This is a genomic window from Streptomyces sp. NPDC006552 (assembly GCF_040611655.1).
Lineage (GTDB): Bacteria > Actinomycetota > Actinomycetes > Streptomycetales > Streptomycetaceae > Streptomyces.
This window is the reverse complement of the sequence record NZ_JBEXOS010000032.1, coordinates 1-86249: the sequence shown is the minus strand read 5'-3', so window position 1 is coordinate 86249 and position 86249 is coordinate 1. Positions and strand designations below refer to the sequence as shown.

Below are 86249 nucleotides of genomic sequence, written 5' to 3'. Positions count from 1 at the left end.
AGCCGCCTCGGCGGTGACGGCCCGCCTCGCCCTCACCCTCGCCTCCCGCACCGGCTTTTCCCGTGCCCGGGTCAGCCGCCGACGTACCAGCTGAATCCGCCATTGGCCGCGACGATCATCATCACGATGAAGAGGACCACGTCGATGATGCCCAGAATGAGGCCGGCCTTGGCCATTCCGCCGCCGCTCGCGGCCTTCTGGCGCAGCGCCAGCGCGCCGAAGATGATCGCGAGCGGGCCCAGGACGAAGCTGAGGAAGAACAGCCCGACGATGCCGCAGACAAGTCCGGCTATTGCGAGGCCATTGGTCCGGGAACCGGAGGAAGCAGCAGGACGACTACCGTAAGCCGACATGGTCCACATCCCTTGCAGGTCGCTTTACAGGACTTCGTTACGCACCTCCGGGTGCCCCGGAATTCGGCGCGCAGTCAGCCGACTATGCGGAAAATAAGCGGACTTGGAGATTCACCTGCCGCGCCGGAGGCTCCGCCCCGCCTCGATCGCCTCGCGGTCGCCCGGTGGTTGGATCGGCCCAGCCGCTGAACCCATACGATCTCGACCACCGGACCCATACGATCAGGAGCCTTCCCGTGACCCGACTCCTCCCGGCCCTCGTCGACACCCCGGACCGGCCGGCGCTGCGGTTCGGCGACCGCGCCCTGACCTACGGCGAACTGGCCGCGGCCGCCGCGCCGTTGGCGGACCGGCTCCGAGGCTCGGCCCGGGTCGCCGTCTGGGCGACACCGACCCTGGAGACCGCGGTCGGCGTGGTCGCCGCGCTGCTGGCCGGGGTCGCCGCCGTGCCGGTCAACCCGAAGTCGGGCGCGAGCGAGCTGGGCCACATCGTGGCGGACAGCGCGCCCGACGCGGTCCTTGCGGCGCCGGGCACCGAACTGCCGCCCGCGCTGGCTGCGTTGGACCGTATCGACGTGACCGTACCGACCCGGCCGGGGCCGCCCGCCGCCCTTCCCGAGGAGCCCGCGGACCCCGCCACCCCGGCCTTCGTCGTCTACACCTCCGGCACCACCGGCCCGCCCAAGGGCGCCGTGCTGCCGCGCCGCGCCGTCTCCGCCACGCTCGACGCGCTCGGCGACGCCTGGGGCTGGACGGACCAGGACACCCTGGTGCACGGGCTGCCGCTGTTCCACGTGCACGGCCTGATCCTGGGGATCATCGGCCCGCTGCGCCAGGGCGGCGCGGTGCGGCACCTGGGGCGGTTCGACACGGACGGCGTGACGCGCGAGCTGGCGTCCGGCGCCACGATGCTCTTCGGCGTCCCCACGATGTACCACCGCCTCGCCGAGGCGCTGCCCGGCGACCCGGCACTCGCCGAGGCGCTGGCCAGCGCCCGGCTGCTGGTCTCCGGCTCGGCGGCGCTCCCGGTCCACGACCACGAGCGGATCACCGCGGCGACCGGGCAGCGCGTCGTCGAGCGGTACGGCATGACCGAGACCCTGATGAACACCAGCGTGCGCGCGGACGGCGAGCCGCGTCCCGGCACGGTGGGCGTGCCGCTGCCCGGCGTGGAGCTGCGCCTGACGGAGGAGGACGGCACGAGCGAGGTCCCCGCCGGCGACCCCGAGGCGGTCGGCGAGATCCAGGTCCGGGGCCCGAACCTGTTCCTGGAGTACCTGAACCGGCCCGACGCCACGGCGGCCGCGTTCGCGCCGGGCGGCTGGTTCCGCACCGGCGACATGGCCGTGCGCGACCGGGACGGCTATGTCCGCATCATCGGCCGCAAGGCCACCGACCTCATCAAGAGCGGCGGCTACAAGATCGGCGCGGGCGAGATCGAGAACGCGCTCCTGGAACATCCCGGCGTCAAGGAGGCCGCCGTCACCGGCGCCCCCGACCCCGACCTCGGGGAGCGGGTGGTGGCCTGGATCGTGCCGGCCGACCCGGCGGACCCGCCGCGGGCCGGGGCCCTCGCCGACCACGTCGCCGCCCGGCTCGCCCCGCACAAGCGGCCCCGCACGGTCCGCTACCTCGACATGCTGCCCCGCAACGACATGGGCAAGATCCTGAAGCGGGCCCTCCCGGATGGCTGACTCCGCGGGCGCCCGCGGGGTCCTGGCCGCCCTGTGCGACCCCGGCACCTTCCGCGCGCTGCCGCTCCCGCCGCCGCCGGACCGTCCCGACCCGCTCGGCTGGCCGGAGTACGCGGACGCGCGGGCGCGGGCGGCGGCCAGGACCGGCGAGTCGGAGTCCGTCGTCACCGGCACCGCCGCGGTCGAGGGCACCACCGCCGTCGTCCTCGCCTTCGAGTTCGGCTACCTGGGCGGCTCCCTCGGCCAGGAGACGGGCGACCGCATCGAGGCCGCCCATGGGTACGCCCGCGCCCACCGCCTGCCGGTGGTCCCGGTCGTCGCCACCGGTGGCAGCCGCATGCAGGAGGGCATGATCGCGCTGACCCAGCTCCAGCGGGTGGCCCGGCAGTCGGCGCTGACCCGCGCCGCGGGCCTGCCCCAGATCGCCGTGGTGCGCGACCCCACGACCGGCGGCGGCTGGGCCACCCTGGGCGCGGGCGCCGACCTGACGCTCGCCGTGCCGGGGGCGCAGATCGGCTTCGCGGGCTCGCGCGTGCGCCCGCCGGACGCGGACCCGGCGGCGTACACCGCACAGGCGCAGTTGCGGGCGGGCGCGGTCGACGCGGTGGTGGCGCCGGAGGAGCTGCGCGGTGCGCTGGGTCGTGGGCTGCGGCTGCTGACCCGGCCCTGCACCTCCCCCGCGCCGGTCCCCCACGCGCTCGGCCGCACCGACCTGCCGGCCACCGGGTGGGAGGCGGTGCTGCGCGCCCGCGCTCCCGAACGCCCGCGCGCGGCCGCGTACTTGGCGGCCTACTTCGAAGAGCGGGTGGAGCTGCGCGGGGACCGGGCGGGCGGCTGCGACGACGGCATGCTCTGCGGTTTCGGTGAGCACGAGGGGCGGACCGTCGCGTACGCGGCGCAGTGCGGCACGGCCACCACCCCGGCCGGTTACCGCACGGCCACGCGGCTGCTGCGGCTCGCCGGCCGGCTCGGCGTCCCGGTGCTCACCCTGGTGGACACGCCGGGGGCGGCGAGCGGCGCCGCGGCGGAGCGGGCGGGCGTGGGCCCGGCCGTCGCCGAGCTGTTCCTGGCGCTGGCCGAGTCGCCGGCGCCGGTCACCACGCTCGTCATCGGCGAGGGCGGCTCGGGCGGCGCGCTGGCACTGGCCGCGCCGGGCCGCACGTGGGTGGCCCCGGACGCGTACTTCTCGGTGATCGCGCCGGAACTGGCCGCCGCGATCCTCAAGCGCCCCGCCGACCGGGCCCCGCAGACCGCCGACCAACTCGGCATCAGACCGCAGGACTTGGTGGACCTCGGTGTCGTCCGCGGGATCGCGGAGCCACCCCCGGCATGATCGGGAAACGAACAGGCGCGCAGTTGTTCCCGCGAACAGGTGATCGTGGCGCCAGAAATTGCATGAGGCACGGATGACCAACGATGCTTACGGGGCGCAAGCAACGGGCTGCAGACCGTAGTTGTCGCGCACCCGGCCCATGTCCCATACAGGGCCGGGGTGTTGTCCCACACACATGCACCATCGCAAGGAGACGCATCACCATGAACCTGCTCACCGACATCCTCGCCGGCCTCGTCCACTTCGTCGGCTGGCTGGTGTAACACCGCCGGATGCCAGCGCGGCGCCGCCCTCCCCGGTCCCACGGGAAAGGCGGCGCCGTCGCGTTGTCGCGTACCCGCTCAGCGGCGGGTGACGCACGGACCCCGGCGGTGTGCGGTCACCTGACGCCCGCCGCCCGGATGATTTCCTGGGTGACCGAGCCTCCCCGGTCGTCCCGGGCCGAGGCGCGCAGCGAGAGGTACGCGGCCCCGCGCGGCACATGCAGGCTGCCCTTCCAGGAGGCCCCGCCACCGCCCTTCAGCGCCACCCGCGTCCAGCTCGCGCCGTCGTCGTAGGAGACTTCCAGCTTGCCGCCGCCGATGGTGCCGGTGCCGGACGCGTCCTTGACGTAGGCGCCGAAGATCCCGACCGGGACGGACCGGCCGCCGCGGACGTCGCCCGCGAGATCGGTGTCGAGGTCGAAGCCGAGGTTGATCAGCGGCAGATACGTCCACCGGCCCTCGGGCGTCGCCGCCGACCTGACGGTCCACTCGGCGTGGCCCTTGGTCGACAGTTCCCAGCGCGCCGGGTCGAGCGTGGTGTCCGTGGCGACGGTGTAGGTGTGCTCGGCCGGGTCGGCGTCCCACACGTACACGCCGGAACTCTTCTTCCGGTCGACCTGCACCCCGTCCACGGAGACGGACGTGTACTGGTCCATGCCGTTCGTCTCGCTGCTCCACGCGTCGCCGAAGCCGGTGTGGTCGGGACCCGAGTCGCCCCAGCCGGGCGTGTTGAACTGCAGGGTGGAGCCGGAGCGCTGCTGGCCCCAGCCGAGCCCGCTGCCCAGCCACGGGTGCCAGACCGGCTTGAACCAGTCCAGCTCCTGGTGCGTACCGCCCCGGTAGGCGACCAGGCCGCTGCGCTGCTCCAGGTCGGTCGGGCCGGTCTGCACGGACTCGTGCCAGGTCTGGCCCGCGCCGGTGGAGACGTAGTCGGTGCGCTCGGCCGGGTAGGCGATCTGCTCCAGGAAGCCGAGGCCGATGGGGAAGGTGTCGGTGATCGAGTAGCGGAACTCGCCGCCGTTCTGCGGCTTCACCGCGTGGTACCGCGCGTCCAGGACGGCCAGGTCCCGCTTGCCCGGCGTGAACCGCAGGCTCCCCTTCGGCACGCCTCCCCGGTGCGCGTCGGTGAGGTCGTAGACCCACGGCGTGTACCGGGTGCCCGTGGTCGTCAGGCTCCGGCCGGCCGCGGCGAGCCGGGCGAGCGCGGCGCCGTCGGCCGCGTCGACGGAGGCGATCTGCAACGGCCGGTCGGCGCCGTCCTCCGACCCGAACCAGGCGCTCAGCCGCCCCGCCTCGCCGTCGGTGACGAACAGGGCCCTGGCCCCCGCGTCCTGCGCCGCCTGGGCGAGGCGGTCCGGGGTGACAGTGCCGCCGCGGCGCACCAGGACGGCCTTGCCGCGCACGTCCTTGCCCGCGTAGTCGGCGGGAGTGCCCGCGCCCGCGTCGACGATCCGCAGCCGGCTGCGGCCCTCGATCAGCGTGCCGCCCGCCTGCACGGTGGCTTCGCGCACCCCGTCGGCCTGGAGCACCGGCTTGCCGAGCCGCCACACGGTCCGGTACTCGAAGCTGCCCTCGCGCACCTTGTGGGTGGGTGCGGCGAAGACGCTGTCGTACGTCACCGGCAGCTGCACGGCGCTCATGTACGCGGCGCCGCCCGCCTTCCGGTCGGCCTCCATGACGAGCTGCCGGGTCTGCGTGGTGCGCCCGACGTCGGCGGTGATCTCCGTCAACTGCCGCCCGTCGAGGGTGATCTCGCGGTCCCGGTCGAGTACGACCTCCGGGTCCGCGAGGTAGCCGAGCCCGAGCGAGTCCTTGCCGTGGCTGCCGCGCACGTCGAGGTAGGACTCCAGGTAGTACGAGCCGGGCTTCAGACGCAGCTGCAGGGTGCCGGAGTCACCGACGGTGGCGGGGAACGGGTCGGTGGCTCCGGTGAGCTGCTGCACCCCGAGGGAGGCGGCGCTCGGCGCGCCGGACCGGTCCTTCACATGGACGGTCAGCGTGTACCGCTCCTCCTCCTTCACGAGCCCGAACGCCGTGTGCGCGACGGGCGTTCCGCCCGCACTCGCGACGATCTGCCCGCTGGTGTTGCCGACCGGCGCCTGCGCGCCGTCGCCGGTGACGGTCGTGGCGGCGGTGCCGTGCGCGGGAACGCTCAGCGTGGTGCGGGCGAGCGTGGCGACACCGTCTGCCGCGCCCTGCACGGCGAGGCTCAACTCAACTGCCCTGTCACCGGAGTTGCTGTACGTGAGGGTCTTCGTCACCGGCTTGTTGTCCTCGTACGGCCAGGTGTACGAGCCGAGGTCGGCGCTGCCGGTGGCGGTGATCCGCGCCCCGATCGCGTCGGGCGCGCTGACCCGCCCGGCGCCCAGTACGTAGGCGGAGGTCTCGAGTTCGACGCTGCTGGACATCAGGGCGTCCTTGAGCCGCGCGCCCGTCCAGTCCGGGTGTTCCTGGGCGAGCAGCGCGGCCACCCCGGCGACGTGCGGCGTCGCCATCGACGTACCGCTCATCCGGACGTACGAGCCCTCGCCCGCGGCCAGTGAGGAGCGCGCGGCCAGGATGTCCACGCCCGGCGCGGAGACGTCCGGCTTGAGGGCGTTGTCCCCGGCACGCGGGCCCTGGCTGGTGAAGTAGGCGGCCTGGTCGGCGGAGTCGACGGCACCGACGGTCAGCGCGGCGTCGGCGGCGCCGGGCGAGCCGATGGAGCCGGGCGCGCCGCTGTTCCCGGCGGCGATGACGAAGAGGGCGCCGGTCTGCGCGGAGAGGGCGTCGACGGCGGCGGCCATCGGATCGGTCCCGTCGCTGGCCTCCTGCGAGCCGAGGCTCATCGAGACGACCTTGGCCCCGATGTCCTTGGCGGCCCACTCCATCCCGGCGATGATCTGCGACTCGGTGCCGGAGCCCTCGTCGCTGAGCACCTTGCCGACGGCGAGCGCGGCCTCCGGGGCGACGCCCTTCTCCTTGCCGTCGGAGGCGGCGCCGGAGCCGCCGACGGTCGAGGTCACATGGGTGCCGTGGCCGTCGCGGTCGGCGACCTCCTCGCCCTCGATGAACGACTTCGAGGCGGTGACCCGGGAGGCGAGATCCGGGTGGGCGGGGTCGTAGCCGGTGTCGAGGACGGCGACCTTCACGCCCTTGCCGGTGAGCCCGGCCTCCCATGCCGTCGGGGTGCCGATCTGTTCGTTGCTCTCGGCCATGTCGGCCGTGACGCGCCCGTCGAGCCAGATCTTGCTGACGCCGTCCGCGAACCCCTTCCCCGTGGTGGCGGCCTCCCAGAAGGTGCGCCCCTTGCCGGCATCGAGGGCGGCGCCGCCGATGCTGGCGAGGGCGCGGGTGCGCTCGGCGCCCTTCGGGACGGCGCGGGCGCCGCGGGCGGCCGTGCCGCCGTAGGTCACGATGAGGGGCGTCGCGTCGGCCTTGCCGTCCGCGAGGCCCTGCCGTATCAGCGCGCTGACGTCGAACAGGCGCGCGTCGAGGGTGCCCGCGGCCAGGTAGGGCCGGGCCTCGTCCGGCACGACGTGGACGTCACCACGCACCACCTGCGTGCGCACCGCGCCGGTCGCGCCCTTGGCACGGTCCACGGTGACGGCCTTCTTGCCGCCGCCCAGCTCGGTCACGGTCACCTTGTCGCCGGTCACCAGGGTCACGGTGTGCGCGGCGGTCGCGGCCTTCGCCGCCTTGGTCACCGTCGTCGTCCTCGCTGCGGCCGTGGGGGCGGCCTGGGCACCGCCGCCGGGCAGCAGCGCGCACGCGATGCCGGCCGACAGCAGGGCCGCGCCGCGTCTCGCGGCAGGTCCTCTGGTCATCGTCGCCTCTCTTCGTCGGCCCCGGGTCGGGGGTCACCCGAGTGCTGGGAAGAGTCTCAAGCCGCATCTGTTACAGGGGAGTTGACGGGAGCTGGCGGAAAGCTGCCCTGGCACGTTCCCGCCAGGCGTTCGGCGCGGTTCCGGACCTACCGAACGCAACGTCAGGTGAGGCCAGCACAAAGGCTGATGACGGGCAGTCAGCCGCCGGCAGATTCACCTGTCCGGCCCTGCCCCGCCCGGCCCATCCCAGCGCGCGCGGTCCACGGCCCGCGCGCACGATGCCAAGAGGGCCGCAGTTGCGGTCCGCCCACGGTCTGTGCTCTCGGGAGGATCTGCCATGACCGCCAGTCTGGAGCAGCTGATCCGCTGCCACTTCGCCGTCGACCTGGGTGCCGCGCGCACCCGCGTCTATGTGAAGGGAGTCGGCCTCGTCGTCGACGAGCCGAGCGCGGCGGCGGTCAACACCCGCACCGGCGCCCTGATCGCGGTCGGCGAACTCGCGGAGCGGATGACCGGCCGCACCCCCGGCCACATCCGTGTGGTGCGCCCCGTCTCCGGCGGCTGCGTCGTCGACATCGACATGGCCCAGCGGATGCTGCGCCATCTGATCGGCGACAAACTCCGGCGCACCCTGCGCCGCAAGCCCCGGCTGCGCGCGGCGGTCTGCACCCCGCACGACATGGACCCGCTGGCCCGGCGCGCCATGATCGAGACCCTGGTCGGACTCGGCGCGCGCCGCGTCGAGTGCGTCGACACCCTGGTCGCGGCGGCCGTCGGCTGCGGCCTGCCGGTCGAGCAGCCGGAAGCCACCATGATCATCGTGAGCGGCACGGCCACCACGCAGATCGCGGTGCTCTCGATGGGCTCCATCGTGACGGCGGTCAGGGTCCCGGTCGGCGGCGACGCCATCGACCACGCGGTCATCCAGCACCTGCGCCAGCAGCACGCGCTGATGCTCCCGTCGCAGACCGTACGTCCCTTGCAGGTCACCCTGAGCGGCAACGGCCTGACCACCCAGGGCCCGGACCGCACCGAGGTCCACGGCCGCGACGCGACGACGGGCCGGGCCCGCTCGGTGCAGGTCGAGACGGCGGCGGTCCGCGACGCGATCCACGCCCCGCTCACCGCCGTGCTCGACGGCATCAGCAAGGTGCTGCGCGAGTGCCCGCCCGATCTCGTCGCCGACCTCGCGGAGCGCGGCATCATGATGGTCGGCGGCTCGGCCCGGCTGCCCGGCCTCGACGCGATGCTGAGCGAGGCGACCGGTATGCCGGTGCGGGCCGCGGAGCGTCCTGATGTCTGTGCGGTGCGGGGGCTGGGGGCGATGATGGAGGGCCGGATCCAGCCGATGGTCCTGGACCCGGCGGCCACACCTGGTGTGGGCCTGGGGGCCGGTTCGGGGGCGGGCCCGGGGGTGGACCCGGCGGCGTTCTCCTCGGCACCTGCGGCCGGCCCGGGGGCGGCCCCCTCGGCAGGGCTGGCCTCGGGGCCCTCCGCCTCGGCGGTCGGCCCGGGGGTGGATCCGGCGGCGTTTTCCTCGGCGCCCCCGGGGACGGACCCGGCGGCCGGCCCCACGCCGGGCACCTCGTCGGCCGGCCCGGGGCAGCCCCCCGCGGCAGGCCCGTCAGCGAACCGTTGGGCCGGCCAGACACTGAATTCCCCGGCGGGCCACCCGGCCGGCCCGACGCCGAACCCCTCGGCGGGCGCAGGGCTGGACCCCGCGGCCGAACCGTCAGCGAACCTCTCGGCCCGCCCGTCGGCGGATCCGTCAGTGGGCCCTTCGGCCAACCCGCCGGGTGCACCGTCGGCCAACCCGTCGCCGGACGCCCCAAAGGGGCGGAGGCTGGGCCGGTGGTGGGGCAGGGCGTCTGCGAACCCCTCGGCCGGACCGTCGGCCACCCCGTCGCTGAACCCCCCGGCGGGCTCCCCGACGGGCCACCCGGCCGGCCCGAGGCTGGACCCGCCGCACGGCTCGCCGGCGAACCCTTCGGCCAACCCGTCGGCCAACCCATCGCTGAACCCCCCGGCGGGTTCATCGGCCGACCCAAGGCTGAACGCGTCAGTGAACCCGTCGGCCAACCCGACAGCGGCCCCGCCCGCCACCCCCTCGCCGACCCCTCCGGCCCGCCCGTCGATGGACCCCTCCGCCAATCCGCCGGCGAACCCCCCGGCCACCCCGCCGGCGGCCCCCTCCACCGAGCCGTCCCCCAACCGGTCATCCGACTGACCCCCACCAGCACCAGAACCAGCACTGGCGCCCGGCACCAGCACCGACCGGCCGCACCAGACCGGCACCAGCACCAACCCGGCCGCACCACATTCCCACCAACCAGTCACACTGGCCCCGCACCCGCAAGACCGTACGAGGCGGACCCCCGATGACCGCAGCGCCGCGCGAACCCGTCCCTCCCGCCGGGCTCTCCGTCCTCCTCGACGCCGTGCTGGACATCGGCTCGGAGCTCGAACTGCGCCCCACCCTTCAACACCTGGTGGAGAGCGCCGTCGCCCTGACCGGCGCCCGGCACGGCGTCCTCGGGGTCCTGGACCCCGGCCGCGGCGGCCTCGTAGCAGCGGTCGGCACCGGGGACGGCCCGCCCGGCCTGCCGCCGGACGAGGACCCGGACACGGTCGTGCACGGCCCGGACACCCTGGCCGTCCCCGTCCACGTACAGCAGACCGTCTTCGGCCGCCTGCGCCTCACCGGCAAGCTGCCCGCGCCGGGCCCGGGCGGCTTCACCGACGACGACCTCGACCTCGTGCGCATCCTCGCCACCCAGGCGGGAATCGCCATCGGCAACGCCCGTCTGTACGAGACCGCCCGGCAACGCGAACGCTGGATCGAGGGCGCCGCCGCGGTGACCACCGCACTGCTCACCGGCCGCCCCGGGGATGCTTTGACGACGGTGGCGGAAGAGGCCAGGCGGCTCGCGGGCGCCGAGGCCGGGGTGGTTCTGCAGCCCACCGAGGCGGGCGGGATGGAGATCGTGGCGGCCGCCACGACGGACGACCCGGCGACCCTGCTCGGCGCGACGATCCAGCCCGGCAGCGCGGTCCTCACCCAGCTCCTGACCGGGGAGCCGGTCTTCATCGACGACTCGGCGACGGACCCGCGGATGACCACCGAGGTACGGTCCCGGTTCGGCCCGAGCATGATGCTGCCGCTCCAGGCGGCAGGCCGGCTGATCGGCACGCTGGCCCTGCCCCGCGGCCCCGGTGCGCGGCCCTACACCTCCGTGGACCACCTGCTGGCCACCCAGTTCGCCACCCAGGCGGCCCTCGCCCTGGTCCTGGCCGAGGCACAGGCCGGCCGTGAGCGGCTCGCCGTCTTCGAGGACCGCGACCGCATCGCCCGCGACCTGCACGACCTGGTCGTCCAGCGGCTGTTCGCGACGGGCATGATGCTCGAATCGACGCAGCGCCGCACGCGGGCGCCCGAGGTGCGCGAGACGCTCTCGCACGCGGTGGACGAGCTGGAGTCGACGATCCAGGAGGTCCGCACCACGATCTTCGCCCTCCAGCAGCCACCCGCCGACGCCCCCACCACGTTCCGCGGCAAGGTGCTCCGGGAGACGGCGGGCGCCGCCGCGATCCTCGGATTCATGCCGTCGGTGCACTTCACGGGCCCGGTCGAGACCGCGCTCGACGAGGCGGTACAGGGCGGGCTCCTGACGCGGCTGCGGCGGGATCTGGCGGTGGCCTCACGCCGCACGGCGGTCTCCCGTATCGACATCACGATCGACACCCGGGCAACTCTCCCGGACGGCAGACCCGGGGTACGTCTGACGGTGACGGACGACGGCACCCGAGAGGAAGGGGAAGAGCCGACGGCAACGGCGACGGAGTGGCACGCCCCGCTCTGATCCCCACCTGGACCCCGGCGCGACCGCAAGTACTCGTGTGCTGGTTGTCCGCGGTCATCGCACGTCTCTGCCACGCACGTCGAGGGGCCCGGGCGCATGGTCGCGCCCGGGCCCCGAAGGAACTGTTACACCATCTGCCGGCCTTGCTCGTGCGCCGGCCTTCTGTGTCCGCCGTCCCGAGTGAACTGCCGTCGGGGATGCGGGGATCGCGGTTGCTTGACCTCAGACCACCTCACGTTCGATGTCCTGCGGTACCCGGGCTCCATACATCGACCCGGGCGATCCTGATGGCGCCTGCTCCTCCGTTCTGTCCCTCTGGGATGAATCACTTACCTACTACTGGTGTCGCGGTGTTGCGTACTGCCGACGGCCTGTCCCAGCGCCACCTTTTCGACAGCCAGCCCCGTTGCCCGTCCTGCATCTGCTTGTGGCTTGGAACCCCACTGCCGAACCTCCCGGTGCGCGCGCCCGCAGCCGACGCCTTCACCGAGGTACCGCTCACGTGCTTGCACTGCGGTCCTGCACACGGCACTTACTGATACCGCACCAGCTCTACTGCTGTGGCGCCCCTGAGCACTGCGGGCAACCCGGTCCGGCAGCCAGCCCCGTCACCGTCCTGCGAAAACCCTGGCTCCGGAACTCCACCACCGCACCGTTCTGCGTACTGCACTTACTGGTACTGCTGCCCGGCAGTTCGTCTCTGCCGGGCCTTGCTCGATCTCGACTACGAGAGAAACCATAACCACGGCACCACCCAATGTCTACTCCCGCCAACACAGATTTTCGTTCGAACCGAAGGAAGGACTTCGATCCGGAGGAAGGACTCTGGCCTCGGCCGCCGAGGAGCGTGCCGGAGGCGCAGTGCCGGAGTGACGAGAGAGGCGCGCTGGGGGTACTGGGCAGACCGGCGCTGTTCTGAACGTGCTCGGAGTAGGCGAAAGCCCCTTGCCGCGAAAGCGTCAAGGGGCGCTGCGAGCTACGCCGTTCGCGTCGCTACGCACTATGGCTGCGCCGCAGGCGGGATAGACGCTCGCCGGGCGGAGCCGCATCCGGACCAGCGTCGACACGCGCCTCCTACAGAGGCTCAGGCCGCCGCATCGAAGGCGGTCTGTCGCGCCGCTGCGCGCCGGGCACCAGAGGCGCGGCTTCGTCGGCCGCGGGAGGTGGCGGTGCGGGCGCGCCGTTCGGCGACCGGTGCGGTGATGACGACCGGGACGCCGGAGGGACTCTGGGCGCCGGTGATCCGGCTCAGGGCTTCCTCGCCGGAGCGGACCTGGGTGGTGAGCGCGGTGATGCCCGCGACCGCCATCAAGCGCGTCATCTCTCGACGCTGGTTGGGCATGACCAGGGTGACGACGCTGCCGGACTCGCCCGCCCGTGCGGTGCGGCCGCCACGGTGCAGGTAGTCCTTGTGGTCGGTCGGCGGGTCGACGTTGACGACGAGGTCGAGGTTGTCGACGTGGATGCCGCGCGCGGCGACGTTGGTCGCGACCAGCACGGTGACGTGGCCGGTCTTGAACTGGGTCAGGGTGCGGGTCCGCTGGGGCTGGGACTTGCCTCCGTGCAGCGCGGCGGCCCGTACGCCATTGCTGAGCAGGTGTTCTGTCAGTCGGTCGACGGCGTGCTTGGTGTCGAGGAACATGATCACGCGGCCGTCGCGCGCCGCGATCTCCGTCGTCGTCCGCTGCTTGTCGGCGCCGTGGACGTGCAGGACGTGGTGCTCCATCGTCGTGACCGCGCCGGCCGAGGGGTCGACGGAGTGGACGACGGGGTCGGTGAGGTAGCGGCGGACCAGCAGGTCGACGTTGCGGTCCAAAGTGGCGGAGAACAACATCCGCTGCCCCTCGGGGCGTACCTGGTCCAGCAGGGCGGTGACCTGCGGCATGAAGCCCATGTCGGCCATCTGGTCGGCCTCGTCCAGGACCGTGATCGCGACCTGGTTCAGGCGGCAGTCACCACGGTCGATGAGGTCCTTCAGCCGGCCGGGGGTGGCGACGACGACCTCGGCACCGGTCCTCAGCGCATTGGCCTGACGGCCGATGGGCATACCGCCCACCACCGTCGCCAGGCGCAGCTTCGCCGCGCGGGCGTACGGGGTCAGTGCCGTGGTGACCTGCTGGGCCAGCTCGCGAGTGGGAACGAGGACCAGGGCCAGCGGCTGCCTGGGCTCGGCGCGCTGCCCCGCAGTACGGGCCAGCAGGGCCAGGCCGAAGGCGAGGGTCTTGCCGGAGCCGGTGCGGCCGCGGCCCAGGACGTCACGGCCGGCGAGGGTGTTGGGCAGCGTCGCGCCCTGGATCGGGAACGGGACCTTCATCCCTTCGGCGCCCAACGCGGCCAGCAGCGGGGCGGGCAGCTCCAGGTCCGCGAAAGCCTCGACCGCGGGCAGCGCCGGAGTGGTCGTCTTCGGCAGGGCGAACTCGCCCTGCACCGCGGCGGGACGGCGGCCGCCGTAGCCCGAACGGGCGGAGAAGCCGGAACGGGCGGGAGCGCCGGTACGGCCCGTGCGGGGGGCACCGCTCCGGCCACCGGTACGGGTGCGGGAATAGCGGTCGTTCGTGCGAGTACTGCGGTCCATGCGGAACCTTCCTCGATGCGGCACGTATCGAGGAATTCCCATGCCGGGTATTCGCGAGAACGGGCCGAAGAAAGCGAGCGGAGCCGTGCCGCGAGAAGCGCGGACAGGGCTCGCGGAGAGAGTGTCGCGCGAGTGCGTCAAGAACGCCGGGTAACGGCGGACGGCTTATCGGCGACAGGGGGCCGGGCGGGCGCTGAGTGCGGTCGGATCCGCCGGGCCGGACAGGGGCGGTCGGCGCGAGGCGCCGCCGCCGCTCACACTGAAGGGTCGCGAGGCGACGCGGAGTGTGCGGGGGAAAAACAACGAGCTGGGGCCCGCACCCCAAGGTGCGGGCCCCAGCTACGTATACGCGTCAGCGTCAGGCGGGAACGATGTTCTCCGCCTGGGGGCCCTTCTGGCCCTGCGTGACGTCGAAGTTCACCTTCTGGCCTTCCTGAAGCTCGCGGAAGCCAGAGGCGGCGATGTTCGAGTAGTGAGCGAAGACGTCAGCGCCGCCACCGTCCTGCTCGATGAAGCCGAAGCCCTTTTCCGCGTTGAACCACTTCACGGTGCCAGATGCCATATTGAATCTCCTTTGGGGCAGTGCCCGGAACCACACTGTGCGGTTCCGGAGTCGCCGCGATGATTGCCCCGACCGGATAATCGGCGGAAATACAAAGCGCTTCCTGCGGGCGAAGATGCCTGCGAGGGAAGCGCTTGAATTTTTGCGAACCAAGACTGCAACTGAGATCGACAGTAGCACGCCACAGCGGCCCCCGCACGTGAGCACATTGCACTCGGTACCCGGCGATTAAAAACCCTTACCTATAGGCGCAGAAAATTCTCACCCATCGGCCACAGATTTTCCCCGCGTGGACGGCCGGTCAGCGCGTCAGCCGACCCGGAGACCGATCGCGAGCGTCAGTTCGAGGACCCGGTGCGGCGACCCGAGATCCGGAAACACATCCCGCAGCTGTGACATCCGGTACCGGACGGTCTGGGGATGGACGAACAGCGCCGCCGCCATCTCGTTGCGCCTGCCGTGGTGCAGCAGCCACGCTCGCAACGTCTCCTCCAGCCGCCGCGCGGTCGCGGCGGGCAGGGTCCGCAACGGCGCGAGGGCCCGGGCACGCAGGTCTGCGAACGCGTCCGCGTCGGCGCTCAGCACCAGCTCGGGCAGGTGGTCCTCGGTGTCGCGGACATCAGAGGGGAGGGAGCGCGCGCGGACGGCTCGTGCGTACGAGGCGGACGCGCGAGTCCACGGCCGGGCCGGGCCGACCACGGCGGTGCGCCCGGTCAGCTTCCGCAGGAGATGTGACCGGTCGGCGTCGGGGACGAGCAGTACACCGAGGGCGTCCGGCAGGTCGTCGAGGACGAGCGTGCCCGGGTCGAGCACGCGGCAGGCGGGCCGGGCCTGGGCGGCGGGCAGCAGGACCGCGGTCAGCGTGACCGGGGGCTGCCATCCGGCCCGTTGCGCGGCGGCCCGCAGTACGTCCGGGCTCGCGCCGGCGAGGAGGTCACGGACCAGTTGTTCCAGGTGACGCTCGTGAGCCCGGCCCTGGGCGGCGAGTTCGTCGGCGTGGCCCGCGGCGCTCGCGGCGGACAGCTCGTCGATGTAGGCGAAGGTCAGTTCGGCGAACTTGGCGACCTCGGCGGCGGGCAGACCCGCGGGCACGGCGCCCGCGGCCAGACATCGCCAGGCCACGCGGGCGCCGACGCGGTAGGCGCTGAGGAGAGCGTCCATCGAACGGCCGTCGCGCACCTCACCGCGCCCCAGCTCGTAGGCCGCGTCACCGGCGTCACCGCCCGTGGCGTTGCCGCTCGCGAGGTCCAGGTAGTGCCCCAGGGCGGTACGGACGGCTCGGCGGATGGTGCCGCCCATGCGGCCCGAAAGAGCGTTGGCGTAGGAAGGGACCTCGTCGATGATCGCTTGGACGACCTCGTCGGCGGTGCCCTTCACCGTGGCCCGCAGTGCGGTGGTGGTCGTCTCGTCCAGAGCCAGTTCGGTGGCCCTCCGGATTGCATGGTTCATCATCTTGTTCCCTGCGAACAATCCAGCCGGTCAATTTCACGTCTTGCGGACAGGACTTTATGCCCTGCGGCGCACCAAGCTGGAACCATGACGAGTGCAGCCCTCCGCAGCAGGGCCTGGAAACTGCTGGAGATGGTCACGACCCCGCTGCTGCCGTCGGACTACCTCGACCTGGTCAGCCCGCTGCGTGCGGGCGCCGACCTGCGTGGACGCATCGAGGCCGTGCGCCCCGAGACGGGTGACGCCGCGACCGTCGTGATCAGGCCGGGACGGGGTTGGCGCGGTCACCGGGCCGGTCAGTACGTGCGGATCGGGGTCGACGTCGACGGGGTGCGCCTGTGGCGCGCCTACTCGGTCACCTCGCCGGCGGACCGCCGGGACGGCCGCGTCACGATCACCGTGAAGGCGATCCCCGACGGCAAGGTCAGCAATTACCTGGTCCGCAGGGCGGAACCGGGCACGCTGATCCACCTCGACCAGGCGACCGGTGACTTCGTGCTGCCGCGGACCAAGCCCGCCAAAGTGCTCTACCTGACGGCCGGCAGCGGCATCACGCCGGTGATGGGCATGCTGCGCGACACCGAGTTCGACGACGTCGTCATGGTCCACTCCGCGCCCCGGCCGCAGGACGTGATCTTCCGCAAGGATCTGCACGGCCTGGTCGCGGCCGGGAAGCTGCACCTCACCGAGGTGCACACCGACACCGACGGCCCGCTCGACCTCGCCCGTCTCGACGAACTCGTGCCCGACTGGGCCGAGCGCGAGACCTGGGCCTGTGGGCCCGCAGGTTTGCTTGACGCCGTCGAGGAGCACTGGAGTGAGTACGGCGTCCACGAGCGCCTGCACACCGAACGCTTCCGCCCCACCGTCGTCGTCGCCGGCGAAGGCGGTGAGGTCACGTTCAGCGCCACCGGCAAGACCGTCGACGCGGACGGCGCGACGCCGTTGCTGGACGTCGGCGAGGAGGCCGGCGTGCTCATGCCGTCCGGCTGCCGCATGGGTATCTGCTTCGGCTGCGTCACGCCGCTCAAGACCGGCGCCGTCCGCGACCTGCGCACCGGCGAGATCACCGAGGCCGAGCCGGGCGTCCTCATCCAGACCTGCGTGTCCGCCGCCGCGGGCCCCTGTGACATCGAACGGTAGGAGCAATTTGACCGCCATCGACCCCACCGCCCACCTGACCGCGGAGCAGATCGAGGAGCTCGGCCGCGAGCTGGACGCGATCCGCGACGAGGTGATCGCCGGCCGCGGCGAGAAGGATGCCGCCTACATCCGCAAGGTCATCGCGGCGCAGCGCACGATCGAGCTGGTCAGCAGGGGCGTACTGCTGTTCTCGGTCTTCCCGCCCGCGTGGCTGCTCGGCACCGCCGGCCTGTCCGTGGCGAAGATCATGGACAACATGGAGATCGGCCACAACATCCTGCACGGCCAGTGGGACTGGATGCGGGACCCGAAGATCCACTCCACCACCTGGGAGTGGGACCACGTCTCGCCGTCCGAGCAGTGGAAGCACTCGCACAACGAGCTGCACCACACGTACACGAACGTGATCGGCAAGGACAACGACCTCGGCTACGGCATCATGCGCGTCGACGAGGACCAGCCGTGGCACCCGCTCCACCTCGGCCAGCCACTGTGGAACTTCGTCAACGCCTGCTTCTTCGAGTACGGCATCGCCGCCTACGACCTGGAGCTCGGCAAGAACCTGGACAAGCGCGGCCGCAAGAACCCGGAGTTCCGCGCGCGGGCCAGGGCCGTGGGCCGCAAGATCCGCAAGCAGGTGCTCAAGGACTACGTGATCCATCCGCTCGTCTCGGGCCCGTCGTTCCTCACTACGCTCACCGCCACGTTCACCGCGAACCTGGTCCGCAACATCTGGTCCCACTCGGTCATCATGTGCGGGCACTTCCCCGAGGGCGTGCAGGTCTTCGAGCGCCGGTCGATCGACGGCGAGACGCGCGGCCAGTGGTACCTGCGCCAGATGATGGGCTCGGCGAACATCAGCGGCAGCAAGGCCATGCACTTCATGACCGGCAACCTGTCGCACCAGATCGAGCACCATCTGTTCCCGGACCTGCCCAGCAACCGGTACGCCGAGGTCGCGGTGAAGGTGCGCGCGCTGTTCGAGAAGTACGAGCTGGAGTATGTCACCGGGTCGCTGCCCAAACAGGTGCTCTCCGCGTGGCACAAGGTCTTCCGGCTCTCGCTGCCGAACAAGAAGCCCCGGGTCAGCATGCCGAACCGCGAGCGCGAGCTCGTCGCGGCCTGACTCCGGTCCCTGTGAGCTCCGCGGCGGGCGACCGCGGCCTCCGCCGGTGGCGCCGTCACGGGCGGGGGGCGGTGTCGCCGGCCCCGAAGGCGGCCGGAGTGAGACCGGTGCGGTCGCGGAAGAAGCGGCCGGAGTTCGCGGTATCGGTGAAGCCGAGGTGGACGGCCACGGACCGGGCGTCCCATCGGACGTTTCCCGGCAGGCGCCTGGCTTCGAGCAGGCGAAGCTCGTCGATGAGTTCACGCACCCCCTTGCCGGTGGCTTCCCGGGCGGCGCGGCGTCGCGTCGTCCAAGAGGTGACGCGGCCACGGTCGTCGTAGGTGAAAGTGAGTGGCCGGTCCGCGGAGTCGAGGGCCTGGGCCAGGTCGCCGGTCTCGGAGTAGGTGTGGTGCGGTGTCGGTGGTTTGCGCCCTCTCAGCGATCGGGTCGTGTCTGCTCCTGCGCGGTGAACCCCGCCCGGGAATGTTGGTGATGCATCGTCGTTATGTACGTCATGGACTCTTGGTGAGGGGTGGCTGGTATGTCTGTTACCCAGATTGATCTCGATGACGAGGCGCTGGCCGAGGCGATGCGGCTCATGGGCGTCTCGACGAAGAAAGAGACGGTCAACGGGGCTCTGCGGGACTACGTGGCGCGCATCAAGCGGCTGGAGGCTGCCGAGAAGCTGGCCGCGCGGGGTGAGCGGGGCGAGTTCGAGGCTGCGGCTGCGGCGCATGCGGCCGCGAAGCGCGCCCGGCGGGCAGCCTTCGAGTGATCACCTACCTCCTCGACACTTCCGCCCTGTGGCACCTCTTTCGCGCCCCAGGGGCGTTGGCGCCCTGGGAAGGGCACATCGCCGCCGGCGTGTTCCATATCTGTGAGCCCACGAGGGCGGAGTTCCTCTACTCGGCCACAGGTCCGGCCCACCGCGACGAGTTGGCCGAAGAGCTGGATGCCCTCTGCCGGTTCTCGCCGGTTCCCAAGAACGCGTGGCGCTGGGTGGAGACCGCGCAGTACAAGCTCACCCAGCAAGGGCAGCACCGCGCCTCCGGAGCCATCGACCTCTTGGTGTGTGCGACGGCGATCCATCACGGTCACACGGTGCTCCACGTGAACAACGACTTCGTCACGGTGGCGGAAACGCTCAAGGAAGTGCGGCAGCGGGACGTACGCCGCTGACTGCTGGCGGGAGCGATCGGGGCTCTCCCCGCACCTGCCGGGACGGCCCCGCACGAAGCACCGCAGCCCGCCCGCAGGCTCCGCTCCCCCTTACCCAGGAGAGCGAACAAGCGCCCACGCGCCGAACGGGTGACAAGTGGGCCGTCACCGTTTCCGTGACGGCCCATCAGGTTACGTACGACCTGGTCGCATCGTTTCTGCGCCACGAGTGTGGTGGGGCGGGTGGGACTCGAACCCACGGCCGACGGATTATGAGTCCGCTGCTCTAACCGGCTGAGCTACCGCCCCGTTACGGCGCGCCGCGCACATGTGTGCGCGCCGTCTGCCGCAGCATAGCCGCTCATACGATCTCCTGCCTCGAATGGTCGGCTCTGCACGACCTTGAGGACCGCGTGGGCGCGTACATGGTTCCACCAGGCAGGGAACAGACCGGCGACAGACAGGAACGAGCCCTCCGGAGGGTCTCCGAAGGGCTCGTTCCACCGCTCTCCCGACTGGACTCGAACCAGTAACCTGCCGGTTAACAGCCGGCTGCTCTGCCAATTGAGCTACAGGAGATCGAGCTCCCCCGACTGGACTCGAACCAGTAACCTGCCGGTTAACAGCCGGCTGCTCTGCCAATTGAGCTACAGGGGATCGCTTCATTGCTTCGAACGCACCTACCTGGGTACTTGCCAGGCGGCGGGCGCTCGCTGCGACACATACATTAGCGCAAGCAGGGGGGTGCTCCGCCAATCGGTATCTCCTCAGTGATCACGACTAGCTACGGAAGGGTGGCCGTCATGCGCTACCGGCTCACATTCATCGCCGGTCTTGCCCTCGGTTACGTACTGGGGACGCGCGCCGGGCGCGAGAGGTACGAGAAGCTGAAGAAGGCCGCTCGCGAGGTCTCCCAGAACCCCGCCGTGCGCAACACCGCGGAGTCGGCGGCGCAGCAGACCAGGACGTACGCGGGCAAGGCCTTCGCCTCCGTGAGCGAGAAGGTCGAGGGCCGGGTCCCGGAGTCCGTGGCGGGCCGAGTCCGCTCGCTGCGGGAGCGCGGCGGTCCGGGCGCGAGCGACGACTGGGGCACGAGCAACACCTGACCGGGCGGGGCGCGCGGGGCGCCGCGGACACCGCGGTACGGCGGGCCGCGCCGGTGCGGCAGACTTTCCGTCATGGGGATAGTCGCCGGGCTGGACAGTTCGCCCGATTTCACGCGCATTGTGGTCTGTGACGCCGACACCGGGGCCGTGCTGCGGCAGGGGTACGCCCCGCACCCGCTGGACCCGGTGGAGGGCGGCGGACGCCCCTCGGACGTCGACCCCCAGGCCTGGCTTCTGTCGCTCGGCGAGGCCGCGGGCGGCGGGCTGCTCGAAGGGGTCCAGGCCATCGGGGTCTCCGCGCAGCAGAACGCGCTGGTGCCGCTGGACAGCAAGGGCAACACGGTGCGTCCCGCGCTGGTCGGCGGGGACAAGCGGGCGCAGGCGGCCGCCGCGGATCTGATCGACCGGCTCGGCTCGCGCGAGGCGTGGGCCGACGCCGTCGGCTGCGTCCCGCAGGCGGCGCAGCCCGTGGCCAAACTGCGGTGGCTGGCGCGGACCGAGCCGGAGCAGGCCCAGCGGGTGGCGGGACTGCTCCAGGCCCACGACTGGCTGGTCTGGCAGCTCCTCGGCCGGCCCGCGCGGCGCACGACGGACCGCGGCGGCGCCTCCGGCACCGGGTACTGGTCGGCGGCGACCGGCTCCTGGCGGCCCGATCTCGTGGAGCTGGCCCTCGGCCGTCAGGCCGTCCTGCCGGAGGTGCTCGGCCCGGGTGACGCGGCGGGGACCACCCCGGAGGGGCTGATCATCTCGGCCGGGACCGGCGAGACCATGGCCGCCGCCTTCGGGCTCGGCGTGCGGGCCGGGGACGCGGTGGTCTCGCTCGGCGCCTCCGGTTCGGTGATGGCCGTGCACCATGAGGCGCTGGCCGACTCCAGCGGCGCCATCACCTCCCTCGCCGACGCGACGGGGTTGCACCTGCCCGTCGTCCATACGTCGAACGCCGTGCGGGCGCTGCGCGGGACGGCCGAGATGCTGGGCCTGGACGGCGGCCCCGAGGAACTGTCCGAGCTGGCCATGAAGTCGACGCCGGGCGCTCACGGGCTCGTCCTCCTGCCGTATCTGGAGGGCGAGCGGACGCCGCAGCTGCCGCACACCGCCGGGACGCTCAGCGGACTGCGGCGGGAGTCGATGCGGCCCGAACACCTGGCGCGGGCCGCCTTCGAGGGCATGGTGTGCGGGCTGGCCGACGCCATGGACGTGCTGCGCGGGCGCGGGGTCGCGATCCGGCGGGTCTTCCTGCTCGGGGCCGCGGCCGAACTCCACGCCGTACAGGCCGTCGCGCCGATGCTCTTCGGGGCACAGGTCGTGGTGCCGCAGCCCGCGGACTACGCGGCGATCGGCGCGGCCCGGCAGGCCGCATGGGCGCTGAGCGGGCAGTTGCCGCAGTGGCAGGGCGCGGCCGCGCAGGTCTTCGAGGCGGGCGAGGAGGCGCCGGTCGGGCAGGCGGTGCGCCAGCAGTACCGGGCGGTGCGGGAGCAGATCCACCCCGGCGCGTTCTCCTAGGCCGGTTTTGGAGTGCTCTTGGGTTAATCGGTTGAGGTAACGCGGGGGGAGTGTCGGACGATGGGGATCCATGCGTCCTGCCGACCGCCGACACCGAGAGACCGAGCGTGCTCATACGACTCCTGCGGACCCACCTCGCTCCGTACAAGAAATCCATCGGGCTGCTGGTGCTGCTGCAGTTCCTGCAGACCTGCGCCGCGCTGTACCTGCCCACGCTGAACGCGGACATCATCGACAACGGTGTCGTGGACGGTGACACCGGCTACATCCTGGAGTTCGGCGCGCTGATGCTGGGCGTCACCGTCGTCCAGGTGGTGTGCAACACCGGCGCCGTCTTCTACGGCGCGCGGACCGCCGCCGCGCTCGGCCGTGATGTGCGCGGCGCCGTCTTCGACCGGGTGCAGTCCTTCTCGGCGCGGGAGGTCGGCCAGTTCGGGGCGCCCTCGCTGATCACGCGGACCACGAACGACGTGCAGCAGGTCCAGATGCTGGCGCTGCTCTCCTTCACCTTGATGGTGTCGGCGCCGATCATGTGCGTCGGCGGTGTCGTGATGGCCCTCGGGCTCGACGTGCCGCTGTCGGGCGTGCTGCTCGCGGTGCTGCCCGTGATGGCCCTCGTGCTGTCGCTGATCATCCGCAGGCTGCGGCCGCTGTTCCGGTCCATGCAGGTCAAGCTGGACACCGTGAACCGGGTGCTGCGCGAGCAGATCACCGGCAACCGCGTCATCCGCGCCTTCGTCCGCGACGACTTCGAGCGGGGCCGGTTCGGCGCGGCCAACCGGGACCTCACGGAGACCTCGCTCGCGACCGGCCGGACCATGGCACTGATGTTCCCGTTCGTCATGACGATCGTGAACATCGCCTCGATCGCCGTCGTGTGGTTCGGCGCCCACCGCATCGACGGCGGCAACATGCAGATCGGCGATCTGACCGCCTTCCTCGCCTACCTCATGCAGATCGTGATGAGCGTGATGATGGCCACCTTCATGTTCATGCAGGTGCCGCGCGCCGAGGTGTGCGCCGAGCGCATCCAGGAGGTCCTCGGCACCGAGTCGAGCGTCGTCCCGCCCGCCCCGGAGAGCGCGGTACGTGAACTGCGGCGCCACGGCCACCTGGAGATCCGCGGCGCGGACTTCGGCTACCCGGGCGCCGAGGAGCCGGTGCTGCGCGGTATCGACCTGGTCGCGCGGCCGGGCGAGACCACCGCGATCATCGGCTCGACGGGCAGCGGCAAGTCGACGCTGCTCGGCCTGGTGCCCCGGCTCTACGACACCACGGCCGGCGCCGTGTTCGTCGACGGCGAGGACGTGCGCGGGATCGACCCCGTCCTGATGGCGCGGACCGTCGGGCTCGTCCCGCAGAAGCCGTACCTGTTCTCCGGGACCGTCGCCTCGAACCTGCGCTACGGCCGGCCCGACGCCACCGACGAGGAGCTGTGGCACGCGCTGGAGGTGGCGCAGGCCAAGGAGTTCGTCGGCCGGCTGGAGGGCGGGCTCGAAGCCCCCATCACCCAGGGCGGGACCAACGTCTCCGGCGGCCAGCGCCAGCGCCTGGCCATCGCGCGCACGCTCGTGCAGCAGCCGGAGATCTACCTCTTCGACGACTCCTTCTCCGCGCTCGACTACGCCACCGACGCCGCGCTGCGCCGGGCGCTCGGCGCCGAGACCGCCGAGGCGACCGTGGTGATCGTGGCCCAGCGGGTCGCGACCATCCGCGACGCCGACCGGATCGTCGTCCTCGACGAGGGCCGGGTCGTCGGCGAGGGCCGCCACCACGAACTGATGGCCGACAACGAGACCTACCGGGAGATCGTCCTCTCCCAGCTGACGGAAGCGGAGGCCGCCTGATGAGCGGGCCGATGGCGGCGCGGATGGCGGCCGGTGCGCCCGGTTCGCGCTCGATGGACTTCAAGAACTCCGGCAAACGGCTGCTGAAGCGGATGGCGGCGCACCGGCCCGCGGTCCTCGCCGTGCTGGTGGCGGTCGTGATCAGCGTCGGCCTCTCCGTGGTGGGGCCGAAGATCCTCGGCCACGCCACCGACCTGCTCTTCGGCGGCATCATCGGCGGCAGGCTGCCGGCCGGGCAGACGAAGGAACAGGTCATCGCGGGGCTGCGGGCCAAGGGCGAGGGCGGCATGGCCGACATGCTCGGCGGCGTCGACTTCACCCCCGGCCAGGGCGTCGACTTCGACGCGATCGGGCAGGTACTGCTGCTCGCGCTCGCGGTGTTCGCGGTGGCGGGCTTCGCCATGATGATCGGCACCCGGCTCGCCAACCGGGTCATCAACCTGGCCGTGGCCGAGCTGCGCCGGGAGATGCAGGCCAAGCTGGCGCGGCTGCCGCTGTCGTACTACGACCGCCAGAAGCGCGGCGAGGTGCTGAGCCGGGCGACCAACGACATCGACAACATCGGGCAGACGCTCCAGCAGACGATGGGGCAGATGCTCAACTCGCTGCTCACCATCGTCGGCGTCCTCGTGATGATGTTCTGGATCTCCTGGCTGCTCGCGCTGGTCGCGCTGGTGACGGTGCCGCTGTCGGTTCTCGTGGCGGCGAAGGTCGGCAAGCGCTCGCAGCCGCAGTTCGTGCAGCAGTGGCGGACGACCGGCGTCCTGAACGCGCACATCGAGGAGATGTACAGCGGCCACAACCTGGTGAAGGTCTTCGGCCGCCAGCAGGAGTCGGCCGCGCAGTTCGCCGAGCAGAACGAGGCGCTGTACGAGGCCGCGTTCAAGGCGCAGTTCAACAGCGGCATCATGCAGCCGCTGATGTTCTTCATCTCGAACCTGAACTATGTGCTGGTCGCCGTGGTCGGCGGGCTGCGGGTGGCCTCCGGGTCGCTGTCCATCGGGGATGTGCAGGCGTTCATCCAGTACTCGCGGCAGTTCTCCATGCCGCTCACCCAGGTCGCCTCGATGGCCAACCTCGTGCAGTCGGGTGTCGCCTCGGCCGAGCGGATCTTCGAACTGCTCGACGCCGAGGAGCAGTCGGCGGACCCCGTCCCCGGCGAGCGGCCGGCGGACCTGCGCGGGCACGTCGGGTTCGAGCACGTCGCCTTCCGCTACGACAAGGACAAGCCGCTCATCGAGGACCTGTCGCTGACCGCGGAGCCGGGTCACACGGTCGCCATCGTCGGCCCGACCGGCGCGGGCAAGACCACGCTGGTCAACCTGTTGCTGCGGTTCTACGAGGTCACCGGCGGCCGGATCACGCTCGACGGCGTGGACATCGCGCGGATGGACCGTGACGAGCTGCGGGCCGGGATCGGCATGGTGCTCCAGGACACCTGGCTGTTCGGCGGGACCATCGCGGAGAACATCGCCTACGGCGCCGCGAAGGACGTGACCCGCGAGGAGATCGAGGCGGCGGCGAAGGAGGCCCACGCGGACCGGTTCATCCGGACGCTGCCCGAGGGGTACGACACCGTCATCGACGACGAGGGGTCGGGGGTCAGCGCCGGTGAGAAGCAGCTCATCACCATCGCGCGGGCCTTCCTGTCCGACCCGGTGATCCTGGTGCTCGACGAGGCGACCTCCTCCGTCGACACGCGGACCGAGGTGCTCATCCAGAAGGCGATGGCCCGGCTGGCGGCGGGGCGGACCTCGTTCGTCATCGCGCACCGGCTTTCGACGATCCGCGACGCGGACACGATCCTGGTCATGGAGAGCGGGGCCATTGTCGAGCAGGGCTCGCATGATGACCTGGTTGCCGCGGGCGGGGCGTATCAGCGGCTGTACGAGGCTCAGTTCGCGCAGGCCGTCGCCGAGGTCGACTAGGCGCCGTAGGGGGCTGCGGTGAGCTGTCGTGTGCCGGTCCGTCGGGGCTGGTCGCGCCCGCGCGGCGGAGCCGCGTATCGGCACAGCCCCGCGCCCCTGTCGGCTCGCCCCTTCGGGGCTGCCTCAGTCCAGGTAGCCCCTCAGCTGGTCCGCGAAGGCGTGGTCCCTGAGTTTGTTCAGGGTCTTCGACTCGATCTGGCGGATGCGTTCGCGGGTGACGCCGAAGATGCGGCCGATCTCCTCCAGCGTGCGGGGGCGGCCGTCGGCGAGGCCGTAGCGGAGCTGGACCACCTTGCGCTCGCGCTCGCCGAGGGTGGAGAGCACGGCCTCCAGGTGCTGCCTGAGCAGGAGGAACGCCGCCGATTCGACGGGGCTGGCCGCGTCGCCGTCCTCGATGAGGTCGCCGAGTGCCACGTCGTCCTCCTCGCCGACGGGGGCGTGCAGCGAGACCGGCTCCTGCGCGAGCCGCAGGACCTCGCTGACGCGCTCCTGCGGCAGGTCCAGGTGGGCGGCCACCTCGTGCGGGGTCGGCTCGTACCCGCGCTCCTGGAGCATCCGGCGCTGCACGCGCACGACCCGGTTGATCAGCTCGACCACGTGCACCGGGACCCGTATCGTCCGCGCCTGGTCGGCGAGGGCGCGGCTCATGGCCTGGCGGATCCACCAGGTCGCGTACGTGGAGAACTTGTAGCCGCGGGCGTAGTCGAACTTCTCGACCGCCCGGATGAGGCCGAGGTTGCCCTCCTGGACCAGGTCGAGCATGGTCAGGCCGCGGCCCACGTACCGTTTGGCGACCGAGACGACCAGGCGCAGGTTCGCCTCGATCAGGCGGCGCTTGGCCATCCGGCCCATGACCACCAGCCGGTCCAGGTCGAGGGCGAGCCGCGAGTCCAGGTCGCCGGCGTGGGTGAGCTTCTCCTCGGCGAACAGGCCCGCCTCGACGCACCGCGCCAGCTCCACCTCCTCCGCCGCGGTGAGCAGCGGGATGCGGCCGATCTCCCGCAGGTACTGGCGGAACAGGTCGGAGGAGGGGCCGCCGGTGTCCGCGCGGGGGCCGCGCACCGGCTCGGCCGGCTCGGGTTCGTCCGCCGCCCCGGCCGCCGGGGCTCCCTCGGGGTGGTGGGCCACCCGGCTCTGCGGCGGGAGAGCCCCGCCGTCCATGTCGCCTTCGGGGTCGGCGAGGGCCTGCGCTGTGCTGTCGCTCTGACTGAGGGTCTGGCTCTGCACGGGGGCGACCTCCAAGGTGATCGCGGCTGAGGCGTGCGGCAGGGGGGCGGGGACGGCGGCCGCGCCGCTGTCCTTCCCGAACGCGATGAGCGGAACCGCGGGGGTGTCGGGCCCGGGGTCCGGGCTCCGGCCGCGCTCCGAGGACTCAGGCACCGCACCCAGTGTGGAGTACGACACACTGCCGCCACGAGGGGCGTGCGGTGACTTTCTGAGTCCGGTGCGTGACCGCACGGTTACCGAACTGTACGAGTGCCCGCTCTGCCCGGCCCCGATCGGGCCGAAACGGCGCGCGGCAGCGCGGCCCGGCGCCTACAGCGCCTGCGCGCCCCGCTCGCGCAGCGCCTGGTCGTACTGCTGGAGCACCCACAACTCGTTCTGTACGGTCGCCAGTTGCGCCGGGTCGCCGCCGGAGCCGAGGCGGGTGAAGGTGCCCTGGACGTCGCGGATGCGACGCTCGACGGCGCGGCGGCGCACGGTGACGAGCTGCTCCCCCGCGTACGCCTCGTCGACCGTTTTGCGGTGGATCGCCTCGACGGCCAGCTCGGTCACCATCGCCCGCACCGCGTTGTCCGGGGCGGCCTCCCGGACCCGCACGAGGTACTCGTGGGGGTCGGCGATGCCCTGCTCGGCGCCGCCCGCCTCCAGGACGGCCTGGCGCACGGCGGCGTACGGGGCGGCCGTGAACTCGTCGATCCCGTAGGCGTCGAAGGCCGGGGAGACCAGCTGCGGGTACTGGAGCGCCAGTTTGAGCAGCTCGCGCTCGGTCGCGTAGACCGGGTTGCGCAGGGTGAGCGCGGGGCCGCCGAAGGCGGGGGCGGGCGCGGCGGGCGCCGGGTCCTGGCGGCCCCGGCCGGTGGGGGCCGGGCCCTTGCCGCCGCGGTCGCGGGCCCAGCGGCCCAGCTGCGCGACGCGCTTGACGACGAACTGGGTGTCGAGGATGCCGAGCATGCCCGCGAGCTGCACGGCGACCTCGTGCTGCGAGGCGCTGTTCTTGATGCGGGCGACGACCGGCGCGGCCTCGTCGAGGGCGGCGGCGCGGCCCGCCGGGGTCTCCAGGTCGTAGCGCGCGACGATCTGGCGCAGCGCGAACTCGAAGAGCGGGGTGCGCGGCTCGACCAGGTCGGCGACGGCCTCGTCCCCCTTGGCCAGGCGCAGGTCGCAGGGGTCCATGTTGTCCGGCGCGATGGCGATGTACGTCTCGGCGGCGAACTTCTGGTCGTCCTCGAAGGCGCGCAGGGCCGCCTTCTGGCCGGCCGCGTCGCCGTCGAAGGTGAAGATCACCCGCGCCGAGCCGTTGTCCATGAGCAGCCGGCGCAGGATCTTGATGTGGTCGCTGCCGAAGGCGGTGCCGCAGGTGGCGATGGCGGTGGTGATCCCGGCCAGGTGGCAGGCCATGACGTCGGTGTACCCCTCGACCACGACGGCGCGGGAGGTCTTGGCGATCTCCTTCTTGGCGAGGTCGATGCCGTACAGGACCTGCGACTTCTTGTAGATCGGGGTCTCGGGGGTGTTCAGGTACTTCGGGCCGTTGTCGTCCTCGCGCAGGCGGCGGGCGCCGAAGCCGACGACCTCGCCGCCGATGTCGCGGATCGGCCACATCAGGCGGCCGCGGAAGCGGTCGATGGGGCCGCGGCGGCCCTCCTGGGAGAGCCCGGAGAGGGTCAGCTCCTTGTCGCTGAAGCCCTTGCCGCGCAGGAAGCGGGTGAGGTGGTCCCAGCCCGCCGGGCTGTAGCCGACGCCGAAGTGGGCGGCGGCGGCCTGGTCGAAGCCGCGCTCGGCGAGGAAGGCGCGGCCGATCTCCGCCTCCGGGGACTCCAGCTGCTCGGCGTAGAACTGCGCGGCGGCCTTGTGCGCCTCGACCAGGCGGATGCGCTCGCCGCGCTGGTGGGAGGGGTTGTACCCGCCCTCTTCGTAGCGCAGGGTGATGCCGGCCTGGCCGGCCAGGCGCTCCACGGCCTCGGAGAAGGTGAGGTGGTCGACCTTCATCACGAACGTGATGGTGTCGCCGCCCTCCTGGCAGCCGAAGCAGTGGAAGAACCCCTTGCTCGGGCTGACCTGGAAGGACGGGGACTTCTCGTCGTGGAAGGGGCACAGGCCCTTCAGGTTCCCGCCGCCCGCGTTGCGCAGTTGCAGGTACTCGGAGACCACGGCGTCGATCGGGACCGCGTCCCGAACCGCCTTCACGTCCTCGTCATTGATCCTGCCTGCCACGCGTGAATCCTACGGCCCGGCGCCGACACTCCCGCTCACCCCTCCAGCAGATCGCCGAGCGGGACCGTCGGGTCGCCCAGGCGCTCCGTGCCGGGCCGCGCGCCGGAGCGGATCAGCTGCTGGATCTGCCCGGTGACGTCCCACACGTTCACGTTCATCCCGGCCAGCACCCGGCCGTCCCGCAGCCAGAACGCGATGAACTCGCGCTTGCCCGCGTCGCCGCGGAGCACCACCTGGTCGTAGCTGCCCGGCGGCGCCCAGCCCGAGTACTCCAGGCCCACGTCGTACTGGTCGGAGAAGAAGTAGGGCACGCGGTCGTACGTGACGTCCTTGCCGAGCATGGCGCGGGCCGCGGCCGGGCCGCCGTTGAGCGCGTTGGCCCAGTGCTCCACGCGCAGGGTGCCGGGCTCCGGCGAGAACCCCGGGCGTGGGAGCGCGGCCACGTCGCCCGCGGCGTAGATGTCGGGGTCGGAGGTGCGCAGGGAGGCGTCGACGGCAATGCCGCCGCCGTGCTCCCGGCCGGCCAGGTCCAGGCCCGCGGCCTCGGCGAGCCCGGTGCGCGGGGCGGCGCCGATCGCGGCGAGCACGTCGTGCGCCGGGTGCTCCTCGCCGTCGTCGGTGTGGGCGGCGAGGACCATGCCGTCGTGGCCGCTGATCGCGGTGAGCCGGGCGCCGAAGTGGAACCGGACGCCGTGGTCGCTGTGGAGCTCGGTGAAGATCTGGCCGACCTCGGGGCCGAGCACGGCGTGCAGCGGCGTTGCCTGCGCCTCCACCACCGTGACCTCGGCGCCGTACTCCCGGGCGGCCGCGGCGACCTCCAGGCCGATCCAGCCGGCGCCGGCGATGACCAGGTGGCCGTTGTCCCGCCCGAGCGCGGCCAGCACGTTCTTCAGGCGCTCCGCGTGGGCCAGGCGGCGCAGGTGGTGGACGCCGGCCAGGCCGGTGCCGGGGATGTCGAGCCGGCGCGGTTCGGCGCCGGTGGCCAGCAGCAGCTTGTCGTAGCGGACGGTGGTGGAGTCGCCGAGCCGGACCGTCTTCGCGGCGCGGTCGACGGCGGTCACCGTCTGGCCCAGGTGCAGTTCCACGTCGTTCCCCGCGTACCAGGCCGGATCGTGGACGAGGGCCTTCTCCCGCGCCTCCTTGCCCTGGAGGAACCCCTTCGACAGGGGCGGGCGTTCGTAGGGGTGGTCCCGCTCGTCACCGATGAGGATCACCCGGCCGGTGAAGCCCTCCGCGCGGAGCGTCTCGGCGGCCTTGGCGCCGGCGAGCCCTCCTCCGACGATGACGAACGTCTGGTCCGCGTCGACCACTTGATGCCTCCTCGTTGCGCTGCCGTCATATGCGAGCGTCCCGCACGCAGCGTGATGCGGGAAGGGGGCGTGGCCCGATCAGGGCAGCTTTCTCCTGCGATGTCCGCGCGAGCGGTCACGCCGAGTGGTCGGCGGTGAGGCGGGCGTGCAGGGTCCGGGCCGAGGCGTCGGTCAGGGAGGCGATCTGGTCGACGATGACGCGCTTCCTCGTCCGGTCGTCGGGCGCGTCGTCGAACAGCGCCCGGAACTGCGGGTCGAGCCCCTCGGGGGCGCGGGCCGTGAGCGCCTGCGCCAGCTCCGCGACGACGATCCGCTGGTCGGCGCGGAGCCGCTCCTGCTGCGGGCGCTGCATCACGTACCGGTCGGCGACCGCCTTGAGGACGGCGCACTCGTGGCGGGCGGCGCGCGGGACGACCAGCTCGGCCGTGTACCGCGTCAGCCGTCCCGTGCCGTACCGCGCGCGGGTCGCGGCCTCCGCGGCGAGGCAGAACCGGCCGATGAGCTGGCTGGTGGCGTCCTTGAGGCGGGCCTGGGCGACCGCGGTGCCGTCGTAGCCGTGCGGCCACCACTCCTGGTCCAGGAGCCGGTCCAGGGCGGCCGCCAGCTCGGCCGGGTCGGTGTCCGCGGGCACGTACCGGCCGAGCGCGACGGCGAAGACGTCGGCGCGCTCGGGCTCGGCGTGCAGCATGTTCGGGTCCAGGTGGCCGGCGTGCAGGCCGTCCTCCAGGTCGTGCACGGAGTACGCGACGTCGTCCGCCCAGTCCATGACCTGGGCCTCGAAGCAGACGCGGCGGCCCGGCGCCTCTTTCCTGACCCAGTCGAAGACGGGCCGGTCGTCCTCGTAGACCCCGAACTTGGCGGAGGCGGGATCGCTCGGGTGCTCGCCGCGCGGCCACGGGTACTTCGCGGCGGCGTCGAGGGCGGCCCGGGTCAGGTTCAGGCCGACGCTGACCAGCTCGCCGCTGTCGGGCGAGCGGACGAACCGCTTGGGCTCGATGCGGGTGAGCAGCCGCAGCGACTGCGCGTTCCCCTCGAAGCCGCCGCAGTCCTGCGCCACCTCGTTCAGCGCCTGTTCGCCGTTGTGCCCGAAGGGCGGGTGGCCCATGTCGTGGGCGAGGCAGGCCGTCTCGACGAGGTCCGGGTCGCAGCCGAGGGCCGCGCCCAGCTCCCGGCCGACCTGGGCGCACTCCAGGGAGTGGGTGAGCCGGGTGCGCGGGCTGGCGTCCCAGTGGCGGCTGCGGGTGCCCGGCGTGACGACCTGGGTCTTGCCGGCGAGCCTGCGCAGCGCCGAGGAGTGCAGGACGCGGGCCCGGTCGCGCTGGAACGCGGTGCGGCCCGGACGCTTGTCGGGCTCCGGGGCGAAGCGCTCGACGTCCGCCTCCTCGTACGTGCCGCAGCCTTCGTCCGTGGTCTTCATGCCCTGACAGTAAAGCCCCGCGCCGACAGCGGGGGGCGGGGCCCGGTCCGGTCAGGCGGGCGCCAGGTGCCGGGCGGGTCCGGCCGGGGCGCGCAGGGCGCTGTCGTAGCGGTGCAGGGCGAGCCGGGCCAGGCCGGGGTGGGCGCCGAGCGGGGCGGCGACGACGCCGTCGAACGCGGTGGCGGCCTCGGTGGCGAACCGGCCCGGCGCGGTGAAGTACGAGGCGAGCGCCGCGTGGTGGCGGCCCCGGGCGGCGAGGGCGCGGGCCGCGGCGGCGACGCCAGGGCCCGGTCCGGAGGCGTAGGCGGGGAGCACCGGGACGCCGAGGCGGTGGGCGAGGAGGGCGGCGGTGCGCGCGGTGTCGACGGCGGCTTCGGGGTCGCGGGAGCCGGAGGCGGCCAGGACGACGCCGGCGCGGCGCCGCTCGCGCTCCCCGGGCCCGGCGGGCCAGCCCGCCTCGCGCAGCCGGTCGTGCAGGACGTCCACGAGCAGCGGGTGCGGGCCGAGCGGGGCCGCGACCCGGGTGCGCAGGTGCCCGGCGGCCGCGGCGGCGGCGGGCAGATCCCGTTTGACGTGGTACCCGCGGGAGAGCAGGAGCGGCACGAGGACGGCGCCGGCCCGGCTCCCGGCGGGCAGCGCGGCCAGGACGTCGGGGAGCAGGGGTTCGTTCAGTTCGATGTGGCCGAGGTGGACGGCGAGGTGCGGCCGTCTCTCCCGCACCCGGCGCGCCAGGGTGCGGACGGTGGCGAGGGCGCGCGGGTCGCGGCTGCCGTGGGCGACGAGTACCAGCGCGGGGTGCGGGGCGCCGGAGCCGGGCCGGGTGCTGCTCGTTTCGCTCGTCATGGTGAGATTCCCGCCGTCCTTGCCGCGTGGGTCGAGGTGTACCGACGCGTCGGTCATGCGGCGATCCTGCCGCCCTGGCGTTGCCGGGCTGTTGCGCGGGGGTCACGACGGGTTGCGCGCGCTTCACGGCGGGCGGGGGCGCGGGGTGAGCGGCGGCTCGGGCGGGTGGCGGGCCGCGGCCCGGATGCGCGGGAGCGAACCGTTTCGCCCCGTACGGCGTCTCCCTCCTGCGAAGACCGTCCGTCATCGCTGCCGACGTCCACCGGAGGTCCCCGTGCGCCTACGCCTGTCCCGCCCGCGCTGGTCCCGTACCCGCCGGGGCCGGCGCCGGGCGGTGCAGTGCCTCATGGCGCTCTGTGTGCTGGCGCTCCTGCCCGCCACGTGGCTGTTCACGTCGACCGGTGACCGGCTGCGCTCGGCGGCCGACGTGCCGCGCACGGAGGTGGCGGTGGTGTTCGGGGCGGGCCTGTGGCAGGGCGAGCCCTCGCCCTATCTGGCCCACCGGCTCGACGCGGCGGCCGCGCTGTACCGCGGGGGCCGGGTCCGCGCCGTGCTCGTCACGGGCGACAACAGCCGCACCGACTACGACGAGCCGGACGCGATGCGCACCTACCTGACGCGGCGCGGGGTGCCGGACCGCGCCGTGGTGAGCGACTACGCGGGCTTCGACACCTGGGACTCGTGCGTGCGCGCCAAGAAGATCTTCGGGGTGGACCGGGCGGTCCTGCTCAGCCAGGGCTTCCACATCCGCCGGGCGGTGGCGCTGTGCGAGGCGGCGGGTGTGCGGGCGTACGGGGTCGGAGTGGACGAGCGGCACGACGTGACCTGGTACGCGGGCGGGGCGCGGGAAGTGCTGGCGGCGGGGAAGGCGGCGCTCGACGCGCTGGTCCGTCCCGACCCGCGGTTCCTGGGCGCGCGGGAGGACGGCATCCGCCGGGCGCTGGCCGGGCCACGCTGACCTCACACCGGTCCGCGGGCCCCTGCGAGATGTGCGTACCGCCTGCGTAACCGGGCCCGCCCGTGCCGCGTAACACGAGCCGCGCAGGCTGGCGCCATGCACCCGCATCCCGCGCCCCCGGCCGCCGCTCCCACCCACTCGCACTGCCCGTACTGCGCGCTGCAGTGCGGGATGACGCTCACGCCGGACGCGTCGGGCACGGGCGTGTCGGTCGCCGGCCGGGCGGACTTCCCGGTGAACCGGGGGGCGCTGTGCGGAAAGGGCCAGAGCGCCGCCGCCGTGCTGAGCGCCGGGGCCCGGCTGACGACCCCCTTGATCCGCGGGGCCGGGGGCCGGCTGGAGCCGGCCGGCTGGGACGAGGCGCTGGACGCGGTCGCGGCGGGCCTGGCCCGCACCCGCGCGGTCCACGGCACGGACGCGTGCGCGGTCTTCGGCGGCGGCGGGCTCACCAACGAGAAGGCCTACGCGCTCGGCAAGTTCGCCCGCACGGTGCTCGGCACGTCGCAGATCGACTACAACGGCCGCTTCTGCATGTCGTCGGCGGCGGCCGCGGGCCTGAAGGCGTTCGGCGTCGACCGGGGCCTGCCCTTCCCGTTGGCGGACGTCCCGCGCACCGGCTGCGTCATCCTGGTCGGCTCGAACCCGGCCGAGACGATGCCGCCGGCGCTGCGCCACTTCACGGAGCTGAAGGCGGCCGGCGGCAAGCTGATCGTCATCGACCCCCGCCGCACCCGCACCGCCGACCTGGCCGACCTGCACCTGGCGCCGCGCCCCGGCACCGACCTGGCGCTCGCCCTCGGCATGCTGCACCTGGTGGTGGCCGAGGGCCGGGTCGACGAGGAGTACGTGCGCGAGCGCACCAGCGGCTGGGAGGCGGCCCGGTCCGCGGCGATGGCGCACTGGCCGGAGTACGTGGAGCGGGTCACCGGCGTCCCCCTCCCCCAGCTGCGCGAGGCGGTGCGCCTGTTCACCGCTCCCGACCACGCGATGGTGCTGACGGCCCGCGGCCCCGAGCAGCAGTCGAAGGGCACGGACACGGTCGGCGCCTGGATCAACCTGGCCCTGGCCACCGGCCGCCCCGGCCGCCCGCTCTCCGGCTACGGCTGCCTGACCGGCCAGGGCAACGGGCAGGGGGGCCGCGAACACGGCCAGAAGGCCGACCAGTTGCCGGGGTACCGCAAGCTGACCGACCCGGCCGACCGCGCCCACGTGGCGGAGGTCTGGGGCGTGGACCCGGCGTCCCTGCCCGGCCCCGGCCGCTCGGCCTACGAACTCCTGGACGCGCTCGGCGACGACATCCACTCCCTGCTGGTCATGGGGTCGAACCCGGTGGTCTCCGCCCCCCGGGCGGCGCACATCGAGGGGCGGCTGCGGGCGCTCGGTTTCCTGGCGGTGGCGGACGTGGTCCTGTCCGAGACGGCCGAACTGGCGGACGTGGTGCTGCCCGTGACGCAGTGGGCGGAGGAGACCGGCACGACGACGAACCTGGAGGGCCGTGTCCTGCTGCGCCGGCGCGCACTGGCGCCGCCGCCCGGTGTCCACTCCGACCTGGACGTGCTCCGCGACCTGACGGCCCGCCTGGCACCGGAGCGGGAGAAGGGCTTCCCGACCGATCCGCAGGAGGTCTTCGACGAACTGCGCCGGGCGTCGGCGGGCGGTCCCGCGGACTACGCGGGCATCTCCTACGCCCGCCTGGAACGGGACGAGGCCCTGCACTGGCCGTGCCCGGGCCCCGGCCACCCGGGCACTCCCCGCCTCTTCCTGGACCGGTTCGCCACCGAGGACGGCCGCGCCCGCTTCGTCCCGGTGACGCACCGCCCGGCGGCGGAGGAGCCGGACGCGGAGTACCCGCTCTACCTGACGACGGGCCGGGTGGTCGCGCAGTACCAGTCGGGGGCGCAGACCCGCCGCGTGGCCGAGCTGAACAAGGCGGCCCCGGGCCCGTTCGTGGAGCTCCACCCCCGCCTCGCCGCGCGCCTGGGCGTGGCGGAGGGCGACACCGTGACGGTCACCTCCCGGCGCGGCGAGGCCCGGGCCCCGGCCCGCCTGACCACGGCGATCCGCCCCGACACGGTCTTCATGCCCTTCCACTGGCCGGGCCGGGGCCGGGCCAACACGCTGACGAACCCGGCCCTGGACCCGACGTCGCGCATGCCGGAGTTCAAGGTGTGCGCGGTCCGCCTGGCGCCGGCGGCCCCCTGAGCCGCGGCGGTCTCAGGCCACCCACTGCTCGTACGCCATCTTCACCACCAGCGCGCAGACCACGGTGAGCAGGACGACCCGCACGAAACCGGCCCCCCGTTTGAGCGCGGTGTGCGCGCCGATCATCCCGCCCGCGAGGTTGAAGACGGCCATCAGCCCGGCGAGCTGCCAGTGGACGGTGCCCTTCGCCGCGAACATGGCCAGTGCGCCGGCGTTCGTACAGCAGTTGACGATCTTCGCGGTGGCGGAGGCAGTGACGAGGTCGAAGTGGAGCAGGGCGGTCAGCGCGAGGACCAGGAAGGTGCCGGTGCCGGGGCCGATCAGACCGTCGTAGAAGCCGATGCCGAGGCCCGCGAGGCCGATCGCGGCGAGGATCCGGCGGGGCGGGACGGGGCCTGCCGCGGGCGCGGTGCCGAAGGAGGGCCGGAAGATCACGAAGGCGCCGACGGCGACGAGCACCACCATCACGACCGGCTTGAGGACCGCCGTGCTCAGTCCGGCGGCGAGCAGCGCGCCACCGGTCGAGCCCGCGAGCGCGGCCGCGCCGATGCGCACGGCGAGACGGACGTCGACGGGGGCCTTGCGGGCGTAGGTGACGGCGGCGCCGGTGGTGCCGACGATGGCGACGGCCTTGTTCGTGCCGAGCGCGTAGGGGCCCGCGGTCGCGGAGTTCGGCAGGCCGAGCAGGAGCGCGGGCAGCAGCAGGAGGCCGCCGCCGCCCACCACCGCGTCGACCCAGCCGGCCGCGAGGGCGGCGAGACAGAGCACGACGACGGTGGTCAGGGATATGTCAGGCATGGGGCGAGCCTATGAGCCGGCCGCGGCCGGGTGACGAGCGGCCGCGGCCGCAGCGGGCCCGGCGCCCCCCTCACACCCGCCCGGCCGCCTCGCTGAGCCCACCGTTCCTCCCGGGAAACCGACGGGACGCCACCGGGTAACACCCGCCCCGCAGGCTACGGAGCATGAAACGCGTCGTCGTCATCGGCACCGGTCTGGCCGGCACCCGCGTCGCCCGCCGTCTGGGCGAGCACGCGGTGCTGATCGGGGAGGAGCCGCACGCCCCGTACAACCGGGTGCTGCTCGCCGAGGTCCTGGCGGGCAGCTACGGCCCGGACGTCATCGCGCTGCCACCGGTGCCGGGGCGCCACCTGCGCACCCGCGCCGTCCGCGTGGACCGCGCCCGGCGCCTGGTGCAGTGCGAGAACGGCGCCGAGGTCGGCTACGACACGCTGGTCCTGGCCACCGGCTCGAACCCGGTGCTGCCCCCGCTGCGGGGCCTGTTCCGGCCCGGCGCCGGTGAACTGCCGGGCGGTGTGCACGCGTTCCGCACGATGGACGACTGCCTGGCGCTGTCGCGGGCGGTGACGCCGGGCACCCGCGCCGTCGTCGTCGGCGGCGGTCTGCTCGGCGTCTCGGCGGCCCGGGCGCTCGCCCGGCGCGGCGCACAGGTGGTCCTCGTCCAGCAGTCCGAGCGGGTCATGGAACGCCATCTCGACCCGGCGTCCTCGGAGTTGGTCGCGGGGCACCTGGCCTCGCTCGGCGTGGAGATCCACACCGAGTGCCGGGTGCGGGCCGTCGGCGTGGTCGACGGCCGGGTACGCCGCGTGGAACTCCACGACGGCTATGTGCTCGGCACCGACGTCACCGTCCTGGCCTGCGGCGCGCGGCCCCGCACAGGGCTCGCGAGCGCCGCGGGTCTCGAGGTCCGGCAGGGGATCGTCGTCGACGACGAGCTGCGCACCAGCGACCCGCGCATCCACGCCGTCGGCGACTGCGCGCAGCACGCCGGTCAGGTCTACGGCCTCGCCACCCCGGCCCTGGAGCAGGCCGACGTCCTGGCCGATCTGCTCACCGGCGCCACGGCCCCGGCCCCGCCGCGCTACACCGGCACCCGGACCCTGACCCGGCTCACCCTGCCGCACGCGGCGGACCCCCTGGACCTCGCCGCGTTCGGCGAGACGGAGCCACTGCCCGGCGACGACGTCGTCCAGCTCACGGACGCGACGCGCGGCACGTACCGCAGGGTCGTCGTCCGCGGCGACCGGCTGGTCGGCGGGGTGCTGGTCGGCGCGCTCGGCGGGGTCGGCGCCCTCGCGCACGCCTGGGAAACGAACGAAGCGCTGCCTGCCGACGACGGCGCGCCGCTGCTCCACCTGCTCACCCACGACGGAGGCCTCTGACATGGCGACCTCGAAGTCCCCGCGCGACCCCGCGCGGCCCACGCTCGTCCTCGTCGGCCACGGCATGGTCGGCCAGCGCTTCCTCGAAGCGGCGGCCGAGCGCGGCCTGACCGCGACGCACCGGGTGGTCGTCCTGTGCGAGGAGCCGCGGCCCGCCTACGACCGCGTCCACCTCACCTCGTACTTCTCGGGCACGACGCCCGCCGAACTGTCCATGACGGACCCGGAGTTCATCGAGCGGCACGGCATCGAGCTGCACCTGGGCGACCCGGCGGTGGCGGTGGACCGCGCGGCGCGCACCGTGCGCGCCCGCTCCGGGCTCACGGTCGGCTATGACGCGCTGGTCCTTGCCACGGGCTCGTACCCGTTCGTGCCGCCGGTCCCCGGCAAGGACACGACGGGCTGCTTCGTGTACCGCACGATCGAGGACCTGTACGCCATCGAGGAGTACGCGAAGAAGTACGCGTCCGTCGGCGCCGTGGTGGGCGGCGGGCTGCTGGGCCTGGAGGCCGCGGGCGCGCTCCAGGGGCTCGGACTGACCACGCACATCGTGGAGTTCGCGCCCCGTCTGATGCCCGTCCAGGTGGACGAGGGCGGCGGCGCGGCGCTGCTGCGCACCATCACCGGGATGGGCCTGTCCGTGCACACCGGCGTCGGCACGCAGGAGATCGTGGCCGGCCCGGAGCGCGGCGGCACCGTGCGCGGCATGAAGCTGTCGGACGGTTCGGAGCTGGCGACGGACCTCGTCGTCTTCTCGGCCGGGGTCAGGCCCCGGGACCAGCTCGCCCGCGACATGGGCCTGGAGGTGGGCGAGCGCGGCGGCATCGCGGTCGACGAACAATGCCGCACCAGCGACCCGGCGGTGTTCGCGATCGGCGAGTGCGCGCTGGCGGCGGACGGCCGGGTGTACGGCCTCGTCGCGCCCGGCTACGAGATGGCGACGACGGTCGCGGCCACCCTCGCCGGGGCCGGCGCCGAGGGGTTCACCGGCGCGGACCTGTCCACCAAGCTGAAGCTGCTCGGCGTGGACGTGGCCTCCTTCGGCGACGCGCACGGCGCGACCGAGGGCTGCCTGGACGTCGTCTACTCCGACTCGCGCTCGGGCACGTACAAGAAGCTGGTCATCGGTGGCGCGGGCGAGTTGCTCGGCGGCATCCTCGTCGGTGACGCGGAGGCGTACGGCACGCTGCGCGCGCTGACCGGCACCGTGCCGCCGCTCGCGCCCGAGCAGCTGGTACTGCCCGCGGGCGCGGGGGCTCCGGCGCAGCTGGGCCCGGAGGCGCTGCCCGCCGAGGCCGTCATCTGCTCCTGCCACAACGTCACCAAGGGCGAGATCTGTGCGCACACCTCACTGCCGGAGGTGAAGAAGTGCACCAAGGCCGGTACCGGGTGCGGGAGTTGCGTCAAGCTCATCGGACAGCTGCTGCCGAAGTCCGGGGACGCGGGGCTGTGCGGCTGCTTCCGGCACACGCGCCAGGAGCTGTACGAGATCGTGCGCGTCAAGCGGATCACGACGTACGCGCGGCTGCTCGACGAGCACGGGCGCGAGGAGGCGCGCGGCGGAGAGGGCTGTGAGGTCTGCAAGCCGGCGGTCGGCTCGATCATCGCCTCGCTGGCCCCGGCCATCGGCGCGGACGGCTATGTCCTGGAGGGCGAGCAGTCGGCGCTGCAGGACACCAACGACCACTTCCTCGCCAACTTGCAGAAGAACGGCTCGTACTCGGTCGTGCCCCGCATTCCGGGCGGGGAGATCACCCCGGAGAAGCTGATCGTGATCGGCGAGGTGGCCAAGGACTTCGGCCTCTACACGAAGATCACCGGTGGCCAGCGCATCGACCTGTTCGGCGCCCGCGTCGACCAGCTGCCCACGATCTGGGCGCGCCTGGTCGACGCCGGCTTCGAGTCCGGTCACGCCTACGGCAAGTCGCTGCGCACCGTGAAGTCGTGCGTCGGGCAGACCTGGTGCCGGTACGGCGTACAGGACTCGGTGCGCATGGCGATCGGCCTGGAGCTGCGCTACCGCGGCCTGCGGGCCCCGCACAAGCTGAAGTCGGCGGTCTCCGGCTGCGCCCGGGAGTGCGCCGAGGCCCAGTCGAAGGACTTCGGCGTCATCGCGACCGCCAACGGCTGGAACCTGTACGTGGGCGGCAACGGCGGCATGACTCCCCGTCACGCCGACCTGCTGGCCCAGGACTTGAGCGACGCCGAGCTGATCCGCCTGATCGACCGGTTCCTGATGTTCTACATCCGCACCGGCGACCGGCTGGAGCGGACCGCCGCCTGGCTGGAGCGGATCGACGGCGGGCTCGACCACGTACGGGACGTCGTCGTGCACGACGCGCTCGGTCTCTGCGACGAGCTGGAGGCCCTGATGGCCGCGCATGTCGCGCACTACCGCGACGAGTGGGCCGAGACCCTGGCGGACCCGGAGCGCCTGGCCCGCTTCGTCTCCTTCGTCAACGCCCCCGACACCCCGGACCCGACGGTCCGCTTCGTCCCGGAGCGCGACCAGATCAAGCCCGAACTGCCGCTGATCCCCCTGGAAGGACTGGCTCTGCGATGACGATGACCATGACGGCGACCGCGACCGCGCCCGCGAGGACGGCGCCCGTGATCCAGCTCGGCCTGGAGAACACCTGGCTGACGGTCTGCGGCCTGGACCGGCTGACGCCGGGGCGCGGGGTCGCGGCCCTGCTCCCCGACGGCCGGCAGGCGGCGCTCTTCCTGGACCGCGCGGGCCGGGTGCACGCGGTGGACAACACGGACCCGTTCACCGGGGCGGCGGTGCTCTCGCGCGGCCTGCTCGGCTCGGTCTCGGGCCGCCCGTTCGTGGCGTCTCCGCTGCTCAAGCAGCGCTTCGACCTGGAGACCGGCGGCTGCCTCGACGACGAGACGGCGGCGGTGCCGGTGTACGCGGTGCGGGTGGCGTAGCGGGGCGGCGGCGTCACGAACTGCGCCTGCGGCCGGAACCGGGAAGGCGGCACCCCCCGCACAGGGGTGCCGCCTTCCCGTCGTGCACCGGAGCCGCCGCCGATCGGTGAGGGTCGGGGACCGGCGGCGGCTCCGGGGGCTACCGGTGGTCGCTGCCCGCCGAGGAGGAGGCGGCGCGGCCCGCCTCGAGCCGGGCGACCGGGATGCGGAACGGCGAGCAGGAGACGTAGTCGAGGCCGACCTCGTGGAAGAAGTGGACCGACTCCGGGTCGCCGCCGTGCTCGCCGCAGACGCCGAGCTTGAGGTCGGGGCGGGTGGCCCGGCCGGCCTCCACGGCGTTGCGCACCAGGGAGCCGACGCCGTCCCGGTCGATCGTCTCGAACGGCGACACCCCGAAGATGCCCTTCTCCAGGTACGCGGTGAAGAAGCTCGCCTCCACGTCGTCGCGGCTGAAGCCCCAGACGGTCTGCGTGAGGTCGTTCGTGCCGAAGGAGAAGAACTGGGCCGCCTCGGCGATCTGCCCGGCCGTGAGGGCGGCGCGGGGCAGCTCGATCATGGTGCCGATGGCGAGCTTCAGTTTGACGCCGGTCTGCTCCTGGACCTCCGCGATGACCCGGTCGGCCTCCTCGCGGACGATCTCCAGCTCCTGGACGGTGCCGACGAGCGGGATCATGACTTCGGCGCGCGGGTCGCCCTTGGCGTTCTTGCGGGCGGCGGCGGCCTCGGCGATGGCGCGCACCTGCATGGCGAACAGGCCGGGGATGACGAGGCCGAGCCGCACGCCGCGCAGCCCCAGCATCGGGTTCTGCTCGTGCAGCCGGTGGACGGCCTGGAGCAGGCGCAGGTCGTTCTCGTTGCTGTCCTGGCGGGACTCGGCGAGCGCGACGCGCACCGACAGCTCGGTGATGTCGGGCAGGAACTCGTGGAGCGGCGGGTCGAGGAGGCGGATGGTGACGGGCAGGCCGTCCATCGCCTCGAACAGCTCGACGAAGTCCTGCTTCTGGAGCGGCAGGAGGTGCTTGAGGGACTCCTCGCGCTCGGCGTCCGTGTCGGCGAGGATCAGCTTCTCGACCATCTCGCGGCGCTCGCCGAGGAACATGTGCTCGGTGCGGCACAGGCCGATGCCCTGGGCGCCGAACCGGCGGGCGCGCAGCGCGTCCTCGGCGTTGTCGGCGTTGGCCCGTACGCGCAGGCGGCGTACGCGGTCGGCGTAGGCCATGATGCGGTGCACGGCGCCGACCAGTTCGTCGGCGTCGTCGGCACCGGCGTGCATGCGGCCCTCGAAGTACTCGACGACCGGGGACGGCACGACGGGCACCTCGCCGAGGTACACCTTGCCGGTGGAGCCGTCGATGGAGATCGTGTCGCCCTCCTCGACGACCACGTCGCCGACGGTGAGACGCCGCCGCTTGGTGTCGACGTCGAGCTCCTCGGCGCCGCAGACACAGGTCTTGCCCATGCCGCGCGCGACGACGGCCGCGTGCGAGGTCTTGCCGCCGCGCGAGGTCAGGATGCCCTCGGCGGCGATCATGCCGTCGAGGTCGTCGGGGTTGGTCTCGCGGCGGATCAGGATGACCTTCTCGCCGGAGCGGGACCACTTGATCGCGGTGTACGTGTCGAAGACGGCCTTGCCGACGGCGGCGCCCGGCGACGCGGCGATGCCCCGGCCCAACTGCTCGACCTTGGCGTCCTCGTCGAACTTCGGGAACATCAGCTGCGCGAGCTGGGCGCCGGTGACGCGTTGCAGCGCCTCGGCCTCGTCGATCAGGCCCTGGTCGACGAGCTGGGTCGCGATGCGGAAGGCGGCACCGGCGGTGCGCTTGCCGACGCGGGTCTGGAGCATCCACAACTGGCCGCGCTCGATGGTGAACTCGATGTCGCAGAGATCCTTGTAGTGGTTCTCCAGAGTCTCCATGATCTGCATGAGCTGGTCGTACGACTTCTTGTCGATCTGCTCCAGATCGGCGAGCGCCACGGTGTTGCGGATACCGGCGACGACGTCCTCGCCCTGCGCGTTCTGCAGGTAGTCGCCGTAGACGCCCTGGTGGCCGGAGGCGGGGTCGCGGGTGAAGGCGACGCCGGTGCCGGAGTCGGGGCCCAGGTTGCCGAAGACCATGGAGCAGATGTTGACGGCGGTGCCGAGGTCGCCCGGGATGCGTTCCTGGCGGCGGTAGAGCTTGGCGCGGTCGGTGTTCCACGAGTCGAAGACCGCGTGGATGGCGAGGTCCATCTGCTCGCGCGGGTCCTGCGGGAAGTCGCGCCCGGCCTCGGCCTTGACGATCTTCTTGAACCGCGTGACCAGTTTCTTCAGGTCGGCCGCGTCCAGGTCGGTGTCGACCGTGACCTTCTTGGCGCGCTTGGCCTTCTCCAGCTCCTCCTCGAAGAGGTCGCCGTCGACGTCGAGCACGGTCTTGCCGAACATCTGGATGAGCCGGCGGTAGGAGTCCCAGGCGAAGCGCTCGTCGCCGGACTGCTGGGCCAGGCCCTGCACCGACTTGTCGGAGAGTCCGATGTTCAGGACGGTGTCCATCATGCCGGGCATGGAGAACTTGGCGCCCGAACGGACCGACACGAGAAGGGGGTTGTCGGCCTGGCCGAGCTTCTTGCCCATCTTCTTCTCGAGGGCGTCGAGGTGCACGCCGACCTCGTCACGCAGTGCCACCGGCTCCGCGCCGCTGTCCAGGTAGACCTTGCAGGCCTCGGTGGTGATGGTGAAGCCCGGAGGAACGGGAAGTCCCAGGTTGGTCATCTCGGCGAGGTTGGCACCCTTGCCGCCGAGAAGGTCCTTGAGGTCCCTGTTCCCCTCGGTGAAGTCGTAGACGAACTTCACGTCCTGATCGCCTCGGCCGGCGTGACCGTCGCTGTGATCGGTTACCTGAGGATCTTTGTTTTCCGACACGGCTCTCGACTCCTCGAGGCTCGGTGGCTGCCCTGACGGCGAGGAACATACCCAGATCCAAGGCCCCTGGGTACGTCCACTTTGCTGTCATGCGGCTGTAACCACCCGTCCGCCAGGAGATCGAAAGTGACGGGGTAGGGCGGGGGCACTGGAACGCGGCTTCACTTCCTGAAGACGCAACCCCCGTAGACCCGGATTATCGCTCATACGAGCGGAGTGCGCTCTCATGTGCGTTCAAGAGGTAAATGATCGTGCAGTGGCACTGAGTGCCAGGGCTTGGAGAAGTGCAGTCAGGGATTTTCTGCTCGTTTGAGCGTTGGGGGTATCAGAGGTGGCGAGAATCACGCGGTGTGGTGGGGCGGGTGGGCAGTGGGGTGTCACTATGTGGACGCGGGTGTTGGGGGCGGGCTTGGTGGGCCGGGGTGCTGGTGGGGGCCGGTCGCGCAGTTCCCCGCGCCCCTTGTGGGTCGTGGTTCGAGTGCCGGTCGGCGGGGGCTGGTCGCGCAGTTCCCCGCGCCCCCTATGGGTCGTTGTTCGAGTGCTGACCGGTGGGGCTTCTCGCGCCGTTCCCCGCGCCCCTGAGATGCGCACTGCGTGCGCCATCTCATCAGGGCCACGCCGAACGATGCGCACGCAGTGCGCCTTTGGGGGGCGCGGGGAACTGCGCGAGAAGCCCCACCGACCGGATGGCCGGACGACGGCCCTTTCAGGGGCGCGGGGAACTGCGCGACCAGCCCCCACCGGCCGGGCAGCCGAAGGACGACCCTTCAAGGGGCGCGGGGAACCGCGCGAGAAGCCCCACCGGGCAGGTAGCCGGACGACGCACCTTTCAGGGGCGCGGGGAACTGCGCAGGGCGGGTCAGCCGCCGGAGGTGTCGAGTTCTGCTTCCTCGGAGAGCCCCGCCCAGTCATAGGGATCCCGCAGCCACCCGTCCGGCAGCACCACCCGGTTGTTGCCGGACGTCCGCCCCCGGGGCCCGTCCGCCCCGGACGGCCACTCCTGCTCCAGATCCAGCTCATCGAGCCCGGACCGGAGTTCGGCCAGCGACGACGTGACGGCCAGCCGCTTGCGCATCTCGGAGCCCACCGCGAACCCCTTGAGGTACCAGGCCACGTGCTTGCGGAAGTCGATCACCCCGCGCGCCTCGTCCCCGATCCACTCCCCGAGCAACGTCGCATGCCGCACCATCGCGTCGGCCACGACCGACAGCGTGGGCCGCACCCGGTCCGGACGCCCCTCGAACGCCGCCACCAGGTCGGCGAAGAGCCACGGCCGGCCGAGGCAGCCCCGGCCCACCACGACCCCGTCGACCCCGGTCTCGCGGACCATGCGCAGCGCGTCGTCGGCCGACCAGATGTCACCGTTGCCGAGGACGGGGATCTCCGGGACGTGCTCCTTGAGCCGCGCGATCGCGTCCCAGTCGGCCGTGCCGCCGTAGTGCTGGGCCGCCGTGCGCCCGTGCAGCGCGATCGCGCTCACGCCCTCCTCGACCGCGATCCGGCCGGCGTCGAGGAACGTGATGTGGTCGTCGTCGATCCCCTTGCGCATCTTCATCGTGACCGGCAGCTCCCCCGCCCCTGCCACGGCCTCGCGCAGGATGGCCCGCAGCAGGGGCCGCTTGTAGGGCAGGGCGGAGCCACCGCCCTTGCGCGTGACCTTGGGGACGGGGCAGCCGAAGTTCAGGTCGATGTGGTCGGCGAGGTCCTCCTCCGCGATCATGCGGACCGCCTTGCCGACGACGGCCGGGTCGACCCCGTACAGCTGGATCGAGCGGGGCTTCTCGCTCGCGTCGAAGTGGATCAGCTGCATGGTCTTCTCGTTGCGCTCGACCAGGGCGCGAGTGGTGATCATCTCGCTGACGAAGAGGCCCTTGCCGCCGGAGAACTCCCTGCACAGGGTGCGGAAGGGCGCGTTCGTGATCCCGGCCATGGGCGCGAGGACCACCGGCGGGACGACGGTGTGCGGTCCGACGGACAGGGGCGGGGTCGTAGCGGTCATGCTCCCCATTGTCCCGTACGCCGGACGCGCCCCCGCACGGACGTACCTGTGGCCGCGGCCACGCCGCCCCGGCAGGCGCGGCCCGGGTCCCGGCCGGTTCAGTCCGCCCCGGCGGCGGCCAGCCGCTCCAGCCGCTCCTCCGTCTCGTCGTCGGCGGGCAGGTACGCGACGACCCGGTACGCGTCGTTCTCCGGCGCCAGCCACATGTGGCGGTGCTCCAGGCGCAGCAGCCCGGCCTCGGGGTGCTGGTAGCGCTTGACGTGCGAGACCATCGAGGCGACCTCGCGCCGCTCCCACAGGGCGCGGAACTCGGGCGAGACGGCGAGGAGTTCGTCGACCGGTGCCTTCCAGGCCGGGTCGCCGATGTGCTCGGCCATCGCCTTGCGGTACTTGGCGATCAGCTCGGGCAGCATCACGTCACGGTCGAGGAACCGCGCGCGCGAGCGCTCGTCCATGAACATCATCCACAGGGCGTTGCGGTGCGCGGGGTCCAACTCGGCGGGGTCGCCGAAGAGGTCCGCGTAGGCCTGGTTGTGGGCGAGGATCTCGTACCGGGCGTTCTTCACCTCGGCCGGGAACGGCTCCAGGCGCCTGAGCAGGCGCAGCACCGTCGGCGTGACCGCCGGGCTGACCGTCGTGGCGCGCGGGTCGACGGCCCCGGCGAGGGCGAAGGCGTGGGCGCGCTCGGTCGGGTCCATGCGCAGCGCGCGGGTGACGGCGTCCAGGACACCGGCCGAGACGTTCATGGCGCGGCCCTGCTCCAGCCACGTGTACCAGGTGATGCCGACCGAGGCGAGGTGGGCGACCTCCTCGCGGCGCAGGCCCGGGGTGCGGCGGCGCGCGGTGCGCGGCAGGCCGACCTGGTCCGGGGTGACGCGCTCCCGGCGGCTGCGCAGGAACGCGGCCAGTTCGGCGCGGCGCAGCTGGTCGGCCGAGGGCCCGTGGGCGGCCCCGGCGGGGGCCCGTGTCTCGGTCGTCATGGTTTCAGGATGCTCCCGCGCCCATCCTGGTGCCAGGTACTGCCTGTAACACGATAAGGAGACTCTGGAACCCGGGCGGGCCGCCGCCGACCCTGGGTGCATGGCCTCACCTCTCCGCTCCCGCCCCGTTCCGGTTACCGTCGCACACATGCCCGGTACACCCGACTCCCTCTCCCACCGCAGGCGCCTGTTCGTCCTGGCCATCTGTTGCATGAGCCTGCTCATCGTCAGCCTCGACAACACCGTCCTGAACGTCGCCCTGCCTTCCATGGCGAAGGACTTCGGCGCCACGCTCTCGGGCATGCAGTGGACGATCGACGCGTACACGCTGGTCCTCGCCGCGCTGCTGATGCTGGCCGGTTCGACCGCCGACCGGATCGGGCGGCGCAGGGTCTTCATGACCGGACTCGTCGTCTTCACGGCCGCCTCGGTGGCCTGCTCGCTCGCGCCGAACCTGGAGATGCTGGTGGTCTTCCGGATGCTCCAGGCGATCGGCGGCTCGATGCTCAACCCGGTCGCGATGTCGATCATCACCAACACGTTCACCGACCCGCGCGAGCGGGCCCGCGCCATCGGGGTGTGGGGCGGCGTCGTCGGCATCTCGATGGCCGCGGGCCCGCTGGTGGGCGGGGTGCTCGTGGACTCGGTCGGCTGGCGCTCGATCTTCTGGATCAACCTGCCCGTCGGCCTCGCGGCGCTCCTGCTGACCTTCCGCTACGTCCCCGAGTCGCGCGCCCCGAAGGCCCGCCGCCCGGACCCGGTGGGCCAGCTCCTCGTCATCGCGCTGCTCGGCTCGCTGACGTACGCCATCATCGAGGCGCCGGACGCGGGCTGGACGTCGACGCGGACCGTCGCGTGCGCGGCGCTCGCCCTCGCTGCCCTCGCGGGGCTGCTGCTGTACGAGCCGCGCCGCACCGAGCCCCTCATCGACCTGCGGTTCTTCCGGTCGGCGCCGTTCAGCGGAGCGACGGTGATCGCGGTCTGCGGCTTCGCCGCGCTCGGCGGTTTCCTGTTCCTGTCCACGCTCTACCTGCAGAACGTGCGCGGCCTGGATGCGCTCCACGCCGGCCTGTGGATGTTGCCGATGGCGGTGATGACGCTGGTCTGCGCGCCGCTGTCGGGCCGGCTCGTCGGCAGCCGCGGGCCGCGCCTTCCGCTGCTCATCGCGGGCGTGATGATGACGGCGAGCGGGGTCCTGTTCGCGGTGTTCGACGCGGAGACCTCGAACACCACGCTCTTCGTCGGGTACGTCCTGTTCGGGATCGGCTTCGGTTTCGTCAACGCGCCCATCACCAACACGGCCGTCTCCGGCATGCCGCGCGCGCAGGCCGGGGTCGCGGCCGCCGTCGCCTCCACGAGCCGGCAGATCGGGCAGACCCTCGGGGTCGCCGTGATCGGCGCGGTCCTCGCGTCGGGCGTCGCCGGGTCCTCCTACGCCCGCGCCTTCGTCGGCGCGAGCCGGAGCTGCTGGTGGATCATCGCCGGGTGCGGGCTCGCGGTGCTGGTCCTCGGCGCGCTGACCAGCGGGCCGTGGGCGCGGCGCACGGCGCGGCGCACGGCCGAGCGGCTGGCGGAGCCCCAGGACGCGGCTACGGCCCGGGCCGCCGCCGGGTCCGGGTCATGAGGCGGACCGGCTGAGGGCCACCTCGTGGAGCCGGTCGAGGCGTTCGCGCGAGACGTCGTCCGCCGCCGTGTACGTCAGCAGGCGCGCCCCGCCGTCGCGGCCCAGCCACAGATCGGTGTGCACGACGCGGACGAGGCCGACGTGCGGGTTGAGGAAGTGTTTGACCTTGCTGGTCTGCGAGCGGACCACCTCGTGGCGCTCCCAGACCTCCCGGAAGTCGGCGGACTCCTCGAGCAGCCGCTTGAGGACCAGCTTCCAGGCGGGTTCGGCGAGGTGGTCGGCCATGCCCGCGCGGAACTTGGCGGCCATCAGGCGCAGCACCTCGTCGAGGTGGACGATGGCGGAGCGCCACGGCTCGTGCGTGAAGGCGAGGAACATCATGTTGCGGTCCTCGGCCGGGACCGCGTCCAGGTCGCAGAGCAGCTGCCCGTAGGTGCGGTTGTAGGCGAGGATGTCGTACCGGCCGTTCTGCACGCAGGCCGGCATCGGCTCCAGCTGGGCGAGCATCTCCCGCAGTTCGGGGGTGAGGGTGGGGCAGGTCGCCGCCGGGGTCGGGTCGATCGCGCCGGCCAGGCCGAAGAGGTGGGCGCGCTCGCTCGGGTCGAGCCGCAGGGTACGGGCGAGGGCGTCGAGGACCTGCGCGGAGACCTGGATGTCGCGGCCCTGCTCCAGCCACGTGTACCAGGTGACGCCGACCGCGGAGAGCTGCGCGACCTCCTCGCGGCGCAGGCCGGGGGTGCGCCGGCGCCGGCCGCGCGGCAACCCCACCGCTTCGGGCGTGATGCGCTCGCGGCGGCTGCGCAGGAACCCCGCCAGCTCGTGACGGCGGATCTCCGCGGGCCGCGCCTCAGGCGTCAAGGTGCTCATGGCACCAGCCTGTACCCGTCCGCCGCCCGCCGCCAAGCTGTTTCCGGGTAGCGGTTCTACCAGGATAAGAAGACTCTGGTACCAGCCTGGGCGGCGGCGGAGGCTCGATGTCATGACCACCCAGACGTACTCCCCGCCGGTCACCCGCACCGGGGCGCCCGGTCTCTCGCTCAGCGGCCCGGGGCTGTTCACCGTGCTGCTCGGCGCCGCGCTGCCTCTCATCGACTTCTTCATCGTGAACGTCGCCCTGCCCACCATCGCCCGCGACCTGTCGGCGAGCGAGCCGGTCCTCGAACTCGTCGTCGCCGGGTACGGCATCGCGTACGCCGTCCTGCTCGTCCTGGGCGGCAGGCTCGGCGACCAGTTCGGCCGCCGCAGGCTGTTCCTCGGCGGCATGGCCGCGTTCGGCCTGACCTCCCTCGCCTGCGGCCTCGCCCCGAGCGCCGGGACCCTCGTGGCGGCGCGGATCGCGCAGGGCGCGGCGTCGGCCGCGATGCTGCCGCAGGTGCTCGCCACCATCCAGGCGACGACGGCGGGCCCGCGCCGCGCCAGGGCGATGAGCCTGTACGGGGCGACGGCGGGCCTGTCGATGGTGGCGGGCCAGGTGCTGGGCGGCGTCCTCGTCTCGGCGGACCTGTTCGGCTCGGGCTGGCGCTCGGTGTTCCTGGTGAACGTGCCGGTGGTGGCCGTCGCCCTCGTCCTCGCGCTCCGCACGGTGCCGGAGACCCGCTCGGCGCGCCCCGAGCGTGTCGACGTACCGGGCACGTTCCTCCTCGCCCTCGCCCTGCTCGCCCTCCTCGCCCCGCTGACCGAGGGCCGGGCGGCGGGCTGGCCGCTGTGGACCTGGCTCTCCCTCGCGGCGTTCCCGCTCCTCGCCTACGTCTTCTACGAGGTCGAGCGCCGGGCGGACCGGACGGGTGGCGCCCCGCTGATCCCGCCGTCCCTCTTCGCGCTCCTCTCCCTGCGCCGTGGGCTCGCCCTGATCGTGCCGTTCTCCATCGGCTTCAGCGGCTTCATGTTCGTGATCGCGGTGGCGCTCCAGCAGGGCGAGCGGCTCGGCGCGACCGCGGCGGGGCTGGCCCTGGCCCCGATGGCGGCGGTGTTCTTCGCGACCTCGCTCGCCGGTCCGCGCCTGGTGGCCCGCTTCGGCACCCGGGTCGTCACGGCGGGCGGCGTGGTCCAGGCGGCCGGGGTGGCGCTGATCGCGCTGACCGCTCTCCGGACGTGGCCGCACGTCGGCCTGGTGCCGCTGCTGCCGGGCGCGGCGCTCGCGGGCGCGGGCCAGGCGCTCCAGTTGCCGGTCCTCTTCCGGATCATCCTCTCCGAGGTGCCCCCCGCGCGGGCGGGTGTCGGCAGCGGCGTGATGACGACGGTCCAGCAGGCGTCCCTGGCCCTGGGGGTGGCCACGCTCGGCACGCTGTTCCTCTCCCTGGTCCCGGCGCTCGGTATGCGGGACGCACTGGTCACGACCTTGCTGGTACAGCTCGCGGCGGTGGCGCTGACGGTGGGTCTGAGCCTGCGGCTGCCGCGCGGTGTCGTCTGACGCACGGCACAGTGACACATGACAGGTAACAGATATTGAAATCTGTCACCTGTCATGGCACTGTGGCGGACATGAACCTCCCCGCAGCAACACAGCGACCTCTCGGCACCACCGGCCCCCGCGTCTCCCCGCTCGGCCTCGGCTGCATGGGCATGTCCGCGCTGTACGGCGAAGCCGACCGCGCCGAGTCGATCGCCACCGTCCACGCCGCGCTCGACGCGGGTGTCACCCTCCTCGACACCGGTGACTTCTACGCGATGGGCCACAACGAGATGCTGATCGGCGAGGCCCTGCGCACGGCCCCCGCCGCGGCCCGCGAATCCGCGCTGACCAGCGTGAAGTTCGGCGCCCTGCGCGACCCGGACGGCGGCTGGAGCGGCTACGACGGGCGCCCGGCGGCGGTGAAGAACTTCGCCGCGTACAGCCTCCAGCGGCTCGGCGTCGACCACATCGACGTCTACCGCATCGCCCGCCTCGACCCGGACGTACCGATCGAGGAGACGGTCGGCGCCATCGCCGAACTGGTCGAGCAGGGCCACGTGCGACACATCGGCCTCTCCGAGGTCGGCGCGGAGACGATCCGCCGGGCCGCCGCCACCGCCCCGATCTCCGACCTCCAGATCGAGTACTCGCTGATCTCGCGCTCCATCGAGGAGTCGATCCTGCCCACCGTCAGCGAACTCGGTATCGGCGTCACCGCGTACGGCGTCCTGTCGCGCGGCCTCATCTCCGGCCACTTCACCCAGGACCGCACCCTCGCCGCGAACGACTTCCGCGGCATGAGCCCCCGCTTCCAGGGCGAGAACCTGCGCCACAACCTCGGCCTCGTCGAGCAGCTCCGCAAGATCGCCGAGCAGCAGGGCGTGAGCGTCGCGCAGATCGCCATCGCCTGGGTCCTGGCCCAGGGCGCGCGGCACAAGGCCGACATCGTGCCGCTGGTCGGCGCCCGCACCCGGACCCGGCTGACCGAGGCGCTCGGCGCGCTCGACGTGACGCTCACCCCCGCCGACCTCGCCGCGATCGAGCAGGCGGTGCCCGCCGGCGCCGCGGCCGGCGAGCGCTACCCGGCGGCCCAGATGGCACACCTCGACAGCGAACGCCGCTGACCCGCCGGGTACGGTCACTGGCATGGCACCGACCGAGACCCTGACCCCGGAGCGCATCCTCGCCGCGACCGAGGAGGTGCTGCGCCGCCACGGCGCCGCGAAGGCGACCGTGGTCGACGTGGCCCGCGCGCTCGGCGTCAGCCACGGCTCGGTCTACCGCCACTTCCGTACCAAGGCGGAGCTGCGCGGCGCGGTCACCCGGCGCTGGCTGGAGCGCACGACCGGCGTCCTGGCCGAGGTCGTCGCGGGCGACGAGGCACCCCCGGCCAAGCTGCGGCACTGGCTCGCGGCGCTGTTCGAGGCCAAGCAGCACAAGGCGGGCGACGACCCCGAACTGTTCGCCACGTACACGGTCCTGACGACCGAGAACAGCGACGTGGTCGACGAACACCTCGACGAGCTGCTCAGCCAGATCGCCGCGATCGTGCAAGAAGGCGTCGAGCGGGGCGAGTTCGAGGCGCCGGACGTCCCGGTGACGGCCCGCGCCGTCCTGGAGGCCACCGCCCACTTCCACGACCCGGTGCACGCGCCGGAGTGGTCGCGGCCGGGCAGCCGGGCGGCGTTCGACGCGGTGGTGGCGCTGGTGCTGCGCGGCGTCGAGGCGCGCTGAGCCCCTCGGAGCCGCCTTCCGGGCCCCTGCGGCGACTGAGCAGCGGGGTCCGGGGCAGCGCCCCGTGACAGGACGAAGGCCCCGGCCCACCGGATACCGGCGGACCAGGGCCTCAGCAACGCAGGGCGGCTACACCGACGTCAGCAGCCGATCAGCCGCGACGCGAGGTACCCCTCGATCTGGTCGAGCGACACCCGCTCCTGCTTCATGGTGTCGCGCTCGCGCACCGTCACCGCGTTGTCCTCGAGGGTGTCGAAGTCGACCGTGACGCAGAACGGCGTGCCGATCTCGTCCTGGCGGCGGTAGCGGCGGCCGATGGCGCCGGCGTCGTCGAAGTCGATGTTCCAGTGCTGGCGCAGCGCCTGGGCGAGCCCCTTGGCCTTCGGGGAGAGTTCCGGGTTGCGGGAGAGCGGGAGGACCGCGACCTTCACCGGGGCGATGCGCGGGTCGAACCGCATGACCGTGCGCTTCTCCATCTTGCCCTTGGCGTTGGGCGCCTCGTCCTCGAAGTACGAGTCGAGCATGAAGGCGAGCATGGTGCGGCCGACGCCGGCCGCGGGCTCGATGACGTACGGCGTGTACCGCTCGCCCTTCTCCTGGTCGAAGTAGGAGAGGTCCTGGCCGGAGGCCTTGGAGTGCGCGGACAGGTCGTAGTCCGTGCGGTTGGCTACGCCCTCCAGCTCACCCCACTCGCTGCCGCCGAAGCGGAAGCGGTACTCGATGTCGGCGGTGCGCTTGGAGTAGTGGGAGAGCTTCTCCTTCGGGTGCTCGAACCAGCGCATGTTCTCCTCGCGCAGGCCGAGGCCGGTGTACCAGTTCCAGCGCTGCTCCATCCAGTACTCCTGCCACTGCTCGTCCTCGCCCGGCTTGACGAAGAACTCCATCTCCATCTGCTCGAACTCGCGCGTACGGAAGATGAAGTTGCCGGGCGTGATCTCGTTGCGGAAGGACTTGCCCATCTGGGCGATGCCGAACGGCGGCTTGCGCCGCGAAGTCGTCTGCACCTGGCTGAAGTTGGTGAAGATGCCCTGCGCGGTCTCGGGCCGCAGGTAGGCGACGGAGCCGCTGTCCTGGGTCGGGCCGAGGTGCGTGGAGAGCAGGCCGGAGAACTGCTTGGGCTCGGTGAACGTGCCCTTGTTGCCGCAGTTGGGGCAGGTGAGGTCCGCGAGGCCGTTCTCGGGGGCGCGGCCCTTCTTCTCCTCGTACGCCTCTTCCAGGTGGTCCGCGCGGTACCGCTTGTGGCAGGAGGTGCACTCGGTCAGCGGGTCGGTGAACGTGGCCACGTGGCCCGACGCCTGCCAGACCTCCGTGGCCAGGATCACCGACGAGTCGATGCCGACGACGTCCTCGCGCGACGTGACCATGTAGCGCCACCACTGGCGCTTGAGGTTCTCCTTCAGCTCCACGCCCAGCGGACCGTAGTCCCAGGCTGCGCGCTGACCACCGTAGATCTCGCTGCAGGGGTAGACGAAGCCACGGCGCTTGCTGAGGCTGACGATGGTGTCGATCTTGTCGGCGGCCACGGTGCTCTCTTCATTACGACGACGTTGAAGCTCGCTGGATACGCGCTCCGGGAGCGAATGCCTCAGGTTACCGGCGGGCCCCACCCCGCAACCAAATCCGCCTCGGGGTACAGAGTGGGACCGAGCGTGACGAACACCTTGTTGACAATCGTTTCCAGTTTTGTTGAAAATGACTGTCATGAACGTACGCCTGGCTCGCAGCCGTCGCCGCCTCATATCCACCACCGCCGTCGCCGTCACCACGGCGCTCGGCCTCGTCACCCTCTCCGCCTGCTCGGGCGCGGACACGGCGGACGGCAAGAGCGGCGGCAAGCTGGACATCGTGGCGTCGTTCTACCCGATGCAGTACCTCGCCGAGCAGATCGGCGGCGACCACGTCTTGGTGCGCAACCTCACCGAGCCCGGCCAGGAACCGCACGACCTGGAGGTCAGTGCCCGCCAGCGCGCGCAGATCGAGGAGGCCGACGTCGCCCTGCACCTGAAGGGCCTGCAGCCCGCGGTGGACGAGGCGATCGACCAGTCCGGCACCCGGACGAAGATCGACGCGGCCTCCCTGACCCACCTGGAGACGCACGGCAGCGAGGTCGGCGGCCACGCGCAGGAGCACGCGCACGACGACGGCCACGACCACGACAGCGAGGGCGCCGACCCGCACATCTGGCTCGACCCGGTGAAGTACGCCGAGGTCGCAGGTGGCGTCGGCAAGGCCCTGGAGAAGGCCGACCCGGACCACGCGGCGGACTACAAGAGGAACACCGCGGCGCTGGTGAAGAAGCTGGACGGCCTGGACGCCGAGTTCCGGGACGGCCTGAAGGACACCGGCTCCAAGGTCTTCATCACCACGCACGCCGCCTTCGGCTACCTCGCCGAGCGCTACGGCCTCACCGAGGAGGCCATCAGCGGCCTCGACCCGGAGAGCGAGCCCAGCGCCGCCCGCGTCAAGGACCTCCAGAAGATGGCGAAGGCCGACGGCGTCACGACCGTCTTCTACGAGACCCTCGTCAGCGACAAGACGGCCAGGACCCTGGCCGGCGACGCGAAGCTGAGGACTGCTGTACTCGACCCGATCGAGGGCATCACCGAGAAGTCCAAGGGTGACGACTACCTCCAGGTCATGACGGCGAACCTGGCCGCACTGCGCCAGGCTCTCGGCGCCAAGTGACGTACCCGAAGAACGAGTTGAAGGGCGGCAGCGAGATGAGCGAACCCGTCATCACCCTGCGCGCGGTGACGGCCGAACTGGGCTCGCGCCCGGTCCTGCGCGGCATCGACCTGACCGTGGGCCGCGGCGAGGTCGTCGCCCTGCTCGGCGCGAACGGCTCGGGCAAGTCCACCGCCGTGCGCAGCATCATCGGCCAAGTACCGCTCACCGGCGGCGAGATCGAGCTGTTCGGCACCCCGCGCCGCCGCTTCAGGCAGTGGGCGCGCGTCGGCTACGTACCGCAGCGCACGACGGCCGCCGGCGGGGTGCCCGCGACGGTCACCGAGGTCGTCTCCGCGGGCCGGCTCTCCCGGGCCCGGTTCGGCGTCCTGCGAGCGGCCGACCGTGCGGCGGTGCGCCGCGCCCTGGAGCTGGTGGGCCTCGCCGACCGCGCCGGGGACTCGGTCGACGCCCTCTCCGGCGGCCAGCACCAGCGCGTCCTGATCGCCCGTGCCCTCGCCGCCGAACCCGAGCTGCTGATCATGGACGAGCCGATGGCCGGCGTCGACCTGGCCAGCCAGGAGATCCTGGCCGCGACCGTGCGCGACCAGGTCGCCGCGGGCGCCTCCGTCCTGCTCGTCCTGCACGAACTCGGCCCGCTGGAACCGCTGATCGACCGCGCGGTCGTGCTGCGCGACGGCTGCGTCCTGCACGACGGACCGCCCCCGAAGGCGGTCGGGCAGCACGCCCTGCCGGGCCACGACCACGTCCACCCGCACGCCGCCGTGGACGCCGAACTCCTCCGTACCGGACTGCTGAGCTAGAGGCCACGACCATGGAATTCCTCGACTACGCCTTCATGCAGCGGGCCCTGCTCGCCGCCGTCCTCATCGGCGTCACGGCCCCCGCCATCGGCATCTACCTGGTCCAGCGCCGCCAGGCACTCATGGGCGACGGCATCGGCCACGTGGCGATGACCGGCGTCGGCCTCGGCTTCCTCTTCTCCATGTCCCCGGTGTGGACGGCGATGCTCGTCTCCGTCCTCGGCGCGCTGCTCATGGAGCTGATCCGCTGGTACGGCAGGACGCGCGGCGACATCGCCCTCGCCATGCTCTTCTACGGCGGCATGGCCGCGGGCGTGATGTTCATCAACCTCGCCCCGGGCGGCTCCACCGCCAACCTCACCTCCTACCTCTTCGGCTCGCTCACCACCGTCTCGCAGCAGGACGTCGTGACGATCTGTCTGCTCGCCGCGTTCGTGGTCCTGGTCACCGTGGGGCTGCGCCGGCAGCTCTTCGCGGTCAGCCAGGACGAGGAGTTCGCGCGGGTCACCGGGGTGCCGGTGCGCGCCCTGAACCTGCTGATCGCGGTCACCGCCGCGGTCACCGTGACGGTCGCGATGCGGGTGGTGGGCCTGCTCCTGGTCTCGGCGCTGATGGTGGTCCCGGTCGCGGCGGCCCAGCAACTGACCCGCAGCTTCAAGGCGACCTTCGTGGTCTCGGTGGCCATCGGCGTCGTGGTGACGCTGGGCGGCACCGTCACCTCCTACTACCAGGACGTGCCGCCGGGCGCGACGATCGTCCTGCTGACCATCGGCGTCTTCATCGCCCTGACGCTGCTGGCCACCCCGCTGGCCCGGCGCCGGGCGCGCGCGGCGGCGGCGGCCGTCGCGGGCGACCCGGCGGAGTGCTCGATTCCCGGTCAGGCCCCGGCCCAGGTCTGACCCCGCTCGGGGGGCCGCCTGGCACAATGGCGGCGGTACGTACGTGGCAGGGACGCGAGGAGGAACCCGTGGCAGCCCCGGTTCGAGGCAGGTCGACCCGCCAGCGCGCGGCCGTGGCGGCGGCGCTCGACGAGGTGGACGAGTTCCGCAGCGCGCAGGAACTGCACGACGTCCTGAAGCACAAGGGCGACTCCGTCGGGCTGACCACGGTCTACCGCACGCTCCAGTCCCTCGCGGACGCGGGGGAGGTGGACGTGCTGCGCACGTCCGAGGGCGAGGCGGTGTACCGGCGGTGCGCCTCCGATGACCATCACCATCATCTGGTCTGCCGGATGTGCGGCAAGGCGGTGGAGGTCGAGGGGCCGGCGGTCGAGTCCTGGGCGGAGACGATCGCCTCTGAGCACGGGTATGTGAACGTGGCGCACACGGTGGAGATTTTCGGCACCTGTGCGGAGTGCGCTGCCGCTGGGTGAGGGAGTGTGCGGCGTGGGCGCGGGGGCTGGTCGCGCAGTTCCCCGCGCCCCTCAAAGGGCCGTTGTTCGGCTGCCGGTCCGGTGGGGGTTCTCGCGCAGTTCCCCGCGCCCCTGAGAGGCGCACTTCGTGCGGCCTCTCATCGGCGGCGCGTAGCACGCGCCCCTATGGGGCTGCGGCGGAGCCGCATGCTCCAGGGGCGCGGGGAACTGCGCGACCAGCCACGACGCACCCGCAGACGCCTAGGCCTGCCCGCCCTCGAGCTGGAGCAGCACCTCGTTCGGGGTCGCCCCACCGAAGCGCCGGTCACGCGAGGCGTACTCCACGCAGGCCCGCCACAGGTCCCGCCGGTCGAAGTCCGGCCACAGCACGTCCTGGAAGACCATCTCCGCGTACGCGCTCTGCCACAGCAGATAGTTCGAGGTGCGCTGCTCACCGCTGGGCCGCAGGAACAGGTCGACGTCCGGCATGTCCGGGTAGTACAGGTACTTGGCGAAGGTCTTCTCTGTGACCTTCGCCGGGTCGAGCCGGCCGGCCCGCACATCCTCGGCGAGGGCCTGCGCGGCGTCCGCGATCTCGGCCCGGCCCCCGTAGTTCATGCAGAAGTACAGGGTCAGCCGGTCGTTGTCCTTGGTCTGCTCCTGGGAGATCTCCAGCTCCCTGGCGACCGACTTCCACAGCTTGGGCATCCGGCCGACCCAGCGCACCCGGATACCGAGGGCGTCGAGCTGGTCGCGGGTCTTGCGGATGAAGTCCCGGTTGAAGTTCATCAGGAAGCGGACCTCGTCGGGCGAGCGCTTCCAGTTCTCCGTGGAGAACGCGTAGAGCGAGATCGCGCCGACGCCCAGCTCGACGGCGCCCTGGAGGACGTCCAGGACACGCTCCGCGCCGACCTTGTGCCCTTCCGTGCGCGGCAGCCCGCGCTCCTTGGCCCAGCGGCCGTTGCCGTCCATGACGATGGCGACGTGACCGGGGACCAGCTCGCCCGGGATCTTCGGCGGCCGCGCGCCCGACGGGTGCGGTTCGGGTGTCTCGTACTCGCGACGGGACGACCGTCCGAGGATTCCGCGACGTGCCATGTTCCGGGCCTCTCCCCTAGCTCAGTTTCCAGCTCTGTTACAGCTCCAGCGCAGCGGCGCGCTAGCTCTTCTCGACGTAGCGCAGCGAGCGCAGTCCGCGCTCCAGGTGCCAGTGCAGGTAGGCCGAGACGAGCCCGCTGCCCTCGCGCACGAAGCGTGGCTCGCTCGCGTCGGCCGTCTCCCAGTCGCCGCTCAGCAGCGCGGCGAGCAGGGTGAGGGCCCCGGGTGAGGGTACGACGCTGCCCGGCACCCGGCAGTCCACGCAGACCGAGCCGCCCGCGCCGACCGAGAAGAACCGGTTGGGGCCGGGCATCCCGCACCGGGCGCAGTCGCCGAAGGTGGGCGCGTACCCGTTCACCGCGAGGGAGCGGAGCAGGAACGCGTCGAGGATGAGGTGCGCCTCGTGCTCGCCGCGGGCGAGGGTGCGCAGGGCGCCGACGAGGAGCAGGTACTGCTGGACGGCCGGTTCGCCCTCGTGGTCGGTGAACCGTTCCGCCGTCTCCAGCATGGCGGTGCCCGCGGTGTAGCGGGCGTAGTCGGTGACGATCCCGCTGCCGTACGCGGCGATGGTCTCGCTCTGCGTGCACAGCGGCAGGCCGCGCCCGACCAGTTCGCTGTTGCGGGCAAAGAACTGCACGTCGACGTGGGAGAACGGTTCGAGCCGCGCGCCGAACTTGGACTTGGTGCGGCGCACACCGCGGGCCACGGCACGGACCCGGCCGTGGCCGCGGGTGAGGAGGGTGATGATGCGGTCGGCCTCGCCGAGCTTCTGGGTCCGCAGGACGATCCCGTCGTCACGGAAGAGACTCATCGCGCACCCCCGCGGGCGGCGGCGTCGTCTTCACGGAGCGGGCTCATCCCCCCATTCTGCCTCGCCGCCGGGGTGCTCCGTGGCCCGGCCACCCGTTACCGGCCGCCGGAGCCTCAGGGGACCTCGCCGCGGCTTCTGCGGTTGGCGTAGGCCGTCGCCGCGCGCAGCCGCTCCGTGGTGGTCGCCTCCCGCACCATGTCGGGCGCGCAGTCCCACTCCCGGCCGCCGCCGAAGGGGCGCAGCTGTACGTACGGGCCCTCATGTCCCATCACCCGTCCCACGCGGCCGGTGCTCATGTCGACCGCGTACGAACCGATGGCTGGCTTCATCGGGTGGCGCTCCTGTCCGGTTGTGCGTCCTGCGCGAGGGGGTGACGGCCGGGCGGTCGCCGTGTCAACCGGACAACGCCCCGATTCCATTGATGGACACGGGGCGAACGGGGGCTCGCCGGGTGACCCCACCGCCCCCGGTCGTATTTCACGCTCAGCGCCGCGGAGGTGACATGTGCCTTTGCGCAGTGCGCGCCCGCCCGGGGGTCAGCCGACGCCGCGGGTCTCGCGTCCGGCGCGCTTCTCGATGCCGCGGAAGTGCGTGGCCATGGCGTGCTCGGCGCCGGCCACGTCCCGGGCGCGCAGCGCGGCCACGATGGCGCGGTGCCGGTCGACGGTGACCTCGGGCGCCGGGTCGCCGGCCCACCGGCGGACCCCGGCGACCCGGTCGAAGACGTGCCAGAACGCGCCGAGCAGTTGCGGTATCAGCTCGTTGCCGAGCGAGCCGTAGAGCGTCTCGTGGAACGCGCGGTCCAGGTCGGCGAAGGGCTCGCCGGCCTCGCCCGCCTCCCCCATCTTCCGTACGATCGCGTCGAGTCGGTCCAGGGTCGCGGTATCGGGCGGGGCGGCCGCGACCCGGCGGATCAGGCCTTCCTCCAGGATCTCGCGGAGCTGGAGGATCTCGGCGAGGGCGTGCACGTCGGCGGCGGGGCGCAGCAGGGTGCGGAAGGTGAGTCCGTCGACGAGCGGGGTCAGCGAGGCCTGGCCGACGTAGGTGCCATAGCCGTGCCGTATCTCCACGATGTCGAGTGCCTGGAGGGCCTTGAGCGCCTCCCGGACCGAGTTCCGGCTCACCCCGAGGCTCTCCATCAACTCGGCTTCGGTGGGCAGGAGTTCGCCCGGGCGCAGTCCCGCGTCCAGGATCTGCTGCATCACCGCGCGCTGGACCTGGTGGCTGAGGCGGCGGGGGCGTACGGCGGGACTCCTGGGCTCCTCGGGCATGCGCCGCATCGTAGGCGGTCCGACATCCCACGTCCCACCTCGGGACGGAACTTCCTCGCGCGGGCGGGCGGCGCACACGCGTGCGATCCTGCGCGATCTCTTGACCGCCCTCCCGGGTCCTCTTATGGTCGCGTCGCTACCAGACGTAGGACGTTGGATCTCCCGGCCCCGCGCCCCGCACCGGCCGGGCCGTCCCTTCACCGGAGTCACTGGAGGCACCATGAGCGAGCACGACGCGACCGGTCGCCGGTCCTTCCTCGCGTACAGCGGCGCCCTGGCCGCGGCGGCCGCCGTCTCCACGTCGCTGTCGGCCTGTTCGTCCGGCCCCAGGTCCACCGACAACGCCGGCGAGGACGGTGCGGGGTCCCTGACGGCCGTCATCGGCTACGGCAACGACGGCAGCTGGGACCCGACGCAGACGGCGTCCGCGTTCGCGATGGCAGGCAACCAGCACATCTACGAGGGCCTGGTGGACACCGACCCGATCACCCGGGCCCCCTACGCGGCGCTGGCCACCGAGGTGCCGGGCGCGACGCAACTCAAGGGCACCTCCTGGCAGTTCACGCTCCGCTCGGGCGCGACCTGGCACGACGGGAAGCCGGTCACCGCCGACGACGTGGTCTTCGTCTTCGACCGGATCCTCGACCCGGGGACGCAGACGCTCGCCAAGGGCTTCTTCGAGAGCTGGCTGAAGGAGGTCCGCAAGACCGGTGACTCCTCGGTCGAGCTGGTCCTCAAGTTCCCGTTCCCGGACGGCGTCGCGCGGCTGACCCTCGCGAAGATCATGCCGAAGCACGTCTTCTCGGCGGCCGGCGCGTGGGACGACGCGATGAAGGGCAAGGCCGTCGGCTCGGGACCGTACCGGCAGGTCTCGCACCAGCCGAAGACGAACACCACCTTCGCCGCCTTCGACCGCTACAACGGCCCGCGCAAGCCCGCCTACCGCTCGATGAACTGGCTGACCATCGTGGACGCGGCACCGCGCGTCGCGAAGATCTCCGGCTCCGGCGCCGACGCGCAGATCGCCGACAACATCCCCTACGCCAACATCCAGCGCCTTCAGCGGGACGGGCTCACCGTCGAGGGCGGCGCCGGGATGAACAACCTGTTCCTGATGTTCAACACGGCGCACAAGCCCTTCGACGACGTGCGCGTGCGCCAGGCACTGCACTACGCCATCGACACGGACAAGATGATCGAGGTCGCGCTCAAGGGCCGCGGGAAGGCGGCGACGTCCTTCCTCGACGAGGGCAACCCGAGCCACCGCCGCGCGAGGACGGTCTACGCGTACGACCCGAAGAAGGCCCGGCAATTGCTGCGGGACGCGGGCGTCAGCGGCCTCACCGTCGACCTCATGGCCGTCAACGTGTCGTGGATCGTCGACTGCCTGCCGACCGTCAAGGCGTCGTGGGACGCGATCGGCGTACGGACCACGCTCGACCCGCAGGAGACCACCGCCGTCTTCACCAAGATGGACCAGAAGAAGGACTACCAGGTGGTGGCCGCGGCCTCGAACCCGAACCAGTTCGGCCTCGACGCCGACCTGATCATGCGCTACAACTACGGGCCCGCCAACCTCTGGATGGGCTACGCCCGGTGGGCCCGCGACGCCACCGCCCAGCAGCTCTTCCGGCAGATGGACCAGGCCACCCGGGAACCGGACGCCGCCCGGAAGAAGATGATGATCCAGGAGTACCTGGACACCGTCGCCGAGCAGGCCGTCATCTACCCCGTCGTCCACAACGAGCTGATGACCGCCTGGGACGGCAAGAAGATCACCGGAGTGCGGGCGCAGCCCTACCCCGGCATCAACGTCCTCCAGGCGCACCCCGCGTAAGCCCCGCAAGCTGGTCACCTCGTAAGGGAGTCCGTGCCCGTGGCCGTGATCGCCCGCATCCTCGCCCGGCGCCTGGTGCTGCTCGTGCCGCTGCTGCTCGGCATCGTCCTGTTCGTGTTCCTCGTGATGCGCTTCGCCGACATCGACCCGGCCTCCGCGTACTTCCAGGGCGCCAGCCCGACACCGCGGCAGCTGCACGACTTCCGCGAGCGCAACGGACTCCTCGACCCACTGCCGCTGCGCTACCTCCACTTCGTCGCCGACCTGCTCCGGGGCGACCTGGGGATCAGCGTGCTGACCCGGCAGCCGGTCGTCGAGCAGATCACCACCGCGCTGCCGCTCACCCTGCAGCTGACCTTCCTCGGGCTCGGCATCGCCGTCGTCGTCTCGCTTGCGCTCGGCATCAGCGCCGCCATCCACCGCGACCGCGCCTGGGACCAGGTGGTGCGGGTGATCTCCCTGACCGGCGTCGCCGCGCCCGGCTTCTGGCTGGCCCTGCTGATGATCCAGTACCTCTCCGTGGAGCTGGGCTGGTTCCCGACCGGCGGCTATGTCAACCCGGCCGACTCGCCGGCCGGCTGGCTGCGGACCATGACGCTGCCCGCGCTCGCCCTGTCGCTGCCGGTCGCCGCCCAGCTGACCCGGATCGTGCGGACGGCCGTCGTCGAGGAGCTGGACAAGGACTACGTGCGCACGGCCGTCGGCAGCGGGCTCCCGCCGGTCGTCGTGGTCGGCCGCAACGTGCTGCGCAACGCCCTGATCAACCCGCTCACCGTGCTCGGGCTGCGCGTGGGCTATCTGCTGGGCGGGGCGGTGGTCGTGGAGACGATCTTCTCCCTCCCCGGGATGGGGAAGCTGATGATCGACGCGGTGAAGAACGGCGACCCGGCCGTGGTGCAGGGGGTCGTCCTCACCACGGCCGTGGGGTTCGTCGTGGTCAACCTGGTGATCGACGTGCTGTATCTGCTGGTCAATCCGCGGCTGCGGGGGGCGGCGTGAAACGGTCCATGCCGCGCGGCGCGGCCGGCCGCCGGCCGCGCCGGTTCCCGTTCCTGGCGCGCGTCGCCCTCGGCGTGCTCACCGTCGTCGCCCTCATGGCCCTCTGCGCGCCGCTGCTCGCGCCGCACGACCCGCTCGACCAACAGCCGCAGGTGGACGGCGCCGGGCAGCCGTCCGGCGCGCACTGGATGGGCCAGGACAGCCTCGGCCGCGACATCCTCAGCCGGCTCATGTACGGGGCCCGCTGGTCGCTCGCCATCGGGCTCGGGGCGACGCTGCTCGCGCTCGTCGCGGGCGCGGTCCTCGGCGCGGTCGCGGCGACGTCGCGCAAGGCCGTCGACGAGACGCTCATGCGCTGCCTCGACATCGTCATGGCGTTCCCCGGCATCGCGCTGGCGGCCGTGCTCGTCGCCGTCTTCGGCGGCGGCATCCCGGTGCTGATCTGCGCCCTCGCCTTCCTGTTCACCCCGCCGATCGCCCGGGTCGTACGGGCCAACGTCCTGGACCAGTACGGCGAGGACTACGTCACGGCCGAGCGGGTCATCGGCGCCCGCACCCCGCACATCGTGCTGCGGCACGTCGCCGTCAACTGCGCGGCCCCGGTCCTCGTCTTCTGCACCGTGCAGGTCGCGGAGGCGATCGTCTTCGAGGCGTCGCTGTCCTTCATCGGCGCGGGCGTGCGGCCCCCGGACCCATCCTGGGGCAGCGTCATCGCCGACGGCAAGAACATGGTGCTGACCGGCGGCTGGTGGGCGACCGTCTTCCCCGGCCTGCTGATGCTGCTCACGGTCCTGTCCCTGAACGTCCTCAGTGAGGGGGTCTCCGACGCGTGGGCGGCGCCGGCCGCACGGGACGTGCCGGCGGCGAAGGAGCCCGACCGGCTGGAGAGCACCGTGCCCGGCACCGGCCAGGTCCTCGACCTCCCCGGCCTCACCGAGGCAGCGGCCCGGCTGCGCGCCCGCGCCCGGCCGCTGCCCGACGCCCCGCCCGTGCTCCGCGTCCGCGACCTCGCCATCGGCTTCGACGGGCGGCACGGCGGGGTCGACATCGTCGACGGCATCAGCTTCGACGTCCGGCCCGGCGAGGTGCTCGGCCTGGTCGGCGAGTCCGGCTGCGGCAAGTCGCTGACCGCGCTGACCGTGATGGGCCTGCACCCCAAGGGGGCCCGGATCCGCGGCCACGTCACCTTCGACGGCCGCGAACTGACCGGTCTGCCGATGAGCGCGCGCCGGCGCCTGCTCGGCCACGACATGGCGATGGTCCACCAGGACGCGCTGTCGTCCCTCAACCCGGCGATGACCGTACGCGCCCAGCTCAGGCAGGTCGTCCGGCGCGGCGGCCGACGCTCCCCGGCGGCCCTGCTCGACCTCGTCGGGCTCGATCCGGACCGCACCCTGCGCAGCTACCCGCACGAACTCTCCGGCGGCCAGCGCCAGCGCGTCCTGATCGCCATGGCGCTCTCCCGCGACCCGAAGCTGATCGTCGCCGACGAGCCGACGACGGCGCTCGACGTGACGGTGCAGGCCCAGGTCATCGAGTTGCTGCTGCGGCTCCGCGCCGAGCTGGGCTTCGCGCTGGTGCTCGTCTCGCACGACCTGGCACTGGTCGCCGACGTCACGGACCGCGTCGTCGTCATGTACGGCGGCCAGATCGTGGAGACGGGCGTGACGGCCGACCTGGTGGAGGCGCCGCACCACCACTACACGCGCGGTCTGCTCGGTTCGGTCCTCTCGCTGGAGGCGTCGGCGGAGCGCCTGACCCAGATCAGGGGCGTCGTCCCCGCCCCGGCCGACTTCCCGGCGGGCTGCCGCTTCGCGGACCGCTGCCCGCTGGCGTCACAGGTGTGCCGGGAGCAGGCGCCGCCGTTGACAGGTGGGCCCGCGCACGCATCGGCGTGCCATCACCCGGCCGTGCCCCGAAGGGGCGCGGGGAACGGCGCGAGCGACCACGACGGACCCGCCGCCGCGCACACCACGTCCGTACCCACGGCGCGCCGCGCGACCCCCACGGAGAGGGACCCGAAATGACACACCCCCTCGTGGAGTTGGCCGACGTACACGTCGTCCACAAGGCCCGCTCGGGCGGCCTGTTCAGCCGCGACCACGTGTACGCCCTCACGGCCGCCGACCTCACCATCGCCCCCGGCGAGACGGTCGGCGTCGTGGGCGAGTCGGGCTGCGGCAAGTCGACGCTGGCCAAGGTCCTGGTGGGCGTAGCAAAACCGACCTCAGGAACGGTGACGTACCAGGGCGGCGACCTGTGGACCATGCCCCCCAAGGAGCGCCGCGCAGCGCTCGGCACCGGCGTCGGCATGATCTTCCAGGACCCGTCGACGGCCCTGAACCGGCGGCTGACCGTACGGCAGATCGTGCGCGACCCGCTGGACGTGCACCGGCGCGGCACGGCCGCCCGGCGGCAGGCGCGCGTCACGGAGCTGCTGGGCCTGGTCGGGCTTCCGGCGGCGCTGGCCGACGTCCTGCCCGGCCAGCTCTCCGGCGGCCAGCGCCAGCGGGTCGCCATCGCGCGGGCGCTGGCCCTGGAACCGGAGCTGGTCGTCGCCGACGAGCCGACGAGCGCGCTGGACGTGTCGGTGCGCGCCCAGATCCTCAACCTCCTCCTCGACCTCAAGGAGCGGCTCGGCATCTCCCTGGTCTTCGTCTCGCACGACATCCAGACGGTGCGGCGGATGAGCGACCGGGTCATCACCATGTACCTGGGCCGCATCGTGGAGGAGACCCCGGCCGCCGACGTCCTCGACCGCTCCCGGCACCCCTACACCCGGGCCCTCTTCTCGGCGACGCCCGGCCTGCTCGACCCGATCGACCCGATCCCGCTGGCCGGTCCGGTGCCCTCGGCCACGCGTCCGCCCTCCGGCTGCCCGTTCCGGACGCGGTGCTGGCGAGCCGATGTCAGCTGCGTGGCGGCGATGCCGGAGCCGCGCGGGGGTGACGGGCATGTCTTCCGCTGTCACCATCCGGTGGACGCGGCGCAGTCCACACGGGACCTCATCCACGAGGTCTCCTGACCGGCAGGCCGCGGGGCTCAGCTCGGGGTGCGGGCGGCGACCGCCAGGAGGCGGTTCACCTCGTCCGTGCACATGGTCAGGGCGGCGCCGACCGTACCGAGTACGTCCCGCTCGGCCGCCGAGTACGGTCCGTCGGCGAGGGCGATCCGCGCGCCCTGGAGCAGGATCGACTCCCGGCCCGCCGGAGCGAGGTGCGCGGCGAGCGGGTCGAGCGCCTCGTGCAGCTCTATGGCGAGCCCGGCCACGGATCCGCAGTGCTCGGGCAGCCGGCCGGTGTCGAGCCGCAACGCCTCGACCAGCGCGGCCAGTTGTTCCTCTGTGCAGTCGTCGAACCCGGCCGCCCGCACGATCCCGACGGCGCTCTCCAGCGCCGCACGGGAGGAGGCGTTGCCCGCGGAGAGCACCGCGAGCACCACGGTGTGCACGGCGTCGCGCAGCATGCCGGAGAAGCGGTGCGTGGTGGGGTGGTCGAGCGCGTCCGTGCCGAAGCGGGCCTCGCAGGCGGCGCACTGGACGACGGGCCCGGTCTCGCCGCGCGGCAGCACCGGCACGCCGAGCACGGTGAACCGGCGACGGCCCGTGCGGCGCTGGAAGTTGCGGTCGCCGCCGCAGCCCGGGCAGAAGAACTCGCCGTCGCCCACGGTGGTCCACGCGGTGTGCACGCCCAGAACCCGGGAGACCCCGGCCCGTCGCATACGTCCCCAGATCGGCAGCACGTCGCACACCTCCGTAACGGCGCCGCAACATCGCGGCGTTGGCGTGATGTTAGCCACATTGTCGAGGCGGCGTCAGTACCTTGGTCACGCCGAGGTCACGGCAGGGGCGCCGGTTGGCCGAGACATGACGCGGCCCCGCACCCCTGCAAATGAGGTACGGGGCCGCGAACGTGCAGCTCAACCGGGTCAGCGGGCCGCCCGGTTGACCGCGGAGACGACCGCCTGGAGCGACGCACGTGTCGTATTCGCGTCGATCCCGATCCCCCACAGAACCTTGTCGCCGATGGCGACCTCGATGTACGAGGCGGCGACGGCGGACGCGCCCTCGCTCATCGTGTGCTCCTGGTAGTCCAGCAGGCGGGCGTCGATCCCGATGCCCTGGAGCGCGGCGAAGAACGCGGAGATCGGGCCGTTGCCGGTGCCGGTCAGGACCTGGTCGACGCCGTCGACCGCGGCCTCGACCGTGAGGGTGTCGACGCCGTCGGTGTCGGTGGTCGTCTGGCCGGCCTTGACCTGGATGCGGCCCCAGGGGTTCTCCGGGTTGGGCAGGTACTCGTCGCGGAAGACGCTCCAGATGTCCTTCGGGGTGACCTCGCCGCCCTCGGCGTCCGTCTTGGCCTGGATGACCTTGGAGAACTCGACCTGCATCCGGCGCGGCAGGTCCAGGCTGTGGTCGTTCTTCAGGACGTAGGCGATACCGCCCTTGCCGGACTGCGAGTTGACCCGGATGACGGCCTCGTAGGAGCGGCCGACGTCCTTGGGGTCGATCGGCAGATACGGGACGGCCCACTCGATGTCGTCGACGGTCTTGCCGGCCTGCGCGGCGCGGTTCTCCATCGCCTCGAAGCCCTTCTTGATGGCGTCCTGGTGGGAGCCGGAGAAGGCGGTGTAGACCAGGTCGCCCGCGTAGGGGTGGCGCGGGTGGACCTCCATCTGCGTGCAGTACTCGGCGGTGCGGCGGATCTCGTCGATGTCGGAGAAGTCGATCTGCGGGTCGACGCCCTGGGAGAACAGGTTCATGCCCAGGGAGACCAGGTCGACGTTGCCGGTGCGCTCGCCCTGGCCGAACAGGCAGCCCTCGATACGGTCGGCGCCGGCCATGATCGCCAGTTCGGCGGCGGCGACGGCGGTGCCCCGGTCGTTGTGCGGGTGCACCGACAGGCAGACGTACTCGCGGCGCGTCAGGTGCCGCGACATCCACTCGAAGCGGTCCGCGTGGGTGGAGGGGGTGGACCGCTCCACGGTGGCGGGCAGGTTCAGGATGATCTCGCGGTCCGGGCCCGGCTGCCACTCGTCGCAGACGGCCTCGCAGACCTCCAGGGCGAAGTCCAGCTCCGTGTCGGTGAAGATCTCCGGGCTGTACTGGTAGCCGAAGACCGTCTCGGGGCCCAGCAGCTTCTCCGCGTACTCCATGACCAGGCGGGTGCCGTCGACGGCGATCTGCTTGACCGCCTCCTTCGAGCCGCGGAAGACGACCTCGCGCCAGACCGGCGCCGTCGCGTTGTACAGGTGGACCGTGGCGCGCTTGGCGCCGACCAGGGACTCCACGGTCCGCGCGATCAGCTCCTCGCGGGCCTGCGTCAGCACGGAGATCGTCACGTCGTCCGGGATCGCGTCCGGGTCCTCGATGATCGAGCGTACGAAATCGAAGTCCGTCTGCCCGGAGCTGGGGAAGCCGACCTCGATCTCCTTGTAGCCCATGCGGACCAGCAGGTCGAACATCTCGCGCTTGCGGGCCGGCGACATGGGGTCGATCAGCGCCTGGTTGCCGTCGCGCAGGTCGGTGGAGAGCCAGCGGGGCGCGGCCGTGATCCGGTTGTCCGGCCAGGTGCGGTCGGCGATGTCCACCTGGTCGTACTGACCGTACTTGTGGATCGGCATCGACGTGGGGCGCTGGAAGTTCGGCATGATGCGGGGGCTCCTCGAGGGTGGCCGGTAAGGCGGCCGACCGGCGCAACGCCAAACTCCGCGGGGAGGGGGGTCGGCCTCGACTACAGGCCCTCGCCGCGGCAGCTAAGGAGAAGCAGCCCGAAACGCATGATGCACCGCACTTTAGCCGAGCCGCGCGGGACGCGAAGACCTGTATCAGTATGCGGGACCGGCCAGAGGTAACGGGTAAGAGGTGATCAATACCTCTATTTCACTAATCATTGTGGCAGGTAGTGACAGCACCCTCACCCAGTGCCACATTGCCTCGCATGACCACCACTCCGACGGGGAATCCGGCAGGGTTCGAGCCCGTCTTCTGCACGATCGTGCCGCCCCACCTCCAGGACCGGGTCGCCCGCTCCGGCGACACGGCGCTCGCCGCCCGGGCCCGCAGGAGCCTGGAGCGCGACGCCCTGGAGCGCACCCGCCGCCGGATGACGACCGTGCTCGGCGCGCCCGCCGTCGCGCCGTCGGCCGGCGCCGCGGACCAGAAGCCGCGGCGGACCATCTACGACGCCCGCCACCAGACCGGGCTGCCCGGCAGCGAGGTCCGCGGCGAGAGCGAGGGGCCCGGCGGCGACGCGACCGTCAACCGCGCCTTCGCCGGCCTCGGCGCCACCTTCGAGCTGTACCTGGAGAAGTACGCCCGCTACTCCATCGACGGCCAGGGCCTGCCGCTGAACGCGACGGTGCACTACGACGAGGACTACAACAACGCCTTCTGGAACGGCGAGCAGATGGTCTTCGGCGACGGTGACGGCGAGATCTTCCTCGACTTCACCCTCCCCGTCGACGTCATCGGCCACGAGCTGACCCACGGCGTCACGCAGTACACGGCGAACCTGACCTACTTCGGCCAGCCCGGCGCGCTGAACGAGTCGGTGTCGGACGTCTTCGGCTCGCTGATCAAGCAGTACTCGCTCGGCCAGACCGCCGCCGAGGCCGACTGGCTGATCGGCGCGGGCCTGCTCGCGCCGGGCGTCACCGGCGTCGCCCTGCGCTCCATGAAGGCCCCCGGCACGGCGTACGACGACGACGTGCTCGGCAAGGACCCGCAGCCGGCGGACATGGCGCACTACGTGCGGACCGGCCGGGACAACGGCGGCGTGCACCTCAACTCCGGCATCCCCAACCGCGCCTTCTACATCGTCGCCGACGCGCTCGGCGGGCACGCGTGGGAGCGGGCGGGGCAGATCTGGTTCGACACCCTCACCGGCGGCGAGCTGGAACAGGACTGTTCCTTCACCGACTTCGCCAGGGCCACGGTGCGGGCCGCGCAGGCCCGCTACGGCGCGGGCGAGGAGCATCAGTCGGTGCTCAAGGCCTGGGAGCAGGTCGGGGTCCCCACCCAGTGACCGCGGGCCCCGGCGGGCCCCCGACAGGAGTAGACAGGGACCCATGCGTATTCACGTCTCCCGCACGGGCGGGTTCGCCGGCATCGAGCGGCACGCGGAGGTCGACACCGCGGGCCGCGCCGACGCCCCGGAGTGGCACGCCCTGGCCGAGCGGGCGGTGGCCGCGGGCCGGGGCACGCCGCCCGCCGGGGTCCCGGACGGGTTCGGCTACACCATCACCGTGGACGGCACCCGCGTGTACTGCGCGGATCCCCGGCTCACCGAGGAACAGCGCAGCCTGATCACCCGGGTACTCAAGGAAGGGGCATGAGCGGCGTGCGGGGCCGGGAAAATCCGGTCGGCCGCCGGGCCCGGCTGCCGTAACCTCCGTACCGATGGCCACTGTTGACGCTCCCCCGCCCCTTCTCGCCCGCCTGGAACGGTACTACGACGCGGTGCCGCGCGCGGCCGCCCGCGTCGAGGAGTACGGCTCGCTCACGCTCTTCGTCCGCGAGGGCCCGGGCTGGCCGTACTACGCGCGGCCCGCGCTGCGCCCGGACGCCCCGCCGCCGGGCGTGGCCGATGTCCGTGCCGTGGCCGCGCGGCAGGCGGAGCTGGGGGCGCCGGTGGCGTTCGAGTGGGTGGCCGAGACGACGCCCGGTCTGCGCGCGGCCGTCGAGGCGGCCGGACTGCACGTCAGCGAGCATCCGCTGATGGCGCGGGACGCGTCGGCGCCTCTGCCCGGGCGGCATCCTCTCGTCCGCGTCCTGGACGCGGCGGACCCGTTCCTGGCGGCGGCGCTGGCGTTGCCGCACGTGGCGTTCGCCCACCCCGGGACTGCGACGGGCCCGGTGGGCGCCGCGGAACTCACCGCGGAGGTCGCGGCACGGGCGGCGGACGGCACGGTCCCGGACCACCAGGAGCGGATCCGCGCGGGCCGGGTGGTCGTCGCGGCGGCCGTCGAGAACGGGGTGGTGCTCGGCTCCGGCATGCACCTGCCCGTCGGCGACGTCACGGAGGTCGCCGGTGTCGGCACGCTGCCGGCCGCGCGCCGCCGGGGCCTCGGCCTCGCGGTGACGGCGGAACTGGTCCGCTCCGCGCTCGCCTCCGGCGTCTCTACGGTGTTCTTGTCGGCCGGGGACGATGAGGTGGCCCGCCTCTACGCCCGCCTGGGTTTCCACCCGGTGGGCACGGCCCTGATCGGCGCTCTCCAGTAACCCGGATCAACGTCGCGGCCGGCCGCGCAGTTCCCCGCGCCCCTGGCGGGGCACAGCGCCCAAACCCAGCCCCTCCGGCGATTGAGGAGCGGGGACCGGGGCGGAGCCCCGGGGCTTCGCGTCATCGCCGGGTGCGCCACCATCGCGGCCGGTCGCGCAGTTCCCCGCGCCCCTGGCGGGGCTACAGCGCGCCGGCGTCGCGGGCCGTCCAGACCGACGGGAAGAACGGGCGGTAGCCCAGGTCACGCCGGATCCGGTCGGTCGACATGACGCCCCGCCACGGATCGGAGTCCACCTTCTCGTACAGCTCGCCCGGCACGGCCACCCCATTGAGCCGGTAGAGGTCGACCGTCGTGATCGGGGCGTCGTCGGCGATGTTGTAGAGGCGGCCGCGCACGCCCGGCGCGTACAGCAGCCGTTGCAGCCCCTGCGCCACATCCGCGTGGTGCCCCATGTGCAGCCACTGCGTGGCGGGCCACCGCGGCGCCCAGTGCATCGCGTTCGCCAGATGCGGGTCCCCGTCGCCGTACACGAAGGGCAGCCGCCCGATCCGCAGGTCGTCGAGGCCCTCCATCGCCCGCAGCGCCCGCTCCGCCTCCCCCTTCGACTCGGGGTACGCGCCCCACATGGAGCCGCCCGGCACCGTCACGTCGTCCTCGACCAGCGGCCTGCCCCGCCCCTGCCCGTACACCAGCCCGGTGCTGACCTGCACGAACCGTCGCACGCCGGAGGCGACCGCGGCCCGCCCCAGCTCGATGGCCGCGTCCCGGTTGACCGCGCGCGCCTCCTCGTCGGGTACCCCGCGGAAGGCGGCGGCGACGTTCACCACCGCGTCCACCCCGGCCGTCGCCCTGCCGAGCGCGTCGGCGTCCCGCAGGTCGCCGACGACCACCTGCGCGCCCAGCTCGGCGAACCGTTCCGCGCGGGCCGCGTCCCGCACCAGGACCCGTACCTCGTCGCCGGGCGCCCCGTTCTGCAGCAGCCGCGGCACGAACCGCCGCCCGACCTGTCCGGTCGCACCTGTCACCAACGTCAGCATGGCCGCCTCCTCGTCGTCGTAGCCATGCGTCCACCGTGGGCCGGGCGGCGGCGCGGCGGGAGAGACGCGTCGATCCAGGGACCGGCACACCCTGGATAACCCGGGCGGCCCGCGCCACCCTGGAGAGGTGAACCGTGCCGAACTCGCCGACTTCCTGCGCCGCGCCCGCGCCCGTCTCTCCCCCGGTGACGTGGGCCTGACCCCGGGCGCCCGGCGCCGGACACCGGGGCTGCGCCGCGAGGAGGTGGCGCAGCTCGCCGGGATGTCGGCGGACTACTACACGCGTCTGGAGCAGCGCCGCGGCTCACACCCCTCGCGGCAGATGCTCACCGCGCTGGCCCGGGCGCTGCGCCTGACGGCCGACGAACGCGACCACCTGTTCCATCTGGCGGGCGAGGAGCCCCCGCGCCCGAGCGGTTCCTCGGGCCACGTACGGCCCGGGCTGCTGATGATCCTGGACCGGCTGCACGATCTGCCCGCGCAGGTGCTGAGCGACTGGGGCGAAGTACTCGCGCAGAACACGATGGCGGTGGCCCTGTCCGGCGAGCACACGGGCGAGAACCTGGTCCGCCGCTACTTCACGGACCCGGCCCTGCGCGCCATGATCCCGCCGGAGGACCACGCGACACACGCCCGCGCGCACGTGGCGCACCTGCGGGCGGTCGTCGCCGCGCGCCCCGACGATCCGGGGCCGGCCGCGCTCGTCGCCGAACTGCGGCGCGCCAGCGAGGAGTTCCGGCGGTTGTGGGCGTCGCACGAGGTGGCGGTGCGACGGGCGGCGACCAAGCGGTTCCTGCACCCGGTGGTGGGGACCCTGGACCTGGACTGCGAGGTGCTGCTCAGCGACGGCCACGACCAGCAGCTCGTGGTGCACTCGGCGCGGCCGGGCACGGCCACGTACGAACGCCTCGAACTGCTGCGGGTGATCGGGGTGCAGGACCTCAGCCCGGCGTAGGGTCAGAAACCGAGCTTGCGGAGCTGGCGCGGGTCGCGCTGCCAGTCCTTGGCCACCTTGACGTGCAGGTCGAGATAGACCGGCGTACCGAGCAGCGCCTCGATCTGTTTGCGGGACTTGATGCCGACGTCCTTGAGCCGCTTGCCCTTCGGGCCGATGATGATGCCCTTCTGGCTGGGCCGCTCGATGTAGACGAAGGCGTGGATGTCCAGGAGCGGCTTGTCGGCCGGCCGGTCCTCGCGCGGCAGCATCTCCTCCACCACGACGGCGATGGAGTGCGGCAGCTCGTCCCGGACGCCTTCGAGCGCGGCCTCGCGGATCAGCTCCGCGACCATGACCTGCTCGGGCTCGTCGGTGAGGTCGCCCTCGGGGTAGAGCGCGGGCCCCTCCGGCAGCAGCGGCACGATGAGGTCGGCGAGCAGGCCGATCTGCTGGTCGCCGACGGCCGACACGGGGATGATCTCGGCCCACTCGAAGCCGAGCTCCTTGCCGAGCTGGTCGATGGCGATGAGCTGCTCGGCGAGGGTCTTGCTGTCGACGAGGTCGGTCTTGGTGACGACGGCGATCTTCGGCGTCTTCTTGATCGACGCCAGTTCCTTGGCGATGAACCGGTCGCCGGGGCCGAGCTTCTCGTTCGCCGGCAGGCAGAAGCCGATGACGTCGACCTCGGCCCACGTGGTGCGGACCACGTCGTTGAGCCGCTCGCCGAGCAGCGTGCGCGGCTTGTGGAGCCCGGGGGTGTCCACCAGGATCAGCTGCGCGTCGTCGCGGTGCACGATGCCGCGCACGGTGTGCCGCGTGGTCTGCGGCTGGTCGGCGGTGATCGCCACCTTCTTGCCGACCAGAGCGTTCGTCAGGGTGGACTTGCCCGCGTTGGGACGGCCGACGAAGCAGGCGAATCCAGCACGATGGGCAGGTCCGGCGGCGGGGGTGTGAACGCTCATGGCGTCCATTGTCCCTGATCCGGAAGGCCCGCGAGCACCGTGAGGTTCCGGTCACCTCCCGGCAACACGAAACACGGCGGAAACGCCGGGGTACGGATTCGGAAACGCGGACCGGTGAACCTCTACGGCAGCCCCCACCCGGAGGAGACCCGTGACCGCCACCCTCGCCGCAGGCCCGGCCCCCGCCCTGGACACCGGTGACACCGCCTGGCTGCTCGCCGCCACCGCCCTCGTCCTGCTGATGACACCCGGCCTCGCCCTGTTCTACGGCGGCATGGTCCGCTCCAAGAGCGTCCTGAACATGCTGATGATGAGCTTCGTCTCGATCGCGCTCGTGACGGTGGTCTGGCTGGTCGCGGGGTACTCGCTGGCGTTCGGCGACGACTCCTTCGCCGGGCTGGTCGGCGGCCTGGGGCACGCGGGCATGGCGGGGATCGGCCCGGCCTCGCTCACCGGCACCGTCCCGACGTTCCTCTTCACGACCTTCCAGCTGACGTTCGCGATCATCACCGCGGCGCTGATCAGCGGGGCCGTCGCGGACCGGACGAAGTTCGGCGCGTGGCTGGTCTTCGTCCCGGTGTGGGCGCTGCTCGTATACGTTCCGGTGGCGCACTGGGTCTGGGGCCCCGGCGGCTGGATCAGGGAGCGTCTGGGCGCCCTGGACTTCGCGGGCGGCCTCGTGGTCGAGATCGCCTCCGGCGCGTCGGGCCTGGCGCTGTGCCTGGTGCTCGGGCCGCGCGCGGGCTTCAAGAAGGACGCGATGCGCCCGCACAACCTGCCGATGGTGGTCATGGGCGCGGGGCTGCTCTGGTTCGGCTGGCTCGGCTTCAACGGCGGCTCGGCGCTCGGCGCGAACGGGCTGGCCGCCGCCTCCCTGTTCAACACCCTGATCGCGGGCTGCACCGGCCTGCTCGGCTGGCTCTTCGTGGAGCAGCGGCGCGACGGTCACCCGACGACGTTCGGCGCCGCGTCGGGCGCGGTGGCGGGCCTGGTCGCGATCACCCCGGCCTGCGGGGTCGTGGGGGTCCTCGGCGCGGCCGTCGTCGGACTCGTGGCCGGTGTCGTCTGCTCGTACGCGGTGGCGTGGAAGTTCGTCCTCGGCTACGACGACTCGCTGGATGTCGTCGGCGTGCACTTCGTCGGCGGTGTCGTCGGCACTCTCCTCATCGGTCTCTTCGCCACCTCGACGATGACCGGCTCCGCGAAGGAGGGACTGTTCTACGGGGGCGGCGCCGGGCAGCTCGGCAGGCAGCTGCTCGCGGTCCTGGTCGTGGCGGCGTACACCTTCCTCGTCACGTACGGGATCGGCAAGGCCCTCGCGAAGCTGATGGGGTTCCGGGCGTCGGCCGAGGAGGAGCTGACCGGCCTGGACCAGACCGTGCACGCGGAGAGTGCGTACGATCACGGCGTCCTGGGCGCCACGGTCCACCCCGCGTCCGCCCCCGCCGCCCGAAAGGTCGCGCCATGAAGCTGATCACCGCGGTCGTCAAGCCGTACCGCCTCGACGAGGTCAAGACGGCGCTGCAGGAGCTGGGCGTGCTCGGCCTGACGGTGACGGAGGCCAGTGGGTACGGGCGCCAGCGCGGCCACACCGAGGTGTACCGGGGCGCCGAGTACCAGGTCGACCTCGTGCCCAAGGTGCGGATCGAGGTCGTGGTCGGGGACGAGGACGCCGAGCCGGCGATGGACGCGATCGTGCGCGCGGCCCGTACCGGGAAGATCGGTGACGGCAAGGTGTGGGCGGTGCCGGTGGAGAGCGTGGTGCGGGTGCGGACGGGCGAGAGGGGCCCGGACGCGGTCTGAGACCGGTCCCGGGCCCCTCGTGTGCGCGGGTGTGCGCGCCGGGTCAGCGGCTCACAGGCCGGCGCCGCAGACGGGCCAGGCGTTCGGGCCCTGGGCCGCGAGGACCTGCTCGGCGACGGAGATCTGCTCGGCCTTGGTGGCGAGGTTCGCGGTCGCGGCGTACTTGGTGCCGCCGTAGGCGGCCCAGGTGGACGGCGTGAACTGCAGGCCGCCGGAGAAGCCGTTGCCGGTGTCGGCTGCCCAGTTGCCGCTGGACTCGCACTGGGCGACGGCGTCCCACTTGCTCGTGGGGGCGCCGGCCGTCGCGGAGGCCGAGTCCGTGCCGGCGAGCACCATGGCGCCCGCGGCGCCGGCGAGGGCGCCGGTGGCGGCGAGACGGCGGACGCGGGAGGTACGGGTGGCACGGGCGGCGGAGGAACGGGCGGAGAAGAGCACGGAGAAAGCCTTCGTTCGGGGACGGGGACGGCCGCGGCGCTCCCCGGAAGGGGACGCTGTCGAAGCGCTGACTGCACCGGGCGACCGCTCCACCATGGCCCGCGCACCCCGGCCCGTCCCAGGGGTCGCAGGCCCCGCAGCAAGGACGTCCGCCCTCACTTGCGTCCCGCGCCACCCCGGGCCGGACGGCCCGGGCCGAACGTCCCGCGCGCCCCGCACCGCGCACCGGGGCCGCCCGGCGGCCCCGCGCCGGTCCCCGGGACCGAGGCCCCGGGCGCGCCCGATGGTGATCGTCCTCACACCACCGCGCCGCATGGGTCCGGCTCAGCCGGCTCCGAGGGTGGCCCGCACCGTCCCGTCGGCCCCCGCGAGGAAGACCGGCGTACCCGCACCGCCGAGGTCGCGTACGGCGGCGAGGTCCTCCCCGGGCAGCTCCTGCGCCGCCGAGACGACGGCCGCCGCCTCCAGGGACTGCGCGCCGGACGCCACGGCCATGGCGACGGCGGTACGCAGCGCGCTCAGCCGGAGCGAGTCGAGGGCGACGGAGCCCGCGACGTACGTGCGGCCGGTCTCGTCGCGGACGGCCGCGCCCTCGGGCACGCCGTTGCGGGCCCGCGCGGAGCGGGCCAGGGTGACGATCTTGCGGTCCTCGGGGCCGAGGTCGGTGCTCTCAGTCATGGGGTGAGCATAAGGAGGGAGCCGCGGCCGGGGGTGCTCAGGGCCGGTCGAGCCGGAGCCGCTCGGCGCGCGGCAGCCCCGCCACCACGAGGTCGTAGGAGTCCTCGACCAGCTCCCGCACGAAAGCGGCCGGCAGCTCGCCCACGGTGACGGTGTTCCAGTGCCGCTTGTTCATGTGCCAGCCGGGGACGACGACGCCCGGGTACTCCTCGCGCAGCCGCACGGCGTCCTCGGGATCGCACTTGAGGTTGACGGTCAGCGGCCGCCCGTCCAGGGAGCTGAGCGCGAACATCTTCCCCAGCACCTTGAAGACGGACGTCTCGGGGGTGAAGGGGAAGTCCTCCACCGCCGCGTTGAACGACAGGCACAGGGCGCGCAGCTCGTCCGGGCTCATCCGGTCCGCTCCTCACCGGCTCCGACGGGCTCCACGAGCACCGTCACGATCTTGTTCCGGCGGCCGGCGGCGGCCTCGGCGGTGAGCCGCAGCCGCCGCTCGTCGGGCAGGGTCACCGCGGAGGAGGCACCGGCGATGGGCACCCGGCCCAGCGCCTTGGCGAGCAGCCCGCCGACGGTCTCCACGTCCTCGTCGTCGTACTCCTCGATGCCGTACAGCTCTCCGAGGTCGCCGATGTCGAGCCGGGCGGTGACGCGGAAGCGGTCGTCGCCCAACTCCTCGACGGGCGGCAGCTCGCGGTCGTACTCGTCGGTGATCTCGCCGACGATCTCCTCCAGGATGTCCTCGATGGTGACGATGCCGGCCGTGCCGCCGTACTCGTCGATGACGACGGCCACGTGGTTGCGCAGCTGCTGCATCTCGCGCAGCAGGTCACCGGCGTTCTTCGTGTCGGGCACGAAGGTGGCGGGCCGCATGGCGGTGGAGACCAGCTCGGCCTCGGAGTCGCGGTTGATGTGGGTCTTGCGGACCAGGTCCTTCAGATAGACGATGCCGACGACGTCGTCCTCGCTCTCCCCCACCACCGGGATCCGCGAGAACCCGGAGCGCAGCGCGAGCGTCAGTGCCTGCCGGATCGTCTTGTACCGCTCGATGACCACCAGATCCGTGCGCGGCACCATGACCTCGCGCACGAGGGTGTCGCCCAGCTCGAAGACGGAGTGCACCATGCGGCGCTCCTCGTCCTCGATGAGGGACTCCTTCTCGGCGAGGTCGACCATGGCGCGCAGCTCGGCCTCGGAGGCGAACGGCCCGCGCCGGAACCCCTTGCCCGGGGTCAGCGCGTTGCCGATGAGGATCAGCAGCGGCGGCACGGGGCCCATCACCCGGGCCAGCGGCAGCAGCACGTAGGCGGCAGCGGTGGCGGTGTTCAGGGGGTGCTGGCGCCCGATGGTGCGGGGCGAGACGCCGACGGCCACGTACGAGACGAGCACCATCACGCCGATGGCGACGAGCAGCGCCTGCCAGGTGGCGGTGAACTCCTCCAGGCACGCGTACGTGACCAGGGCGGCGGCCGCCATCTCGCAGGCGACGCGCACCAGCAGCGCGACGTTCAGGTACCGGGTGGGGTCGGCGGCGACCTGCGCCAGCCTGGCGCTGCCGCGCCGCCCGGAGCGGACGGCCTCCTCGGCGCGGAAGCTCGACGTCCGCGCGATACCGGCCTCGGCGCACGCGGCGAGCCAGGCGACGACGACCAGCGCGACGGCGCCGGCGATCAGGGAAGGACTCATGACACGGTCGGCGCCGGGGACGGCCCGCTCAGCCCCTTCTCCGCGCGCCAGCCGTCCACGATGGCGGCCTGGAGCCCGAACATCTCGGCCTTCTCGTCCGGCTCCTCGTGGTCGTACCCCAGCAGGTGCAGCACCCCGTGCACGGTGAGCAGGTGCAGCTCCTCGTCCATGGAGTGCTGGGTGGGCGCGTCCGCGCCCTGCTGCTTCGCGACCTCGGGGCAGAGCACGATGTCGCCGAGGAGGCCCTGCGGGGGCTCGTCGTCGTCCTTCATGGGCGGCCGCAGCTCGTCCATCGGGAAGGACATGACGTCCGTCGGCCCCGGCAGGTCCATCCACTGCACGTGCAGCTGCGCCATGGCGTCGCTGTCCACGACGATCACCGAGAGCTCGGAGAGCGGGTGGATACGCATCCGCGCGAGCGCGTAGCGGGCGATGTCGAGGATCGCCTGCTCGTCGACCTCGGTTCCGGACTCGTTGTTGACGTCGATCGACATGGCGCTCTCGTACTACTTTCCTTGGGTCCCTCTGGGGCGGCCCTTGTGGGAGCCGTTCTCCGTACCGTTCTCGGAGTCGTACTTCTCGTACGCGTCGACGATACGGCCGACCAGCTTGTGCCGGACGACATCCTGGGACGACAGCCGCGAGAAGTGCACGTCGTCGAGGCCCTCCAGGATGTCCTGCACCTGGCGCAGCCCGCTCTTCGTGCCGTTCGGCAGGTCGACCTGTGTCACGTCACCGGTGATCACGATCTTCGAGTCGAACCCGAGCCGGGTCAGGAACATCTTCATCTGCTCGGGGCTGGTGTTCTGCGCCTCGTCGAGGATGATGAAGGCGTCGTTCAACGTGCGGCCCCGCATGTACGCCAGCGGCGCCACCTCGATGGTCCCGGCCGCCATCAGGCGTGGGATCGAGTCCGGGTCGAGCATGTCGTGCAGGGCGTCGTAGAGCGGGCGCAGGTACGGGTCGATCTTCTCGTACAGGGTGCCGGGCAGGAAGCCGAGCCGCTCGCCGGCCTCCACCGCGGGCCGGGTCAGGATGATCCGGTTGACCTGCTTGGACTGCAGGGCCTGCACGGCCTTGGCCATGGCGAGGTAGGTCTTGCCGGTGCCCGCCGGGCCGATGCCGAAGACGATGGTGTGCTTGTCGATGGCGTCGACGTACCGCTTCTGGTTCAGCGTCTTGGGGCGGATGGTGCGCCCGCGCGAGGACAGGATGTTCTGCGTGAGCACCTCGGCCGGGGTCTCCGGACCGTCACCCTGACCGCTCTGCGTCGCCTTCAGCATGGCGATGGAGCGCTCCACGGCGTCCTCTGTCATCGGTGCCCCTGTCCTCAGGACCAGCATCATCTCGTCGAACAGGCGCTGGACGAGGGCGACTTCCCCCGGCTCTCCGGTCGCGCTGATCTCATTGCCCCGGACATGGATATCGGCCTCCGGGAAGGCTTCCTCGATCACACGCAACAGGGCGTCGCCCGAGCCCAGCACCTCGACCATGGGGTGCTTGGCCGGGACGGTGAACCGTGCGCTTGCCTGTTCCTGCCCGGTGGTGCGGGCGCTGGAGGGTGTCTGCGTCATGGGCGGGCCCTGAGGGCCGCATTCTCCTTGTGACAGCGGGGATCTGGTGCGTCCCAGCGTACGACGCTCCGCTGGGTTGCCCGAAGTCTTTTCGCGCCGCCAGGGGGGTTCCGGGGTTCAGGAAAAATGCCGGGGGGTTCCGGGGTTCAGGCTGTGCGGCCGAAGCCGATGGTCGGGACCGCACGGCGCAGGGGCCAGGGGCGGGTGGTCTCCGGGAGGAGAGGCTCCAGGAACGCGTAGCGGGCGAGCGCCGCGGGGTCCTGCTCCCCGCGCTCCTCGTACGCGTGGATCTGGCGCCACCACGCCGCCACCTCCGACCAGCCCGGCGCCGACAGCGACCCGCCGAACTCCTGCACGGACAGCGCCGCGGTGAGCCCGGCGAAGGCAAGGCGGTCGGCGAGCGGCCATCCCGCCAGCGTGCCGGTGACGAACCCGGCCACGAAGACGTCGCCCGCCCCGGTCGGGTCGAGCGCGGCCACCTCGATGGCCGGCACGGACGCCGTCTCGCCGGTCCGCGCGTCCACCGCGTAGGCGCCTTCCGCGCCCAGCGTGACCACGGCCAGCGGCACGTACTCGGCCAGCGCGTGCGCCGCGGCCCGCGGGCACGACGTACGGGTGTAGCGCATGGCCTCCTCGGCGTTGGGCAGGAACGCCTCGCACTGGCGCAGGTCCTGGAGCGCGGCGAGGTCCCAGCGGCCCGTGTCGTCCCAGCCCACGTCGGCGAAGATCCGCGTCCCGTTGCGCGCCGCCTCGCCGACCCACGGCGCCCCGACCCCGGGCACGAGGGACGCGACGGCGGCCCGCGCGGGCGGCGGGCAGCGGGGCGCGGGCTCCTCGGGCGGCGGCTCGTGGCCGTGGCTCACCATGGTGCGTTCGCCTTCGTAGGCCATGGACACGGTGACGGGCGAGTGCCAGCCGGCGACGGTCCGCGAGTGGCCCAGGTCGATGCCCTCGCCCTGCTCCAGGGTGTCCCAGCAGTACTCGCCGTAGTGGTCGTCCCCGAAGGCGGCGGCGAGCGACGTGCGCAGCCCGAGCCGGGCGAGCGCCGCCGCCATGTTCGCGATGCCCCCGGGGCTCGACCCCATTCCGCGTGCCCAGGACTCGGTGCCGCGGACCGGTGCGGTGTCAAGACCGGTGAAGACGATGTCGAGGAAGACGGTGCCGGTGAGGTAGACGTCGCAGGCCGGGTCGCCGGGCGCGCGCAGTCCCGCGAGAGGGTCCGTGTGGGCCGCTTCGGGGCGGGCGGGTTCGGGGTGGGTCACGTCCTTCTCCCTGCAGTGGTACGAGTCCGGCCAGTGTGCCTGAATCGGGCCGGTGTCCCGAGCGCCCAACTCCCGTTTCCCGCATCGGAACGGCCCCCGGTCACCACCCGGTGGTTCACCTGGGGGTCTCGTCGAAAAAACGTTGCAGCTACCCGGCCCCACCCCACCCAAACCGAATGTGATACAGGTCACACTGCCCCGGCTTCTGTGGGACCTCCGCGGCTTGATACAAATTGGCCGCGCCCCGACGTCCCCGGTTCGGTCCCGTTCGCAAAGACGTCGCGTCCCCCACTCCCCTTTCCTTACCACCCCCTGCCCAAAACAGCGTCCAAGGCAGAGGGGTCCGTCTTCAGGACTGCCCGTGTCTTCGCGCGCCCCCCGGCCGGCTCTCATCGCCCTCTTCACGGCCGGCTATCTCGCCGCCTACCTCCTGCCCACCGTTGTCGGCAGACTCGCCGACAGCCTGCGGCTTTCCCCCACCCAGGCCGGTCTGGCCGGCAGCGCCCTGCTGCTCAGCTCGGCCACCGCCGGCTTCACGCTCGCGGCCCGCGTCGAGCGGATCGGTGCCCGCCGCGCCGCCCGCGCCGGACTCCTGCTCGCCGCCGCCGGCTACGGCACCGCGGCGCTCTCCACCTCCGTCCCGCTGGTCGTCGCGGGTGCGATGATCGGCGGTTTCGGCTCAGGCACGGCGACGGCCGTCGCGGCCACCGGGATCGCCGCCCAGAAGGATCCGCACCGCGCGTCCACGCTCGGCCTGCTGACCGTCTCGGCGCTGGCCGGTGCCCTGTACCTGTCGATCCCACGGATCAGCCCGGCCGGCCACGCCCTGCCGTTCGCGGCACTCGCCGTCACCGCGCTCGCCGTGTGGCCCGCCACGTCCCGGCTCGGCGAGCCGGCCGGGCCGGACAACGGCCCGGCCCGGACCGCGCCCACCTTCCGCACGCCCCTCCCCTACGCGCGGGCCGGCTCCGCCCTGGCCGTGGTCATCGTCTGCTGGTCGATGGCGCAGAACTCGCTGTGGGGCGTCAGCAGCCGCATCGGCACCGTCCAGGCGGGCCTGAGCGAGGTCACCGTCGGCAGTGTCTTCGCGGTGGCGCTCGGCGCCGGGCTGCTCGGCGTGGTCGGCGCGGGCGCGCTCGGCACCCGGCTGGGCCGCGCGCTGCCCATCGGCGCCGGCACGGCGGCCATCGCGGGCTGCATCGCGCTCAGCGCCCGCGCCGACGGCCTGGGCTCCTTCGCGGGCGGCGAGATCGCCTGGAACACGCTCTACCCGGTGGTGCTCTCGTACCTGCTGGGCCTCGCCGCCTCGCTCGACCCGCGCGGCCGCTGGGCGGTCCTGGTCGGCTCGGCGTCCTCGCTCGGTACGGCGTGCGGCCCGCTGGTGGGCAGCTCCCTCTCGCAGGGGATCGGCTTCCCGGCGATGGGCACGGTGCTCGCCGCCGCGCTGCTCCTGCTGGCGGTCCCGCTGACCGCGGTGGCCCTGCACACGGCCGGCCGGCCGCTCTTCGCGGGCGCGGCCCGGCGCCGCAGCGGCGCCCCGGTCGGCGCGATCGTCCCGCCGTCGGGCCTGCTGGAGCAGCCCGTCGTCGAGATCTACCCGCTGGAGGTGCCCGCCGTCGCCGCACAGGAGTTCACGACGGCGGGACCCGACGGGGTTCAGCCCGAGATGTCGTCCAGCGGGTACGCCGCGACCTCGGCGAGATAGCGGGCGCGCAGCGCCTCGTCCTCCGCGCTGCCGTCCAGGAAGGCCGCCTCGAACGAGTTGCGGGCGAGTTCCCGCAGCCGGTCGTGGTCCACGGCCAGCGCCTCGTGCACGGCGTGGAAGGTGTCTCCGGCGTACCCGCCGAAGTAGGCCGGGTCGTCGGAGTTCACCGTGCACAGCAGCCCGGCGTCCATCATGGCGACGAGCGGGTGCTCCTCCAGGACGTCGATGGCGCGCAGCCGCACGTTCGACAGCGGGCAGAGCGTCAGCGGGATGCGGTCGCGCACGAGCCGCGCGACCAGCTCCGGGTCCTCCAGGGAGCGCAGGCCGTGGTCCACACGCTCGACACCGAGCACGTCGAGTGCCTCCCAGATGTACGAGGGGTCGCCCTCCTCGCCCGCGTGCGCGACCTTGCGCAGCCCGAGCGCGGCCGCGGCCGCGTAGACCGCACGGAACTTCGACGCGGGGTTGCCCACCTCGGCCGAGTCGAGTCCGACGCCCACGATGCGGTCCAGGTACGGCTTCGCGGCCTCCAGCGTCTCCATCGCCGACTCCGCCGGCTGATCACGCAGGAAGCACAGGATCAGCTTGGTGGAGACGCCGTGCCGCTCCTGGCTGCGGGCGAGGGCCCGGCCGAGCCCCTCGACGACCGTGCCGATCGCGACGCCGCGCGCCGTGTGGGCCTGCGGGTCGAAGAAGATCTCGGCGTGCCGCACGCCCTGTTCGGCGGCGCGGGCCAGATAGGCGTCGGCGAGCGCCTCGAAGTCCTCCTCGGTGACGAGGACGGCCATCAGCTCGTAGTAGAGGCCGAGGAAGGACTGGAGGTCGTCGAAGAGGTACGCCTTGCGCAGCGCCTCGGTGTCGGCGTAAGGCAGCGTGATGCCGTTGCGCTCGGCGAGGGTGAAGGCCAGCTCGGGTTCGAGAGTGCCTTCGATGTGCAGGTGCAGCTCGGCCTTGGGGATGCGAGCGAGGGGTGCGAGGGACATCCGAGCATCGTATGCGCCCCGCGGATCAGCGGCGTTTCGGCACCGGTACACGGTCCAGGTCGCGGGCGACCGTCAGCTCCCCCTCGAACCCGGCGGCCCGCGCCTGCCGCGCGAACTCCTCCGGGTCGCCGTAGCGCTGGCTGAAGTGCGTCAGGACGAGGTGGCGCACGCCGGCGTCGCGCGCGGTCCGCGCCGCCTGGCCGGCCGTCAGGTGGCCGTGGTCGGCGGCGAGTCCGTGGTCCGCGTCGAGGAACGTCGACTCGATGACGAGCAGATCGCACCCCTCGGCCAGCTCGTCCACCCCCGCGCACAGCCGGGTGTCCATGACGAACGCGACGCGCTGCCCGCGCCGCACCTCGCTGACGGCGTCGAGCGGGACCCCGCCGAGCCGGCCCTCGCGCTGGATCCGGCCCACGTCGGGGCCGGTGATGCCGTGCGCGGCGAGCCGCTCGGGCAGCATGCGCCGCCCGTCGGGTTCGACGAGGCGGTAGCCGTAGGACTCGACGGGGTGCGAGAGCCTGCGCGCCTCGAGCCGGTAGGCCGGGGTGTCGGCGAGCACCGCGCTCTCCCCGGCGACCGGCTCCTCGGTGATGCCGACGGTCTCCCGGTACGCGGTGGAGTACCGCAGCCGGTCGAAGAACCGCTGCCCGGACGCCGGGAAGTGGGCGGTCACCGGGTGCGGTACGCGGTCGAGGTTGATGCGCTGGATGACGCCGGCGAGCCCGAGCGAGTGGTCGCCGTGGAAGTGGGTGACGCAGATCCGGTTCAGGTCGTGCGCGGCGACCCCGGCGCGCAGCATCTGGCGCTGGGTGCCCTCGCCCGGGTCGAAGAGGATGCCTTCGGCGTCCCAGCGCAGCAGGTAGCCGTTGTGGTTGCGGTGGCGGGTCGGCACCTGGCTGGCGGTGCCGAGGACGACGAACTCCCGGACGGACACGGCGGGTCAGCCGGGAGGCCACTGGAGGCCGCGGCCGCCCAGGACGTGCGCGTGGGCGTGGAAGACGGTCTGGCCGGCGCCGCTGCCCGTGTTGAAGACCAGGCGGTACGCGGCCAGCTTCTCCTCCTTGGCGATCTCGCCGGCCTCGCGCAGCACGTCGGCGGCGATCTCCGGCTCGGCGGCGGCGAGCGAGGCGGCGTCCGGGTGGTGGACGCGCGGGATGACCAGGATGTGGGTGGGGGCCTGGGGGTTGATGTCCCGGAAGGCGACGGTGGTCGGGGTCTCCCGGACCAGGGTGGCGGGCACGTCCCCCGCGACGATCTTGCAGAACAGGCAGTCGGCCTGGGGTTCGCCGGTCACGTCGGGTCTCCTTTGCGGGGGCGTTGCGTCTGTGGCGGCATCGTATCGATCAGCCCTGCGTAGCGGCGCGCCGCGTCTGCCGGGTGGCTCCGCGCTGGGCGAGTGCGGCTCGGTCCGTGGTTGCTCGCGCAGTTCCCCGCGCCCCTGCGAGGCGCACTGTGTGCGCGCTCTTGGAGCTGCGGCGGAGCCGCATGCTCCAGGGGCGCGGGGAACTGCGCGACCAGCC

General features: G+C 72.5%; 68 protein-coding genes, 3 tRNA genes and 3 pseudogenes. 36 read left to right on the top strand and 38 right to left on the bottom strand.

Annotated elements, in window-relative coordinates:
• Positions 1-71: 71 nt before the first annotated feature.
• Positions 72-353, bottom strand: a complete 282-nt coding sequence (locus ABZY33_RS19900) for a DUF4190 domain-containing protein (RefSeq protein WP_356492912.1) — start codon at positions 351-353, stop codon at positions 72-74.
• 236 nt (positions 354-589) lie between these two features.
• On the opposite strand from ABZY33_RS19900, the gene ABZY33_RS19895 reads away from it, so the two are divergent.
• Both ABZY33_RS19895 and ABZY33_RS19890 read left to right on the top strand, forming a co-directional pair.
• Positions 590-2047 carry an acyl-CoA synthetase gene (locus ABZY33_RS19895; RefSeq protein WP_356492911.1) on the top strand — a complete coding sequence of 486 codons (1458 nt, stop codon included), beginning with the start codon at positions 590-592 and terminating at the stop codon, positions 2045-2047.
• The gene (locus tag ABZY33_RS19890) at positions 2040-3380 is read left to right on the top strand and encodes a carboxyl transferase domain-containing protein (RefSeq protein WP_356492910.1); all 1341 of its coding nucleotides are present in this window, start codon (positions 2040-2042) and stop codon (positions 3378-3380) included. Before ABZY33_RS19895 ends, ABZY33_RS19890 begins: the two co-directional genes overlap by 8 nt.
• A gap of 379 nt (positions 3381-3759) precedes the next feature.
• Here the strand turns inward: ABZY33_RS19890 and ABZY33_RS19885 are convergent, their stop codons facing one another.
• The gene (locus ABZY33_RS19885; RefSeq protein ID WP_356492909.1) at positions 3760-7449 is read right to left on the bottom strand and encodes a S8 family serine peptidase; all 3690 of its coding nucleotides are present in this window, start codon (positions 7447-7449) and stop codon (positions 3760-3762) included.
• A 337-nt stretch (positions 7450-7786) separates the two neighbouring features.
• On the opposite strand from ABZY33_RS19885, the pseudogene ABZY33_RS19880 reads away from it, so the two are divergent.
• Together ABZY33_RS19880 and ABZY33_RS19875 are read left to right on the top strand one after the other, a co-directional pair.
• Positions 7787-8821, top strand: a pseudogene (locus ABZY33_RS19880) (rod shape-determining protein); the annotation flags it as partial.
• Positions 8822-9827: 1006 nt separating this feature from the next.
• Positions 9828-11309: a GAF domain-containing protein gene (locus tag ABZY33_RS19875; protein ID WP_356492908.1), complete on the top strand. Its 1482-nt coding sequence runs from the start codon at positions 9828-9830 to the stop codon at positions 11307-11309.
• A gap of 1084 nt (positions 11310-12393) precedes the next feature.
• Here ABZY33_RS19875 and ABZY33_RS19870 read toward each other — a convergent pair.
• The 3 genes from ABZY33_RS19870 to ABZY33_RS19860 all read right to left on the bottom strand — a co-directional run bounded on the left by ABZY33_RS19870 (position 12394) and on the right by ABZY33_RS19860 (position 15895).
• Positions 12394-13884 carry a DEAD/DEAH box helicase gene (locus tag ABZY33_RS19870; RefSeq protein WP_356492907.1) on the bottom strand — a complete coding sequence of 497 codons (1491 nt, stop codon included), beginning with the start codon at positions 13882-13884 and terminating at the stop codon, positions 12394-12396.
• A 358-nt stretch (positions 13885-14242) separates the two neighbouring features.
• Positions 14243-14446 (bottom strand): cold-shock protein, encoded by a 204-nt coding sequence (locus tag ABZY33_RS19865; RefSeq protein ID WP_033176054.1) that lies wholly within the window; start codon positions 14444-14446, stop codon positions 14243-14245.
• A 309-nt stretch (positions 14447-14755) separates the two neighbouring features.
• A complete protein-coding gene (locus tag ABZY33_RS19860) occupies positions 14756-15895 on the bottom strand; it encodes a helix-turn-helix domain-containing protein (RefSeq protein ID WP_356492906.1) in 1140 nt (379 codons plus the stop codon).
• A 132-nt stretch (positions 15896-16027) separates the two neighbouring features.
• Here ABZY33_RS19860 and ABZY33_RS19855 point away from each other — a divergent pair, with 132 nt between their 5' ends.
• The gene (locus ABZY33_RS19855) at positions 16028-17038 is read left to right on the top strand and encodes a ferredoxin reductase (protein WP_356492918.1); all 1011 of its coding nucleotides are present in this window, start codon (positions 16028-16030) and stop codon (positions 17036-17038) included.
• Between the two features lie 7 nt (positions 17039-17045).
• Positions 17046-18164, top strand: a complete 1119-nt coding sequence (locus ABZY33_RS19850) for an acyl-CoA desaturase (protein WP_356492905.1) — start codon at positions 17046-17048, stop codon at positions 18162-18164.
• 55 nt (positions 18165-18219) lie between these two features.
• On the opposite strand, the pseudogene ABZY33_RS19845 reads toward ABZY33_RS19850, so the two are convergent.
• Positions 18220-18531: pseudogene (locus ABZY33_RS19845) on the bottom strand (AraC family transcriptional regulator); the annotation flags it as partial.
• Between the two features lie 153 nt (positions 18532-18684).
• Between ABZY33_RS19845 and ABZY33_RS19840 the strand changes: the two are divergent.
• The gene (locus ABZY33_RS19840; protein WP_356492904.1) at positions 18685-18918 is read left to right on the top strand and encodes a type II toxin-antitoxin system VapB family antitoxin; all 234 of its coding nucleotides are present in this window, start codon (positions 18685-18687) and stop codon (positions 18916-18918) included.
• Positions 18915-19322: a PIN domain nuclease gene (locus ABZY33_RS19835; protein WP_356492903.1), complete on the top strand. Its 408-nt coding sequence runs from the start codon at positions 18915-18917 to the stop codon at positions 19320-19322. The genes ABZY33_RS19840 and ABZY33_RS19835 overlap by 4 nt, the downstream gene beginning before the upstream one ends.
• A gap of 211 nt (positions 19323-19533) precedes the next feature.
• Here ABZY33_RS19835 and ABZY33_RS19830 read toward each other — a convergent pair.
• From ABZY33_RS19830 to ABZY33_RS19820, 3 genes are all read right to left on the bottom strand, one after another.
• Positions 19534-19610: transfer RNA gene (locus tag ABZY33_RS19830), tRNA-Ile, on the bottom strand.
• A 197-nt stretch (positions 19611-19807) separates the two neighbouring features.
• Positions 19808-19880: transfer RNA gene (locus tag ABZY33_RS19825), tRNA-Asn, on the bottom strand.
• Positions 19881-19885: 5 nt separating this feature from the next.
• Positions 19886-19958, bottom strand: a tRNA-Asn gene (locus ABZY33_RS19820).
• A gap of 146 nt (positions 19959-20104) precedes the next feature.
• Between ABZY33_RS19820 and ABZY33_RS19815 the strand changes: the two genes are divergently transcribed.
• The 4 genes from ABZY33_RS19815 to ABZY33_RS19800 all read left to right on the top strand — a co-directional run bounded on the left by ABZY33_RS19815 (position 20105) and on the right by ABZY33_RS19800 (position 25685).
• Positions 20105-20407 carry a YtxH domain-containing protein gene (locus tag ABZY33_RS19815; RefSeq protein ID WP_356492902.1) on the top strand — a complete coding sequence of 101 codons (303 nt, stop codon included), beginning with the start codon at positions 20105-20107 and terminating at the stop codon, positions 20405-20407.
• A 72-nt stretch (positions 20408-20479) separates the two neighbouring features.
• Positions 20480-21910, top strand: coding sequence for an FGGY family carbohydrate kinase (locus tag ABZY33_RS19810; RefSeq protein WP_356492901.1), 1431 nt, complete (start codon positions 20480-20482; stop codon positions 21908-21910).
• A 107-nt stretch (positions 21911-22017) separates the two neighbouring features.
• Positions 22018-23757, top strand: coding sequence for an ABC transporter ATP-binding protein (locus tag ABZY33_RS19805; protein ID WP_356492900.1), 1740 nt, complete (start codon positions 22018-22020; stop codon positions 23755-23757).
• On the top strand, positions 23757-25685 hold the full coding sequence (locus ABZY33_RS19800; RefSeq protein ID WP_356492899.1) for an ABC transporter ATP-binding protein: 1929 nt from the start codon (positions 23757-23759) through the stop codon (positions 25683-25685). Before ABZY33_RS19805 ends, ABZY33_RS19800 begins: the two co-directional genes overlap by 1 nt.
• A gap of 123 nt (positions 25686-25808) precedes the next feature.
• Here the strand turns inward: ABZY33_RS19800 and ABZY33_RS19795 are convergent, their stop codons facing one another.
• The 5 genes from ABZY33_RS19795 to ABZY33_RS19775 all read right to left on the bottom strand — a co-directional run bounded on the left by ABZY33_RS19795 (position 25809) and on the right by ABZY33_RS19775 (position 32693).
• Positions 25809-27065 (bottom strand): RNA polymerase sigma factor, encoded by a 1257-nt coding sequence (locus ABZY33_RS19795; protein ID WP_356492898.1) that lies wholly within the window; start codon positions 27063-27065, stop codon positions 25809-25811.
• Between the two features lie 156 nt (positions 27066-27221).
• On the bottom strand, positions 27222-29123 hold the full coding sequence (gene dnaG / locus ABZY33_RS19790) for a DNA primase (protein ID WP_356492897.1): 1902 nt from the start codon (positions 29121-29123) through the stop codon (positions 27222-27224).
• A gap of 35 nt (positions 29124-29158) precedes the next feature.
• Positions 29159-30433, bottom strand: coding sequence for an FAD-dependent oxidoreductase (locus ABZY33_RS19785; RefSeq protein WP_356492896.1), 1275 nt, complete (start codon positions 30431-30433; stop codon positions 29159-29161).
• Positions 30434-30548: 115 nt separating this feature from the next.
• Positions 30549-31850, bottom strand: coding sequence for a deoxyguanosinetriphosphate triphosphohydrolase (locus ABZY33_RS19780; protein WP_356492895.1), 1302 nt, complete (start codon positions 31848-31850; stop codon positions 30549-30551).
• Between the two features lie 51 nt (positions 31851-31901).
• On the bottom strand, positions 31902-32693 hold the full coding sequence (locus tag ABZY33_RS19775) for a sirohydrochlorin chelatase (protein ID WP_356492917.1): 792 nt from the start codon (positions 32691-32693) through the stop codon (positions 31902-31904).
• A gap of 346 nt (positions 32694-33039) precedes the next feature.
• Between ABZY33_RS19775 and ABZY33_RS19770 the strand changes: the two genes are divergently transcribed.
• Together ABZY33_RS19770 and ABZY33_RS19765 are read left to right on the top strand one after the other, a co-directional pair.
• Positions 33040-33651 carry an ElyC/SanA/YdcF family protein gene (locus tag ABZY33_RS19770; protein ID WP_356492916.1) on the top strand — a complete coding sequence of 204 codons (612 nt, stop codon included), beginning with the start codon at positions 33040-33042 and terminating at the stop codon, positions 33649-33651.
• Positions 33652-33747: 96 nt separating this feature from the next.
• Entirely contained in the window at positions 33748-35853 is a 2106-nt protein-coding gene (locus tag ABZY33_RS19765; RefSeq protein ID WP_356492894.1) for a molybdopterin oxidoreductase family protein, read from the top strand.
• Between the two features lie 12 nt (positions 35854-35865).
• Here the strand turns inward: ABZY33_RS19765 and ABZY33_RS19760 are convergent, their stop codons facing one another.
• Positions 35866-36651, bottom strand: a complete 786-nt coding sequence (locus ABZY33_RS19760) for a sulfite exporter TauE/SafE family protein (protein WP_356492893.1) — start codon at positions 36649-36651, stop codon at positions 35866-35868.
• A 164-nt stretch (positions 36652-36815) separates the two neighbouring features.
• Between ABZY33_RS19760 and ABZY33_RS19755 the strand changes: the two genes are divergently transcribed.
• Genes ABZY33_RS19755 through nirD form a run of 3 tightly spaced genes read left to right on the top strand, consistent with a single transcriptional unit; the run spans position 36816 to position 40964 of the window.
• Positions 36816-38033 (top strand): FAD-dependent oxidoreductase, encoded by a 1218-nt coding sequence (locus ABZY33_RS19755; RefSeq protein ID WP_356492892.1) that lies wholly within the window; start codon positions 36816-36818, stop codon positions 38031-38033.
• 1 nt (position 38034) lies between these two features.
• Positions 38035-40596, top strand: a complete 2562-nt coding sequence (gene nirB, locus ABZY33_RS19750) for a nitrite reductase large subunit NirB (RefSeq protein ID WP_356492891.1) — start codon at positions 38035-38037, stop codon at positions 40594-40596.
• Complete coding sequence (gene nirD, locus ABZY33_RS19745; RefSeq protein WP_356492890.1) at positions 40593-40964, top strand: nitrite reductase small subunit NirD; 372 nt, start codon at positions 40593-40595, stop codon at positions 40962-40964. Before nirB ends, nirD begins: the two co-directional genes overlap by 4 nt.
• 139 nt (positions 40965-41103) lie before the next feature.
• Here the strand turns inward: nirD and ppdK are convergent, their stop codons facing one another.
• The 3 genes from ppdK to ABZY33_RS19730 all read right to left on the bottom strand — a co-directional run bounded on the left by ppdK (position 41104) and on the right by ABZY33_RS19730 (position 46842).
• On the bottom strand, positions 41104-43794 hold the full coding sequence (gene ppdK / locus ABZY33_RS19740) for a pyruvate, phosphate dikinase (protein WP_356492889.1): 2691 nt from the start codon (positions 43792-43794) through the stop codon (positions 41104-41106).
• Positions 43795-44722: 928 nt separating this feature from the next.
• Complete coding sequence (dusB, locus tag ABZY33_RS19735) at positions 44723-45862, bottom strand: tRNA dihydrouridine synthase DusB (RefSeq protein ID WP_356492888.1); 1140 nt, start codon at positions 45860-45862, stop codon at positions 44723-44725.
• A gap of 98 nt (positions 45863-45960) precedes the next feature.
• A complete protein-coding gene (locus ABZY33_RS19730) occupies positions 45961-46842 on the bottom strand; it encodes a helix-turn-helix transcriptional regulator (protein ID WP_356492887.1) in 882 nt (293 codons plus the stop codon).
• A 148-nt stretch (positions 46843-46990) separates the two neighbouring features.
• On the opposite strand from ABZY33_RS19730, the gene ABZY33_RS19725 reads away from it, so the two are divergent.
• On the top strand, positions 46991-48466 hold the full coding sequence (locus tag ABZY33_RS19725; RefSeq protein ID WP_356492886.1) for an MFS transporter: 1476 nt from the start codon (positions 46991-46993) through the stop codon (positions 48464-48466).
• Here the strand turns inward: ABZY33_RS19725 and ABZY33_RS19720 are convergent.
• A complete protein-coding gene (locus tag ABZY33_RS19720; protein WP_356492885.1) occupies positions 48461-49333 on the bottom strand; it encodes a helix-turn-helix transcriptional regulator in 873 nt (290 codons plus the stop codon). The two genes, ABZY33_RS19725 and ABZY33_RS19720, sit on opposite strands and share 6 nt — an antisense overlap.
• A gap of 112 nt (positions 49334-49445) precedes the next feature.
• Here ABZY33_RS19720 and ABZY33_RS19715 point away from each other — a divergent pair, with 112 nt between their 5' ends.
• The 3 genes from ABZY33_RS19715 to ABZY33_RS19705 all read left to right on the top strand — a co-directional run bounded on the left by ABZY33_RS19715 (position 49446) and on the right by ABZY33_RS19705 (position 52592).
• Positions 49446-50876 carry an MFS transporter gene (locus ABZY33_RS19715; RefSeq protein ID WP_356492884.1) on the top strand — a complete coding sequence of 477 codons (1431 nt, stop codon included), beginning with the start codon at positions 49446-49448 and terminating at the stop codon, positions 50874-50876.
• Between the two features lie 71 nt (positions 50877-50947).
• Positions 50948-51982, top strand: a complete 1035-nt coding sequence (locus ABZY33_RS19710) for an aldo/keto reductase (protein WP_356492883.1) — start codon at positions 50948-50950, stop codon at positions 51980-51982.
• 22 nt (positions 51983-52004) lie between these two features.
• Positions 52005-52592 (top strand): TetR family transcriptional regulator, encoded by a 588-nt coding sequence (locus tag ABZY33_RS19705; protein ID WP_356492882.1) that lies wholly within the window; start codon positions 52005-52007, stop codon positions 52590-52592.
• 140 nt (positions 52593-52732) lie between these two features.
• Here ABZY33_RS19705 and ABZY33_RS19700 read toward each other — a convergent pair whose 3' ends face one another.
• Positions 52733-54115, bottom strand: a complete 1383-nt coding sequence (locus ABZY33_RS19700) for a glycine--tRNA ligase (protein WP_356492881.1) — start codon at positions 54113-54115, stop codon at positions 52733-52735.
• Positions 54116-54293: 178 nt separating this feature from the next.
• On the opposite strand from ABZY33_RS19700, the gene ABZY33_RS19695 reads away from it, so the two are divergent.
• The 4 genes from ABZY33_RS19695 to ABZY33_RS19680 all read left to right on the top strand — a co-directional run bounded on the left by ABZY33_RS19695 (position 54294) and on the right by ABZY33_RS19680 (position 57452).
• Positions 54294-55277 (top strand): metal ABC transporter substrate-binding protein, encoded by a 984-nt coding sequence (locus ABZY33_RS19695; protein ID WP_356492880.1) that lies wholly within the window; start codon positions 54294-54296, stop codon positions 55275-55277.
• A gap of 35 nt (positions 55278-55312) precedes the next feature.
• Complete coding sequence (locus tag ABZY33_RS19690; protein ID WP_356492915.1) at positions 55313-56080, top strand: metal ABC transporter ATP-binding protein; 768 nt, start codon at positions 55313-55315, stop codon at positions 56078-56080.
• Positions 56081-56091: 11 nt separating this feature from the next.
• Positions 56092-56979, top strand: coding sequence for a metal ABC transporter permease (locus ABZY33_RS19685; RefSeq protein WP_356492879.1), 888 nt, complete (start codon positions 56092-56094; stop codon positions 56977-56979).
• Between the two features lie 68 nt (positions 56980-57047).
• The gene (locus ABZY33_RS19680; RefSeq protein ID WP_356492878.1) at positions 57048-57452 is read left to right on the top strand and encodes a Fur family transcriptional regulator; all 405 of its coding nucleotides are present in this window, start codon (positions 57048-57050) and stop codon (positions 57450-57452) included.
• Positions 57453-57692: 240 nt separating this feature from the next.
• On the opposite strand, the gene ABZY33_RS19675 is transcribed toward ABZY33_RS19680, so the two are convergent.
• The 4 genes from ABZY33_RS19675 to ABZY33_RS19660 all read right to left on the bottom strand — a co-directional run bounded on the left by ABZY33_RS19675 (position 57693) and on the right by ABZY33_RS19660 (position 60620).
• Entirely contained in the window at positions 57693-58529 is an 837-nt protein-coding gene (locus ABZY33_RS19675) for an isoprenyl transferase (protein ID WP_356492877.1), read from the bottom strand.
• Positions 58530-58590: 61 nt separating this feature from the next.
• Positions 58591-59340, bottom strand: a complete 750-nt coding sequence (recO, locus tag ABZY33_RS19670; protein WP_356492876.1) for a DNA repair protein RecO — start codon at positions 59338-59340, stop codon at positions 58591-58593.
• Positions 59341-59453: 113 nt separating this feature from the next.
• Positions 59454-59669, bottom strand: a complete 216-nt coding sequence (locus ABZY33_RS19665; RefSeq protein ID WP_356492875.1) for a hypothetical protein — start codon at positions 59667-59669, stop codon at positions 59454-59456.
• Positions 59670-59876: 207 nt separating this feature from the next.
• The gene (locus tag ABZY33_RS19660) at positions 59877-60620 is read right to left on the bottom strand and encodes a FadR/GntR family transcriptional regulator (protein WP_356492874.1); all 744 of its coding nucleotides are present in this window, start codon (positions 60618-60620) and stop codon (positions 59877-59879) included.
• Positions 60621-60831: 211 nt separating this feature from the next.
• On the opposite strand from ABZY33_RS19660, the gene ABZY33_RS19655 reads away from it, so the two are divergent.
• Genes ABZY33_RS19655 through ABZY33_RS19640 form a run of 4 tightly spaced genes read left to right on the top strand, consistent with a single transcriptional unit; the run spans position 60832 to position 66472 of the window.
• Positions 60832-62448: an ABC transporter substrate-binding protein gene (locus tag ABZY33_RS19655; RefSeq protein WP_356492873.1), complete on the top strand. Its 1617-nt coding sequence runs from the start codon at positions 60832-60834 to the stop codon at positions 62446-62448.
• Positions 62449-62487: 39 nt separating this feature from the next.
• Positions 62488-63447: an ABC transporter permease gene (locus ABZY33_RS19650; RefSeq protein ID WP_356492872.1), complete on the top strand. Its 960-nt coding sequence runs from the start codon at positions 62488-62490 to the stop codon at positions 63445-63447.
• Between the two features lie 8 nt (positions 63448-63455).
• Positions 63456-65474: a dipeptide/oligopeptide/nickel ABC transporter permease/ATP-binding protein gene (locus ABZY33_RS19645; RefSeq protein ID WP_356492914.1), complete on the top strand. Its 2019-nt coding sequence runs from the start codon at positions 63456-63458 to the stop codon at positions 65472-65474.
• Entirely contained in the window at positions 65471-66472 is a 1002-nt protein-coding gene (locus ABZY33_RS19640) for an ABC transporter ATP-binding protein (RefSeq protein WP_356492871.1), read from the top strand. The genes ABZY33_RS19645 and ABZY33_RS19640 overlap by 4 nt, the downstream gene beginning before the upstream one ends.
• A gap of 17 nt (positions 66473-66489) precedes the next feature.
• Here ABZY33_RS19640 and ABZY33_RS19635 read toward each other — a convergent pair whose 3' ends face one another.
• Together ABZY33_RS19635 and leuA are read right to left on the bottom strand one after the other, a co-directional pair.
• Positions 66490-67167, bottom strand: a complete 678-nt coding sequence (locus tag ABZY33_RS19635) for a TerB family tellurite resistance protein (protein ID WP_356492913.1) — start codon at positions 67165-67167, stop codon at positions 66490-66492.
• A 207-nt stretch (positions 67168-67374) separates the two neighbouring features.
• Positions 67375-69096 (bottom strand): 2-isopropylmalate synthase, encoded by a 1722-nt coding sequence (gene leuA, locus ABZY33_RS19630; protein WP_356492870.1) that lies wholly within the window; start codon positions 69094-69096, stop codon positions 67375-67377.
• Positions 69097-69386: 290 nt separating this feature from the next.
• On the opposite strand from leuA, the gene ABZY33_RS19625 reads away from it, so the two are divergent.
• The 3 genes from ABZY33_RS19625 (at position 69387) to ABZY33_RS19615 (ending at position 71668) form a co-directional block, all read left to right on the top strand.
• Positions 69387-70472, top strand: a complete 1086-nt coding sequence (locus ABZY33_RS19625; RefSeq protein WP_356492869.1) for a M4 family metallopeptidase — start codon at positions 69387-69389, stop codon at positions 70470-70472.
• A 43-nt stretch (positions 70473-70515) separates the two neighbouring features.
• On the top strand, positions 70516-70782 hold the full coding sequence (locus ABZY33_RS19620; protein ID WP_356492868.1) for a protealysin inhibitor emfourin: 267 nt from the start codon (positions 70516-70518) through the stop codon (positions 70780-70782).
• Between the two features lie 64 nt (positions 70783-70846).
• Complete coding sequence (locus ABZY33_RS19615; RefSeq protein ID WP_356492867.1) at positions 70847-71668, top strand: GNAT family N-acetyltransferase; 822 nt, start codon at positions 70847-70849, stop codon at positions 71666-71668.
• 181 nt (positions 71669-71849) lie between these two features.
• Here the strand turns inward: ABZY33_RS19615 and ABZY33_RS19610 are convergent, their stop codons facing one another.
• Entirely contained in the window at positions 71850-72707 is an 858-nt protein-coding gene (locus tag ABZY33_RS19610; RefSeq protein ID WP_356492866.1) for an NAD(P)-dependent oxidoreductase, read from the bottom strand.
• A 127-nt stretch (positions 72708-72834) separates the two neighbouring features.
• Between ABZY33_RS19610 and ABZY33_RS19605 the strand changes: the two genes are divergently transcribed.
• Positions 72835-73662, top strand: coding sequence for a helix-turn-helix transcriptional regulator (locus tag ABZY33_RS19605; RefSeq protein ID WP_356492865.1), 828 nt, complete (start codon positions 72835-72837; stop codon positions 73660-73662).
• Between the two features lie 2 nt (positions 73663-73664).
• Here ABZY33_RS19605 and era read toward each other — a convergent pair whose 3' ends face one another.
• A complete protein-coding gene (gene era / locus ABZY33_RS19600) occupies positions 73665-74615 on the bottom strand; it encodes a GTPase Era (RefSeq protein WP_356492864.1) in 951 nt (316 codons plus the stop codon).
• Positions 74616-74757: 142 nt separating this feature from the next.
• Between era and ABZY33_RS19595 the strand changes: the two genes are divergently transcribed.
• Together ABZY33_RS19595 and ABZY33_RS19590 are read left to right on the top strand one after the other, a co-directional pair.
• Complete coding sequence (locus ABZY33_RS19595) at positions 74758-76074, top strand: ammonium transporter (RefSeq protein WP_356492863.1); 1317 nt, start codon at positions 74758-74760, stop codon at positions 76072-76074.
• Positions 76071-76409, top strand: coding sequence for a P-II family nitrogen regulator (locus tag ABZY33_RS19590; RefSeq protein WP_356492862.1), 339 nt, complete (start codon positions 76071-76073; stop codon positions 76407-76409). Before ABZY33_RS19595 ends, ABZY33_RS19590 begins: the two co-directional genes overlap by 4 nt.
• Before the next feature lie 54 nt (positions 76410-76463).
• Here ABZY33_RS19590 and ABZY33_RS19585 read toward each other — a convergent pair.
• From ABZY33_RS19585 to ABZY33_RS19555, 7 genes and pseudogenes are all read right to left on the bottom strand, one after another.
• Positions 76464-76844 (bottom strand): annotated as a pseudogene (locus tag ABZY33_RS19585) (transglycosylase family protein); the annotation flags it as partial.
• A gap of 324 nt (positions 76845-77168) precedes the next feature.
• Positions 77169-77522: a cytidine deaminase gene (locus ABZY33_RS19580; protein ID WP_356492861.1), complete on the bottom strand. Its 354-nt coding sequence runs from the start codon at positions 77520-77522 to the stop codon at positions 77169-77171.
• 37 nt (positions 77523-77559) lie between these two features.
• Positions 77560-77916 carry an MmcQ/YjbR family DNA-binding protein gene (locus ABZY33_RS19575; RefSeq protein ID WP_356492860.1) on the bottom strand — a complete coding sequence of 119 codons (357 nt, stop codon included), beginning with the start codon at positions 77914-77916 and terminating at the stop codon, positions 77560-77562.
• Complete coding sequence (locus ABZY33_RS19570) at positions 77913-79205, bottom strand: hemolysin family protein (RefSeq protein ID WP_356492859.1); 1293 nt, start codon at positions 79203-79205, stop codon at positions 77913-77915. Before ABZY33_RS19570 ends, ABZY33_RS19575 begins: the two co-directional genes overlap by 4 nt.
• The gene (gene ybeY, locus ABZY33_RS19565; RefSeq protein WP_356492858.1) at positions 79202-79699 is read right to left on the bottom strand and encodes an rRNA maturation RNase YbeY; all 498 of its coding nucleotides are present in this window, start codon (positions 79697-79699) and stop codon (positions 79202-79204) included. Before ybeY ends, ABZY33_RS19570 begins: the two co-directional genes overlap by 4 nt.
• 12 nt (positions 79700-79711) lie before the next feature.
• Complete coding sequence (locus ABZY33_RS19560; protein ID WP_356492857.1) at positions 79712-80779, bottom strand: PhoH family protein; 1068 nt, start codon at positions 80777-80779, stop codon at positions 79712-79714.
• A 146-nt stretch (positions 80780-80925) separates the two neighbouring features.
• On the bottom strand, positions 80926-82041 hold the full coding sequence (locus ABZY33_RS19555) for a PfkB family carbohydrate kinase (RefSeq protein WP_356492856.1): 1116 nt from the start codon (positions 82039-82041) through the stop codon (positions 80926-80928).
• 361 nt (positions 82042-82402) lie between these two features.
• Between ABZY33_RS19555 and ABZY33_RS19550 the strand changes: the two genes are divergently transcribed.
• The gene (locus ABZY33_RS19550; RefSeq protein ID WP_356492855.1) at positions 82403-83746 is read left to right on the top strand and encodes an MFS transporter; all 1344 of its coding nucleotides are present in this window, start codon (positions 82403-82405) and stop codon (positions 83744-83746) included.
• On the opposite strand, the gene ABZY33_RS19545 is transcribed toward ABZY33_RS19550, so the two are convergent.
• From ABZY33_RS19545 to ABZY33_RS19535, 3 genes are read right to left on the bottom strand one after another with little or no spacing between them, the layout of a single operon-like run.
• Positions 83698-84729 carry an adenosine deaminase gene (locus ABZY33_RS19545; protein ID WP_356492854.1) on the bottom strand — a complete coding sequence of 344 codons (1032 nt, stop codon included), beginning with the start codon at positions 84727-84729 and terminating at the stop codon, positions 83698-83700. The genes ABZY33_RS19550 and ABZY33_RS19545 overlap by 49 nt on opposite strands.
• A 25-nt stretch (positions 84730-84754) precedes the next feature.
• Entirely contained in the window at positions 84755-85663 is a 909-nt protein-coding gene (locus ABZY33_RS19540) for a ribonuclease Z (protein WP_356492853.1), read from the bottom strand.
• A 6-nt stretch (positions 85664-85669) separates the two neighbouring features.
• Entirely contained in the window at positions 85670-86023 is a 354-nt protein-coding gene (locus tag ABZY33_RS19535; protein WP_356492852.1) for a histidine triad nucleotide-binding protein, read from the bottom strand.
• Positions 86024-86249 lie beyond the last annotated feature (226 nt).

Bases quoted from the DNA above. Each gene is read 5' to 3' on its own strand.
- ABZY33_RS19575 (WP_356492860.1), bottom strand. From the start codon at position 77,916: ATGAGCCCGGACGAGCTGCGCGCCCTGTGCCTGTCGTTCAACGCGGCG.
- ABZY33_RS19810 (WP_356492901.1), top strand. From the start codon at position 20,480: ATGGGGATAGTCGCCGGGCTGGACAGTTCGCCCGATTTCACGCGCATT.
- ABZY33_RS19800 (WP_356492899.1), top strand. From the start codon at position 23,757: ATGAGCGGGCCGATGGCGGCGCGGATGGCGGCCGGTGCGCCCGGTTCG.
- ABZY33_RS19675 (WP_356492877.1), bottom strand. From the start codon at position 58,529: ATGGCACGTCGCGGAATCCTCGGACGGTCGTCCCGTCGCGAGTACGAG.
- ABZY33_RS19635 (WP_356492913.1), bottom strand. From the start codon at position 67,167: ATGCGACGGGCCGGGGTCTCCCGGGTTCTGGGCGTGCACACCGCGTGG.
- ABZY33_RS19730 (WP_356492887.1), bottom strand. From the start codon at position 46,842: ATGACGACCGAGACACGGGCCCCCGCCGGGGCCGCCCACGGGCCCTCG.
- ABZY33_RS19775 (WP_356492917.1), bottom strand. From the start codon at position 32,693: ATGACGAGCGAAACGAGCAGCACCCGGCCCGGCTCCGGCGCCCCGCAC.
- ABZY33_RS19665 (WP_356492875.1), bottom strand. From the start codon at position 59,669: ATGAAGCCAGCCATCGGTTCGTACGCGGTCGACATGAGCACCGGCCGC.
- ABZY33_RS19560 (WP_356492857.1), bottom strand. From the start codon at position 80,779: ATGACGCAGACACCCTCCAGCGCCCGCACCACCGGGCAGGAACAGGCA.
- ABZY33_RS19590 (WP_356492862.1), top strand. From the start codon at position 76,071: ATGAAGCTGATCACCGCGGTCGTCAAGCCGTACCGCCTCGACGAGGTC.
- ABZY33_RS19655 (WP_356492873.1), top strand. From the start codon at position 60,832: ATGAGCGAGCACGACGCGACCGGTCGCCGGTCCTTCCTCGCGTACAGC.
- era (WP_356492864.1), bottom strand. From the start codon at position 74,615: ATGGACGCCATGAGCGTTCACACCCCCGCCGCCGGACCTGCCCATCGT.
- ABZY33_RS19615 (WP_356492867.1), top strand. From the start codon at position 70,847: ATGGCCACTGTTGACGCTCCCCCGCCCCTTCTCGCCCGCCTGGAACGG.
- recO (WP_356492876.1), bottom strand. From the start codon at position 59,340: ATGAGTCTCTTCCGTGACGACGGGATCGTCCTGCGGACCCAGAAGCTC.
- ABZY33_RS19660 (WP_356492874.1), bottom strand. From the start codon at position 60,620: ATGCGGCGCATGCCCGAGGAGCCCAGGAGTCCCGCCGTACGCCCCCGC.
- ABZY33_RS19685 (WP_356492879.1), top strand. From the start codon at position 56,092: ATGGAATTCCTCGACTACGCCTTCATGCAGCGGGCCCTGCTCGCCGCC.
- ABZY33_RS19885 (WP_356492909.1), bottom strand. From the start codon at position 7,449: ATGACCAGAGGACCTGCCGCGAGACGCGGCGCGGCCCTGCTGTCGGCC.
- ABZY33_RS19855 (WP_356492918.1), top strand. From the start codon at position 16,028: ATGGTCACGACCCCGCTGCTGCCGTCGGACTACCTCGACCTGGTCAGC.
- ABZY33_RS19695 (WP_356492880.1), top strand. From the start codon at position 54,294: ATGAACGTACGCCTGGCTCGCAGCCGTCGCCGCCTCATATCCACCACC.
- ABZY33_RS19690 (WP_356492915.1), top strand. From the start codon at position 55,313: ATGAGCGAACCCGTCATCACCCTGCGCGCGGTGACGGCCGAACTGGGC.
- ABZY33_RS19815 (WP_356492902.1), top strand. From the start codon at position 20,105: ATGCGCTACCGGCTCACATTCATCGCCGGTCTTGCCCTCGGTTACGTA.
- ABZY33_RS19760 (WP_356492893.1), bottom strand. From the start codon at position 36,651: ATGCCTGACATATCCCTGACCACCGTCGTCGTGCTCTGTCTCGCCGCC.
- ABZY33_RS19900 (WP_356492912.1), bottom strand. From the start codon at position 353: ATGTCGGCTTACGGTAGTCGTCCTGCTGCTTCCTCCGGTTCCCGGACC.
- ABZY33_RS19715 (WP_356492884.1), top strand. From the start codon at position 49,446: ATGACCACCCAGACGTACTCCCCGCCGGTCACCCGCACCGGGGCGCCC.
- ABZY33_RS19755 (WP_356492892.1), top strand. From the start codon at position 36,816: ATGAAACGCGTCGTCGTCATCGGCACCGGTCTGGCCGGCACCCGCGTC.
- ABZY33_RS19780 (WP_356492895.1), bottom strand. From the start codon at position 31,850: ATGAAGACCACGGACGAAGGCTGCGGCACGTACGAGGAGGCGGACGTC.
- ABZY33_RS19710 (WP_356492883.1), top strand. From the start codon at position 50,948: ATGAACCTCCCCGCAGCAACACAGCGACCTCTCGGCACCACCGGCCCC.
- ABZY33_RS19640 (WP_356492871.1), top strand. From the start codon at position 65,471: ATGACACACCCCCTCGTGGAGTTGGCCGACGTACACGTCGTCCACAAG.
- ABZY33_RS19770 (WP_356492916.1), top strand. From the start codon at position 33,040: ATGGCGCTCTGTGTGCTGGCGCTCCTGCCCGCCACGTGGCTGTTCACG.
- ABZY33_RS19705 (WP_356492882.1), top strand. From the start codon at position 52,005: ATGGCACCGACCGAGACCCTGACCCCGGAGCGCATCCTCGCCGCGACC.
- ABZY33_RS19545 (WP_356492854.1), bottom strand. From the start codon at position 84,729: ATGTCCCTCGCACCCCTCGCTCGCATCCCCAAGGCCGAGCTGCACCTG.
- ABZY33_RS19840 (WP_356492904.1), top strand. From the start codon at position 18,685: ATGTCTGTTACCCAGATTGATCTCGATGACGAGGCGCTGGCCGAGGCG.
- leuA (WP_356492870.1), bottom strand. From the start codon at position 69,096: ATGCCGAACTTCCAGCGCCCCACGTCGATGCCGATCCACAAGTACGGT.
- ABZY33_RS19890 (WP_356492910.1), top strand. From the start codon at position 2,040: ATGGCTGACTCCGCGGGCGCCCGCGGGGTCCTGGCCGCCCTGTGCGAC.
- ABZY33_RS19860 (WP_356492906.1), bottom strand. From the start codon at position 15,895: ATGAACCATGCAATCCGGAGGGCCACCGAACTGGCTCTGGACGAGACG.
- nirD (WP_356492890.1), top strand. From the start codon at position 40,593: ATGACGATGACCATGACGGCGACCGCGACCGCGCCCGCGAGGACGGCG.
- ABZY33_RS19620 (WP_356492868.1), top strand. From the start codon at position 70,516: ATGCGTATTCACGTCTCCCGCACGGGCGGGTTCGCCGGCATCGAGCGG.
- ABZY33_RS19625 (WP_356492869.1), top strand. From the start codon at position 69,387: ATGACCACCACTCCGACGGGGAATCCGGCAGGGTTCGAGCCCGTCTTC.
- dusB (WP_356492888.1), bottom strand. From the start codon at position 45,862: ATGACCGCTACGACCCCGCCCCTGTCCGTCGGACCGCACACCGTCGTC.
- ABZY33_RS19865 (WP_033176054.1), bottom strand. From the start codon at position 14,446: ATGGCATCTGGCACCGTGAAGTGGTTCAACGCGGAAAAGGGCTTCGGC.
- ABZY33_RS19570 (WP_356492859.1), bottom strand. From the start codon at position 79,205: ATGAGTCCTTCCCTGATCGCCGGCGCCGTCGCGCTGGTCGTCGTCGCC.
- nirB (WP_356492891.1), top strand. From the start codon at position 38,035: ATGGCGACCTCGAAGTCCCCGCGCGACCCCGCGCGGCCCACGCTCGTC.
- ABZY33_RS19580 (WP_356492861.1), bottom strand. From the start codon at position 77,522: ATGACTGAGAGCACCGACCTCGGCCCCGAGGACCGCAAGATCGTCACC.
- ABZY33_RS19720 (WP_356492885.1), bottom strand. From the start codon at position 49,333: ATGAGCACCTTGACGCCTGAGGCGCGGCCCGCGGAGATCCGCCGTCAC.
- ABZY33_RS19645 (WP_356492914.1), top strand. From the start codon at position 63,456: ATGCCGCGCGGCGCGGCCGGCCGCCGGCCGCGCCGGTTCCCGTTCCTG.
- ABZY33_RS19870 (WP_356492907.1), bottom strand. From the start codon at position 13,884: ATGGACCGCAGTACTCGCACGAACGACCGCTATTCCCGCACCCGTACC.
- ybeY (WP_356492858.1), bottom strand. From the start codon at position 79,699: ATGTCGATCGACGTCAACAACGAGTCCGGAACCGAGGTCGACGAGCAG.
- ABZY33_RS19765 (WP_356492894.1), top strand. From the start codon at position 33,748: ATGCACCCGCATCCCGCGCCCCCGGCCGCCGCTCCCACCCACTCGCAC.
- ABZY33_RS19725 (WP_356492886.1), top strand. From the start codon at position 46,991: ATGCCCGGTACACCCGACTCCCTCTCCCACCGCAGGCGCCTGTTCGTC.
- ABZY33_RS19875 (WP_356492908.1), top strand. From the start codon at position 9,828: ATGACCGCAGCGCCGCGCGAACCCGTCCCTCCCGCCGGGCTCTCCGTC.
- ABZY33_RS19610 (WP_356492866.1), bottom strand. From the start codon at position 72,707: ATGCTGACGTTGGTGACAGGTGCGACCGGACAGGTCGGGCGGCGGTTC.